The 115,343-nt window shown below is 36.5% G+C and carries 99 protein-coding genes, 2 tRNA genes and 1 pseudogene (2 of these 102 only partly in view); 49 read left to right on the top strand and 53 right to left on the bottom strand.

What is annotated here, in order from left to right; translation table 11 throughout:
- From L6469_RS03260 to L6469_RS14770, 6 genes are all read left to right on the top strand, one after another.
- Positions 1-372, top strand: partial view of a TolC family protein gene (locus L6469_RS03260; RefSeq protein WP_006281387.1) — the end only. Its footprint begins 936 nt before the window's first position; only the last 372 of its 1,308 coding nucleotides appear in the window; its start codon lies off the left edge, out of view; the stop codon is at positions 370-372.
- A 48-nt stretch (positions 373-420) separates the two neighbouring features.
- Positions 421-1,500 carry an HlyD family secretion protein gene (locus L6469_RS03255; protein ID WP_074803092.1) on the top strand — a complete coding sequence of 360 codons (1,080 nt, stop codon included), beginning with the start codon at positions 421-423 and terminating at the stop codon, positions 1,498-1,500.
- A gap of 65 nt (positions 1,501-1,565) precedes the next feature.
- Entirely contained in the window at positions 1,566-3,101 is a 1,536-nt protein-coding gene (locus L6469_RS03250) for a hypothetical protein (RefSeq protein ID WP_006281389.1), read from the top strand.
- 305 nt (positions 3,102-3,406) lie between these two features.
- Complete coding sequence (locus L6469_RS03245) at positions 3,407-3,910, top strand: pyridoxamine 5'-phosphate oxidase family protein (protein ID WP_006281390.1); 504 nt, start codon at positions 3,407-3,409, stop codon at positions 3,908-3,910.
- On the top strand, positions 3,900-4,313 hold the full coding sequence (locus tag L6469_RS03240; RefSeq protein WP_006281391.1) for a hypothetical protein: 414 nt from the start codon (positions 3,900-3,902) through the stop codon (positions 4,311-4,313). The genes L6469_RS03245 and L6469_RS03240 overlap by 11 nt, the downstream gene beginning before the upstream one ends.
- Before the next feature lie 306 nt (positions 4,314-4,619).
- The gene (locus tag L6469_RS14770) at positions 4,620-4,727 is read left to right on the top strand and encodes a hypothetical protein (RefSeq protein ID WP_143067155.1); all 108 of its coding nucleotides are present in this window, start codon (positions 4,620-4,622) and stop codon (positions 4,725-4,727) included.
- 2,121 nt (positions 4,728-6,848) lie between these two features.
- On the opposite strand, the gene L6469_RS03230 is transcribed toward L6469_RS14770, so the two are convergent.
- Positions 6,849-7,391: a hypothetical protein gene (locus L6469_RS03230; RefSeq protein WP_006281393.1), complete on the bottom strand. Its 543-nt coding sequence runs from the start codon at positions 7,389-7,391 to the stop codon at positions 6,849-6,851.
- A 250-nt stretch (positions 7,392-7,641) separates the two neighbouring features.
- Between L6469_RS03230 and L6469_RS03225 the strand changes: the two genes are divergently transcribed.
- Positions 7,642-10,149, top strand: coding sequence for a TonB-dependent receptor domain-containing protein (locus L6469_RS03225; protein WP_006281394.1), 2,508 nt, complete (start codon positions 7,642-7,644; stop codon positions 10,147-10,149).
- A 128-nt stretch (positions 10,150-10,277) separates the two neighbouring features.
- Here the strand turns inward: L6469_RS03225 and L6469_RS03220 are convergent, their stop codons facing one another.
- From L6469_RS03220 to L6469_RS03180, 9 genes are all read right to left on the bottom strand, one after another.
- Positions 10,278-10,835 carry an NADH peroxidase gene (locus L6469_RS03220; protein ID WP_006281395.1) on the bottom strand — a complete coding sequence of 186 codons (558 nt, stop codon included), beginning with the start codon at positions 10,833-10,835 and terminating at the stop codon, positions 10,278-10,280.
- 77 nt (positions 10,836-10,912) lie between these two features.
- Positions 10,913-11,341, bottom strand: a complete 429-nt coding sequence (locus tag L6469_RS03215; protein ID WP_006281396.1) for a Fur family transcriptional regulator — start codon at positions 11,339-11,341, stop codon at positions 10,913-10,915.
- Between the two features lie 201 nt (positions 11,342-11,542).
- The gene (locus L6469_RS03210; protein WP_006281397.1) at positions 11,543-12,544 is read right to left on the bottom strand and encodes a rhamnogalacturonan acetylesterase; all 1,002 of its coding nucleotides are present in this window, start codon (positions 12,542-12,544) and stop codon (positions 11,543-11,545) included.
- A gap of 38 nt (positions 12,545-12,582) precedes the next feature.
- On the bottom strand, positions 12,583-13,971 hold the full coding sequence (gene hisS, locus L6469_RS03205; protein ID WP_074549252.1) for a histidine--tRNA ligase: 1,389 nt from the start codon (positions 13,969-13,971) through the stop codon (positions 12,583-12,585).
- A gap of 89 nt (positions 13,972-14,060) precedes the next feature.
- Positions 14,061-15,338 carry an adenylosuccinate synthase gene (locus tag L6469_RS03200; protein WP_006283261.1) on the bottom strand — a complete coding sequence of 426 codons (1,278 nt, stop codon included), beginning with the start codon at positions 15,336-15,338 and terminating at the stop codon, positions 14,061-14,063.
- The gene (locus tag L6469_RS03195) at positions 15,325-15,831 is read right to left on the bottom strand and encodes a Fur family transcriptional regulator (RefSeq protein ID WP_006283260.1); all 507 of its coding nucleotides are present in this window, start codon (positions 15,829-15,831) and stop codon (positions 15,325-15,327) included. Before L6469_RS03195 ends, L6469_RS03200 begins: the two co-directional genes overlap by 14 nt.
- Before the next feature lie 147 nt (positions 15,832-15,978).
- Positions 15,979-16,599 carry a DNA alkylation repair protein gene (locus tag L6469_RS03190; protein WP_027453512.1) on the bottom strand — a complete coding sequence of 207 codons (621 nt, stop codon included), beginning with the start codon at positions 16,597-16,599 and terminating at the stop codon, positions 15,979-15,981.
- A 34-nt stretch (positions 16,600-16,633) separates the two neighbouring features.
- The gene (locus L6469_RS03185; RefSeq protein ID WP_006282828.1) at positions 16,634-18,592 is read right to left on the bottom strand and encodes a dipeptidyl-peptidase 3 family protein; all 1,959 of its coding nucleotides are present in this window, start codon (positions 18,590-18,592) and stop codon (positions 16,634-16,636) included.
- A gap of 203 nt (positions 18,593-18,795) precedes the next feature.
- The gene (locus L6469_RS03180) at positions 18,796-19,272 is read right to left on the bottom strand and encodes a helix-turn-helix domain-containing protein (RefSeq protein WP_006282829.1); all 477 of its coding nucleotides are present in this window, start codon (positions 19,270-19,272) and stop codon (positions 18,796-18,798) included.
- 527 nt (positions 19,273-19,799) lie between these two features.
- On the opposite strand from L6469_RS03180, the gene L6469_RS03175 reads away from it, so the two are divergent.
- The 3 genes from L6469_RS03175 to L6469_RS03165 all read left to right on the top strand — a co-directional run bounded on the left by L6469_RS03175 (position 19,800) and on the right by L6469_RS03165 (position 22,661).
- The gene (locus L6469_RS03175; protein ID WP_006282831.1) at positions 19,800-22,352 is read left to right on the top strand and encodes an ATP-dependent Clp protease ATP-binding subunit; all 2,553 of its coding nucleotides are present in this window, start codon (positions 19,800-19,802) and stop codon (positions 22,350-22,352) included.
- Between the two features lie 155 nt (positions 22,353-22,507).
- Positions 22,508-22,580: transfer RNA gene (locus tag L6469_RS03170), tRNA-Thr, on the top strand.
- Between the two features lie 10 nt (positions 22,581-22,590).
- Positions 22,591-22,661: transfer RNA gene (locus L6469_RS03165), tRNA-Gly, on the top strand.
- Positions 22,662-22,842: 181 nt separating this feature from the next.
- On the opposite strand, the gene L6469_RS03160 is transcribed toward L6469_RS03165, so the two are convergent.
- From L6469_RS03160 to L6469_RS03150, 3 genes are all read right to left on the bottom strand, one after another.
- Complete coding sequence (locus L6469_RS03160; RefSeq protein WP_006282832.1) at positions 22,843-23,487, bottom strand: lactate utilization protein; 645 nt, start codon at positions 23,485-23,487, stop codon at positions 22,843-22,845.
- Positions 23,488-23,498: 11 nt separating this feature from the next.
- On the bottom strand, positions 23,499-24,398 hold the full coding sequence (locus L6469_RS03155; protein ID WP_006282833.1) for a ThiF family adenylyltransferase: 900 nt from the start codon (positions 24,396-24,398) through the stop codon (positions 23,499-23,501).
- A 64-nt stretch (positions 24,399-24,462) separates the two neighbouring features.
- Positions 24,463-26,310: a MutS-related protein gene (locus tag L6469_RS03150; RefSeq protein WP_039870744.1), complete on the bottom strand. Its 1,848-nt coding sequence runs from the start codon at positions 26,308-26,310 to the stop codon at positions 24,463-24,465.
- Positions 26,311-26,499: 189 nt separating this feature from the next.
- Between L6469_RS03150 and L6469_RS03145 the strand changes: the two genes are divergently transcribed.
- The 3 genes from L6469_RS03145 to L6469_RS03135 all read left to right on the top strand — a co-directional run bounded on the left by L6469_RS03145 (position 26,500) and on the right by L6469_RS03135 (position 31,841).
- Positions 26,500-27,276 (top strand): porin family protein, encoded by a 777-nt coding sequence (locus tag L6469_RS03145; RefSeq protein WP_006282835.1) that lies wholly within the window; start codon positions 26,500-26,502, stop codon positions 27,274-27,276.
- A 195-nt stretch (positions 27,277-27,471) separates the two neighbouring features.
- Positions 27,472-29,568 carry a M6 family metalloprotease domain-containing protein gene (locus L6469_RS03140; RefSeq protein ID WP_006282836.1) on the top strand — a complete coding sequence of 699 codons (2,097 nt, stop codon included), beginning with the start codon at positions 27,472-27,474 and terminating at the stop codon, positions 29,566-29,568.
- Between the two features lie 137 nt (positions 29,569-29,705).
- On the top strand, positions 29,706-31,841 hold the full coding sequence (locus L6469_RS03135) for a cellulase family glycosylhydrolase (RefSeq protein ID WP_083382190.1): 2,136 nt from the start codon (positions 29,706-29,708) through the stop codon (positions 31,839-31,841).
- 93 nt (positions 31,842-31,934) lie between these two features.
- On the opposite strand, the gene L6469_RS03130 is transcribed toward L6469_RS03135, so the two are convergent.
- Complete coding sequence (locus tag L6469_RS03130; protein ID WP_006282838.1) at positions 31,935-33,485, bottom strand: glycoside hydrolase family 28 protein; 1,551 nt, start codon at positions 33,483-33,485, stop codon at positions 31,935-31,937.
- Between the two features lie 169 nt (positions 33,486-33,654).
- On the opposite strand from L6469_RS03130, the gene L6469_RS03125 reads away from it, so the two are divergent.
- The 7 genes from L6469_RS03125 to L6469_RS03095 all read left to right on the top strand — a co-directional run bounded on the left by L6469_RS03125 (position 33,655) and on the right by L6469_RS03095 (position 42,981).
- Positions 33,655-34,191: a chromate transporter gene (locus L6469_RS03125; protein WP_006282839.1), complete on the top strand. Its 537-nt coding sequence runs from the start codon at positions 33,655-33,657 to the stop codon at positions 34,189-34,191.
- Between the two features lie 26 nt (positions 34,192-34,217).
- Positions 34,218-34,790 carry a chromate transporter gene (locus L6469_RS03120; protein WP_006282840.1) on the top strand — a complete coding sequence of 191 codons (573 nt, stop codon included), beginning with the start codon at positions 34,218-34,220 and terminating at the stop codon, positions 34,788-34,790.
- 673 nt (positions 34,791-35,463) lie between these two features.
- Complete coding sequence (locus L6469_RS03115; RefSeq protein ID WP_143067153.1) at positions 35,464-36,762, top strand: TolC family protein; 1,299 nt, start codon at positions 35,464-35,466, stop codon at positions 36,760-36,762.
- 18 nt (positions 36,763-36,780) lie between these two features.
- Positions 36,781-37,890 carry an efflux RND transporter periplasmic adaptor subunit gene (locus L6469_RS03110; protein ID WP_006282842.1) on the top strand — a complete coding sequence of 370 codons (1,110 nt, stop codon included), beginning with the start codon at positions 36,781-36,783 and terminating at the stop codon, positions 37,888-37,890.
- Positions 37,891-37,894: 4 nt separating this feature from the next.
- Positions 37,895-41,020: an efflux RND transporter permease subunit gene (locus tag L6469_RS03105; RefSeq protein WP_006282843.1), complete on the top strand. Its 3,126-nt coding sequence runs from the start codon at positions 37,895-37,897 to the stop codon at positions 41,018-41,020.
- Between the two features lie 65 nt (positions 41,021-41,085).
- Positions 41,086-41,766, top strand: coding sequence for a response regulator transcription factor (locus L6469_RS03100; RefSeq protein ID WP_176759752.1), 681 nt, complete (start codon positions 41,086-41,088; stop codon positions 41,764-41,766).
- A 24-nt stretch (positions 41,767-41,790) separates the two neighbouring features.
- On the top strand, positions 41,791-42,981 hold the full coding sequence (locus L6469_RS03095) for a sensor histidine kinase (protein ID WP_039870767.1): 1,191 nt from the start codon (positions 41,791-41,793) through the stop codon (positions 42,979-42,981).
- Between the two features lie 190 nt (positions 42,982-43,171).
- Here L6469_RS03095 and galE read toward each other — a convergent pair whose 3' ends face one another.
- The 8 genes from galE to L6469_RS03055 all read right to left on the bottom strand — a co-directional run bounded on the left by galE (position 43,172) and on the right by L6469_RS03055 (position 49,993).
- Positions 43,172-44,209 carry a UDP-glucose 4-epimerase GalE gene (galE, locus tag L6469_RS03090; RefSeq protein WP_006282846.1) on the bottom strand — a complete coding sequence of 346 codons (1,038 nt, stop codon included), beginning with the start codon at positions 44,207-44,209 and terminating at the stop codon, positions 43,172-43,174.
- Positions 44,210-44,324: 115 nt separating this feature from the next.
- On the bottom strand, positions 44,325-44,927 hold the full coding sequence (gene rsxA, locus L6469_RS03085) for an electron transport complex subunit RsxA (RefSeq protein WP_006282847.1): 603 nt from the start codon (positions 44,925-44,927) through the stop codon (positions 44,325-44,327).
- Positions 44,928-44,938: 11 nt separating this feature from the next.
- Entirely contained in the window at positions 44,939-45,523 is a 585-nt protein-coding gene (gene rsxE, locus L6469_RS03080) for an electron transport complex subunit RsxE (RefSeq protein ID WP_006282848.1), read from the bottom strand.
- Positions 45,524-45,528: 5 nt separating this feature from the next.
- Positions 45,529-46,131, bottom strand: coding sequence for an RnfABCDGE type electron transport complex subunit G (locus tag L6469_RS03075; RefSeq protein WP_039870752.1), 603 nt, complete (start codon positions 46,129-46,131; stop codon positions 45,529-45,531).
- Between the two features lie 45 nt (positions 46,132-46,176).
- Entirely contained in the window at positions 46,177-47,169 is a 993-nt protein-coding gene (locus L6469_RS03070; protein ID WP_006282850.1) for an RnfABCDGE type electron transport complex subunit D, read from the bottom strand.
- A 48-nt stretch (positions 47,170-47,217) separates the two neighbouring features.
- Positions 47,218-48,636, bottom strand: coding sequence for an electron transport complex subunit RsxC (gene rsxC, locus L6469_RS03065; RefSeq protein WP_006282851.1), 1,419 nt, complete (start codon positions 48,634-48,636; stop codon positions 47,218-47,220).
- Positions 48,636-49,553, bottom strand: coding sequence for a Fe-S cluster domain-containing protein (locus L6469_RS03060; protein WP_006282852.1), 918 nt, complete (start codon positions 49,551-49,553; stop codon positions 48,636-48,638). The genes rsxC and L6469_RS03060 overlap by 1 nt, the downstream gene beginning before the upstream one ends.
- A gap of 26 nt (positions 49,554-49,579) precedes the next feature.
- Positions 49,580-49,993, bottom strand: coding sequence for a SoxR reducing system RseC family protein (locus L6469_RS03055; RefSeq protein ID WP_006282853.1), 414 nt, complete (start codon positions 49,991-49,993; stop codon positions 49,580-49,582).
- A gap of 212 nt (positions 49,994-50,205) precedes the next feature.
- On the opposite strand from L6469_RS03055, the gene L6469_RS03050 reads away from it, so the two are divergent.
- Positions 50,206-50,652, top strand: a complete 447-nt coding sequence (locus tag L6469_RS03050) for a hypothetical protein (protein WP_006282854.1) — start codon at positions 50,206-50,208, stop codon at positions 50,650-50,652.
- A gap of 61 nt (positions 50,653-50,713) precedes the next feature.
- Here L6469_RS03050 and L6469_RS03045 read toward each other — a convergent pair whose 3' ends face one another.
- The 3 genes from L6469_RS03045 to L6469_RS03035 all read right to left on the bottom strand — a co-directional run bounded on the left by L6469_RS03045 (position 50,714) and on the right by L6469_RS03035 (position 55,089).
- Positions 50,714-52,195 carry a glycoside hydrolase family 10 protein gene (locus tag L6469_RS03045; protein WP_027453521.1) on the bottom strand — a complete coding sequence of 494 codons (1,482 nt, stop codon included), beginning with the start codon at positions 52,193-52,195 and terminating at the stop codon, positions 50,714-50,716.
- Positions 52,196-52,526: 331 nt separating this feature from the next.
- Positions 52,527-54,122 carry an OmpP1/FadL family transporter gene (locus L6469_RS03040; RefSeq protein WP_006282856.1) on the bottom strand — a complete coding sequence of 532 codons (1,596 nt, stop codon included), beginning with the start codon at positions 54,120-54,122 and terminating at the stop codon, positions 52,527-52,529.
- A gap of 61 nt (positions 54,123-54,183) precedes the next feature.
- On the bottom strand, positions 54,184-55,089 hold the full coding sequence (locus tag L6469_RS03035; protein ID WP_039870755.1) for a hypothetical protein: 906 nt from the start codon (positions 55,087-55,089) through the stop codon (positions 54,184-54,186).
- Between the two features lie 137 nt (positions 55,090-55,226).
- Here L6469_RS03035 and prmA point away from each other — a divergent pair, with 137 nt between their 5' ends.
- On the top strand, positions 55,227-56,096 hold the full coding sequence (gene prmA, locus L6469_RS03030) for a 50S ribosomal protein L11 methyltransferase (RefSeq protein ID WP_039870756.1): 870 nt from the start codon (positions 55,227-55,229) through the stop codon (positions 56,094-56,096).
- Between the two features lie 61 nt (positions 56,097-56,157).
- Here prmA and L6469_RS03025 read toward each other — a convergent pair whose 3' ends face one another.
- The 14 genes from L6469_RS03025 to L6469_RS02960 form a co-directional block, all read right to left on the bottom strand.
- Entirely contained in the window at positions 56,158-57,723 is a 1,566-nt protein-coding gene (locus L6469_RS03025) for an HU family DNA-binding protein (RefSeq protein ID WP_006282859.1), read from the bottom strand.
- The gene (locus L6469_RS03020; protein ID WP_006282860.1) at positions 57,716-58,027 is read right to left on the bottom strand and encodes an HU family DNA-binding protein; all 312 of its coding nucleotides are present in this window, start codon (positions 58,025-58,027) and stop codon (positions 57,716-57,718) included. Before L6469_RS03020 ends, L6469_RS03025 begins: the two co-directional genes overlap by 8 nt.
- A 20-nt stretch (positions 58,028-58,047) precedes the next feature.
- Positions 58,048-59,361 carry a 30S ribosomal protein S12 methylthiotransferase RimO gene (gene rimO / locus L6469_RS03015; RefSeq protein ID WP_006282861.1) on the bottom strand — a complete coding sequence of 438 codons (1,314 nt, stop codon included), beginning with the start codon at positions 59,359-59,361 and terminating at the stop codon, positions 58,048-58,050.
- An 83-nt stretch (positions 59,362-59,444) separates the two neighbouring features.
- A complete protein-coding gene (gene ftsY / locus L6469_RS03010) occupies positions 59,445-60,401 on the bottom strand; it encodes a signal recognition particle-docking protein FtsY (protein WP_006282862.1) in 957 nt (318 codons plus the stop codon).
- 140 nt (positions 60,402-60,541) lie between these two features.
- Positions 60,542-60,697 carry a DUF4295 domain-containing protein gene (locus tag L6469_RS03005; RefSeq protein WP_006282863.1) on the bottom strand — a complete coding sequence of 52 codons (156 nt, stop codon included), beginning with the start codon at positions 60,695-60,697 and terminating at the stop codon, positions 60,542-60,544.
- Positions 60,698-60,722: 25 nt separating this feature from the next.
- Positions 60,723-60,911 (bottom strand): 50S ribosomal protein L33, encoded by a 189-nt coding sequence (rpmG, locus tag L6469_RS03000; RefSeq protein WP_006282864.1) that lies wholly within the window; start codon positions 60,909-60,911, stop codon positions 60,723-60,725.
- A gap of 5 nt (positions 60,912-60,916) precedes the next feature.
- On the bottom strand, positions 60,917-61,180 hold the full coding sequence (gene rpmB / locus L6469_RS02995; protein ID WP_006282865.1) for a 50S ribosomal protein L28: 264 nt from the start codon (positions 61,178-61,180) through the stop codon (positions 60,917-60,919).
- 216 nt (positions 61,181-61,396) lie between these two features.
- Entirely contained in the window at positions 61,397-61,897 is a 501-nt protein-coding gene (locus L6469_RS02990) for a CinA family protein (protein ID WP_006282866.1), read from the bottom strand.
- Between the two features lie 3 nt (positions 61,898-61,900).
- Complete coding sequence (tsaD, locus tag L6469_RS02985; protein ID WP_006282867.1) at positions 61,901-62,935, bottom strand: tRNA (adenosine(37)-N6)-threonylcarbamoyltransferase complex transferase subunit TsaD; 1,035 nt, start codon at positions 62,933-62,935, stop codon at positions 61,901-61,903.
- Positions 62,936-62,938: 3 nt separating this feature from the next.
- The gene (gene map, locus L6469_RS02980; protein ID WP_006282868.1) at positions 62,939-63,802 is read right to left on the bottom strand and encodes a type I methionyl aminopeptidase; all 864 of its coding nucleotides are present in this window, start codon (positions 63,800-63,802) and stop codon (positions 62,939-62,941) included.
- Between the two features lie 96 nt (positions 63,803-63,898).
- Positions 63,899-64,519, bottom strand: coding sequence for an HAD family hydrolase (locus tag L6469_RS02975; RefSeq protein WP_006282869.1), 621 nt, complete (start codon positions 64,517-64,519; stop codon positions 63,899-63,901).
- A gap of 22 nt (positions 64,520-64,541) precedes the next feature.
- Complete coding sequence (metH, locus tag L6469_RS02970; protein ID WP_074803083.1) at positions 64,542-67,313, bottom strand: methionine synthase; 2,772 nt, start codon at positions 67,311-67,313, stop codon at positions 64,542-64,544.
- Positions 67,314-67,362: 49 nt separating this feature from the next.
- On the bottom strand, positions 67,363-67,842 hold the full coding sequence (smpB, locus tag L6469_RS02965) for an SsrA-binding protein SmpB (protein WP_006282441.1): 480 nt from the start codon (positions 67,840-67,842) through the stop codon (positions 67,363-67,365).
- A gap of 3 nt (positions 67,843-67,845) precedes the next feature.
- Complete coding sequence (locus tag L6469_RS02960) at positions 67,846-68,352, bottom strand: DMP19 family protein (RefSeq protein ID WP_006282442.1); 507 nt, start codon at positions 68,350-68,352, stop codon at positions 67,846-67,848.
- Between the two features lie 126 nt (positions 68,353-68,478).
- On the opposite strand from L6469_RS02960, the gene L6469_RS02955 reads away from it, so the two are divergent.
- A complete protein-coding gene (locus tag L6469_RS02955; protein WP_006282443.1) occupies positions 68,479-69,726 on the top strand; it encodes a DUF5103 domain-containing protein in 1,248 nt (415 codons plus the stop codon).
- A 62-nt stretch (positions 69,727-69,788) separates the two neighbouring features.
- Here L6469_RS02955 and L6469_RS02950 read toward each other — a convergent pair whose 3' ends face one another.
- Positions 69,789-70,301 carry a porin family protein gene (locus tag L6469_RS02950; protein ID WP_039870417.1) on the bottom strand — a complete coding sequence of 171 codons (513 nt, stop codon included), beginning with the start codon at positions 70,299-70,301 and terminating at the stop codon, positions 69,789-69,791.
- Positions 70,302-70,610: 309 nt separating this feature from the next.
- Here L6469_RS02950 and L6469_RS02945 point away from each other — a divergent pair, with 309 nt between their 5' ends.
- Both L6469_RS02945 and L6469_RS02940 read left to right on the top strand, forming a co-directional pair.
- The gene (locus L6469_RS02945; RefSeq protein ID WP_039870411.1) at positions 70,611-73,007 is read left to right on the top strand and encodes a glycoside hydrolase family 2 TIM barrel-domain containing protein; all 2,397 of its coding nucleotides are present in this window, start codon (positions 70,611-70,613) and stop codon (positions 73,005-73,007) included.
- A 90-nt stretch (positions 73,008-73,097) separates the two neighbouring features.
- The gene (locus L6469_RS02940; RefSeq protein WP_006282446.1) at positions 73,098-74,138 is read left to right on the top strand and encodes a DUF3810 domain-containing protein; all 1,041 of its coding nucleotides are present in this window, start codon (positions 73,098-73,100) and stop codon (positions 74,136-74,138) included.
- Between the two features lie 144 nt (positions 74,139-74,282).
- Here the strand turns inward: L6469_RS02940 and L6469_RS02935 are convergent, their stop codons facing one another.
- The 6 genes from L6469_RS02935 to L6469_RS02910 form a co-directional block, all read right to left on the bottom strand.
- A complete protein-coding gene (locus L6469_RS02935) occupies positions 74,283-74,987 on the bottom strand; it encodes an SDR family NAD(P)-dependent oxidoreductase (protein WP_006282447.1) in 705 nt (234 codons plus the stop codon).
- The gene (locus tag L6469_RS02930; protein ID WP_039870414.1) at positions 74,987-75,589 is read right to left on the bottom strand and encodes a hypothetical protein; all 603 of its coding nucleotides are present in this window, start codon (positions 75,587-75,589) and stop codon (positions 74,987-74,989) included. The genes L6469_RS02935 and L6469_RS02930 overlap by 1 nt, the downstream gene beginning before the upstream one ends.
- Positions 75,579-76,304 (bottom strand): DUF5932 domain-containing protein, encoded by a 726-nt coding sequence (locus L6469_RS02925; RefSeq protein ID WP_006282449.1) that lies wholly within the window; start codon positions 76,302-76,304, stop codon positions 75,579-75,581. Before L6469_RS02925 ends, L6469_RS02930 begins: the two co-directional genes overlap by 11 nt.
- Entirely contained in the window at positions 76,291-79,731 is a 3,441-nt protein-coding gene (locus L6469_RS02920) for a DUF5112 domain-containing protein (RefSeq protein ID WP_237851121.1), read from the bottom strand. The genes L6469_RS02925 and L6469_RS02920 overlap by 14 nt, the downstream gene beginning before the upstream one ends.
- A gap of 93 nt (positions 79,732-79,824) precedes the next feature.
- On the bottom strand, positions 79,825-80,496 hold the full coding sequence (locus L6469_RS02915) for a bifunctional 4-hydroxy-2-oxoglutarate aldolase/2-dehydro-3-deoxy-phosphogluconate aldolase (RefSeq protein WP_006282451.1): 672 nt from the start codon (positions 80,494-80,496) through the stop codon (positions 79,825-79,827).
- 81 nt (positions 80,497-80,577) lie between these two features.
- Positions 80,578-81,600: a sugar kinase gene (locus L6469_RS02910; RefSeq protein ID WP_006282452.1), complete on the bottom strand. Its 1,023-nt coding sequence runs from the start codon at positions 81,598-81,600 to the stop codon at positions 80,578-80,580.
- 249 nt (positions 81,601-81,849) lie between these two features.
- On the opposite strand from L6469_RS02910, the gene L6469_RS02905 reads away from it, so the two are divergent.
- The 6 genes from L6469_RS02905 to L6469_RS02880 all read left to right on the top strand — a co-directional run bounded on the left by L6469_RS02905 (position 81,850) and on the right by L6469_RS02880 (position 88,514).
- Positions 81,850-82,914 carry a LacI family DNA-binding transcriptional regulator gene (locus L6469_RS02905; RefSeq protein ID WP_006282453.1) on the top strand — a complete coding sequence of 355 codons (1,065 nt, stop codon included), beginning with the start codon at positions 81,850-81,852 and terminating at the stop codon, positions 82,912-82,914.
- Between the two features lie 58 nt (positions 82,915-82,972).
- Positions 82,973-84,469, top strand: a complete 1,497-nt coding sequence (locus tag L6469_RS02900; RefSeq protein ID WP_006282454.1) for a UxaA family hydrolase — start codon at positions 82,973-82,975, stop codon at positions 84,467-84,469.
- 22 nt (positions 84,470-84,491) lie between these two features.
- Entirely contained in the window at positions 84,492-85,802 is a 1,311-nt protein-coding gene (locus L6469_RS02895) for a Na+/H+ antiporter NhaC family protein (protein ID WP_006282455.1), read from the top strand.
- Between the two features lie 7 nt (positions 85,803-85,809).
- Positions 85,810-86,508, top strand: a complete 699-nt coding sequence (locus L6469_RS02890) for a hypothetical protein (RefSeq protein WP_027453536.1) — start codon at positions 85,810-85,812, stop codon at positions 86,506-86,508.
- A gap of 72 nt (positions 86,509-86,580) precedes the next feature.
- Entirely contained in the window at positions 86,581-87,267 is a 687-nt protein-coding gene (locus L6469_RS02885; protein WP_006282457.1) for a glycoside hydrolase family 25 protein, read from the top strand.
- 14 nt (positions 87,268-87,281) lie between these two features.
- Positions 87,282-88,514: a zinc-ribbon domain-containing protein gene (locus L6469_RS02880; RefSeq protein WP_027453538.1), complete on the top strand. Its 1,233-nt coding sequence runs from the start codon at positions 87,282-87,284 to the stop codon at positions 88,512-88,514.
- Positions 88,515-88,565: 51 nt separating this feature from the next.
- On the opposite strand, the gene L6469_RS02875 is transcribed toward L6469_RS02880, so the two are convergent.
- Positions 88,566-89,267: a DnaJ domain-containing protein gene (locus tag L6469_RS02875; RefSeq protein WP_006282459.1), complete on the bottom strand. Its 702-nt coding sequence runs from the start codon at positions 89,265-89,267 to the stop codon at positions 88,566-88,568.
- A 93-nt stretch (positions 89,268-89,360) separates the two neighbouring features.
- On the opposite strand from L6469_RS02875, the gene L6469_RS02870 reads away from it, so the two are divergent.
- Entirely contained in the window at positions 89,361-91,127 is a 1,767-nt protein-coding gene (locus L6469_RS02870; protein WP_006282460.1) for a bifunctional metallophosphatase/5'-nucleotidase, read from the top strand.
- Between the two features lie 10 nt (positions 91,128-91,137).
- Positions 91,138-91,968, top strand: a complete 831-nt coding sequence (gene nudC / locus L6469_RS02865; RefSeq protein ID WP_006282461.1) for an NAD(+) diphosphatase — start codon at positions 91,138-91,140, stop codon at positions 91,966-91,968.
- A gap of 78 nt (positions 91,969-92,046) precedes the next feature.
- Here the strand turns inward: nudC and L6469_RS02860 are convergent, their stop codons facing one another.
- A complete protein-coding gene (locus L6469_RS02860; RefSeq protein WP_006282462.1) occupies positions 92,047-93,372 on the bottom strand; it encodes a YihY/virulence factor BrkB family protein in 1,326 nt (441 codons plus the stop codon).
- 106 nt (positions 93,373-93,478) lie between these two features.
- On the opposite strand from L6469_RS02860, the gene L6469_RS02855 reads away from it, so the two are divergent.
- Positions 93,479-94,249, top strand: coding sequence for a hypothetical protein (locus tag L6469_RS02855; protein ID WP_074613658.1), 771 nt, complete (start codon positions 93,479-93,481; stop codon positions 94,247-94,249).
- A 352-nt stretch (positions 94,250-94,601) separates the two neighbouring features.
- On the opposite strand, the gene L6469_RS02850 is transcribed toward L6469_RS02855, so the two are convergent.
- From L6469_RS02850 to L6469_RS02840, 3 genes are read right to left on the bottom strand one after another with little or no spacing between them, the layout of a single operon-like run.
- Complete coding sequence (locus tag L6469_RS02850) at positions 94,602-95,060, bottom strand: DUF4293 domain-containing protein (protein ID WP_006283003.1); 459 nt, start codon at positions 95,058-95,060, stop codon at positions 94,602-94,604.
- A 6-nt stretch (positions 95,061-95,066) separates the two neighbouring features.
- Entirely contained in the window at positions 95,067-95,402 is a 336-nt protein-coding gene (locus tag L6469_RS02845; RefSeq protein WP_006283004.1) for a DNA-directed RNA polymerase subunit omega, read from the bottom strand.
- A 24-nt stretch (positions 95,403-95,426) separates the two neighbouring features.
- A complete protein-coding gene (locus L6469_RS02840) occupies positions 95,427-96,272 on the bottom strand; it encodes an outer membrane protein assembly factor BamD (RefSeq protein ID WP_006283005.1) in 846 nt (281 codons plus the stop codon).
- 131 nt (positions 96,273-96,403) lie between these two features.
- Between L6469_RS02840 and uvrB the strand changes: the two genes are divergently transcribed.
- From uvrB to L6469_RS02785, 11 genes are all read left to right on the top strand, one after another.
- Positions 96,404-98,443 carry an excinuclease ABC subunit UvrB gene (uvrB, locus tag L6469_RS02835; RefSeq protein ID WP_006283006.1) on the top strand — a complete coding sequence of 680 codons (2,040 nt, stop codon included), beginning with the start codon at positions 96,404-96,406 and terminating at the stop codon, positions 98,441-98,443.
- Positions 98,444-98,532: 89 nt separating this feature from the next.
- Positions 98,533-99,306, top strand: a complete 774-nt coding sequence (locus L6469_RS02830; protein WP_027453545.1) for a DUF4468 domain-containing protein — start codon at positions 98,533-98,535, stop codon at positions 99,304-99,306.
- Between the two features lie 12 nt (positions 99,307-99,318).
- Positions 99,319-99,591 carry a hypothetical protein gene (locus L6469_RS02825; protein WP_006283008.1) on the top strand — a complete coding sequence of 91 codons (273 nt, stop codon included), beginning with the start codon at positions 99,319-99,321 and terminating at the stop codon, positions 99,589-99,591.
- Entirely contained in the window at positions 99,591-101,933 is a 2,343-nt protein-coding gene (locus L6469_RS02820) for a putative porin (RefSeq protein WP_074803077.1), read from the top strand. The genes L6469_RS02825 and L6469_RS02820 overlap by 1 nt, the downstream gene beginning before the upstream one ends.
- 8 nt (positions 101,934-101,941) lie before the next feature.
- The gene (gene menA / locus L6469_RS02815) at positions 101,942-102,886 is read left to right on the top strand and encodes a 1,4-dihydroxy-2-naphthoate octaprenyltransferase (protein ID WP_006283236.1); all 945 of its coding nucleotides are present in this window, start codon (positions 101,942-101,944) and stop codon (positions 102,884-102,886) included.
- Between the two features lie 45 nt (positions 102,887-102,931).
- The gene (locus tag L6469_RS02810) at positions 102,932-103,567 is read left to right on the top strand and encodes an HD domain-containing protein (protein WP_027453548.1); all 636 of its coding nucleotides are present in this window, start codon (positions 102,932-102,934) and stop codon (positions 103,565-103,567) included.
- A 323-nt stretch (positions 103,568-103,890) separates the two neighbouring features.
- A complete protein-coding gene (locus L6469_RS02805) occupies positions 103,891-104,493 on the top strand; it encodes a riboflavin synthase (protein ID WP_006283238.1) in 603 nt (200 codons plus the stop codon).
- Positions 104,494-104,606: 113 nt separating this feature from the next.
- Entirely contained in the window at positions 104,607-105,950 is a 1,344-nt protein-coding gene (locus L6469_RS02800; RefSeq protein WP_006283239.1) for a TolC family protein, read from the top strand.
- 96 nt (positions 105,951-106,046) lie between these two features.
- Entirely contained in the window at positions 106,047-107,231 is a 1,185-nt protein-coding gene (locus L6469_RS02795; protein WP_006283240.1) for an efflux RND transporter periplasmic adaptor subunit, read from the top strand.
- A gap of 20 nt (positions 107,232-107,251) precedes the next feature.
- Positions 107,252-108,016 carry an ABC transporter ATP-binding protein gene (locus L6469_RS02790; RefSeq protein ID WP_006283241.1) on the top strand — a complete coding sequence of 255 codons (765 nt, stop codon included), beginning with the start codon at positions 107,252-107,254 and terminating at the stop codon, positions 108,014-108,016.
- Positions 108,017-108,025: 9 nt separating this feature from the next.
- On the top strand, positions 108,026-109,264 hold the full coding sequence (locus tag L6469_RS02785) for an ABC transporter permease (RefSeq protein ID WP_074613653.1): 1,239 nt from the start codon (positions 108,026-108,028) through the stop codon (positions 109,262-109,264).
- A 55-nt stretch (positions 109,265-109,319) separates the two neighbouring features.
- Here the strand turns inward: L6469_RS02785 and L6469_RS02780 are convergent, their stop codons facing one another.
- Entirely contained in the window at positions 109,320-109,958 is a 639-nt protein-coding gene (locus L6469_RS02780; protein ID WP_027453552.1) for an HAD family hydrolase, read from the bottom strand.
- Positions 109,959-110,113: 155 nt separating this feature from the next.
- On the opposite strand from L6469_RS02780, the pseudogene mltG reads away from it, so the two are divergent.
- The 4 genes and pseudogenes from mltG to L6469_RS02760 all read left to right on the top strand — a co-directional run bounded on the left by mltG (position 110,114) and on the right by L6469_RS02760 (position 115,251).
- Positions 110,114-111,159: pseudogene (mltG, locus tag L6469_RS02775) on the top strand (endolytic transglycosylase MltG).
- 260 nt (positions 111,160-111,419) lie between these two features.
- A complete protein-coding gene (locus L6469_RS02770) occupies positions 111,420-113,135 on the top strand; it encodes a glutamine--tRNA ligase/YqeY domain fusion protein (RefSeq protein WP_039870042.1) in 1,716 nt (571 codons plus the stop codon).
- Positions 113,136-113,152: 17 nt separating this feature from the next.
- Entirely contained in the window at positions 113,153-114,592 is a 1,440-nt protein-coding gene (locus L6469_RS02765; protein ID WP_006281927.1) for a tetratricopeptide repeat protein, read from the top strand.
- A gap of 20 nt (positions 114,593-114,612) precedes the next feature.
- Positions 114,613-115,251 carry a DedA family protein gene (locus L6469_RS02760; RefSeq protein WP_006281928.1) on the top strand — a complete coding sequence of 213 codons (639 nt, stop codon included), beginning with the start codon at positions 114,613-114,615 and terminating at the stop codon, positions 115,249-115,251.
- A gap of 54 nt (positions 115,252-115,305) precedes the next feature.
- On the opposite strand, the gene L6469_RS02755 is transcribed toward L6469_RS02760, so the two are convergent.
- On the bottom strand, positions 115,306-115,343 hold the 3' end of the coding sequence (locus L6469_RS02755; RefSeq protein WP_006281929.1) for a xylulokinase. Its footprint extends 1,459 nt past the window's final position; 38 of the gene's 1,497 nt are visible here — the last part of the coding sequence; its start codon lies off the right edge, out of view — the gene reads right to left on this strand; the stop codon is at positions 115,306-115,308.

Below are 115,343 nucleotides of genomic sequence, written 5' to 3'. Positions count from 1 at the left end.
GGCATTGGTGTACAATACTCACTGTCATCACTATTCAAGAGTAATAAAAAAATATTACAAGCTAAACTCCAGTCGCAAGCTGCCACTGAGCAGAAAGCGGTAGCAGCAGAGTTACTCAATAACCAGATTCAGGCTGCTTATACAAACTATCTACAGAGCTATGTGGAACTCGAAACACAGCAGAAAAGTGTACAGCTAGCTCAAGAAAACTATCAAGTAGTAAACGATCGGTATCTTAATCAACTTGCACTGATTACCGATATGCTTGATGCTAGTAACATGAAACTAGATGCTGAATTGAGCGAAGTAGATGCACGCATTAATATCGCTTATGCTTATTATAAAATGAAGTATACTGCAGGAAATCTGTAAAAGCAATGATAAAAACTATTAACTGTTATCAATAGACTAGTAAAAATTATGAATAAGAGAAAACAAGTATTAAGAATTTACAATATTATCGTTATCGCTCTTCTCGCTTGTGGAGTAATATTTGTATGTAGTCGATTTATTCATTTGGGTAGTACCGAATATACCGACAATGCAATGGTACATCGCAATCTTATCCCGTTAAATACACGCGTGCCTGGATTTATCAAAGAGATACGTTTTAACGAGTTTCAGTATGTACATAAAGGCGATACCTTAGTGATTATCGAAGATGCTGAGTTTCGCTTGGCACTGGCTCAAGCTGAAGCTGGTATGAAAGGGCAAAAGTCGGGAACATCTGTTGTAGATGCCAGCATGAACACTGTATCTGCCAATGTAAATGTAGCAAGTGCAGGCATAAAAGTGGCTTCTGCTGGTATTGCTGAGGCTAAGGAGGGCATGGACAATGCTAAGAAAGATTATGACCGTTTTGCTGCATTACTTCAGAAGGGTGCTGTTACTCAGCAGCAGTTTGATCATGCGAAGACTCTCTATGAGCAGGCACACAGTCGCTATCAGGCTGCTCAAGCTCGTCTAAGCCAGGCTGCCGCTTCACGTAAGGCTACGGCTGTCGTTAACAACGAAACATTGCATCGACTTGGCCAAAGTAAAGCTGGAGAAAGTGTGGCCGAAGCTCAACTTAATCTGGCTCGTCTTAACATAAGTTATACTGTTATCACGGCTCCGTGCGATGGTTATGTAGGACGTAAAGATATTCACGTGGGCCAGCTTATGCAGCCAGGCCAGTTGCTTGTCGATATTATCGACCAAAATGATGTATGGGTTATCGCCAACTATCGTGAGAGTCAGATGCATCACATTACCGTGGGAGCTCCTGTAAACTTTAAGGCTGATGCTATCCCAGGGGTAACCTTCAAGGGTAAAGTCAAGAGTATCTCTGCAGCAAGTGGTTCTGCTTACAGCAATATGCCTGTAGATAATGCTACTGGCAACTTTGTCAAGGTAGAGCAACGTGTACCTGTACGCATAGAACTCACTACGGATAACAACCAAGCTGATATCAAGAAACTTCTCAGTGGTCTCAATATTACCTGCGAAGTAGACTATTAAGTTGAATCTAGCTCCTTAAAACAGAGCCAGATTATTAAAAAGTTGATAAAATAAAAAATGAAACTATGGCAGATCCTATGATAGGGCGACCATTCGCCATGCCCATGATGAAGCCTTTCATACCGAAGAAACTTCAGCCATGGATCTATCTACTCTTCGCCATTATCTTTCAGCTGGTCAATGTTACCTACATGGGTAACATGCAGCAAGAGATAGGCGATATGAGTATCATGCGCGAAGACGCCACCTTTATATTTATTTGTGGAGTTGTGGGGGTAGCTATGCCCTTCCCCATCCTCTTCAGATTGAAATTTCGCTTCACAAATCGCTCTCTTATGCTGTTTTCGGTATCAGGTATGATAGTCTGCATATTATTATCGCTCACTACTGAGTTGATACCCGTATTATGCATATTATCTTATTTGTGTAGCTTCTTCAAATTAATGGCTACCTTTGAGGCACTAAGTAATATCCAACTGTGGATAACTCCAAAGCGCGATTTCGAGATTTTCTTTCCATTGCTTTATATCATCGTGTTAGGCGATATGAGTGCCAGTGGTTGGATATCTCAGCAACTCTGTTACTACTGTGGCGATTATCATGCCATGCAGTATTTTATCGTCGCTTTATTGCTTCTGGTACTCCTTTTTCTATATACATGCACTCAGCATTTCCGATTCATGCGTCCAATGCCTTTTATTAATATCGACTGGCTTGGCTGTATACTATGGTCTACTACATTACTAGAGATTGTGTGGCTGTTTACCTATGGTGAATACTATAACTGGAGCGATTCAGGCTTATGGTGTAATGTGGCCTGTGCTCTACCAGTAACGGCGTTCTTTGCTTATGGCAGAATGACGCACATACACCATCCATATATTGATCCGAAAGCTTTCAGATATAAAACACTGGGAGCAATCCTTTTCTTTTTTGTCGTAGAAGAGTGGATGAACTCTACTCATAATGCTTTAGAAGGTATCTTTACTGGGAGTATACTACATTATGGTATGCTCACCTCTTCCCGATTCAATCTCATAGGGTGGGTAGGTTCGCTTAGTGGTTGTCTGTTCAGTCTCTGGTGGATGAAGATGCTTAAGCTTCGCTATACTAGTCTACTTACTATCGGTTTTGCACTGATGCTTGGCTATCAGGTGCTCATGTATTTTTACATCACTCCTGAGCTCAATATCGAGCGTCTATATGCGCCTACCTTTGTACGCACTTTCGGTTATGCCATTTTCTTCTGCACACTTACGGTATATCTCGAAGAACTCTTGCCTTTTCAGCATTTCTTTATGGGTCTAACCATCGCAGGTTTTATCCGTAATAGTGTAGTCGACTCTATCAGCGGCGGTATATATAGCTATCTTTTCCGCTATCATGTAGCCGACAACTTTGCCCGTGGCTTGCAGATAGACCCTGTACAGAGTATTATGCTCTCTATAAAATATCTATATGGTACCACTTGCTTGATAGGGTGTTTCTTCTTGTTACTTCTTATGTTATGGCGTGTTCAGCCAGTACGCTCTATGCTTAAGCATATACCTTACTGGAACAAAGTAGGCCAACAGATGCGCAAGGAACTGGAAAGTGAATAAAAATAATCACACCTTATTATATGACATCATAAGTATTTCATACCTACACTATATTTTATATGAATAGGAAGTTAGCTCATTGCTAGCAATCCATTCTTCCCCCTTTCGATCCCTTCTTGAAGCCAATATAGCAGCAAGAAGGGATTTTATAGACATATTCAATAATACTGCTATATTTTTTGATAATCATAATGCTGTATATCATCCTTTTTATGTATCTTTGTGTTTAGCAAATCACATCAGTAATATATGATAAAGATTATATCAGTATTCAATAATTGAAATCATATCAAAATTAATAATAAATGTCAGAATTTAGAGAAATGCGCAGAAAGCGCCAATTGCTGTCAGAAGCAGACAGCATAGCAATATTACAAAAGGCTACGTCAGGAGTTCTCTCTCTGCTTACAGAAGAAGGTTATCCTTACGGAGTACCTATCAGCTATGTCTATACCCATGGCAAATTATATTTCCACTCAGCACTGAGCGGCCACAAACTCGATGCCATTCGCTTTCACGAAAAAGCAAGTTTTACCGTTATCGACAAAGATGATATCGTACCCGAAAAGTTCACTACCTTTTTCCGTAGCGTTATCTGTTTTGGTAAAGTACATATCATCGATGATAATGAAGAGAAAATGCAGACCCTTCGCTTACTCTCTGCCCGTTACTGTCCTGATCAACCAGGTACAGAGCATGAAATTGCAAGCGGATTCAACCATATGTGTATGATATGTTTCGAGATAGATCATATTTCTGGTAAAGAATCGATAGAATTGGTAAGAGCTAAGGAAAACCATGCTAAATAAGATAATTATCATCGCCACCATGGTGCTCACACTTACTTCATGTAGTGTGAGCAATACCGATCAATCTATCCATGAGCTCATTTCAGATATGTATAACAAAAGTTTATATAACGACTATGCATATCTTAAAGCTCATTGTACTGACAAAATGCTGAAAAAATTGCAAGATAAATATGATTACGACTGTGATAGCGGTGACTGCTACGCTGTATGGCTCTTCCGTACAGGCTTTAATGACGGAGAAGGCACAAGCAAGATTATCTGTATCAAGCCGCTAGGCGATTCATGGTATCGCTATGATTTTTATGATGAGGGGCACCAAGGCGCTAATAAAATAAAAGTGATAGAAAAAAAAGGCAAATGGTACTTTGATGATATTGTAAAGATATACGAAAAAGAGTAGAAACAGCACAAATCATACAGTTAAATTCTACAACTTTTTTTTGCGAAAAACTAAAAAAAATAATAAATTTACTTGCCTTTATAAAAAATTATACGTACATTTGTGGCACGATATATATATATGAATAAACAAAATACAATTAAGGACGAATAAATAAAATAGATATGTGTTAAGCAAATAGATATTAGAATAATATATTCTGTATCATATTTTAAAACACTAGCAGTAAAAATGGTTCTAAATGAATGATTTATTGCGAGATATTTATTTAAAAGATGATTTGTCTAAGATTGCGTAAATAATAAGATTTTAAAACTTTCAACTAAATTATTAAGTGATGAAAAAACGTATAGCTCTTCATGTAGCTGCGGCTACAGTATTATTTGGTACAACCATGTTTACTTCATGTTCTAAAGATGACATGGCTGGTATCGACAATCTGACTAATGCAAATTCAGAAGTTGTAATTTCACCGGTTAAAGAGACCCAAATCCAAGCATTTTCTAAAGGTAATCTGCTTAATGCTTCTAAAGTCATCAGGTATGCTGCTTATCAAGGTGATGCAAAAACTAATGTAAACTATTTTAAAGTTAGCGATCAGAATATGTCTGATGATCAGTTGTATTCGCAGCGACGTGCTTATTATCCTTATCGTAATAATGCTCCTAAAACTACAGACAGAGGTGAACAAGTATCAACTGATGAATATAATTTTGTCATTAATTATATCAAAGAACATCCAAATGAAGGGAGTCAAGAATGCGACCTAGAAAACTACTTCATACAAAACGTAGGTTCGAGCTTTGATTCTTATACTACAACTCCTGATCAAAATGGTAAAACAGATATAGTAAAAGGTGGAGAAAAAATGGATTACCTCACTATTGGCGGTATACACTTTCTCGACTATAATGCTTCCAACGGGCCACGTGCGTTGGTATTAGGCATTCGTGCTGATCAATCTCCAACCTATAGGGATTCGTACAGTGATAATAATAATGTTAAAGAGGATAAATATAAATTCTATAAGATTACCTATAACAATGAAACTAATTGGTACTTGTGTTTCGACTATACGACTCAGAAGCATGATGGGAAAGATGGTACTGTAGGTAAATCTCATGCAGGCGATGGCGTATATAATGACTGGGTTGTTAAATTGACACCAGCTGATGGATCTAAAATTACTCCAAATCCTGATCGTAAAGGTGAGGTTGAAGTTAATTTGGCATTCAATGCGCCTAAGACAACAGATGATTATATCTCTTCTCACTTGTCTATCCACGTACGTGATACATCTGATGTTGAAGTATTTATCCCAATCAATCAAAAGTACTATTGTACTGAGGATGATATGTATATCGTAAAAAATCATGATAAAGTAGATGAAACATTCAAGTATGCGCATAAAACACAAACTTGGAAAATCGCTAATATTGACGTCGTCCTTACTGTGGCATATGAACCAAACGGTATTCGCATAACTACTAACGGAATATGTGCTGCGGTACTCCAGGAACTACGAAAAACATATCATGATGGTATTACATTTGAAGTTTGGAACTACTATAATTCTGAAATTGATGAAAATGGTAAAACAAAATCTTTAGATCGTGACTTCTATCTCGACTTACTGAAAAAAGAAGGTTCACAACCTACCATAACTTTCAGAAGTAATAATGTATACCAGTATACGAATGCTTTCGGCAAAGATAAAGATGATTGGACCTCAGAAGGAACTCCTTATACAAAGGTTAATGAGTTAGCTGTAGAGGTTAAACTGAAGAATACTCCTTATACAGAGCAAAATGATTGGGAAGAAAAAATTGGTAATAATAAAGTAGAAATGATCTTTACTAACGACAATATCTATAAGGATTTAATTGAAAAAGGTATTCAACCTCTTCCAGCTGCTGCTTATATAAATGCCATTGACAAAGATTAATGCAGAATTAGCAAAGAAAACTACAGCTTCTTCTGAAGCTGACAAATAAGTTTATTCAAAACTTTCATATATATACATTAGAATACTGCCCAGAGGAATTTTGTTCCTCGGACAGTATTTTTTTTTGAAGTAATAATATTACTAGATAAACTATAGTTATTTTTCTTGAATTAAGTTGACAAGAACCCTCTCGTATTTTGCTTATTTGTAGCTGGAATATTAAGAAACCCTTAAATATGCAAAATTTACGCTACATTACATCTACCTGATTATCAACGTATTATTTATACACACTATCTATTTTTACGTTGTCGATTTGATAAAGACATAGCATAAGTATAGTTTTTATGAGTTAAAAACATAGGGTTTAATCTATGAAAACATAATGTTAGTCTGCTATAATCTATATGTTTACTCTTCATTGGCTATGTTTTTGCTGGAAATAAAAGTAAAATACGGTAGCAAAACACTAATAGTCAACCCAAAAATTGAAGATTTCGAGCTAGATGAAGATTTTTTGTGACTGTATTTTTTGACATTTTATTTAACAGCCTGCCCATTGCAGGCTGTATAAACATAACTTACTTGAATTAATTATCAATATTCCTTTTTACAAAAGCTATAAGATCGGCAGCTCGCCAAACCATCCTCTCACCTGTCTCACTATTGTGAACACCAAGTTCATATATACAATGCCAACGGTGTGAGCCGCTTTCACATCTCAATGTCATATCGATAGCACCTCCTTGCTGATAATTATAACTTATTCGCTTCACAATGTAAATAGTACTTTCAGCTTGCGTTGTAATCGAAATATTATAATCACCTTTACTTATTTCTACACGATTTATGTGACATTGAGGCACTTCACCCGATGTATCGTATACATAAACATAATTATTATCGTATGCTGCGAATACTTTTTCGTTCTTAGCATCTTGAAATATATAATAGGTAAGAAATTTTTCACTGATTGTGTATTCACGGTTTACCTCAAGACGTGTATTATCACTGTTGTCAAGTACATGAGCACTCGATCTTGGAATATCTGCATTATCCTTGGCACAAGAAATAAAACTGAATATAATACTCCCCATAAGGGCGATAACCGCTAAATGTTTGAAACCTTTCATAAGTAATGCGAAATTAGATGTTTATAATGCTGAAAAAAGCTTAATGCTTCATGTAAATATGTGCAAATGCTATGCTTATTAAGGCAAGTGCAAAATGTTTGATACACTACAAAGATAATATTTTTTTGCTGAATACCAAATAAATTATCACATTTTTTATTTTTATAAAAAAAAGTATTTTTTTATTAAACCTTTCGTGGTTTTATACGTCAAATTATCTGATATAAAAAAACGTAATAACTAAAATTGGATGAAACGTACAACATTACTACTCCTAACAGCCATGAGCATAAGTGGTGCTTGGGCTACAGAAGGTAACATTAAGGGAAAGATTCTGGATAAGAACTCGAATACTCCACTGGAATTCGTAAATATCAAAATTACCTCACAGTCTGATTCTGCCAAAATCGCAGGTGGAGCTATTTCTGATATCGACGGAAAATTTAATATTGGCAAACTTCCAAATGGTCAATATACGATTACTCTTACTTGCATCGGCTATAGAGATGTCACTCGTAGATTTACTATTTCTGATAAAAACCAAAATATTTCATATCCTGCTCTCTATATGACTGAGGATGCTAAAATGCTAAAAGAAGTAACGATTACTGGTCAGCAGTCTACTATGAAACTGGAGGTGGATCGTAAAACTTTCGATGTAGGATCCTTGGTATCAAATGCCGGTCAGGCAGCTACTGATGTACTCGAAAATATTCCTTCAGTCGAAGTTGATAACGACGGAAACGTATCGCTCCGAGGTAATTCGAGCGTGGAAATATGGATAAATGGTAAAGCAAGTGGATTAACAACAGATAACCGTGCACAGATATTGGAACAACTACCTGCAGAAAGTATCGAACGTGTAGAGGTCATCGATAATCCATCGGCTAAGTTCTCAGCAGAAGGTAGTGCAGGTATCATCAATATCGTACTGAAAAAAAATCGCAAAGCAGGTTACTATGGTAGCGTACAGGCAGGGGCTGATACAAGAGGTGGTGCCAACACAAGTTTCAATATAAATTATAACAGCAGTAAGCTGGATGCTTTTGCCAGTGTCGGCTATCGCCATCGTGAAAATGTAGGCAAAACCGACTCTGAGCAGGAGTATTTTAATACTCACCAGTATCAAACTTACCATGGCACTTCACCTAACTTGGGTAATAATATTTTTACTCGCGCGGGACTTACTTGGCACTTGACGGATAAAGATGATATGGGTATTACAGGAATGCTCATGACCGGCAAGATGAACAATTGGCAGTTTCTACCCTATCACTATGGTGTAATTGGAGCCGATATGGATACACGCATGATGTATCGACGTAGCCATACCAATGGTCGTATGCTCATGCAGCACGTGGAATATAATTATCGCCATAACTTTACAGAAAGACACTTCCTCGATTTCACAGCTAGTTACAACCGATGGAAGATGAATATGGATAATCTGTATCAGGACTCTACAACTTATTATGGTGATGATGCGAAGGCTTCTGAATACGCTTATCAGTCTCGCCCAATGAAAATGAACAATCGAAATTGGGACTTTAAGCTAGATTATGAAAACCCTATTACGGATGCTTTCATGTTGCAGGCTGGTTATCAAGCTACTCTCTCACACGAAAATTCTCCACAGGAATCGTGGATTGATGATACTTGGGATGGTGTGAATAAAACAGAAGATAAACTCTACTATAACCGTTTCATCTACGACATGGATTTACATGCTGGATATCTTACCTTATCATACAAGTTTGGTAACTTCAGCCTGATGGGAGGGCTTCGCGGCGAATACTGGAAGGTGAATACCGAAAGCTATACTTGGGATCAGGAACACGATGCAACAAAGCGTGACCCTGCTTTCAAGAAGGATTTCTTCAAACTCTTCCCTAGTGTATTTATGAGCTACCAGCTTACTCCTAATGATCAGTTACAATTAAACTATACTCGCAGACTTCGTCGTCCTTGGGGCGGTCAGCTTAATTCTTTCAAAGATACAAGAGATGCTACTATGATATCTTTCGGTAACCCTGAACTTACTCCAGAATACTCTAACTCGTTCTCTCTTAACTACTTGCGTACATGGACACAACACTCACTGCTTATAAGTGCGTACTATCGCCCTACTACAGACGTTATGCAGCGCATAAGTTGGCAAAATTCTGCTGACAATATTATGTATAGCACTACCAAGAATATTGCCAAAAGTCAGAGCAGCGGCTTAGAGATGACTCTTAAAAATAAGTTTGGAAAGAATTTCGACTTGACTACTAATGTGAATGGCTACTACTACAAGCTTGACGGTTTCAGCTATAATATTGATGGGCAAACAATTACAGGCGAGGAAAGAGATAATTTCCAATGGAATGCTCGAATGACAGGTAGCTTGATTCTGCCTTACGACATTAGCTTGCAACTGAGCGGTCGATATAATTCACGACAGACAACGGTGCAGGGGTATCGCAAAGCGAACTACAGTGTAGATCTGGGTGTTCGCAAGAATTTCTTTAACAAAAAGTTGAGCCTTTCAATCAGCTGTCGTGACTTGCTGGATACTAGAAAATGGCAGACTTATACTGAAACAGATACATTTACACGTTATCAGTTGAATAGACGTGGTGGACGTAAGGTAAACTTCACTCTGACCTGGAACTTTGGTAATAATAATAGTAAAAAGAAGGGGAAACCTGATGGCCAAAATATGCAAGACGATGATACAGATATGACAGGAGGATATTCTGGCGGTGGTGATATGTAAAAATCAGATTAATAATACAATTACAAAATAATCCTCGGGTCTTATATGACTCGAGGATTATTTAATTTCGAATAAAACAAATAGATGATTCAATTATTTGTTATATTCTATTCGCTAAATTCTTAGCATTATTCAAAGAATCTCTTATAAAGACCTAAGAAACCTGCAGCATGACGAGCTTCGTCTTTGGCCATCTCGTGAATAGTATCATGAAGAGTATCATTGCCTTCTTTCTTAGCCAACTTAGCCATTTCGAACTTTTCAGCACAAGCACCCTTCTCTGCTTGAATACGAGCAAATAAATTCTCCTTGGTAGAACCTAAGACCTCACCCAAAAGTTCAGCATAACGAGCTGCATGTTCTGCCTCTTCGTAAGCATAGTGCTCATATGTACGAGCTACTTCTGGATAACCCTCACGATCAGCTTGGCGAGCCATAGCCAAATACATACCTACTTCGCTGCACTCGCCTGCAAAAGTATCCTTACAATGCTGGATGAGTTCCTGAGAAACACCTTCCTTATAAGCTGCACCAAGATAATGTACAGTAGCGAGTTCAAGATCAGGAGTTGTATTTTCCATCTCTTTAAACTTGTCAGAACTAGCTTTACAAACTGGACATGCTTCAGGAGCTTCTTCACCTTCATAAATGTAACCACAAACGGTACAGATAAATTTTTTCTTCATAATTGTTTAGTTGTATAATAATGTTTAATGGATAATAAAGACTATTTGGTAGCCTATAATTATTTTCCTATTTTAATTCATACGTGTTTTTTTGCTGCACAATCAGCACAAATTCCTTTATAATAAAGGTGCTGCTCTTCTACTATATTACCTAGAATAACTCGTGGCTTTGATGGTACTGGAGCATCTTCGTCAAAAAAGTCAATAACCTTACCACACTGTTTGCAAAAGAAATGTACGTGAGAACGAGTATCACCATCATAGCAAACACGATGATCGTCTATGGTAAGCATCTGTGCTGCATTATGATCTGCAAGAAGTCGTAACGTGTTGTACACTGTAGTCTTACTAAGTGTTGGAATGTCGTCACAAAGTCCTTGATAAACATCATCTACAGTAGGATGAGTATGATGTGTAAGCAAATACTCCATAATGGCAATTCTTTGAACCGAAGGACGTACTCCTCTATCTGTTAAGCGTTTGAGTGCTTCTTCTCTATCTGTCATATATTTCTAATAACCTTTATTATTGCAAATATAATATTTAATTTATTATAATCCAAACAATTTTGTAATTATTACAACATTATATTTAAAAAAATTACATTTAGCAATAATAATTAAATAAATAGAACATCAAGTACGACTTCCAATAGCTAGGTTCAACAAAAAAAGCCGATATTCAGAAATACGAATATCGGCTTTTAACTATTTAGTAATCTTTACTGAAGAATACTTAATCAATTTTATTTTTTTGCTCTTAGCAATAACTGGTTTCTTCCAGGTACCATCGAGAATAAGAACTTCGCTTTTCTCTTTTTGTCCATCAGGTACTGCATCAATAGCTTGCTGCAAATCCATATAGTTACCTCTACCCTCTGCAGACACAACATATTTATAATGATGAATATGTTTCTGCAATTGAGGCACTAGTTTACCCAATTCATCAACAATAGCTCCTGCTACAATACGAGCACCTTCTATATTATAATGTGTATTATCTTTTTTACCTTTTGGCACTTGTGCATTCTCACCAGGTAAGTACCACATATGCAATTTTCGGCTTCCTATCACACCCAACCTTTGCTCTATATCGTGGGTAATCTTAGTAGCATTTATAAATGGAACTTTCATCTTCCTTGCTACATTTTTTGGAGCAACAACGTAAGCACCATGAGTATCAATCAATGTGTCGCTGGTAATACGCTCCTGACCATCATAAGTGGTATTGCGAAGTTTTTCATCATCGTCGTTCTTAGGTGCATTTGTCCAAAAACATCTACGAACCACAGCATTGAGCAATACCGGATAAGCACCTTTGGCACGTGTCTCATTAACGAAACGTTCCATATTGTAATCGAAGGTAGTGCCAGGATCTGTGTGTCGGGTTTCGCCAGACTTTTCATCATTATGACCAAACTGAATAAGTACATAATCACCAGGCTTCATATTGTCTAGCACTTTCTGCCATCGACCCTCATTGATAAAACTCTTAGAAGAGCGACCATTACGAGCATGATTTTCTACACGAATATCTTCATCAAAAAAACCTTGTAGCACCATGCCCCAACCACGTTCTGGATCTGTTTTATATTTGTCTTTTTCAGCTGCTGTACTATCTCCAATAACAAAGATAGTAGTCTGGTGCTTACCTGAGGTAAGCGCCAGAGCTATCAGCAACATACTAAGTAGCTGCGTAATTTTTTTCATTGTAGATTTGTAGGTTTATTAATTCATCAGGGGCAAAATTATGCCTCCTTGGCAATTTTGGTGCCATTAGAAACGATAGCAATCAGCTCTTCGGTAGAAACCAATTTCTGACCACCCATCTCCATATCCTTAACAGTTACCTTGCCTGCTTCGATTTCGCTATCCCCCGTAAATACAGCATAAGCTATATGCTTAGCATTTGCATAATTCATCTGCTTCTTCATTTTAGCTGCATCTGGGAAGATTTCTGCACGTATACCTGCCTCACGACATGCCTTAAGTACTGGTAAAGAATATGCTGTCTCTTTATCGCCAAAATTTATAAAAATAACTTGTGTAGCATTGATAGAATCCTTAGGATAAAGATCAAGTGCATCTAGTACATCATAGATACGGTCAGCACCGAAGCTGATACCAACTCCACTAAGACCTGGCATACCGAAAATTCCAGTAAGGTTATCATAACGACCACCACCAGTGATACTACCCATAGGAGTATCAAGTGCCTTAACTTCGAAGATAGCTCCAGTATAATAATTCAAACCACGAGCCAAAGTTAAATCGAGTTGCATCTCATTCTTAAGACCCATAGTCTTAAGGGTATCCAATATAAACTTCACCTCTTCTACTCCTTTAAGACCCGTTTCTGAATCTGAAAGAACTGTCTTGATAGTAGCAAGCTTCTCATCATTGCTACCACTTAGGCTAAGGATAGGCTGCAACTTAGCAATAGCATCGTCACTCAGACCGTCTTCCTTAAGTTCAAGGTTAACATTGTCAAGTCCAATCTTGTCGAGTTTATCAATAGCAACAGTAATATCAACCATTTTCTCTGGTGCACCGATAACTTCAGCGATACCAGCAAGAATCTTACGGTTATTAATCTTAATCTGAACACGAATACCAAAGCGAGTAAATACGGTATCGACGATTTGCATGAGCTCAACTTCATTGAGAAGAGAGTCTGATCCTACAATATCAGCATCGCACTGATAGAATTCACGATAACGACCCTTCTGAGGACGGTCTGCACGCCATACTGGCTGAATCTGATAGCGCTTGAAAGGCATCTGAAGTTCATCACGATGCATCACCACGTAGCGGGCAAAAGGCACGGTAAGGTCATAGCGCAAACCTTTTTCACAGAGCTTAGACTGAAGTTTGAGTACATTTCGCTCAGCAAGTTCCTCATCTGATATTTTTTTGAGATAATCACCTGAATTAAGTACCTTAAACAACAATTTATCACCTTCGTCACCATACTTACCCATCAAAGTTGATAGATTCTCCATACTAGGAGTCTCAATCTGTTGGAAACCATACAGCGCGTACACTTCTTTTATCGTATTAAATATATAATTGCGCTTGGCCATTTCTACTGGGCCAAAGTCGCGTGTTCCCTTAGGAATACCTGGTTTTTGAGCCATCTTATTCTTTATTTTTATTAGACACGTTAGGCATGAAACACACTGTTAAGGTGTATTTCATGCCCACGTATTATGATTACAATAACGTATTACTTTCTTACGATGGTTTGATCACGGTCTGGGCCGATAGAAACCACCTTAATAGGAGTTTCGAGGAACTCCTCGAGGAACTGTATGTAAGCCTTGAATTCAGCAGGGAATTGATCCTCACTAGTCATCTTAGTCATATCTGTGTTCCAACCCTTAAATTCTTTGTAGATTGGCTCTACCCCGTCGATTTCATATGGCAACTCCTGTGTTTCTTCACCATTAGGGAGTTTGTAACCTACACAAGCTTTAATTACAGGGAATGTATCAAGCACATCACTCTTCATAAGGATAAGCTGAGTGACACCATTAATCATGCATGAATAACGAAGCTGAATCAAGTCGCACCAGCCACAACGACGCTCACGACCTGTAACTGCACCATATTCATGACCGAGATCACGTATCTTCTTGCCAACTTCATCAAACAATTCTGTTGGGAAAGGACCAGCACCTACACGTGTACAATAGGCTTTCATAATACCATATACATTGCCTATCTTGTTAGGACCAATACCTAAACCAGTACATGCACCTGCACATACGGTATTAGAAGAGGTAACAAACGGATAGCTACCAAAATCTACATCTAGCATAGTACCCTGAGCACCCTCACAGAGAATATCTTTGCCACTGCGAAGGATGTTATTGATTTCGTGCTCGCTATCTACAAACTTAAAGCTCTTCATATATTCAACACCCTCCATCCAAACTTTTTCAGTTTCTTCGAGCGTAGAAAAATCTGTCCAACCAAGTTCTGCTAGACGCTTCATGTGGCGTTCCTTATGCTGAGCATACTTTTGCTCAAAGTTTTCGAGGATATCACCTACACGAAGACCATTACGGCTAATCTTATCTGTATAAGTAGGCCCGATACCTTTACCTGTGGTACCTACCTTATTCTTACCCTTAGCAGCTTCAATAGCCTTATCGAGCAGACGATGTGTAGGCATTATGAGATGAGCTTTCTTAGAGATATGCAATCGACTCTTAAGATCGTGACCACTTTTCTCTAAATCCTTAGCCTCTCCCATGAAAAGGTCTGGAGCTAAAACAACACCGTTACCGATGATGTTAACCTTACCACCTTGAAAGATACCAGAAGGAATAGAACGAAGTACATACTTCTGACCTTCAAACTCTAACGTGTGACCAGCATTAGGACCACCCTGGAAACGAGCCACAACATCATACTTAGGTGTCAAAACGTCGACAACCTTACCTTTGCCTTCATCGCCCCACTGCAAACCGAGAAGGACATCTACTTTACCTGTGTTCATTTTTATTTGGTTTCTTAGATTTTTCTTCTTCATCCACTAATATACGTTTGGAAAATTTCGCTTGACAATGGACACATACCCCATATATATATAAGGTAAAGCCATTTTTACGAAATCCTTTTAATTCTGCATCATGGACCGCCTGTGTTATCTGTGGTACATAAATCTCTGTAACCTTACCACACACTGTACACACTTGATGCACATGGTCATCTCGATCATCACACACTTCATACTTGGTGCCATCGAGCAGATTATGACGAGTAAGAATACGGAGTTCAACAAAGAGGCGCATAGTATTATAAAGGGTAGCTCTACTAACTCGAAAATTACGTTTTTCGAGAAGGCTTCCTAAATCTTCTAGAGAGAAGTGCCCTTTAAGACTATAACAAGCTTCTAAGATGTTATAGCGCTCAGGTGTCTTCCGATGACCTCGGGCTACCAAATAATTATCAAGGATTTCCCTTGCTTTATTTACTAAATTCTCTTTCATCTTGCATATACATAACACAAAACGCCTCCAAAGTTACTAAATTTTCGCCACATATAACAAAAGAATGTAAGGAAATCGACAGAAATGATAATTTTTTGTTGCTTTTAGCAAATAACTTTAATTACTGTCGTACAATATTGAGACATTTCAAAAGATCTCAATCAGATCCTTAAGTGCAGACTTTGCCATACGCTTGTATACTTCGCCTAATTGTGCAAACCGCTGAACACAGTTGGCTGCTGCATGCTTCACATTAAGCTGATTGCTCTGAAGGGCTACACCAACCTGATCGAGAAATTCATTGATACCACGCTCGTTTGGTTGTTGCCCATTCATAAAGAGTCGAGACAAAATATGATAAGCTGCGATTTGGTAATATGGGCGATTTTCGGCCATCCACTGATAAGCAATAACTGGTGCATAATTAACATATTGCAGCAGATTAAATACCAATTGCTCTACAAGTTCTTGATTATCTACACTCTCCATCCAGATATCAGTGATTTCCGGCAACATTTTATCAACAGGCATGATCATTGTTGCTAATAATTTGCATTCTCGCACATGGTCTTTCCAAAGTTCGATAGCAAGATCATAATCCTTGCCATACTCTGTCGACATACGTTTTAGTTCCATCAATGGAACGCCCCAGTTAATCTTATAATCGATTCCCTTATCACGCATAGATTGTGAAACAGGTCCGTTCATCAATAATCGGAAAGATGAACGGATCTCTTTAAGTTTATCTTGAGTTTCTTGTGATACCATATTTTTTATTTATAGTATAAACATATAACTAGCATTATAATGTGCCATATTCCTTACTATATCGAAGATTCTGTTCGGCAAAGCTCTCACTGTAATCAAGCACAATATCAGTAAGCTGACGATGCACATCATATACAGGAGTCATCTTCGGATTAATAAATCCTTTATACGGCGCAATATTCAGCTTAGCATACCGATCAAGCACTTCTTTATGAAGCACTGGATCTACCTTTACGGCGTATTTCTCTACAAGTTCTCGAGCCGCATCGAAATCGCCTTCGCTCTTGATACGCTGAACCTCAGCTAGGAGTTTACCGAAAAGTACACGTAACTGTTTATAATCGTTAATCTTCACGTAGGTTTTATGATCACGATGAACAATCTCTACACAGCCATTGCCTTGTTCAAGTACCCAATAAGCGATAAGCGCACGATTACGCATATGAGCTTCCTCTATATTCAATCCCGGTTTGATGCGCACTAGCTGAGTTATCAAACCATTCATAAGATAGGTATAATACTGACTCTTATAAGCTTCATCGTTTGGTGTAAGCCCAAGCTCTACCAATTTATGATCTGCGATATAATAGAGGCCAAAGAGATCTGCTCTTGCCTCTTCCATCGTGTTACCATAGGCCTTGAGAGCATCAGGATCTGTACCAGGAAGTAGTCTACCACTACCATGACCAAGACACTCATGTAGGTCGGTATGCAAATCATCGCAAACATCACCATACTTTTCTATTAATTCTCGAGTAGACTCATCGATTACAAACTCTTGGGTAAAACCATTGCCATGAGCAGCCTTAGTATAAGCTTCGGTAAGATTACCAATAGTAACACTCTTGCTTCCATATGTACTACGAATCCAGTTAGCGTTAGGCAGATTGATACCGATAGCTGATGCTGGATACTCGTCACCACCAAGCATTGCAGCACAAATAACCTGTGCTGAGACACCCTTTACCTCAGGCTTACGGAAACGAGGATCTACGGGCGAATGATCTTCAAACCACTGGGCATTGTTTGCTATCGTACGTGTTCGAGCCGTTGCCACTTCGTCTACATATTCTACAATGCCTTCCCACGTACCTTTCAGACCAAGCGGATCGCCATATACTTCTATAAAACCATTAATGGTATCAACTACCCCTTCTTGCTGAGCTACCCAAGCTATCGAATAATCATCAAAGTCGTGAAGATCGCCAGTATTATAATAAGTAATTAGCTTCTGAAGAACTGTCTTCTGTTGCTCATTCTCTGTATATTTAAGTGCTTTGTTCAACCAAAACACAATCTGCTTAATAGCAGAACCATACATACCATCAACCTTCCATACTTGTTCAATTAGTTGATTATTTTGTTTCACCAATTTTGAGTTAAGTCCCCATGAAGGCTGTTCATCCTGAGGAAGTTTTTTCTGAGCATAAAACTCTTCTACTTCCTTCTGATTTACCCCCTCATAAAAATTACATGCTGAGGTAAGGATCAAATCTTCACCATCTGTTTGGTTCACACGCTTTGGTAAAACAGTAGGATCAAACATAACAGGCACAAGCTCATCTATAAGTTGCTGCTTAGTTTGTCCCTTACGCAAGGGTAATACACTATCATCTAATCGGACCACCTGCTCGCGAAAGAAATCTTCTGAAAATTCAGGCAAAAATTTCTCGCAACCATAATGATGATAGATTCCAGAAGAAAACCATACTCTTTTAAGATAGACCTCTAGACTGCTAAAATCATTTTGATTGCGAGATGTTTGATCTGCATTTACGTAGATTGCTTCGATCACTTTACGAATTGTCAGATTATATTTTCCTTGTTGATCGAAAGTAATATCACGTCCAAACACAGCCGCCTTACTTAGGCAGAAAATAAGAGATTTCTGTTGAAGCGAGAGATTTTCAAAACCATTCAGACGATATCGAAGCATTTGCAAATCTGCGAACTTTTCTTCTGAAAAATTGAAATCTTCTTTCATCAAATTCATTATTATCAATTCTATTATACCACTTGTCTCAAAGAGAGAAAATAGCAAAAAACTAAAAAGGTACTGTAAAGTAAAGCTAAAACAGAACCCCACATAGCCCAAAACAGCAGGACTCGTCCTGCCATATTATGGGAAATAATCTCTTCGAGACTGTGATAAGTTCATAGATACCATCAAGATATCCCTACACCATATACTAACAATTACTTGTCATCTTCAGGAGTCCAGCCTTTTGGCTTACGACCACGTTTTTTAGGAGTCTTTTCAGGCTGCATATGCTTCAGCTTGTATTCTCGCGGTGTAATACCAGTAAACTTATAGAAAGATGCATAGAAACTCTGACGATTAGAGAAACCAACCATATCAGAAATATCTTCCATGTTATAATCTTTATAACGACGATCTACAAGAATAGCCATTGCGTCCTCTATACGATACTTATTAACAAATGAAGTATAGTTCGTGTGAAATTTTACACTAACTACTGCCGAAATATAACGAGTATTAGTGTGTAAATCCTCAGCCAGTTTCTTTGCAGAATAGTCTTTGTCTTTATACTTCTTGTTAATTAAAATAATCTCTAGGATTTTCTCCTTCAAGTCATCCATTAATCGAGGGCTTACGAGCGTACGATAAGCAGCCTCCTTCTCTTTTTTCTCTGTAATATTATACTTTGACATAATAGAATGTAAGTTTATTATTTTAATAATTATTATCCTATTTATTGCAAAGATAATATCTTTTTTTTAAACTGCAAGCAAAAATCATTTTTTTTACATTATTTTGAGCAAATAAATTAAATTGAAGTGTATTTTATATTGTACATCATGTTGTAAAGACTTTATACATAAATAGAATCATTATTTCTTGTACAAATGCAAAGAATATAGATACTTACGCAAAAACTATAAGTAATTTCGTGTTATATAATATTTGATGTTTATTGGTAACGTACACACTCATTTCGTCAAGTAAATTATAGGATGTAGAACATACACGTAATTCAACCAAAAATTGACAAAATTGCACTTATTTATCAACATAAAACAACAAAAATAGCAACATTTCACATTCATAACCAAATTTCAATACATCTTACATTTAAATAAAGAAGTAAAATGTATACTTAAAAACTTGGCACACCTTTTGCTTTTATACTAAAAAATAGTAAATTTGCATTTAATTAAAAAGAAAGGATATAATAATTATGACTAGTCAGTTTTCACCAAGAGTTTCTCAGGTGCTTGCCTTCTCAAGAGAAGAAGCAACCCGTCTGGCCAGTCGCTCAGTAGGCCCAGAGCACTTGTTATTAGGCTTGTTGAGGGAAAAAGAGGGTATCATATTGGAACTGATAACCCGATTTGATGTTAATGTAAACTCTGTTAAAACAGAACTCGAGAACCGAGTGAGCGAGAATGAACTTCAAGAGCCACTGATTACCACAGAACTGGTACTCAACGATAAAGCTAATAATATCTTGAAACTCGCTGTGCTCGAAGCTCGCATACAACACACACAGACGGTAGACATACAACACTTATTCCTTGCAATTCTACATGACCAAACACAGAATGGTGCAAAGGAAGTACTTGAATTTAACAATATGAATTATGAAGATACGCTGAATTACCTGCAGAAACGCACCAATTCAGCTCCTATAAAAGATGGACTACAACTGCCTGACGAAGAGGAAGAAGATGACGAGGAATTCGCTAATTCAAACTCTAACGGCGGTGCATCGAGTAAAAGAAGCACTATACAAGCTGCTCCGCATTCAAACGGAAAAACTCCTGTTCTCGACAACTTCTCTACAGACCTAACCAAGGCTGCAACAGACAATAAGCTAGACCCTGTTGTGGGACGTGAGAAAGAGGTTCAGCGTGTTATAGAGATTTTAGGACGTAGAAAGAAGAATAATCCTATATTAATAGGTGAGCCTGGTGTAGGCAAAAGCGCTATTGTTGAAGGGTTGGCCCAAATGATAGTAAAGCATAACACTTCTCCTATCCTATTTAACAAAAGACTTGTTAGTCTTGACATGACTGCCATTGTGGCGGGAACAAAGTATAGAGGGCAGTTTGAAGAGCGTATTCGCGCACTAATCAAAGAGCTTGAGCAGAATCCAGATATTATTATTTTCATCGATGAGATTCACACTATTATTGGTGCAGGAAGTACTCCTGGTACAATGGATGCTGCCAATATACTGAAACCCGCTTTAGCACGTGGAACCATACAGTGTATCGGTGCTACCACTATAGACGAATATCGTAAGAGTATTGAGAAAGATGGTGCGTTGGAACGCAGATTCCAAAAGGTTATTGTAGAGCCTACATCAAAAGAAGATACATTGCAAATTCTACAAAATATTAAGGGACGTTATGAAGATCATCATCACGTTACATACACAGATGATGCCCTTGAAGCTTGCGTCAGATTGACAGACAGATATGTCACAGACCGTTTCTTCCCTGACAAAGCTATCGATGTTCTCGATGAAGCAGGCTCACGTATACATTTACAACATGCTACTATTCCACAAGAAATAACTGATAAAGAAAAAGAAATAGAAGTAGTTAAAGGTAAAAAACGACTAGCCGTATCTAACCAGAACTTCGAATTAGCTGCTAGTTTCCGTGATACTCAGGCTGAACTTGAACGTGAATTGGCTCGCATGCAGAATGATTGGGCAAATGGCGTGGATGTACATCGCGAAGAGATTACGATAGCCGATATTGAGGATGTAGTAAGCATGATGACAGGTGTACCGGTACAGCGTATCGCACAGTCGGAGGGTATCCGCCTGAAGAATATGAATAGCGAACTTAAGAGTCTTGTTATAGGTCAGGATGGAGCTATTGACAAGATGGTTAAGGCTATCCAAAGAAACCGTGTAGGGTTGAAAGACCCTACTCATCCAATCGGTGCTTTCATGTTCTTAGGTCCAACGGGTGTTGGTAAAACCTACCTTGCCAAAAAGTTAGCTGAAAAAATGTTTGGTAGTCAGGATGCTTTGATTCGTATCGATATGAGTGAATATACCGAGTCTTTCAACACATCAAGACTTATCGGTGCGCCTCCAGGATACGTTGGGTACGATGAAGGAGGACAACTGACAGAACAAGTTCGTCGACATCCTTACTCGATCGTACTGCTCGATGAAATAGAGAAAGCTCATGGCAACGTATTCAACATGCTTTTACAGGTTCTCGACGAAGGTAGACTTACTGACGGAAATGGCCGACTCGTAGATTTTCGCAACACAGTGATAATCATGACGTCTAATGCTGGTACACGCCAGTTAAAAGAATTTGGCAAAGGTGTTGGATTCAATGCAGGTAATGCATTGGCTATTAGTGAAAGCGAAGCCGATAAAGAATACGCTCGCTCTATCATTCAAAAGAGCCTTAGCAAACAGTTTTCGCCAGAATTTTTAAACCGCTTAGACGAAATCATCACATTCGACCAGCTCGATATGACTTCTATCAAGAAGATTATCGATCTCGAATTGAAAGGCCTCATCAATCGTATCGAAACCTTAGGATATCACATAAATGTGACTGACAAGGCTAAAGAATTTGTTGCAACTAAGGGTTACGATGTACAATTTGGTGCACGTCCACTGAAGAGAGCCATCCAAAACTATATTGAAGATGGTATATGTGAAATGATACTTAGCGATAATTTGAAACCTGGTGATAGCATTACCGTAGGGAAAAGTTCTAGCAAAGAGGAACTTACATTTAAGAAAGTAAATTAATATTTGTTCAGACAATGTTAATATAAGCATTATTCCATATGTAAAATATAACTGTCTAACCAAATAAAACATATAAAAAGCTCATGTTTTTGAAAAAAAACATGAGCTTTTATTTTGTAAATTAAAATATTAATAGTATATTTGCATTCGCAATTGCCGATATGGCTCAGTTGGTAGAGCAACGCATTCGTAATGCGTGGGTCGGGGGTTCGAGTCCCCCTATCGGCTCGCACATGTTGCGGGATTAGCACATCGGTAGTGCACGGGCTTCCCAAGCCTGGGAGGCGGGTTCGATTCCCGTATCCCGCTCTAGCTTGATAATAAAATTCTTAATTCTCTTTTTTTTCTCTATTATTTTTTTTAGAATATTAATAAAAAAATAAGTATTAATCCCTAAGGAAACATTATATTATTACATTTAGGTATAACAATAGGTATAACAAAATCACTGAAGTATATAGCATATACAAATAGTGTCATATCAAAGGATTTAAAACCCTAACTCCTCACCTACCAACACCACTATATGGCGACCTATAGGAGCTGACATACGTTGAATAGAAATAAAATTACAGATACAGCCAGGTGATTTACAATCATGACATACACCATCGATTTGACATGGAGCTTCAAGACCAAAACGAGTGGCATTAATAGGAGCAGCAGTACTGCGTGCACGCTTAATAGCCGCATCAAGATCCTGACATACCTTATTCATACCTACCACATAAACGACATGACGTGGTCCCCAAGTACAAGCCGCAACACGATTGCCATTACCATCAATATTGACAATTTGACCATCTTCGCTAATAGCATTGACACTAGCTAGATAGTAATCACAATCCATTGCCTTAAGTGCTATTGTACGCTTTTCTTCAGGTGTCGAGGCAGCATCTCGATCGGAAAAATCATAATTGCCCTGACGTATCATATCGAGAATGCCAGTATCACGAATAGACACAGAACCACCACAACTAACACTACACCCTTCTGGAATAAGCTCATGAATCTTATTCAGAAGTTCTGAAGTATTCTTGCAATAGAAGGCATCAAAATGTCTTGCCTTCAGATTTTTGATCATCTTTGCTGCAAGACGGTCATTTCTTAATTCATTAACCTCTTGAAACGTCATAGTAATACTATTTAATTATTAATATTTGCACTATTGATTACATTTTTGGCGTCACTATCGAGTTTTACGATTTCATTGAGAACGATACCCGTAATAGCCATACCAAAGATAGCTGTAATATGGCAAAGAGAACCATTAATCTGTGCCTTACTAGTACACCATTCATGCTCTACTAAACTCTGATCGCCAGGAGCATCATATACAGCAGTATCTGTCCCACGGACACCACTCAACAGTTTAGCCTTCGGACACATACATCCACTTGTACCACAAGAATGGTTTTCCCCCATATTCGACATCGGTTTCTCCTCACTATATACACAGAAGAATTTGCGGGCTGGACGAACCTTCTGTTTCTTGAATTTTTTACGTATAGCACGAGCCAAAGGATCACCTTTAACCTTCCAAAATTCAGCCTTGCGAACCTGGAATGGATCTATCCTAAGAGCTGCACCCATAGAAGAAATAAAAGTAATATGTTTGGGTAAACTTGTCGCACGAAGTATCAAATCGGCTTTCTCACTAAGAGAATCTATTGCGTCTATGATAAAATCGTAATCTTCCATATGAAAAGAATCAGCCGTTGCAGGTTCATATATTTTCTGCAGCGCTTCTATTTGTGCATTCGGATTAATCTCGAGAAGACGATTACGGAGAGCTTCCACTTTCACTTCACCAACAGTCTTAGTAGTAGCCATCAACTGACGATTACAGTTAGTAACACATACACGATCTGAGTCTACAATAGTTAGTTTACGAATACCACTTCTCACAAGACTTTCTGCACACCATGAGCCTACACCTCCTAATCCGAAGATGAGTACACGTGTTTCAGCTATCCTATCAAGATTATCCTTACCCAAAAGCAATTCTGTACGGCGCTGCGTACCACGTTCTATACCTGAAATCATATGTATATATATGTTTAATTTAACTGCAAAAATACACAGAAAAGTTCAAATATGCAAACATCTCCTATTTTGTTTCATGAAGAAATTCATCCTCAAGAATATTCTTCAATAGATACGTAGCATTCTGATTGCAAGCTACTCCATCTGATATTTTATACGTATAATTTATCTTATCACTTAACTGTATCTCAAAACAGTAATTACTGAATCTATCAGGACGTTCTTCTGACAAACGAGAAAGCTCCAAATCGTGAGTTGCCACAACTCCTGTTACAGGAAGCGAAGAAATATATTCTAGAAACAAACGAGAACCATTCAACTTATCAAGTGAATTCGTACCCTTAAGTATCTCGTCGAGGATAATAAACGTGCTACGATGTTCTTTACAATAAGCTATAAGTTGTTTTAATCTAAGTAGTTCTGCATTAAAATAACTGATACCTTGGTTCAGATTATCTGTTGTACGCATACTACTAAAAAGAGTGAAACAAGATATTTGCAGAGTTTCAGCAAACACAGGCATTCCACTAAAAGCTAAAACACAATTGATACCCAAAGCTCGAAGAAATGTACTTTTGCCCGCCATGTTAGCTCCGGTAACAATATAATAATGTCTGTCTTCCACATTGAAATCATTTCGGACTGCCTTTGCACCAAGAAACGGATGATACAGTCCCCTAGCCTGATAAACCACTTTATTAAGAGCTGACGGAGACTGTTCGACATCTACAATTTCGGCATCCCTACTGTCAGGTTCATTAAATCGAAATGTAGCCATACTTACCAGTGCATCAAAATGACTGACGGCATCTATCCAGTCCTCTATATTGGCCATATAGTTCTGTTGCCATTTTAAGTATCTGCGTACAATAAAGAAATCGCTCAAATAAAGCATATTTGACAGAAATATCCAAATAGAATTTCGTTTATCCAAATCATCAAGTATACTCTTCAACTGATTAAAAGCAGTAACAGCATCATCATTCTGCATTTGAAATTTAGCTTTGATTTCACCTATCTCTGCACTTTTCAGCTGACTTTCCATAATCAAGATGATCAAACCTATATATTTGCTCAAACTTGGCAAAATGAAATGGATTGTTTTATTCACTAACGATAGAGGACGAGACAAAACTATTAAGGTCAAACTAATAAGAAAAAAAATCCACATCAGTACCAACGTTCCCGACACGCTGCCCCATATAGTACCAGCAATAAGACCATAAGACATTCCTAAACAAAGAAAAGCTACAACTAAAGCTATAGATTGCATCGCAAAACGAGGAATACGAGTATTTTTAACCTCTTGTAATCCTCTGAATATTTCTTCAGTAACTATATGCTCACCCTTACTTCCGGCAATAAAGGCTGTGCGCAAAGGCTCTTGCTTCGCTAGTTCGGCTATCGCTTCACGCCGCTGGTCTATCGCTTTTTTAGATGGAACAGCAATATTAGATATAGTTTGAGCAAGAAAAGTACTTCCACCGGTTGTAACTGTACGATTAATACGATGATAAAGAGAATTCTTGCCAAATATATCCATATCAAAAGAAAATGGGTGATGAACATCCACAAATTCTTCACCAGCATCAAAAGCACTGAAATCACCAGACAAATACTGTAACTCATGCTCATAGACATGAACCTGATGCTGAAGCATATCCACTCTATCACTTGTAGTAACATCGTTGTTACGTATCACGATATATACAGCCATAAATACAGCAGCCAAGAAGAACGCAAATACTCCTATATCTGTCAAAGTATACGCTACAAAACATACTATTATAAGAGCAAAAGCTACCAGTTCTGCTATAATATAAGGTGTAGTGTATTTTTTTAATTGAACGATTTCAAGATGGAGTTTAGATGCACGCTCACTATAAAAAGTATGTAAGTCTTTTTTTGTCATTGTTATAATTATATAGAATTCATTATCATGAATACAAAAATACGACATTTACAGCAATACCTGTAATTTTTTCAACAAAAATATATGAAGACTATTCTTTTTATAAAAAAATATTTACCTTTGCATCATGTATGCAATAAACTCATTAAAAAAACATTATAATAACCATTATAAACAAAACTATCAAGTATGAAAAAAACTTTAATAGTAGCAGCTACATTACTAGGAGCTCTTACTGCGAATGCACAACAGCCTGTTGGCAAATTTTCGATTACACCAAAATTTGGTTTTAGTAATAATTACACTTCAAGAGATATGCCAGCATCCTTTTACTATGCCACATCCATCCCCATTAGTGAATATGAACCATATATATATAATATAGAATCTAATATAGAATCTAATATAACAGCCGGTAGTTTTACATTTTATAATAGTAAATCAAAAACAGGTATTACCTTTGGTGCTGAAGCACAATACCAATTTACTAAAGTATTTGCTCTATCTGGAGGCGTAATGTATACTCAAAAAGGAGCAACATACGATACCAAAGGTTTTTCCACCAATCTAACAGATTTGAAAGGAAACACTTATAAATATAATATTGATGAGGATATTAAACTGAAACTTGACTACTTAACCATACCGATATTAGCCAATGTATACGTTGCAAAAGGCTTAGCGCTCAAAGCTGGAATACAGCCTGAAATTGCTATTAATAAGAAAATGCAAATTCAGACAAGTATAACACCATCTGATAATCCTTTCATAACTTCAACAAACTCAGATGTAAAGAATGTTTCTACATTCGGACTTTCTATACCAATCGGCATAAGCTATGAATACCATAATTTTGTTGCTGATGCTCGTTACAACCTAGGGCTTACAAATATTGAAAAAGAAAAAGCCTCTGGTGCAAAACATCAGAATATAGCCATTACTATTGGATATAAAATTATACTTTAATAAAAGCCCCAATTGGGGCTTTTAGTTGTTATTACAAGAAATGCTTACCTCAGCACATTATCGCTATCACGACAGATGAAAGTTTTTGCTGATGATTATGAACGTTTAGTTGATTTTATTTTCATTTACAAACTTTTTTTTATTTATTTGCTTTTATCATAAATAAAAAATTAGAAATAAATAAGAACGCAGTAAATGAAAAAATACTATTATAATAGCCCATCCATTCGTTTAGCCTCAATTGTTGCAACACGAATTATTATTATCACCTTATTCATAATGAATAATTATACCACATCAGCAGGTCCCGCAATGCGTAGATTTAAAACTGTGACACAGTCAAATGGAGACACGCTCACACTTACTAAAGCTGGCGATGAACATCACCACTTTTATTTGACACGTGATAATATTCCTGTAATCAAAAAAAATGGAGCGTTTTTTTACGCTGATCGTATCGGTCCTGACATGAAAGCCAGCTCTATTATGGCGCACAACAAAGCTCAACGAACACAAGTTGAAATCGCTCATATTCAACAGATGAAACAAAATACAACAAGCCTAAAGAAAATAAGTTCTTCTACAAACAACCCTTCAAGCGAATCAAGCTCAACCTCTACTACCAATCGCAAAAAAACATTACGTAAAGCCTCATCTGTAAATTATAAAGGCAGCAAAAAAGGACTCATCATCCTTGTACAATTTACTGATCAGAAGTTTTCTATGAGCGATCCAAAAAGTACCTATGAGTCCATAGCTAACCAAGAGGGTTACGTAAGTCCTTATGGCACTACCGGCAGCGTACACGATTATTTCAAATCGCAGAGCTACGAACAATTTGACTTAACTTTTGATGTTATTGGTCCAATAACCCTTGATCATGCCTATTCTTATTATGGAGGGAACGATGATAGCGGTGATGATATTTATCCAGGGCGAATGATAATCGATGCGCTCAACCAAATTTCCTCGTCTGATCTCGATTTTTCAAAATACGATTGGAATGGAGATGGCGAAGCTGACCAAGTTTTTGTTCTCTATGCAGGACAGGGTGAAGCATCAAGTGATATTGAAGAAACGATATGGCCTCATGAATGGAGCCTACAATCAGCTTGCTACTACGACTACCTCTATACTTTAGAACAATTACAAGCAAGTGCAACATCAGTTAATTCAAATAGAAACGGGTATTCTGATCGTCCAGGAGATTTAGGTCTAACAGGTGGAAGTTCCAGCACAAACACGGTAAATGCAGACAGTCTTTATCGTGCAATTTCCTCTTACTATAGTATTAGCATCAATGGCATCACCTTCGATACCTATGCATGTAGCAACGAATCGTATGTATATAATAAAAAAACTTTTCTGATGGGAATCGGCACTATCTGCCATGAATTTTCACATTGTCTTGGCTTTCCTGACTTCTATGATACAACAGGCAGTAACTATGGTATGGGGTACTATGACGTAATGGATGCTGGCAGCTATAACGGACCAATGATGCTCGGTTGGGTACCAGCTGGTTACACAAGCTATGAACGACATACTGCGGGGTGGCTTGACTACTCTACCCTTAATGACAACACAGAAGTATCGTTATCGCCACTGAACAATCAGGCTACTGCCTATATCATTCCTAATGATGGGTATGAAAACGAATACTTACTGCTTGAAAATCGACAACAGACAGGTTGGGATACCTATATTCCAGGCAAAGGATTACTTGTACTTCATGTAGATTACGATAAGGATGCATGGGAGAACAACACGGTTAACTCTACTACTGAGACCACAACATCATCTGTAAGTTGGAAAAAACAACAAACTACCGAAGGACACCAACATCTTACTATAATCCATGCCGATAACGATGACGCTATACGGTATTATTCGAATGTCATTGACTCTAGTGAGATATATGACACTTACCCATACGTCGTCAATAACACTGTGCGTAATGACAGTTTGACAGATTACAGTTCACCGGCAGCAATTCTCTATCATACAAATACAGATGGTAGTTATCTTCTGCACAGTCCAATCTATGCTATCACGCAACAGGACAATGGTGATATTACCTTTGTCTATAATCCTTTAAATGGATATCAAGAAATAATTGAAGAAGCTACAGAAGATGAAGAGACTAATGCTATAACAACCATAAAGACATCAAACAATGTTACTGTTGTTGCTCGATACAATGCAGCAGGAATAAAAATAAATCAGCCCATTAAAGGCATAAATATTTTAAGAATGAGTAATGGTAGCATTCAAAAAGTCATTGAAAAATAAAAAACGAGAAAAAATTAACAATATTGGATGCATGAATATGAAAATGTAACTATTTATAAACTATTGGGTACTTTAGGAAAAGCATAATTTTGGTGAAAGCTATACCTTTGCAGACAAACGAATAATAAACTAATATTATGAATAAGAAAATTATTATTGTCTGCCTAGCTTGCGCCATATCATTATCGTCCATGGCTCAATATCGAACTCTAAACAATTTACACGTAGAGGGCAGAAATCTGAAAGATTCTCAAGGACATACAATTGTGCTTCATGGCGTTATGGATACGCCGAGTCCCTACTTTAATGATTATCGTTGGACCAAGTGGGTACCTGAATTAACATCGAATAATATACCTGCTTGTCTAACCTATTTTGATAAATTATTCTCCGCTATTACCGACACCAGCCAAGGAGCTTATTGTGACGCTTTCCGCCTACATATGGATCCCTGCTGGACGAATGATCCTAACAAAACGGCCACTAATGGTGGAGGTGAAAACGATATATCACGCTTTAGTGAAAGTAGGTACGAATATTATCTACAGAATCTCTATGTGCCTCTTGCTAAAAGTGCCAATGAACATGGGCTCTATGTCGTAGTTCGTCCACCTGGAGTATGTCCTACCAACATTTACGTAGATGGTGATTATCAACAATATCTTCTCTATGTTTGGGATCAATTCAGCAAGAATACATACATACAAGAACACGCTGGTGTCATCGGAATCGAACTGGCTAATGAACCTGTCAATGTACTTAATGCCGATGGAAGTAATACAGCTAATACCTTGCACGATTTCTTCCAACCTATTGTTGATAAAATCAGAGCAAATGGTTTTAAAGGTATCATCTGGGTACCGGGATCTTCATGGCAAGCTAATTATACCGGATATGCAACATATCCTATAACCGATGAACTGAAAAATATTGGCTATGCGGTACACGATTATGTAGGATGGTATGGAAGTGATGAAAACAATCCGAATGTAGATGGCGCTATCTCTCAATTTAAAAGCCAGGTACCTGTCGTAGAAACTAATCCTATTATGATAACGGAGGTAGACTGGAGTCCACAGGTTGCCAACTTCGATGAGAACGATGCTTCTACCTATCATGTCAATGAACATGGTGAAAAAATACCTAATAATCTGGGAACATGGGCTACAGGTACCACAAGCAACTGGGGCAATGCATATAAAAAACTCATGGAACACTATGGTAATATCTCCATGACACTGTCCGGTACAGGATGCTATATTGATATCGATTCATACATCAATAATAATAAGGTTATTCCTGCTTTCTCAAACAAAACTGGAGGAGACGAAGCATGTGGTGTAGCTTGTTTTAACTGGTACAAGACGTATGCCGAAGAAAACATGGAACGTATCAACTATGTGCCTACAACAGAAGATCTCGATATAGAAAGTATCACAGCTAGCTCGAACAATTTTACCATTTCAGTAGGAAGCAATGCTGTCGTAACGATCATTAGTCATGCTAAAAGCGGTAAAGAGGAAGAAATAACAGGAAAATGCACAGTAACAAGTAGTGATGAAAATGTGGCATACTACAATGGAAGTCGAATCATCGCCAAAGAACAAGGTGCATGCACGGTTACCTTCAAGTATACAGACACAAATGGTAAGACACTAACCACAACGGTAGATATTCATGTTCCGGAGTATTTCCCACTCACTAATGTAGGTTTAAACCCAAGCATCTATGGTAATGGATTTTTCGATGAAACTACAGGAAAACTTCAGACAGGCCAATATGGTTTTGGTGGATGGAAATTTGCATCAGGTCTTGACCTTTCGGCTTACGACTATCTCACTGTAGAACTTCAAGAGGCTAATACAAGTTGGGGGTTGTCGTTCCGCCTATTCGACAGTGATAATTACTGGAGTAATCCATATAGTAAGACTTTCGACGGAAAAACTTCTATTACCATAAATTTGAACCATCTTGATATAGAATACGAAGATGCCAACAAAGTAAAACATTATCGCACTGTAGATCCTTCTCATATCTATATTGCTGGTTTCTGGACAATGGGAGACTCTCCTATTTATATCAAGAGTATTACGCTTACAAAAAAAGCAACATCTGGAATCAGTCAGCTTGACAATAATGAAAAAGATGAAATTGCATCTGTGAAATACTACACAGTGGATGGCCATGAGGTTAATGATGGATACAACAAAGGCATGAAAATCAAAAAAATAACTTATAAGAACGGTAATGTTAAGATCAATAAATGCTTATAAAGCATAAGACCTAAAAACTTGTACAAAGGAATTAATTACAAATACACCCGGCCTATGATATTCTGTATGATTGGTCGGGTGTTTTGTGACAGGCTATCGAACTAGGATTTTTTTTGAATTCCATAGATATATTCCAGGCTTCTTTTTAAGAAGTTGATTCTGAGTCATTACCCCTAAATAATGTCCCTGTACATCATACACTTTGGCAGAAGAGTCAGTACTTGTTGTCATGGATACAGTATTAATACCTGTAACATAACTATTACAATTTCCTATTATTTCTGCTTGATATTGTTCTTCTATAATTTTAGAAGTCGATTTTGAATTAATAATCTTACAACCATTAATAAAATTGATATTATCACAATAAGCCACAAACATACCCTTCTCTGCTTGAACAAGAACATTATCAAAAGTAATATTACGTACATGTTCTTCGGGCAGACCATAGATATAAACCGGAAAATTACTCTTGGAACTCTTCTTGTAAGGTGTACCAACAGAGGTAACATTCTGTATAAGAATATCATGAAAATTAGGAGTAGTACTCGTTTGCAATGCAGAAGGAGCATAAGGAGGTTCAGGCTTAATACTCTTATCATACCAACACTCTATATAAATTGGATTATTCACATTTTTCATCATACAATTACGAAAAGTAATATTGTAAACATCCCCGCTTCGTCCACGTTGAGATTTCAAGCGAAAACCACTTTCTGTATTAAAAAAATTGATATTCTCCCAAAGTATATCATGCATATTAGAGGTATAGCTACCCATCGATGCACCATGACCATTTCCAAATGTACAGTTCCACACATGAACAAACCGACCATCTGAATCAACCACGACATTATCATCACCATTATCAATATCACAATTATAGATATTAACATAAGGCCCCCATACAGAAATACCATCCGTATTATGAGATGGTTGTTCGGTCTTAGTCGTCGAAGCCGGCTCACGAATGATAACATCGTGTACAGTACCATGACTGCCTTTACCATTTTGACCAATTGAAATATTCACGCCTGGAGCATTTTTCACCATCACATTACGTATAAGAAATCGAGTACCCTTAGACATACGTATTACCGCACCACGGCTTATACTCTTATTATTCTCATAAGCAATCCACCACTCTTTACCTTGGCCATCAAAAAGAGAAGTATACTTATCCTCTCCTTCTATAATTATATCTGTAGCATTTTTCTGCACATCAATAAAATTATCAAACTTTATACTACTTGAAGTTATAGCCGGGTAAATCCCATAAGGTAAAAGTTTAAGAGTAGCATGAGCAGCCAGATGCAATATCGTTTTAGATTTTAATTTCACGGGACCACACAACCACTCACCTGCGGGAATAACGACCATCCCACCAGATGCAGGCACTGCATTAAGAGCCTTTTGGATAGCAATAGTATTATCTGCCGACGATATTGTAGCACCATAATCTGTGATATAAATAGTATTATGCGGTGTTATGTCAGGAATAATCGGTAAATTCACCGTCTGCCAACCTTCTGGTGTATTCTGACTTGTTTGTTCCGCAACAACATGATTATCAGCCTCCCCCCTTATTGACAATAATGTCAACAACGATAAGAAAAATGTACGTTGAAGTAAATTTGTTTTCATTATTATTTAAAATTGATATTAATCGACGACAAAAATACTACTTATATATCGCTCAAAAATATCTTTAGAATTAGAAGTCTTTAATTTGATATTAGAATCTTCTAATCGCTTGTAAAGGCTCTACTCAGGATAAAATAGTACCTTTGCATCAGGTAAAAGATAAAAAAACATGTTATTAAAATTTTTTCTTATTTGTTGTAAGATTGGCGCCTTTACATTAGGGGGTGGATATGCGATGATTCCAATTATGGAAAAAGAATTCGTAGATAAAAAACAATGGATGAATAAACAAGAATTTTTGGATATAATGGTAGTTGCCCAGACAACTCCAGGTATTTTTTCTATCGATATGGCCAGCCATATCGGCTATAAACTAAAAGGGATATGGGGAGGTATTGTTGGTGCACTCGGTATTGCTTTGCCATCAATCATTGCAATATTACTTATTGCCATGTGCTTTCATCATATTGAAGATAATGAATATGTAGCCAAATTTTTTAAGGGAGTTCGCCCTGCTGTAGTAGCATTGATAGCTGCGCCATGTTTTACGATGGCAAAGACAGCTAAAATCAACAAGTACAACTGCTGGATTCCTGTAGTAGCTTGCCTACTCATAGCTCTATTCAATGTGTCTCCGATTTGGATAATTATGGTTGCAGGAATCTCTGGCTATCTGTATGGCCAACTCAAAAAGGACAAAGCATAATACGTATAAATTAAAATTCAACATAAATGATTTTACTAAAATTATTCATTGTATTTAGCAAAATAGGTATCTTTAACTTTGGTGGTGGATATGCCATGCTTTCCTTGATTTATGGTGAAGTAGTAATGAAAAATCATTGGCTCACCAACTCTGAATTTACAGATATTGTTGCAATCAGTCAATCTACTCCTGGACCTATCGGCATCAATGTAGCAACCTACGTTGGCTATACTGCTGTTATTAATGATGGCTATGCACAATGGGTAGGTTTTCTTGGTTCTATTATAGCCTCCTTATCAATCATGTGGCTACCATTTATTCTTATGATTGCCATTAGCCATTATCTCATAACGCATAAAAATTCTCCTATCGTTAAAAATATTTTTGCTGCTCTTCGTCCAACGATTGTTGGTCTTATTGCAGCAGCAGCCTTACTGTTGATAAATAAGGAAAACTTTGGAGCCCCACAAGAAAGTCTATTCACTTTTATTGTCAGCATTTTTATTTTTACAATCGCATTTTTTGTTACTAAGCGGTATAAGGTCAACCCGATTCTCACAATGCTCTTCTGTGGTATTATCGGTTTATTTCTTTATTAAAAATAATGTGAGTTCGGCGAATATAAGTGTCTAAAAAAACGGCGATTAGTGGAAAATTGATGTCACATTATTGTGATGCCTATAATCACTTGCAATCTTTTTCTTATAGAAAGTTGTATCTGCGTGATAATTACTGTTTTGTCCGTATTCTGTTTCAACAACATTATCCTCCTTTTCATGGTTCTGAAACATATAAAAAAGGGGTTAACCGTAGGATAATAGTATGTCATTTCATAGTTAAAACTACAAATCTAAGAGTGATTTGTACAAATCTCACTGTGATTTATAAATAATAACTATATAACAGCTATTATTTAAATAGCTTCCATCTCTTTTATGCTAAGAGTATGAACAAAAATTTATTGATTTAACAAACTTTCTATATAAACTACGATATCTTAGAAGCCTTGTTTCAACGTAAAAAGGACTATTGATACACAGCTTAATTTTGAGTATGTCAATACATCATTGACGTACTCTTATTACTTTGATCTATATAAAGTATTACACATTCATAGTTATACCCCTTAATAAGGATAAAAACAAGCAATTCAGTACATTAGAAACTTCTAATTTCATATTAAAGCCTTCTAATGAATATTTTTTCTATACCAAAATAAGGTTATTTACCTTTGCATTCGAAATTACAAATCTAATAAATAGAATAGGCAAAATGAATATTACTAAGTTTAACATTGTATTTCTTATCATGGTAGGAATTTCAAATAGTACCATGGCTCAAGGGTTATTATTAGCGAATACAAATAAAGCCATGACACTAACATTTGAAAAAGCAAAGCAGATGATGCGTGAGCACCATCTGCTTCTTCTGCAAAAAAAACTTGACATAGAAAAGGCTGAGGCTCAACTAAAACAAAGTCGACTCTATGAAAACCCTACTATTGAGGCAATGTATAATATCAATAATCCAGTAACACATCGCTACTTTGATTCTGGTTACGAGGGGGAAATTGACATTCAAATAAGTCAACCAATTGCTATTGGCGGACAACACAGCCAACAGGTTAAATCAGCTCACAACCAGCTGGAATCTACGAAATATGAATTTATCGATACAGAACGGGAATGCATAGCCCAATTGTATGCTAAGCTGATTGAGCTTTATTATACACAGAAGAAACAAGAAATCTATTCACAGGAACTTCATGCTATACAACAAGTAATCAATGCTTACCAAGAGGAAAATACCAAAGGGAACATTTCGCATTTAGAATTACAACGTATCAAAAGCATGTATCTTCAACTTCAAAAAGAAGCATACGACTTCCTTCAGCAAGAACAGACTTTAGAACGAGACATCAAACTAATGATAGGTATAACTGACGATGATGACAAAATACGACCTACACTAAACGAAGATAATATTACCGAACAACACATACAGAATATACATATAAACGAACTTCTGTCGCTGGCCAAATCGAGACCTGATTTAGTTGCCCAGGGCTACGATGTAAAGGCCAGCGAACATGAAGTGAAATACCAAAAAGCCATTGCACTGCCTATTATCGCTCTACAAGGAGAATATGACAAGAATGGAAGCATAGGCCATAACACATATCTTGTGGGCTTATCAGTAACAGTACCTATTTTCAACCACAATCAAGGTAATATCAAGAAAGCAAAATCTGCACTCCAACAAGCAGTAATAAGTAAGCAGATGAAAAATCAACAAATTGAAGCAGATGTGACTACATATTATAATCTACTTTGCACCCAGACACAACAAGTACAAGAATTAAAACAACTCCATAATACTCCTATGAAACAGCAGATAGATCAAGTAAAAGAACAATATTTAAAAAGAAATATTTCTCTTCTTGAATTTATCGACTTATATACTTCTTTCAAAGATACCTATTTAGCTGAACAAGATATTAAAAATCAACTGATTCAAACTGTCAACGAATTGAATACAACAGTGGGTACAGATATCATTAAATTAAAATAAAATAAATATTAATACAATATGAATAAAATAATTTATAATGTAGCATGGCTGATACTGACAACCTATGCAATAAACTCATGCCAGCACTCACCACTAGAGCAGAATAAAAATGAAAAAGAACAAATCGCTGATAGCATTACCAAAATTCTATCAACATCTTTAGCACAAAATGCATTAGTAAGCAATGAACTGATTCTAAATGGTAATATAACATGTGATGAAAGCAAAATTGGTAAGGTTTTTATTCCTTGCAGCGGCAAGATAAGCGACATCCAACTGCAAATCGGTGACTATGTAAGTCAAGGTAAGCAATTGGCCATCGTTCATTCAGCTGAAGCAGCAGAATACAATAAACAACTGCACGAAACTGATGCCGAAATCAGACTGGCACAACGCGAACTTCAGATGAAACTTGATTTGCAACGAAGTGGAATGTCTACTAATAAAGAGATAGAAGAAGCACGTGAAAGACTAAAGGTTGCTAAAGCCGAGAAAATACGATTACGGTCAGTAGCCAACATCAACAATTTCGGCCAACTTTCACATGCTGTACTCACAGCACCTATATCAGGATACATTATCACCAAGAATATTTATAATAACTCGTACTTTGACTATACCAACAACGATGAACCAGCTTTCGAGATAGCCAATTTGGATGATGTATGGGTAATTGGCAATGTCTATGAAAGCGATATCGCTAAGATACACCAAGGAGAAAGGGTATACATTACAACCCTATCCTATCCAAATGAAAAATTTACAGGAACAATACAACGCGTTTATAGTATCATGGATACAGTTAGCAAAACCATGAAAGTGCGCGTTCTATTACATAATCCGAAAGGAATGCTTAAACCTGGCATGTTTGCAAATATACATATTCAGACAGGTAATAACGTCAGTAGAACAAGTGTGCCTCAAAAAGCGATAGTCTTTGAAAACGGACATCAATATGTTGTAGTTCAAGACAATGACAAAAAACAAAAGAACCATTATCATAAGCAAGAAGTGAAAATAGACCATCAGTCCAATGACATCGTCTATATTAGTCAGGGGCTCAAACCTGGTAAAAAGGTGGTATGTAAAAATGCACTTCTGATATTCAATGCCCTCAACAACCAATAGACTTATGAATAAACTTATAGACTTTATCATAACATTCTCACTGAAGAGAAAATACGTTATATTTTGTATTACTGTAATAGCAGCTATCGCGGGTATACTGAGTTTTTCTGATACCCCAGTAGATGCTTATCCTGACGTAACCAACACGAAAGTAACTATTATAACACAATGGCCTGGTAGGAGTGCTGAAGAAATTGAAAAGTTCGTAACCATCCCTATCGAAATTGCAATGAACTCAGTTCAAAAGAAAACGGATATCCGGAGCACTACCCTTTTCGGCCTGTCTGTAATAAATGTCATCTTTGATGATCACGTGGATGATGAATTCGCCCGTCAACAGGTATTCAATATGCTTCATGATGCCGATTTACCAAATGGAGTGACACCCGACGTACAGCCTTTACAGGGTCCTACAGGAGAAATTTACCGTTACACATTGAGTAGCAAAAATAAAAGTGTACGTGAACTGAAAACATTGCAAGACTGGGTTATTGAACGCAAACTGAGATCGGTTTCCGGCATCGCTGATATAGTTAGCTTCGGTGGTGAAGTAAAAACTTTCGAAGTTAGTGTAGACCCTAACCGACTAGCTTCATATGGCATCAGTTCATTAGAATTGTATGAAGCTATTGCCAAGAGTAATATAAATGTCGGAGGTGATGTAATCGAGAAAAGTTCGCAAGCCTATGTGGTACGAGGTATCGGTATGATTAATAATATTGAGGAGATTGGAAATATCGTTGTCAAGAATATTAATGGAACACCTATCCTCGTCAAAAATCTGGCCCATATTCACGAAAATAATCAGCCAAGACTGGGACAAGTGGGAAGAGATAATACAAATGACGTAGTAGAAGGTATTGTTGTCATGCGCAAAGGTGAAAACACCCAGAAAGTCATTGCTGCTCTCAAAGACAAAGTGGCAGAAATACAAAAGGAAGATTTGCCTGATGACGTAACCATCACTCCTTTTTATGACCGTGAAGAACTGGTAAATCTCTCTATTCATACAGTTCTTCATAATGTGATAGAAGGCATCCTGTTAGTTACACTTGTAGTATTCCTCTTTATGAAAGACTGGCGTACTACAATTATTGTTGCAAGTGTCATTCCACTGGCTCTTCTGTTCGCCTTTATATGCCTGCATATCACTGGCATGAGTGCTAATCTGCTATCAATGGGAGCTATTGATTTTGGAATTATCATCGACGGTGCAGTCGTCATGGTAGAAGCAATCTTTGTAGCACTAAGTGACAAGGCTAAATATTTGGGTATGGCCGCATTTAACAAATATGGAAAATGTGGTCTGATACGTATCACGGCACGCAGCAAAGCAAAATCAGTTTTCTTTTCAAAACTTATTATCATTACAGCTCTCCTGCCAATATTTAGCTTCCAGAAAGTAGAAGGGAAAATGTTTTCTCCACTTGCTTTCACATTAGGTTTCGCTTTGTTAGGTGCACTCATCTTTACCATGACCCTAGTACCAGCTATGGCTTCTGTACTGATGAGTAAAAATATCAGCGAAAAGAAAAACAGATTCCTTGAATTGATCTACAAATACTTTGACTGTTGGTTTGCATTTCTGCATCGCCATGCAAAAAGTACTATTATTGTAGCTATTTTCACTATGATTTCCGGTCTTTCGAGTTACATGTTTTTGGGATCAGAGTTTTTACCAGAAATGAATGAGGGATCTATCTACATCAGGGCTACACTTCCACAAAGCGTCTCGCTCAAGGAATCAGTAAAACTATCCGATATATTCCGTAAAATAGTGAGAGAGTATCCTGAAGTAAAAGAGGTAATTACCCAAACTGGTAGACCAAACGATGGTACAGACGCAACTGGTTTTTATAATATCGAACTTTTTGTTAAGATGTATCCAGAAAATGAATGGACTACAGGACGTAATAAGGAGCAACTCATTGATGCTATGAACAAAAGCCTGAACGCTTATCCAGGTATCGACTTTAATTTCTCTCAGCCTATCAGTGATAATGTGGAAGAAGCTGTCAGTGGTGTCAAAGGTGCCATCGTTGCTAAAGTATACGGACCGGATCTTTATGAGAGTGAACGAATAGCCAAACAGATATACAAAACCATGTTGCCTATACAAGGTATTACCGATTTAGGGGTCATAAAGAATATAGGACAACCTGAACTGCAGATTAATATCGATGAAAACAGACTAGCTCGATATGGCGTGAACAAGGAAGATGTGCAGAGTATCATTGAGATGGCCATTGGTGGAAAAGCTGCATCACAAGTTTACGAAGATGAGCGTAAATTCGATTTGGTGGTAAGGTATGATCAGCCATTCCGCAACAATGAAGAAGAAATTGGAAAAATCAAGGTACCTGCAAGTGATGGAAGTATGATTCCAATCAAGGAACTGGCTGATATTCATACCATAACAGGTCCATTAATTATTTATCGAGAGAATCATACCCGTTATTGTGCCGTAAAATTTTCTGTCCGTAATCGCGATATGGGTTCGGCCGTCGATGAAGCAAGAGCTAAAGTAGCCCAAAACGTAAATCTTCCTGATGGCTATAAAATAAGCTGGAATGGAGATTTCGAAAATCAGAAACGTGCTACAAGCAGACTGTCTCAGGTAGTCCCTATCAGCATTCTTCTTATATTCGCCATACTTTATATGCTCTTTGGAAACAGTCGCGATGCCATACTTGTACTGCTCAATGTACCATTTGCTGCCGTGGGCGGATTACTCATATTATTACTCACCCACTTTAACTTTAGTATATCTGCTGGTATCGGCTTCATCTGTCTCTTTGGGATATGCATACAGAATGGTGTCATTATGATTATGGATATCAAGCATTATATTAGGCATGATCAGGCTCTACCCGATGCTATTTCAAAGGGTATGCACTCTCGTATCAGAGCTGTACTAATGACAGCACTAATGGCTATATTAGGTTTGATGCCTGCTGCACTGAGTCACGGTATCGGAAGCGAAAGCCAACGACCTCTGGCTATCGTAATCATCGGAGGACTCATTGGTGCAACCATATTTACCCTATTTATCTTCCCTCTCTTTGTGGAGAAAATATATGGACGAACTGTTTTCAATAAGAAAGGTAAATTAAAACAACGAAAACTGTAAGAGAAGCCTAGACTATCTAAAAAATATTAGTATTTTTGCAGAGCATGATTAATGATTCTGAATATATGTCTACATCTTATATTTGCATGGTTGAGGATGAACTCAATATCTCTGATTTCGTATCCCGAGGTCTTAAAGACTTCGGATACGAAATCGATGTATTTCATAATGGACAAGAGGCTTGGAACAAACTCAAGGCAGACAATAGATATGATCTACTGCTACTCGATATCAGAATGCCAGGCATGACTGGATTGGAAATATGTCAACACTATCGTGAAAAATATGGTTATCATACTCCTATTCTAATGCTTACTGCACTGGGAACTACAGAGGATATTGTCATGGGATTACATGCCGGAGCTGACGACTACGTTGTTAAACCATTTAAATTTGCAGAACTCATAGCACGAATAAAAGCAATGCTGCGACGTACACAGGCATTACAGCAAAACTCTCTGATCTATCATGACCTAACTATAGATCCATCAACTCACAAAGCCATCCGTAGCAATATAGAAGCAGATCTAAGTGTCAAAGAATATAGACTTCTGGAATATATGATGCAACACCATGGCGAAGTCATTTCAAGAAGACAACTTCTCAAAGATGTATGGGATAAAGATTTCGACACGAATACAAATATCGTAGATGTATATGTTAAATATTTGCGCACTAAAATAGACGATCCTTTTAAAACCAAACTCATACACACTATCATTGGCATGGGATATATGCTTAAATAAAGAAAAATGGTCATTAAAAATGAAATGAATACAGGACATAAAATATCTATTACATATTCGGTCATAACCATTGGACTTGTTCTTTTGGCAGGTTTGATATTTTATATAATATTTTCAAAATATACTGAAAATCTATATTTCGAATACCTTCAGGAAAAAGCTCACGTAGTAGCTACAGAACGATTTGAAAAAGATGAACTGTCTCCTGAGAAATATAAACAAGTGGTTCAACTTCGAAAAAGAGCCATTCCTACTTCACAACAATATTTTATTAATTTGTCAGATCATGTTAAGGCAAAAGGTATGATTAGCAAATATCTATCCGATACCCAATTATCTGATTTATTTAAAGGAAAGGATATTAATTTTAAATATGGAGACGAAGTGGGATGCGCATTCACTTATGATGACAACGAAGGTATGTTTGCTGTTATAGTAATGAGCCGCAATCCTTATGGTGAGGCGATAAATCAATATATTGGGATTGCAATTATGGCTATCATATTCGTATCCGCTATTATTCTATATCTCATCAGCAGACTATATGCTATAAAAGTAGTGAACAGAATTGATAAAAATTATCAAACCGAAAAAATGTTTGTCAATAATGCATCACACGAAATAAATAATCCACTTACAGCAATTCAAGGTGAATGTGAAATAACACTTATGCGTGAACGAACTCCTCAAGAATATATTAATACACTACAGCGTATAAACGAAGAAACTGATCGAATTATCAATATCATGAGTCAACTGCTTCAGTTCTCTCATACCCGAATGGAGAAAATTAACGAAACTGAAATAGAAAATGTAAACATGGCTGACTTCATGCAAACATTTACTAATGAGCATACTTTACTGACAATAGAAGATAATTTTTCTGTTGCTATAAAAGAGAATCTACTTCATATCGCCATACGTAACTTAGTAAATAATGCTCACAAATATTCAGGGGAAAAGCCTATATCTTTAACACTAGGACATCATCAACTAATCATACAGGATTATGGTATAGGTATACCTGAAGATGAAATTCAGCATATATTTGAACCTTTTTATAGAGCAAGTAATACAACATCTATCAAAGGACACGGCATCGGATTGGCGCTTGCTCATGAAATACTAGAAAAATATGGCTGTAAACTTACTGTTTCATCAAAAAAAAATAATGGAACTAAAATTTGTATTACTTTCAAAAAAACATACTATTAAAAAATCATCTATCAATTTATAAGGCTAAACAAATAACTAAAAAATTAGCCCACGATTCACATCGGGGGCTAACAACAACACAAACACAAAATTCAAATGCCTTATAAAAAGGACATTTGCTATATCTTATACAAGCCCAAATAGGCCTACGATATCTAGTCTAAAGTGTATATTCTAATAAATACAAACTTTACATAACTCCATCTTCACGAAGTTTCTGCTGCCATTTCCAAGCTGACGCCAACACATCTTCAAGTGGAGTTTTAGCTTCCCAACCCAATACTTTATTGGCCTTAGTACAATCACCCCAAATCTTTTCGATGTCTCCCTCACGACGAGGACCATATTTCCAATTCAACTTCACACCGGTTGCCTTCTCAAATGTTTCAACAATCTCAAGTGTAGAATTTCCACGTCCTGTACCGATATTGAAATACTCAATTGCATCGGTATCCTGATCGAGTACACGTGCCATAGCAGCAACATGAGCCTTAGCCAAATCAACTACATAAATGTAATCGCGAATACAAGTTCCATCAGGGGTATCATAATCCTTACCAAATATCGTCAATTCCTTACGGATACCCATAGCTGTCTGAGTAACATATGGTATCAAGTTAGCAGGAACACCATTTGGAAGTTCTCCTATAAGAGCTGTTGGATGAGCCCCAATTGGGTTAAAATATCTTAGAACAATGCTCTTAATAGCAGCACCACTATGGATATAGTCAAAAATAATCTGCTCATTAATCTCTTTTGTATTTCCATAAGGTGATGTAGCTTTCTGATGAGGTGCATTCTCTGTTACAGGAAGATTCTCTGGCTTTGGCTGTCCATATACAGTACAACTTGAAGAAAAAATGATTCCCTTAACATCATACTGTGGCATCAACTCGAGAAGATTAACTAAAGATACAATATTGTTACGATAATACAACAATGGCTTCTGTACACTCTCGCCTACGGCTTTACTTGCTGCAAAATGAATGATACCTTCTATCTTTGGATACTTCTTGAATACTTCCTCTGTAGCATCTTTATCACGTAAATCAACCTGTTCGAATGCAGGACGTACACCGGTAATTTTTTCAATACCATCAAGTACTTCTATCTTAGAATTGCTTAGGTTATCTACTATTACTACGTCATATCCGGCTTCTATCAACTCTACAGTAGTATGAGAGCCTATAAAACCAGTACCACCTGTAACTAATATTGTCTGTTTCATATATTTGATTACTTAGTTAACAACAAAGATACGCATTTATTTTAAAAAATGCGTACCTTTTTCAAATATTTTTATCGAAGTAAATAATATTTTTACTCTTTCGAAGAAAATTTCATTAGTTCAAACCAAACAATGTACGAAGACCACCCTCAAGACCACTAAAGCCCATGAAAGCGAGAGCCAATAAACCAGCTGTAACTAGTACTATACTCATGCCTTGCATGCCTTTCGGGATTTTAGTTAATGCCTGTTGTTCACGAATACCTGCAAAAAGTATCAATGCCAAAGCAAAACCAAGAGCTGTAGAGAATGCATAAACTACACTCTGAAGTAATGAGTAGTCTTTCTGAATAACAAGAATTGCAACTCCAAGCACTGCACAGTTGGTTGTAATCAAAGGGAGAAATACACCTAATGCCTGATAAAGAGCTGGTGACGTTTTCTTCAGAATAATTTCAATCATCTGTACCAAAGCAGCAATAACCAAAATAAAGGCCAAAGTCTGTAGATACTGCAAATGAAATGGAGTTAACACATAGGTCTGAATGAGGAAGGTTACAATTGTAGCTAAAGTCATAACAAAAGTTACAGCTGCCCCCATACCTAATGCTGTATCAATTTTCTTAGATACACCAAGAAATGGACAGATACCCAAGAACTGTGACAATACAATATTATTAACGAATATTGCAGAGATAAATATCAATAAATATTCCATAATTGTGCTATTTAACGTTTAATTTTATTGATAATAGCTGAAAGATATCCTAAAGTGATAAATGCACCTGGAGGAAGGATAAACAGCAAAATATTGGTAGTCTCTGGCAATAGATTGATACCGAAGATACTACCGGCACCAAGAAGTTCACGAACACAGCCTAAGAGAGTAAGAGCACCGGTAAAACCGAGTCCTATACCTATACCATCAAAGATGCTAGCCAACGGTGAATTCTTGCAGGCAAAACTCTCTGCACGTCCCAAAATGATACAGTTTACTACTATCAGCGGTATAAATAGACCCAATGCCTGATTAATTGAATCTGGAGCATATGCACTCATAACCATCTGAAGAATAGTAACAAATGCTGCTATCACGACTATGAAAACAGGTATACGAACCATATCGGGGGTAATCTTCTTGATACAAGAGATTACAAAGTTAGTACAAATCAATACGGCCATTGTAGCCAAGCCCATAGAAAAACCATTGATGGCGCTTGTCGTTGTAGCCAATGTTGGACACATACCAAGGGTAAGAACAAATGTAGGGTTCTCCTTGATCATGCCATTCAAAAGAACTTTAATATTACTCATAGGGCTTATCTTTTCTTATTAGATTTGATATACACGGCATAAGCCTGATTGATAGCCTTCAGGAAAGCACGTGATGTAATAGTACTAGCTGTGATGGCATCTACAGCATTACCGGTCTTATCATCCTTGCTTACATGGAGATCACCATCAGCTGGATTTTTACCTATAATATTACCTTTGCCACCCTTCTGGAACCAATCACCTGCTTTAGCACCAAGACCAGGTGTCTCTGCGTGCTGAAGAATGGTATAGCCTAAAATCTGACCTTCTGGATTGAAACCTACGAGTACTTTCAAATCGCCACCAAAACCACCAGTAACACTTTCTACTGCTGCACCGAGGGTCTTGCCACTCTTATCAGTTGTAGCGTGAATGGTAAAACTTACTGGTTTACCATCAATAGTCTCTGTTACATTAACAGGCTCAGCAACTTGCAAATCATTGGTTCCCATAACGTTCTTGATACCTGCAGCAAGGGTCTTTTCTGCCTTTTCAGCTATTGGACCTTCTGTAAGATGGTTGATATAAGCTAACAAACCACCGATTATCAAACTTACTCCTACCAGTACAAGAACCATATTTGTCAAAGATGATTTTAATTTTTGCATCTTTTTATAACTTTAATTCTTTGTAATTTCGTTGAATACTCTCTATTACTTAGCTATACCGTAGCGCTTAGGCTTCATATAGTGATTAATCAGAGGTGTAAAGCCATTCATGATTAAGATCGCAAATGACATTCCCTCTGGATAGCTTCCCCAATTACGGATTACAATAGTGAGGAAACCAATAGCAACACCATAAATAAGCTGACCTTTCTTTGTCATCGGACTTGTAACATAGTCGGTAGCCATAAAGATTGCACCCAACATCAAACCGCCACTCAGCAACTCATATACAGGGTTAGCATATACAGGATTAATCATATGCATTAAACCACTAAATACAAAAACTGTGCAAAGAATAGATACAGGAATATGCCATGTGATAATTTTCTTCACAAGCATATAAATTAAACCTAAAAGAAGCGCAGCTGCACAAACCTCACCTATAGTACCTGCACCCATACCATTCGCAGGATTACCAAGCAACATAGTAAAAGTATCAGGAAGCCTATCCAATAAAGATGCATCGCCTGTCTTGATAGCTTCTTTCATAACACTTAATGGTGTAGCACCTGTCTGTGCATCGAGATAACTACCTAACTGTCCCACAGTAGGCCAACTTGTCATCTGCGCAGGGAAGCTAACAAGAAGAAAACAACGACCAACCAATGCTGGGTTAAAAGGATTATTACCAAGTCCTCCAAAAGACATCTTACCAACTCCAATAGCAATAAGCGCACCTAGGATAATTATCCAAAGAGGTAAATTACTAGGAAGATTCATACCCAAAAGAAGACCTGTTAGCATAGCAGAGCCATCAAGTACTTGCGGCTTAGTCTTTAGCATATATTTAGCAATTGCCCACTCAAAAAATACGCAGGCAGCCACACTGGTCAGCAACACTACAGCTGAACCTATTCCGAAATAATACAGAGAAACGAGAACAGCAGGAATCAACGCTATAATGACACCGTACATATTTCTTTCTACACTATCATTTCCATGTGCGTGTGGTGAAAGAGAAACTATTAATTTTCCCATTTTATTATTTAAATTTCTTGATTCTATTATTTATAGGTAACACTCCACTTAAGCCTTAGCATCTGCAGGCTTAGCTTTTTCAGCTTCTGCCTTAGCCTTCTCTGCTTCAGCTTTTGCCTTCATTGCACGACCGCGAATAATTCCCATAACAGCGCCTTTTCCATTAGCAATATTATCGAGTAAAGGACGGTGAGCTGGACAAGTAAACTGACAACTTCCACAAGATATACAACTTACAACTTCCTCTTGCTCAAGCTGATCAAACATCTTGTTAACAGAAAGTGTAGCCAATAAATATGGTTCCAGTCCCATAGGACAAGCTTCGACACACTTACCACAACGAATACAAGCCTGTGCTTCTTTTCGATGAGCATCTTTTCCTGTAAGTACTGTAATGGCATTGGTACCCTTACATACAGGAACATCAAGGCTAATAACAGCCTTACCCATCATCGGACCACCTGCAAGAACTTTGTTATCATCATCTGGAAGACCACCACATGCTTCAATAAGTTGACTCATTGGTGTACCCATACGAACTAAGAAGTTACTTGGATTCTTAATATGCTTACCTGTTACAGTGGTATAACGTTCAAAGAGAGGCTTATTCTTCATAACAGCTTGATAAACAGCATATGCTGTACCTACATTCTGAACAATTGCACCAACATTTACAGGTATTGCAGGTGGAGCTGGAACCTGACGCCCAACAACTGCATCTACTAACTGTTTTTCACCTCCTTGAGGATATTTTGTCTTCAAAGGAACAACTTCAATTCCTGCATGTTCTTTACATAATTCTGTTAGCAGACGAATAGCTTCTGGCTTATTCTCTTCTATACCAATAAAGCCTTTATCTACCTTAGCTGCTTTCATCAAAAGCTCTACACCTACAAGAATCTCATCAGCATGCTCCATCATCAAACGATAATCAGAGGTGATATATGGCTCACATTCTACGGCATTTATAATAACAAATTCAGCTTTAGCTGTAGGTGGAGGACACAACTTGATAAAAGTAGGGAAACCAGCACCACCCATACCTGTAACACCTGCTACCTTGACACGATTAACAATTTCTTCTGAAGTTAGTTCAGGATGAGCTGCAAGTGTCTCAAGAGTATCACTACGATCAATGCTTTCCTCCCACTCGTCTTCTTCATCGACATTAATAATAATAGCTGGCTTGCGATAACCAGTAGCATCATAAACATTGTCAATTTTAGCTACAGTACCTGATACTGAACTATAAACAGGAGCTGAAACAAATCCACCTGCCTCAGCCAACAACGTACCAACCTTAACTTTATCACCACGCTGAACTACTGCTTTAGCAGGAGCACCAATATGCTGAGAAAGCATAAAAATGGCTTGTTTTGGCAATTCTGCTACCTTGGTAGGTATCTCAGCAGTGATCTTATTTTCCTCTGGATGTACACCGCCTATTTTAAATGTATGTAGTTTCATTACTTTTTCTCCTCTACTTTAGTTTCTTCGTTAACAGAAGCAGCAGCAGGCTGAGCAACTGTTTCAACCGATTTCGCAGGCTGAGCTTTCTTCACAGGGAAGTTAACTTTGATAATAGCGCCTGTAGGACATTCATCAACACACTTGGTACACATGCGACACTTGTTGAAATCGATATAAGAAAGGTTGTTTTCAATAGTAATTGCCTCAAACTTACATACCTTCTGACATTTACCACAACCGATACAAGCTGCAGTACAGCTCTTACGTGCAACAGCTCCCTTATCCTTATTGACACACTGTACATAAACACGGCGTCCCTTTGGACCTTTCTTACGAAGCTCTATAATATGGCGTGGACATGCCTTGGTACAAGCACCACAAGAAGTACACTTCTCTTCGTCTACTTCAGGGAGACCTGTCTCTGGATTCATATGAATAGCATCAAAAGCACAAGCTTTGGTACAATCACCACAACCCAAACAGCCGAAACCACATCCGGTTTCACCACTACCATTAGCATTCATTGCCTGACAGGTACGAAGACCGTCATACTCAGCAATACGAGGACGATTTGTACATGTTCCATTGCAACGAACCACTGCAACCATAGGTTCAGTATTAGCAACAGCCATACCCAACAGGTCGGCTACTTCACCCATGACAGGATCACCTCCAACAGGGCAACGAATACCCTCGATAGAACCTGCATCGGCACCTTTAACAAGAGCTTCTGCAAGACCACCACAGCCTGCGAAACCACATCCACCACAGTTAGCACCAGGAAGTATTTCTACTACCTGAGCAATGCGGGGATCTTCTTGCACAGCAAATTTCTTGGAAACGATATAAAGGATTACAGCTGCAACCAGCGCTATCGCTCCAAGAACTAGAACCGCAATTAAAATAAAGTTCATAATTTTTGTATTTGTTTTAGTTTAAATTATTTCGATTCAATTTTAAAATCAACGATTTCGCGTATCTTATTGCGCATCAGGTAGATAACAAAAAAATATGGTATTAATGCTGCAAGGCCGCAAAGGGCTGCAGTCCCATCGTTTCCTGTTAAAGCCCGAACAACAAAAAGTACTACTACCATAATAACAAGAGGTAGTCCATAACCTAACATAGTAGCACGATACCCTACTGTTGTATTAGTATACACCATAACGTTCTGACCAATTTTATAGGAGCTAGTGTCATGATGAAAAACGTCTATAATCTTTTCTTTTTGTTCTGAGGCGTTACAATGTCCTGAAATCTTACATGCACTACACGAAGCTGACTGAAGGATGCGTACATGTATACAGTCATCTTCTATCGAATCTACAATTCCAGCGTGAGTTATTTTCTCCATTTCTTGTGTTCGCTTTATTTAGATCTTTGTATATTAGATTTTGCAAAGTCCACTTTACAAATGCAAAGATAACAACATATATCGAATAGAGCAAATAAATCAAAAAGAAATTATTCTTTTTTCTATACCACTAGAAAAATTATTAGTCAAACATTTTGATTTTCATGATAAATACCTTATCTTTGCTTTAAATTTATAACAAAAAAATAGAAATGGAAGCAAACGAGCAGATAACACAGCAAGTTGGACGCTTCATCAGAAAAGTAGCAGAAAAATTTCCTATAACTGATGAGCTATCTTTGATAACCGATATCCACGTAAGAGCCAATCAGGAAACAGGGGAACTTTTGGCTTATGACGATGATGACAATGAAATTACTCGTGTTACAATAGAAGCATGGTTTAACTGTCAGGATGAAAATTTTGATAATATTGTAACTTCCATCCTTCGCGAAGCCCTTCTGAAGAATGAGCAAATAGTAGGAAATCTTGGTATTCTTAAACCTTATAACTTTGTTCTCGAATCGTACGAGGAAAAAGAATATATCGCTGAACTTTTTCTAGCAGATGATGATACGGTTATTATAGGGGGTGATTTGATGCCAAATTTGGACGAAGATTTGAATCATTTTCTTGACGAGCTTCAATTGGAAGATTAAACATTCAAATTATTATATATAAAAAGAGCTTGCCATAGTTTAGCAAGCTCTTTTTATTTAATTATAGCTTTATCTTCTTTTTAGTAATTTTACTTTCATTACCTACTCTATCAAGCGAAGTTACAACATAAGTATATTTTGTTTTTCCATTCTCATATGGTAATCTGTACATTGTTTCAGAAGTAATTGCAAGAATCTTTTCTGTATTCTCTACATCCACTTTCTCACCAGGATTAAACTTATATACGACATAACGCTCTGTAGCATCACCCCATTTTTTTGCCTTTGGTGCTTTCCAGAAAAGTATATAACCATCACTAGTCCATACTGGCTTAAGACTTTTCACTTTCTGAGGAGCCTTATTATCTAAGAATGGCATTAATGGCGGTAAAGCTGGATTTTTCCAATAGTTCTTACGAAGTACCGTACCATAATTGCCATAATTATCTACTGCTAATCGGGAATACCATAATACAGTACCATCAACATGCTCCATTTGCTGATGTAAGCGGTATTTTGCAGCCATTTGATTGCTTTGTGGATTATTAAGATCCGCAAACTTACAAGTACGTTCGATGTCTTCACCTATATATAAAGGACGATTACTTGCGTGTTTATTCCACCACTTGATAAGAGTCTCATAATCTGCTGTTGTATGGCCAATTTGCCAATAGAGCTGTGGCACATTATAATCCACCCAACCATTATTTACCCACATTAACACATCGGCATAAAGATCATCATAATTCTGCAAACCTGCTGTAGCAGAACCATTTGGTGAATTTTTCTGATTACGATATATACCAAAAGGAGAAACACCAAATTTGACCCATGGCTTTGCTTTATGAATGGTTTCACCTAACTCCTTAATAAAAATATTCACATTATCACGACGCCAATCTGCAATATTACTAAAACCGTGATTATACTGTTCAAACTGTCTACTGTCGGGTATTTGTTGACCTGGTGCTGGGTACGGATAAAAATAGTCATCAATATGTAAGCCATCAATATCATAACGATTCACAATATCCTCTACTACCCGATAAATGTATTGCCTATTCTCTGGCATACCTGGATTTAGAATAAATAGATTATCATAAGAGAATACGCGTTCTGGATGCTTGATGGCAATATGATTACTTACTAAGTTTGTTGTACCTTTTGTTTTAGCTCGATATGGATTTATCCAAGCATGAAGCTCCATACCTCGTTTGTGACACTGTTCCACCATCCATTGAAGAGGATCCCAATATGGTGAAGGAGCTTGTCCCTGTACACCCGTAAGGAATCTACTCCAAGGTTCGTACTTGGACGCATAAAGAGCATCACACTCTGCACGTACCTGAAAAATGATAGCGTTAACACCATCTTTCTGTAATTCATCTAACTGATGAAGCAGATTACTCTGCATAGCCTCAGTAGACATTCCCTGAAACTGTCCATTAACGCACTGTATCCAAGCGCCACGAAACTCTCGCTTCCGTGCTGACACTTGCAATATAGAAACTAGTAATAAAATCAGTAAAAAGATTTTTTTCATTGTTAGGATTTTATATTTTAAGACTACAAAGATACAACTAAAAATTGAACGCACAAAATAACCAATAGAAACGTATAAAAATAAAATAGAGTTTGTCATCACGACAAACTCTACTTACATACTTACTAAAACTAAATTAACCACTAAAAAAACTAATCTTATTTAAAGTTTTATCTTTAATCAAATTTGTTTGAAATAAGCAGAGGCTATGAACCCTCATTCTTAATTCTGATGCAAATATAAGACTAAAAATTGTAACTACCAAATATTTTTAGGGAAAAGTTTAATTAAACCCTATTTTTTATAATAATCCTAACAATTCTAAATTGAATTAGAATCTATATCCTAATGTCACCAACAACTGATTACGCTTGTTGCTGACTGATGTTGGAGCTACATAGTTGCGACCATCTACATCATTGACACTATAGTTCATAAATGGATAAAAATCACCATTCGTCTGACTATATTGATAGGCCATATCTAAGTACAACTTATCAAACGTAAAACCGACACCTGCTGTAATGCGATTAGTTGATTTCCAATTGGTATAATCGGTTGAGGTTGCGTAGGCTACACCTTGAGAGTCTAGAGTCTGATCTCTGAAACCATCACTTTCAAACTTAGGTGATACATAGTTGTAACCCAAACGAAGAGCTATTGTCGAAATGGGTTTATATTCAAAACCCAACTTCAATGTATGTACACCTTTTAATACCATATCTGTATTACGATTCATGACCTCATCACTTACAGATGTTGATGAATAAATGTCATAATAGTAATCATAGTAACCGCCATCATCGATACGATTATCCATTGAACTGTAATCTGAGTATTCGTACGTAAAACCTAAAGCCAGATATCGTCCTACGGTGTGACCTAAACTTAATCCAAACTTCCAAGGTGTATTCATTTTATAGTCCAATCGAACATCACTTCCTCTATTAATTCTTTCTGAACCTATCTCACCTCCTTCGATATCACTTGAAGCCGCAAGAGATAAATTATAGAATGTAGGAGTATTAATATAAACACCAAATCGGAACGGAGAGGTCTCAATAGGACGGAAAATAGCACCCACTTTCATATCAAAGCCTGTACCTGTAATACGTAAACTTTCCCATGCTTGACCATACGTGTTATTCTCTAATGTTTCCGCATAGACTGAATTAGATGTATAATGCACATCATGAATACCTACAGAAAAACCTAAGAAAACACGATCATGGATGTTTCCACTAATATTGAAATCATAAGTACCGATGTATCCTTTCTGATATTGACCAAAACGAAATTCCTCACCATTAGAATAATCAATATGGCGATCTTTATTATCATCATAATACTCATAAAGACCCTCCACATACTGACCTTTACTGTTATAAGCACCACCATAAGCAGCATCAATGGTTGTCGTGTTCCCATCTTTGAGAATATTTCCTTTAAACTTATTAGCTGTAAGTTTATTCAGAGAAGCATTATCCAACCGACCTGCAGCACTCAAAATTTGGTCAAAATTCTTACTTTTATGAAAATTGAAAGACAAATTCAAGAAAGAATTAGCTCCTGATCGCCGAGCTAAGACAAAACCAGCTTGATCAAAACTTGCATTTGTTTTATTGCCATTAAAACTAAATCCTACTCCATTAGCAAAAGGATCCAAAGAAGTCTTTGCGCCAGACTGGCCTACCATACCAGCAGAAATAGCAATCTGGCTACTCTTAAATAATCCAATACCAGCAGGGTTACTACTTATTGTAGAAATATCTGCACCCAGCGCTTCCATCGCACCACCCATCGCAACATATCTTGCCGTACCATTCAGATCATTAGCAATCATTTTTTCATTGCTATAGGTGTCCTGTGCTGCAGCAGGAATTGTCACTAGTCCCAAAGCTGCTATGTAAATATATTTTTTTTTCATAATTCCATATCATTCAAATTTCAAAACCAATAATCACCAAAATGTTGTAATACGTCATCCTTTAGCGATGGCCACCGCCAAGGTGACCACCACCGCCACCAGAGCGACTAGAGCCTCCGCCTGAATAGCCACCACCACTACTACGAGAGACGCCGCCACCGAAGCTTGATCCTCCAAAATTAGAACCGCCAAAAGAACGGTTATTATAAGAACCACTACTATAAGTAGAAGTATTATTATTAATTACTTGGCGATTGTTTGATGAATTGTAACCTCTATTACGTCCTGCTCCACCCCATGAACGACCAGGCAACACTCCTGTTCGAGCTGTGAAGCGAGCTTGACGCTTACTATAGCGAGATACATAAATACCACGATAAGGCCAATAATAAGGACCTACATAGCCGTAATACCACGGATCATACCAGCCATAAAAACCATAGTAATAGCCAGGATACCAACCATAATAATATGGATCATACCAAGAATCAAACCATGGACTATACCAGCTGCTATACCAGCCGTATCTCCAAGAAGGGCCATATCCCCAATAAGGACCGTAACCATAACGATAACGATAATACCAAGGATCATAGAATCCATCCCAACGACGCATGTATTCTGTATTGTCAAAATCTTCCTTCTGACTATAATACTGATACAATTTCCCTGCAAAAGTTGTATCAACGTACATAGAATCTGGATAAATACCTTTACCCATGGTCATTTGAATGATATCGTTACCTAAACTGTCTGAACCTATCTGCTGATAATGACTCCAAAATTTTCCATTTCTGTTATACTCATCAACATCACGGTCAGAACCACTATAGTATGCTGGTTCAGCCTCTTCATAAGAGCTCACAACCTTACCCTTTGTAGGTGTAAAGTAAAGGTCGTCGTCCTGTGCCATTGATGACAATGGCATAACTCCAGCAAGGACTGATAGAAGAATTATTCTTTTCATCTAATGCAACTTAATGATTCATATTTTATTATCAAAAATATTTCTATTTTCTTTGCAAAAATAGGGAAAAACCCTAAACGATGATAGGTTTTTCCCTATTTTTTATATCTTTGCATTGAATTTTAACTATTTGAACAATGAAATACCAAGTTGCGACTTTTCAAATCGAATGCGAAGACTCTTTAATGGAAACAGCTCAAGACTTACTAGCCGATGCTGCTGCCGAAGCTGGGTTCGAATCTTTTGAACCAACCGAATTAGGTCTGAAAGCTTACGCCCAAAAGAATTTACTCGACAAAGAGAAACTTGATGAGAACATCGAAAATTTCGATTTGCCTGGAGTCAAAATCACTTATAATATAGCGGATGTAGAAGATCAGAATTACAATCAGGTTTGGGAGGATCAAGGTTTTGATCCCATCATAGTCGATGACGACATCATTATTTATGATGCAAAGCATGCTGAGACGTTCCACCCAGAACAGAGCAAAGACCATATAGAAATTGGCATCGATGCCGTACAAGCTTTTGGCACCGGAACTCATCAAACTACTCGTATGATTGTTTCGGCTCTACTCCATATGGGGGTACACGACAAGCGTATCCTTGATTGCGGATGTGGAACAGGCATTCTTGGACTAGCTGCAAGTAAATTGGGGGCTAAGGATATTGTCGGTTATGATATTGATGAATGGAGTGTCGAAAATGCAAAACATAATGCAGAAATCAACGGTGTAAAAAACATGGAGATATATCATGGTGATGCAAATGTACTTAATCACATCAGTGGTATTTTCGATATTGTTCTTGCAAACATCAACCGTAACATCTTGCTGAATGATATGGCAAAATTCAAGAGTGTTATGGCTGCTAACGGAACATTAATACTAAGTGGTTTCTACGAAGAAGATGTGCCATTACTCCTTGATAAAGCTAAAGAGTTAGGGTTACATGAGAAATCTCGTAGCATTGATGAAAAATGGACTTGCCTTAGTCTTGAGGCATAAATATAAAATTCTTTATAAAGAAATAGAGTACGGTCTAGTAATCGTCGTACTCTATTTCTTTTTATTTTAATCTCTTTTTCAATACAAGTTTCGGTATTTTCAAAACCTGACCTTCTTTTATCGAACCTGCATCATTCAGTGCTTCCACATAGCACTCCATACCAGGACCTAAATTACTTCTACTTATACTAGAAAGAGTTTGTCCTCTTCTTACCGTAACTGTCTTTTCTACTCCTACAATCGCATAAGCACCAGTACGAATACGCGGATCACTGTCGTATTTCGTAGTAGTCTGCGGTGTAGCCTTCCGGCTATCATCAGACTGACTTACCCGTTTCTTTGAAATTGAATCTTTTTTATCTTCATGTATAGCGACTTCTTTCTGCAACTCCTTTTGAGTAGCCTTTTCTGCCAAAGCTACAGCCTTAGCAGTCTGCTGCATTCGAACACTATCCTCTTTTGCCTTTTGAAGAACAGCTGTAGATGCTGCATCAATTGTATCCGGTTTAGCAACATTTTTTTTCACAGAAGCTTGAGTAATATGCTGAATATTCTGCAAAGCTATAGATTTACCATATTGATATGCAAAAAAGCATGCAGATCCTAACAAAAGAAAGACACTGCAAACCCAAAGGATGAGTTTTCTCTTTGGCATACGAATAGACTCATCTTCATCATTGTCATCCATATCTGTAGCCAGCAGTTGCTGATCTTGCTCTTCTTCTTTCTTATCAGAATGTTTAGGAATATCTACTTTAACATTCAATTTATCTGAAGAAATTTCAAGAACATTTTCGTCCTCAGAATTTACTTCTAAACTTGCTACAGGAACAGTATCTTTCTGATTTTGCTCAATATGACTAGAATCAACTGTAATCTCATCAGACTCAGATAACATAACAGATTGATCATCTGTTGCTGAGGCAGAATACGACATTGAAGGTTCTTCTGCAAGATCATTTTCTTGTTCAAAATTTTCTTTCTCCTGAGAGTCGATAAGAGCAACCTCTATATCGGAAAATTTATGATCTTCGTCAGCCTGTTTTCCCGCTTCACGCTCATTTTGCGTATGGAGTTGTTGTCTGAAAGCAAGTATCCCTTCTCCATCTGAATTAGCAATAGATACGGCTGATTGCTCTGCTGATTCTGTGCTTTCATCCTCTACTTCTGGCTCAATTTCCATCACCTTAGTTACAGGTTTGACTACACGTTTTTCTTTTCGGAATGCTAATATACCACCATCACCAATTTTTTGATGATCAGTTTCAGAATCCGCATATTTTTCGTCTATAGCATCAAAATCAACCCCATCATTCAGCTCGACAGTTTCAAACTGTGCAAAAGGCTTGTTTACAATATCCTTTACAATAGCATCAGGAGTAAAACTTATTTTATCACGACCTTCAATAATTATACGCTCACCGGTATTAACATCGACACTTTCGCGATCTTTCACAGATAAAACCTTAAAGGTTCCAAATCCTTTAATTTTTACTTGCTTATCCTCCTGTAAACCCTCATTGACAGTATCAAACATTAGGCGCACAAATTGCTCTGCATCATCTACAGAGAGTTTATGCGTATTCACCAGAACCTTGGCCAGTTCGTTAACACCTATTTTACTCATCAAGACCTCCCTCCTCATCTTCAAAAGATGCATTTTTGAGTTGTTCCTTAATAGACTGAACAGGCTTAAAACCCAGAACTAACTTTGGTGGTACCAACATGCGCTTCTTGGTAGCAGGATTAACAACAATTCGCTCCAATCGCTTCTTCACTTCAAATGTTCCAAATGACGGAATAGAAATAATATCAGTTTCCGCAAAATGGTCGGTCATTTCATCAATAACCGTTCTTACCAACTTCTGCGTATCACGCTGATTATACCCACTCCGTTGGGCCAGTTCTGTTATGAATTCCTTATTGTTCAATGTCGATAATATTTAATAATTTATTTTGCTTTACTAGAAACTACAGTTCCAGTAAGATCAAACTCACTACTATCCACAATCTTCACCTGATAAAAACTACCTACACGCAGTTGACGTTCATTGACAGGAATAAGAACCTCTGGATCGACTTCAGGACTACTAAACTCAGTACGACCAATATAATAGTCACCTTCTTTTCTATCGATAATCACTTTCAATACTTTGCCAACTTTTTCCGCTTCTATTTCTGTAGAAATCTGCTCTTGAATTGCCATCAATTCATCAAGTCTATGTTGCTTCACATCATCAGGTACATCATCCTCATAATGTTCAGCACTATAAGTACCTTCTTCTTCAGAATAAGCAAAAGCCCCCATACGCTCAAAACGAGCCCATTTTACAAACTCTTGCAATTCTTGATAATCCTCTTCTGTTTCACCAGGAAAACCTACCAATAGCGTTGTACGTATAGTTATACCTGGAACGCGCTCACGAATAGCCTTTATTAGGTCTATTGTTTCTTGCTTCGTAACATGACGATGCATACGTGAAAGAACATTATCACTAATATGTTGAAGCGCTATATCAAGATATTTGCAAACATTATCACGTTCACGAATCACATCAAGCAGATCCATAGGGAACTGATTTGGATAAGCATAATGCAAACGAATCCATTTGACACCTGGAATATCAGCCATTTTAGAAATCAACTCAGTAATGTGATGCTTACCATCAATATCAATTCCATAATAAGTCAATTCCTGAGCAATCACCTGAAACTCTTTAACACCTTGCTCAACCAAATTCTTGACTTCATCCAAAATTTCCTGCATAGGACGGCTCACATGCTTTCCTGTCATAATAGGAATAGCACAATATGCACAATGGCGATCACAACCTTCTGCAATCTTCAGATATGCATAATGATGAGGAGTTGTCAGATGACGCTTACCATCACAAGTTATGATATCTGATTTACCTAAATCCTGAAGCAGTAATTTATAATTAAACTTGCCATAAAACTTATCTACCTCTGGCAATTCAGCTTCCAATTCTTTCTGATAACGCTGTGACAGGCAACCCATAACAAATAGTTTCTTAAGTTTACCTTCATTTTTGCGCTCCACAAATTCTAGTATCGTATTAATGCTTTCCTCCTTGGCTGTCTCGATAAAACCACAAGTATTAATCACTGCGATCTCGCCCTGAGGATTCTTACTATCAGCTACACATTTATAGCCATTGGTTTCAAACAGTTTCATCAAAGTTTCACTGTCTACCAAATTTTTAGAGCATCCTAATGATACTACATCTATTTGATTCTTTTTCATAATGTTGTTACCTTCAAAAATTTTTGCTACTGAATAACTACAAACTCATCAAAAAGTAACAGAAATTCAAGAAGAATGTATACTTAATCCTTTTTAAACAATGAATCTACAAATTCTGTCTTATTGAAAAGTTGCATATCTTCCATACCTTCGCCAAGACCTATATATTTCACTGGAACTTTAAGTTGATCGCTGATACCAATAACAACACCACCCTTTGCAGTACCATCAAGTTTAGTAATAGCTAAACTGGTAATTTCAGTTACTTTAGAGAATTGCTTAGCTTGCTCAAAAGCATTTTGTCCCGTACTTCCATCAAGTACAAGCATAATTTCATCTGGAGCATCAGGAAGTACTTTTTTCATAACTTCCTTAACTTTTTTCAACTCATTCATTAGACCGATTTTGTTATGCAAACGTCCTGCTGTATCGATTAATACGACATCAGCTCCATTTGCCTTGGCACTCTGAAGAGTGTCAAATGCGACAGAAGCAGGATCAGAGCCTTGCTGCTGCTTAATTACAGGCACACCAACTCGCTCTCCCCAAATACATATTTGCTCTACAGCAGCAGCTCTAAAAGTATCTGCGGCACCGAGATAAACCTTCTTGCCTGCATTTTTAAACTGGTAAGCCAATTTTCCTATAGTTGTAGTTTTACCTACACCATTAACACCAACTACCAGAATAACATAAGGTTTATGGTCAGAAGGAAGATCCCAATTCGAATTATCATCAGAATTATTTTCAGCAAGCAGAGATGCGATTTCCTCACGAAGAATTTGGTTTAATTCTGAAGTCGAAACATACTTATCACGCTCAACACGTTTCTCAATGCGCTCGATAATTTTCACAGTGGTTTCAACACCCACATCAGAAGTAATCAGAATCTCTTCAAGATCATCCAATACATCATCATCTACTTTTGACTTACCTGCTACAACACGAGCAAGTTTACCAAAAACACTCTCTTTGGTCTTTTCAAGACCTTTATCAAGAGTCTCTTTCTTTTTCTTATTAAATAATCCGAATAAGCCCATAATTATATAATTTAATGCAAAGATAATAAAAAAAAGAGACATGACAGTTGACTGCCATGCAAAAAACTTACAAAACAACAAAAAAAGTCGCATTCTCTTTAAGAGAACACGACTTTCGGTATGATAATTAAATAAATTGCTTATTTAAAAAAGTCCTTAACATCCTCGTTACGAACCATCTGCTCATCAAATACATAAGCACCGGTCTTAGGACTCTTTACCATCTTGATAACCTTTGAATAAGCGCGACCATCCGTAGAACCTTCATGGAGGGTAGCGACCGCTTTCTTTGCCATATCTTAGATATATTTAAAAGATTTATTACTTAATCTCCTTGTGAAGAGTCATCTTCTTGAGGATAGGATTGTACTTCATGAGCTCAAGACGCTCAGGAGTATTTTTACGGTTCTTAGTCGTTACATAACGGCTTGTACCTGGCATACCAGAGTTCTTCATCTCAGTACACTCAAGGATAACCTGTACTCTATTACCTTTAGCTTTCTTTGCCATGATTATTATTCTCCTATAACTTTAATGTCCTTCCAATCGCAATAACCTTTAGCTACAGCGTTCTGAAGAGCAGCGTCAAGACCTACTTTATTAATAAGACGAAGACCAGCTGCGCTAATCTTCAAGCTAATCCAGCAGCCTTCTTCTACATAGTAGAATTTCTTGCTGAAGAGGTTAACGTCAAAGCTTCTCTTTGTACGGTGCTTTGAGTGAGACACATTGCAACCTAACTGTGCCTTCTTACCTGTAATTTGACAAATCTTAGACATTTCTATCTTTAATTTTCTAATTCGTTAATTGATACTTATTCCAAACAGAATGCAAAATTACAATCTTTTTCCGATTAAACAAAATAATCCTTAAAAGAATGTACACTTTTAAGGATTTTTTTGATTTTAAAGAGGCATTTTCTATTAAATCACTGATTATCTGATAATAATTTAGTCTTTACTTTTTCAGTCCATTACCAGACAATCGATAGATTTTTATAAGTTCAAATCCTGCTCTTTCAAGAATTCAAGCATCAACTGAAGTGCCTGATTGGTAGCAACCGCCAAATTGATATCGCGACCAAAATCTTCAGTCAGCTGAAATGTACGAATATCATCTTTACTTCCATAAGCAATCCAAATCGTACCAACAGGGATTTCTTTTGTACCACCAGCCGGACCTGCAATACCAGTTGAAGATATAGCAAAATCTACATTCAAAGCCTTAATTACACCCAAAACCATTTGCTTGGCCACTTCCTCACAAACAGCAGTTTGCTCTTCTATTACTTCATGACTAACCCCAAGGAGATTTTCTTTTACTTCATTAGTATAAGAAATAATACCACCCTTGAAGAAATCAGAAGCACCTGGAGTCGCTATAATTGCTTCTGCAATTCTACCCCCAGTACAACTTTCAGCAGTTGCTAAAGTCTTACCTTGTCCGTAGATTAAATCCTGAATACGCTTACTTAATATTTTGCTTTTAAATTCCATATTTTACTTTAATGTTACTTTAGAGAAAGCAGGTTTGTCGATACTACAGAAGTCCTTATCTTTATACTTAAAAGTGCCAACACATGCTATCATCGCCGCATTATCTGTTGTATAACTAAATTTTGGAATATATATTGTCCAACCATACCTTGCTGCATAATCATGGAATGCATTTCGAAGCCCAGTATTAGCAGAAACACCACCTGCAACACCTACATGCTTAATACCCGTCTGCTTAACTGCCAACTTCAACTTTTTCATTAGGATATCAACGATGGTATATTCTAAACTAGCAGCAAGATCCTCTTTATGATGTTCTACAAAATCAGGATCATCTTGAACCCATTTTTGCAAACTATACAGAAAAGAGGTTTTCAAGCCAGAGAAGCTATAATTAAGTTCCGGAATATGAGGCTCTGAGAATGTGAATGCTTTAGGATTACCCTTACGCGCCAATTTATCAATAATTGGACCACCAGGATAACCGAGCCCCATAACCTTAGAACATTTATCTATAGCTTCACCTGCAGCATCATCGATGGTTTGACCAAGTATCTCCATATCGTTATAGGCATTAACCTTAACAATTTGAGAATTACCACCGGAAACTAAAAGACACAAGAAAGGGAATGGAGGCATACTATTATCATCCTCACTAGACTTTATAAAATGTGCCATTACATGTCCCTGAAGATGATTTACATCTATCAACGGTATCTCGAGCGAACGTGCAAACCCTTTAGCAAAACTTACACCCACAAGCAAAGAGCCCATCAAACCAGGACCACGGGTAAAAGCTACACCACTAAGTTGTTCTTTAGTAATACCAGCTCGCTTTAATGCCTGATCAACAACAGGTACAACATTTTGCTGATGAGCGCGCGATGCTAATTCTGGCACTACTCCACCATAAGCACGATGTACTTCCTGAGAAGCTGTTATATTACTAAGAAGTACACCATTTTTCATAACAGCTGCAGAAGTATCATCGCAACTACTTTCCAATCCTAATATATATATATCTTGATTACCTTCCATAATTTATTCTGCAAGAATCTCCACACCATTCTCTGTCATCAGGAGTGTATGTTCCCATTGAGCAGATGGCTTTTCATCACCTGTGATAATTTCCCATCCGTATGGATCATCAGCATCGAGATACACTTTCCATGTTCCCATATTAATCATAGGTTCTATGGTAAAGGTCATACCAGGTACAAGCAGCATACCCTCACCTCTATGACCAAAATGACATACTTCTGGTTCCTCATGCATAGCCAAACCTACACCATGCCCACAAAGATCACGTACCACACCATAATGATGTTTTTCTGCATATTTTTGAATAGCATGACCTATATCTCCCACAAAACCATAAGGCTTAGCAGCAGCCATACCAATTTCAAGACATTCCTTAGTAACACGTACTAATTCTTCCTTTTCTGGAGTAGTTTTACCACCGATAATAAACATACGACTGGCATCACCATAGAAGCCATCTTTATCAATCGTAATATCAACATTTACAATATCACCTGGCTCAAGTACATCCTCCTCTTTAGGAATACCATGACATACAACTTCATTGATACTTGTACAAACAGCTTTAGGGAAACCCTCATAGTTTAAGCAAGTTGGATTACAGTTATTGTCCTTACAGAATTTAACCACGATATCATCAATATCCTGTGTATTTTTGCACTCAGCTATCTTAGCTGCAACAGCATCAAGGCACTGCGTGGTAAGCTTACCTGCCATACGAATGCCTTCAATCTGTTCTGCAGTTCTAATCATATCACGAGTTGGAACCAGCTTACCTTTATTTTCCCAGTACATCACCTTTTTATCAAGTTCCGTAGGCTCTTGGCCTGGAAGGCAATGCCATCTTTTCTTTTTTCCAAACATTATATTATCGTTTTAATTTAACATGCAAAGTTAACATAAACCAATATACCAACCAAATATATTCGTTTATAAATTGTTAATCACACGTATTATCAATTACTCCTTCAAATAATCATATATCTTTTCAGTCCAATCTTCACCATTTTTCGGGCAATAAGTAAAAATTCCCATTTCGCTTGCTGCAGCCACATTACGAGGCCCATCATCTAAAAACAGTGTTTCTGATGGTATAATCTTTTCTGTTCGAAGAACATGCATAAAAAAGACATCTGATGGCTTCATCATTTTGCATTCATAACTACGATACATAGCATCAAAGTAATCTGAAATAGAACCACCGTTCCCATCAAAATCAGTTTCAGCCCATTGCTGCATGAAGGCATTTGTATTAGATAGCAAAATGAGACGATACCCCTCTGCCTTAAGTTTCTTAAGCATATCTAGATTACGCTGTGGCACCTCTATACGATAGCCTAACCATGCCCACTGACATTCTTCCCACGTTAAGGACTTACCTACTTCCTTGCTTAATATTTGTCTGAATTCCTCATCAGTGATCTTACCTTCTTCAAGATCACCGATATATCCACTCTGGGTATAAGAATTCAACATACGATTCGCATTTTTTAAGCCCAATGCCGTAAAACGCTTTACAGCTTCTTCTGGGTCTATCGGCATCACCACACCACCTAGATCAAATAAAATATTTTTTATCATAACCTCGTTATTCTGTACGATTCTATTTTTCTCCAAATAAATCTAACTTATTTTTGCGTGCATCATCAAGAGATACTAACTTCTCTTGCTCTACAAAATAACCTTCACGCAACTTCTCATACTGTTCATCTAATTGTTTATGATAATTAACTTTCTCACTATCATTCAATAATTTACTTGCAATAATTGGATTTTGAGAAGCATCTTTCATCCAAATAACAGGCCCACCATAAACAGGAGCTATCTTTAAAGCTACATGAAGTTCACTGGTAGTAGCACCACCTATCATAATCGGAATTTCCAACCCTGCATCACGCATAGCCCTGGCCACATTAACCATTTCTTCAAGAGAAGGGGTAATCAAGCCACTAAGTCCAACGAGATCAACCTTTTCTTCGATAGCTTTCTTAACGATTTGTTCTGGCGGTACCATGACACCCATATCGATAACTTCATAATTATTACACCCCATTACAACAGCTACAATATTTTTTCCAATATCATGAACATCACCTTTAACTGTAGCTAGAATTATTTTACCAGCAGAAGTCTGCCCCTGTGACTTTTCTGCTTCTATAGCTGGTTGAAGTATAGATACAGCTTGTTTCATTGTACGAGCTGTTTTAACAACTTGGGGAAGAAACATTTTACCTTCACCAAAGAGTTCGCCGACCTTATTCATACCTGCCATTAGTGGACCTTCTATAATATTCACAGCATGCGGATATAGACTAAGCGCCTCTTTCAAATCTTCTTCCAGATAATCTCCTATACCTTTACGAAGTGCATAAGCCAATCTGTCGCTAAGCGATTCTTTTCGCCAAGCATCCTCTTTCTTCTGGACTACAGGAGCATTTCCATTCTTTGCAGCTTCCTTGGCAGCATCCATTTGGGCTTTAATCTTATCTGCCAATTCTATTAAATCCTCCGCTGCACCTTTTCTACGATTTAGCACTACATCTTCTATAACCTTTAAGTGTTCCTGAGGAATATCTTCGTAAGTTATTCTCGTAGAAGGATTTACAATTCCAAAATCCATACCCTGACGAATAGCATGATAAAGGAATACAGCATGCATTGCTTCACGAATATAATTGATACCACGAAAAGAAAAGCTCAAATTACTTACACCACCACTTATATGTGCACCTGGCAAATTTTTCTTTATCCATCCTGTGGCATTAATAAAATCTAAGGCATAATTATCATGCTCCTCCATACCAGTTGCAATGGAGAGCACGTTAGGGTCAAATATGATATCCAATGGATTCATACCTACCTTTTCTGTTAATAATTTATAAGCTCGCTCTGCTATTTCTATACGACGCTCATACGAAGTCGCCTGTCCTTTTTCATCAAAGCACATGACTACAACAGCTGCTCCATACCGTTTTATATCTCGTGCATGAGAAAGAAATTCTTCCTCTCCATTTTTCAAAGAAATAGAGTTAACTATGCTTTTACCCTGCACACACTTCAAACCAGCTAGAATAACATCCCATTTGCTGGAATCAATCATTACAGGAACTTTAGCAATTTCTGGTTCAGAAGCAATGAGATTTAAAAATTTCACCATTTCTTCTTTGGCATCAAGCAGAGCATCATCCATATTAACATCGATGACAAGAGCACCATCTTCTACTTGTTTACGTGCTATTGATGTGGCTTCTTCGTAATTTTTCTCTTTGATAAGTCTAAGAAATTTACGACTGCCAGCCACATTACAACGTTCACCTACATTAACAAACTGAACTTCCGGAGTAACATTCAAGAGTTCCAGACCTGATAACCACATGGTCCTTGGTGCGGCTACTGGCATGTGAGGTTTTTTATCTTGTACAAATGGCTGATAAGCCTCAATAAACTTTTCTGTAGTACCACAACAACCACCAATAATATTCACCAATCCCTCAGAGACCATCTCACCCATTTTCGGAGCCATACTTTCAGCACTTTCATCATAGAGCCCCATCGCATTTGGTAAACCTGCATTTGGATGACATGAAATATAATAAGGTGCTTTAGCAGCCAATTCTTGAATAAACGGTTTCATCTGATCGGCTCCAAAACCACAATTCAGTCCAACAGAAAATATGGGATAGTTATCAATACTGGCAAGGAATGCATCAAGCGTTTGTCCACTAAGCGTTCGACCTGCTAAATCACTCACAGTAGCACTTACCATTATCGGCAAAGAAACATTATAGCGTTGCATGGTCTGCACACAAGCATCAATAGCAACTTTAGCATTGAGAGAATCAAATATGGTTTCAACCAATAAGGCATCGACTCCACCATCTATCAAGCCTTCTATCTGTTCACTGTAGGCTCCAAACAATTGATCATAGGTAATTTCACGTGCAGAAGGATCACTTACATCAGGACTCATAGAACACGTCTTGTTGGTCGGACCTATATCACCACACACAAAACGCGGTTTATCTTCTGTACTAAAAGCATCGGCACATTTTCTTGCAATTTGAGCTCCACGTAAAGCCATTTCACGACCATATTTCTCCAAGCTGTAGTCAGCTTGAGAAATACACTGAGAAGAAAAAGTATTTGTAGATATTAAATCTGCACCTGCTTCTAAATAGCGATTATGAATATCTGCAATTACATCAGGACATGTCAAGTTAAGCATATCGTTGTTACCTTTCATCTGTCCTTTTATATCTTGGAAAAGGTGTCCTCTGAAATCTTCTTCAGTTAAGTGATAATTCTGAATCATGGTACCCATAGCGCCATCAAGCACTAACACCCTTTCCTTAACAACATCCTCTAATCGCTTCATCTTTATATTGTTAACCTATTGTATTGTTTTTGTGATTGCTTTTATTCGCTTAGAAATGCTTTATAGCACGATCCATCTCTCTTCTATCCTGCTTTTCACGTAAAGTCTGCCGTTTATCATATTCCTTCTTACCTCTTGCCAAAGCAATATCAAGTTTGGCACGACCATGATCATCTATAAAAAGTAAAGTAGGAACAATTGTATTACCAGGAGTTTTTACGGCTTCTTCTAATTTATGAATTTCACGTTTATTGAGTAAAAGCTTTCTATCTCTACGAGCAGAATGATTACTAAATGAACCATAAAAATAGGGAGCTATATATGAGTTCTTCACCCATATTTCACCTTGATAAATATCACAAAAAGTATCCACCAATGATGCTTTTCCGTCACGTATAGATTTGATTTCTGTACCAGTCAATACAATACCAGCTGTAAAAGTATCAACGAAAAAGTAATCAAACGATGCCTTTTTATTCTTAATTTGAATAGGACTCTTACGTCTTACTTCTTGATCTTCTTTCTTCATTGTCTATTTCTCTATTGTAGCGAAATTATCGATATGTTCATCTATATAATGAGCCACATCGTAAGTCCACTCTTCTTCATTTTCCACAAAGCAATCGTCATAATCATCAAACTCTGGAACATTTTCATAAAGAGCCATAAATTCTTCATCAGAATATTCTGCTTCAAGATATTTTTTATGCACATTATAACTTTTATGTGCCTTGCGGAGCAAACTACATAAATCTGTTATTCCCCACTCTCGAAAAGCCTTGTCGGTTGGGTTTATGAAGATAAAGCCACCATAACCATTATGAATAAGTTGTACAAAACCACCATCCATAACTTCTTCATGCAAAATATCCCAAGCCAATAGGGTTATCTGGTCTGAATTAAGCAGAGCCATCGTTTCTGCTGTCAACTCTCCACCGATAGCATTTTTTATACCATCAATAAACACCTGGATAAATTCATCCATACCCAGCTCTGCAGCTTTCTGCAATACGGAATCTTTGACTTTAACTTCTACCATAATTGAATATTTTGAATGCAAAGATAATGATTTTTGTTGAATAATAGCTTATTCTTTTCACCGAATTATAAGCAAATAACGAACTTTTTATGTATCTTTGTCATGATTTTACCAAATCAGAATTGCATGAATCATACTTTATACAGCTTTCTTATTTTAACCTTAACGGCATCGCCTCTTTCTGTATTGGCTCAACGTCATAAAATTTACAGCCCTAATATTGCAACATTACAGGCTGTAGCTGATGACAAGTGGCAGAATATTCCACTTATACAACTGGGCACGAATCAAGTGATGAATTTTGCTTTCGATGATCTTACCCATGAATATCATCGTTACATGTATCGTATAGAACATTGCGAAGCCGATTGGACAACCTCAAATGAGATTTTTACAAGCGACTATATTGATGGCTTTACAGAAGATAACCTCATTAGTAACGCAGAAGAATCGCTCAATACAAATATCATGTATACCCATTATAGTTTTCAAATTCCAAATAGTTCTTGCCAAATCAAAATCAGCGGAAACTATAAAGTTACCGTTTACGATGAAAATGAAAACAAGACTCCTATACTATCCTTTTGCTTTATGGTCTACGAATCAAAAATGGGAGTAGATATGGATGTAACTTCTCGTACCGATCATGATATTAACGGATGCCATCAACAAGTTAACGTAGAAGTAAAGTTTAACAACTTGCGTGTTAACGATCCAACAACGCAAATTAAGACTATAATTTTACAAAATGGCAGATGGGATAATGCTGTATATAATCCTATTCCTCAATATATTATGAATGATGGGTTAAAGTGGATTCATAATAATGCACTAATATTTAATGGTGGCAACGAATATCGAAAATTTGAAATACTCGATGTTAACCATACTACAATGGGTATAGAAGATATCGGTTGGGATGGCAAAAACTACAATGCCTATCTTTGGACTGACGAAGCTCGTCCTAGTTACGTATATGACGAAACAGCTAATGGAGCTTTTTATATTCGCAATAGTGATAATAATAACAATGATATCCAAAGCGATTACATCTTAACGCATTTCAAACTAAAATCTCCAAAAATTAATGGAGAGGTATATCTCAATGGCACTTGGACACGAAATGAGTTTTCTCCTGAATACAAACTAGAATACAATGAGACCAACAAAATGTATGAAGGAAAAGTAATGCTTAAACAGGGGTATTATAGCTATCAATACCTTGTACTAAGACCTGATGGAACCACAGACATAGTACCTTCTGAAGGAAATTTCTACCAGACACGTAACAATTATCAGGCCTTAATATATTTTAAAGGCATTTCAGACCGCACTGACCGACTCGTAGGACACCAAGAAGTACAAATTAAATGATATACTCAAAAAAGCCGAGGCATTATAAAATGCCCCGGCTTTAACAAATATTTAAAGTTTTTTTAAAGCTCAAACTTATAACCTAAAGTAATCTGGAATACACTGTTTTTATTAGTTGCACCTTTCCAAACCTTGGTAAGACCAATGTTATAACGAGCATCTAATTGCCAGTTTGCATATTCATAAGAAGCACCAACAGGAATTGAAAAATCAAATTTTCTTACATCCATATCTTCATCAGAGAGCTTAAAACCAGGCTGTACACCAGTTTTTAGCGCAAATCCCTTTACAACATAGAAATTTGCCAAAATTGGAACATTCAAATAAGCTAAATTCCATTTTTTAGCCCCTTGACCAGAATACAATACTGCTGCAGATAATGATACAGGACTCCAAGCCTGATACTCTAATTCTACACCACCTACAAATCCGACTTTTGTATCAAATCCGCCCTTTGTAACTTTAGCTACATTGATACCAACTTTAGGTTGGATATTCCAAGTACCTTCTTCGTGCTGAGCACTTACACTGAGACTAAGTGCTGCCATTACAATTGCTAAAAATAATTTTTTCATAATAGAAGAATTTTTGTTACGAATATATTTAACACTATCTTTCATAAAGAAATTAAATCTTTATCTTCTTAATGCTACAAACATATAAAAAATATAAATTACTCCCAATTATTTCCGCTTTTTTTGTCCTAAAATTAACAATTATTAAATAAATCTTAATAAAATACAAGCAAAAACTCACATTTATTATTCTAAACATTATTGATTACCCTTTGTTTTGTCAAATACTAAAGTCTACTATCAAAACTTATAGTTAAATTTGCATATCAGAACCAATAATTAAAAACATTAATTAATAACCTACACACAATGAGAAAGATTTTCCTATTTTTACCAATAGTCATGTTCTGTCTGTGTATGCAAGCTAATAATGGAATACACCAAGTCATTAATTTAAACTTTGGCTGGCAATTTCATCATGGCAAAGCAGACAGCAAACATCTGAATGCTATTTCTGACTGGCGCGCCATTGATGTACCACACGATTTTCTTATCGAACAGCCTTGGGTTGCTCCCGATCAAAACGAAAAAGCCAACAACAACGATCCAGCAGCAAATCGTAAAAGTCGTCTTTCTTCACGAGGATTCAAAGAAATGGGGCAAGGTTGGTATCGCAAAACATATATTCCAGAAGTTTCACTGCGTGGCAAACGTATCGTCCTTGATTTTGAAGGCATCATGTATGTGGGTGATGTATTTTTAAACGGAGAGCGCATCGGTGGAACAGACTATGGATATTTAGGTTTTGATATCGATATTTCTAAAAAATTAAAATATGGACAGCCTAACGAAATTGCTGTTTGCGCAAGCACAATGGGACCTGACGATAGTAGATGGTACACAGGCGCAGGACTATTTCGTGATGTTCGTTTGCTCATTACAGACAACGATCTCTATTTTTCCCGTCATCCACTCTATATCACGACACAAAACAACAAACAAATCAATGTTCAGGCAGAAGTAGCCAACTTTACGAAACAGGACGATGTAAATCTTGAAATCGTTATCCTAGATGCAAAAGGACAAGTTGTTGCAAAATCACGTAAAGATTACAAATTTAATCGTCGTATGCGCACCAATGAACTTAAACTTGACTCTTTCCAAGTTGTTCAGCCTCATCTTTGGAGTTGCGAAGATCCTTATCTATATACCATGCAGGTTTCTTTATATAATAAAGAGGGACAGTTAAAAGATGTAGTGAAGCAGCGTTTTGGTATTCGTACTATCGAGATAGGTCCAGACTTTGGTCTTAGAGTCAATGGTAAAAAGGTCCTCCTCAAAGGTAATGCAAACCACCACACCTTAGGTGCCCTCGGTGCAGCAGCCTACCCTCGTGCCATCGAGAAACGTCTACAAATGCTCAAAAGTTTTGGATTTAACCATATTCGTACCTCACATAATCCATACAGTACTTCGTTCCTCGATAAATGTGACGAAATGGGTATACTCGTTGTCGATGAAATTTACGACAAATGGCTCAAACAATATACAGGTGGCCGCAAAGACTGGGAATCAACTTGGCCACACGACCTGCCAGAATGGATTAAACGCGATCGCAATCACCCTTCTGTTATCATGTGGAGCCTCGGCAACGAATTACAAACATACGCATCTCTGCCATTCGGAGATTGGGGAGTTACACCATATCGTATGATGTTACCAGTACTTAAACGGTATGATAATACCCGTAAAGTTACTGTTGCCATGCATCCAAGAGGCCGTAACTGGGATACAGACTCTCTACCTTGTGACCTGGCTATGATTACCGATGTGCAAGCCTATAATTATCGCTACATGTACTTTCCTGGCGATGGAAAACGATTCCCATGGATGACCTTCTATCAAAGTGAAGCAAACAATACGATGATGGGACCTAACTTCTTTGCAATGAACCTTGACAAAGTTATGGGACTGGCATATTGGGGTATGATAGACTACTTGGGCGAATCTATGGGATGGCCTGCTAAAGGATGGACACAAGGTGCCTTTGACTTGTCTTTACAGCCTAAACCAAAGGCATATCTGCTTAAAAGTATGTTCTTGCCAGATACACCTGTAGTACAGATTGGTATCGTTGATAAAGCTGCTAATAGCACTGAATGGAATGGCATTACATTCAAAAATGACGAAATGACTGACCACTGGAATAGAACACTCGGTGAAAAATATAATGTAAATGTATACACCAATGCAGAAAAAGTAGTTCTTATGGTTAATGGTAAGAAAGTTGGTGAACAGTTTAATACAAAGGATCCTAATGGTCGTAACCGATTGCTTTTCAAAGATGTAAACTATGAACCGGGCTATATTGAAGCTATTGCCTATATTAATAATAATGTGGTTGCTCGACAAAAGATTGAGACCACAGGTGAAGCTAAAAAACTTAAACTTATTGCTGATATTGAAAATTGGAAAGCTGATGGTCAAGATCTACAGCACATTCGCATACAGGCTGTAGACAGTAAAGGTCGTCGCGTGTATGCTGCTAATAATGATCTCATGTTTAAAGTAGAAGGAGATGCACGTATTATTGCTGTCGACAATGGTAACTTATACTCTAATGAATTACATGTAGCAAATCACCGTCACCTCTATAATGGTAGTGCTCTTGTTATTCTTCGTGCTGGTAAAACACCATCTAAAATTACACTTACTGTAACTTCTAAAGACTTCAAGACTCAGAAGATTACTCTCAAGACTTTGTAAACATATACCAATATAATTATAAGGCGTAATTCTGATCCGGATTGCGCCTTATATACAAAAAAATATGTAACTTTGTCACGAAATAACAACATGACAAAGAAAATAAATACATATAGTATTCTTACCCTTTTGGTTGCAGTAATTTCCTTACGATTACTGCCAGGAGGTGGAACATGGTATAATCAACAACTATATCCTTCTATAGCAAAACTACTTAGTATTATATCTTCAATTGTTCCATTTTGTATATCAGACTTTTTCTATATCCTCGGCATACTTGGCTTATTAACTTATCCAGTAATAGGTATACGAAGATATAAACAAACTTGGCAACAGATTGGTATTTGTGAATTAAAGATGATAGCAATACTATATATTTGGTTTAACATCGGTTGGGGTATCAACTACATGGCACCAGATTTCTATAGTCGCACAAATATAAAACCTGCTCCATACGATACGGTTTTACTCAAAAATTTTGCCAAGTGCTATCTAAAAAAATTGAATGAGACTTATTGTAATCCACATCAACTCGATGAAAAAATAGTCAGTAAAGAAATAGTAAGGGCTTATAATCAATTAGGTATCCAAGCCGGTATCCATAAGCCTTTCAACACTCATCCTCAAAGCAAACCAATGCTATTAACCCCTTTATATTCTAAAGTAGGTGTACTTGGATCTATGGGGCCCTTCTTTGGAGAATTTACTCTTAATAAGAATTTGCTTCCTATCGAATACGCTGACTGCTGGGCACATGAATATGCCCATTTTCTTGGTATAGCTCGAGAAAACGAAGCAACATTTTATGCGTATGAAGCTTGCACAGCTAGCAACAACAAACAAATACGCTTCAGTGGCTATCTTTCTATATTACCATATGTTATTCGCGCACTATATGCTGAAGATGAGAATGCTGGCAAAATCTTTGTAGCTCAAATTCGACCAGAAATTAAACTTCTTTATGAACAACGACGAACATACTGGAAAAACAAATATAGCCATTTTTTAGGCGATGCACAATCTTTTTTACTAGACCATTATCTTAAATCAAACCAAATCAAGAGTGGCATCCATAACTACTCTGAAGTTTTAGGCCTCCTCATCAGTTGGGAAAATCGTCACCCCCTTTAATATAGCAAAAGCCACCCTCCTATATTGCATATACAAGATTATATTCACGAACCAAATAAAGTACATAAATTATAAAATCTGTATTAACCCACTAAATCATGCCCCTATTATGATACAAAGGATCTATAATAGTTATAACCGACTTTAAAGTTTAAGTAGACGCCAAAGACGATTTGGCAACAAACTCCAAAAAAAAGTAATCAAACGCCATTTCCAATCAATGACTACGATACGACGTTGGTGTATAATTGCATGAACGATCGTTTTGGCAACACGTTCCGGTTTTAGCATCAAAGGATAATGAAAATCACCATTGAGAAGGTCTGTATCAACAAATCCGGGACGGATATCTGTAAATGAAATAGCAAGATTTCGCGATTGAGCTTGTTGCTCTAAAGCCTGCATGTAAACATTCTGAAAAGCCTTTGTTGCAGAATAACTCGGAGCCGGCCCCAAACCTTTAGTTCCAGCAATAGAAGAAATGCAAGCTATATGGCCCTTGCCCTGAATAGCAAAATGCCGATATGCCTCTCCTACCATACGCGTAAAACCCAATGCATTAGTTTGAACTGTATTTAACTCAATATCAGGGAATAAATTTCGATTTTGCTTTCCTATTCCTGATACATGAAAATAGAGATCTATACCACCCATTTTATGAATCAAATTACTTAACTTCTGATCAGCATCGCTCATAGTTACATCTATTTGCTCCACGTAACTGGCCTTCAAATCCATCAATCGATCCACTCGCCGCGCCGCAACACCAACAATCCACCCCTTAGCTATTAGTAACTTAGCGACCTCGTATCCAATTCCACTACTTGCTCCAACAATAATTGCTTTCATTATCCGTAAATTATAAAAAGTACCGAATGGAATAATTCCATAGCCAAAATATAAATAAGAAATAGTGATGCTAATTGATGTATACCAACCAGCAATGACTCGACGACTTTTGTGGGACTATTAAAACGACCACTCATTACAGCAAAACTCTCAGAAAACAAGATAATCATAAATGTAGCTATCGGAATAATACTTCCTGAAAAACTACTTGGAAACAGATTTCCTGTGACACTTAATAAAATAGCGTGGGGAAACATTGTTAACATGAGTAAGACTAACAGACAAACACCAAACTCGACAATAACAAGATTCATACCTAGGCGCTGCCTATATACATGAGAATCATATTGTAATATGCGACTCGATGTTAAAGCTCCATATGCCAAAATACATAAAATAAGCCAAACTAGAATCGGACTTGTTAAATTATGAATAAAAGATCCGAAAAACCATCTTATACCTTCACTACTCAAAAGAGAATGAAAATTCTGCTCAGGAGCAGCAGCAGTAATAATCCAAGAAAGCAAAAAAACGGCAATTTGGGCTATCCAAAGAGCCAAAGTAATTGCCGTATATATGCGAACAAACCGCTTATTCATCATCAGGCAACAGGTTATCTACATCAAGGATACGCAATTCTAATGCTCTAACAGCCAAACGAGTTGCATTAATACCAACTTTACCATTACCATCTGGGAATAACTTCTGCACAAGTTCATTTTGTCTTTTTTCTAGACTTTTAACGCCAAAAGGCATACCACGCAAATTCGTTATCTGTTCCTTAGTATAACCCAAAGCTAAATGACGTAGAAAACGTTCATCGTATTCATCAATCTCATAGTTTACTAAAGCTTCCTGATGCATAATTTCATTATTGACACTCTTACAGAAACGATCAACTATCTTTTCAAGTATAGGTTGATTAAACACAAGTTTCTTGCCTCCCATACAACTCGAGACGTCACCACGAGTAAGCAGTTCACCACTCTTCAAAATGATACCATCGCAACCTGCATCCAAAACATCTACCCAAAGCTTCTCATTAAGGATTTCTCCAGTAAAGATTAACACCTTAATTTGAGGGTATTTTTCTTTTGTCTGACGACATATTTCTACACCAACAGTTGTGCTTCCACCTAAGCCTAAATCTAATAATATTAAATCAGGTAATTGCTGATTAAGCAATTTCCAGTAAGCCACTTCATTTTCGGCTGTTCCTATAATTTCGGCTTCTGGTATATCCATTTTAAATATACCCAGTGTACCTTTTAGTTCTAAAGGTACATCTTCAACGATAATGACCTTAAAATTTTCCATCTTTATCTTTGGCTTTAGTTATTACTATATCAATTACTACATTATGATTATCCAAATGAGCTTGTATACCACAACCTCTTGAATTGGTTACTTCACCTATATCACGAATAATCTGGCGACAAATCATCAACTGAATATTTTCTGTCATAGGTGTAAAAAGATTACGGCATTGTTCTTCTGTTAACAACACATCTGACCATAAGACACGATAAACCACATAATCTCGGTCTGTTTTTGCTACGCTAACATGGAGTGATTTTTGCTTACCCGCCTTTTTGAGAATATCAAAGAGATAATGCAGCATATCCGGATCACCCAGAACCGTTGCACCATAAATCGACACAGGCTGACATCTCATAGTTATCGCATGAATCTGACGCATAGCTTGAGCACTCAGAAGCACATAAAGTTCTTTGTAATAATCTACTAACTCACGAATTCCACTCAGATTTCGCTTATCGACATCTATCAACTGCATTATTCGCGATGGATAATACATCGTTTCATGTTTCAACGAACTAAGACAGTTATCAAGTATACTATTGCTCACATGCAATTTCGCATTTTCAAATTCTACACGATGTACTTCATCTGAGGCAAGTTCAAGATTAGTACGATATTTATCATCCAGTTGAATACTTTCTTTAAGAGCCTTTTCTATCTGTTTTACGACATGAACCAAGGTTGCACTTTGCCCTATACGATTATGGGAAGGATTAAAATGTTTCTGCCACAATTGCTTAATACGTAAGAGTTTCTTCTTGTCTGAATCTTCACTAAGCAAGATATCGTTCATCAGATTAACCCGTTCTAAATAAAAGCGATAATAAAGGAAATGGCGATAATACAACAGATAATATGCGGGTAAAATTGCTAAAAGCAATAGTACAAGGAGAATGATTGCCACCATCTTATTATTCTCTGAAATCTGCATGCGTTTCACATAGGTACGCAAAGTATTATCGGATGAACGAAGACGAAACAACTGCGTATATACATTATTATTGTAACGATAGATATCCCAATGATGCAGTGCCAATGCCGCAACTGCAGACTCATTTCGAATATCAAGAATTATAGCATAACTGGTCTTTAATTTCTCGTTATACCATTTTATTTCTGCTGGAATAACAGTTGTCTCCGTGGCTGTCATGACATCTTTACCACGAGGATATATTGTGTAGTAATATTGATTAATCAAATAACGGGCAGAATCTGCATACCTAAGAGTTTGTTCATATGTTCCACGCTTATTAGACTCATAACATTTGTCAGCATAAACATTAGCCTTAAGCAAATATGGATGCGTTATAGGATAAGGATCTTCCGGAATCTTTGACAAATTTGCATGTACTTCAACAGCAAAGGACGAAATAAAAAGTGCGAGAACAAAACGAACCACACCTTTGGGAAGACGAAATGAGAATCGACTTCCTTTACCAAGTTCACTTTCTGCCGAAATAGTACACACCGAGAAGAGTTGGCTTACTTTTTTATATTTCTCTATAATTCCTTTGCAGTTCATCAAGCCAAAACCATGTGACTTATATTGTAGTCCTGTACGTTTTTCGTCCTTTATTGGTTTGTGATCAAACACATGTTCCACTTGATCATGAGTCATACCACAACCTGTATCTGAAATGCTGATTTCTACATAATCATTACCTTCTATCGCCTCAATGCTTACCTTACCGCCTTGAGAAGTAAATTTGCATGAATTATCAGCCAATGTATTAATCATAAAAAGAGTAAGAGTCTTATCAGCTTTCACTACGGCATTGGTAGGTTTAACATTCAGAGTAACTTCCTTAGTATTAAACTTCATCTGCCCCTTATTGATGATATCGAAAAGAGTCTGCAATGAAAAACTCTCAATATGAAGGCTCAACCGGCCTTGACGCAATTGTATCCACTGCGTTAAAATATTATTATAGCGGTTAATTGTATCAAGTAATTCTGAAATATATTGATAACGTAGCTCTTTTACATCATCACTCTCTTCATTTTTAGATAGACGCTCTACCTCATGAATCATACGATCGATAAACGGTAAGACACTGTTTACTAAAGAAATTTTGGCACGCTGCTCTATGTTTTGTTTTTTACTATCTAAAAGATGAAGCTGACTGATGGCATAATTTTCTTGAATTTCTTCATATTTCTCCTTTAGTTCCTCTACACATACATCATTTTTGGCTTTCCACTCACGAAGAGGTGATAAAAGACTATCCAAAGAGGTAGCAGCAAGCTTAGATTGGCGCATCTTGTCAAAAATAGCAAGCAAACCTACTAAGAATACAATCATAATCACAACTCCGATAATCATAATATTAAGCCAAACTACCGAACTTTTAAGTTTCTCAGCTCGTGCCTCTAATTGACGATCTTGTCGAGTCTGCTCCTGTAAATCAAGATAAATATTACGATTACGATCGCTGTTTGGTTTATCATCAATAGCAGAATATACAACACTCAACTGTTCCCGGATAGATGCAACCAAATCTGGGGCCTTAAAAATTGCACTATTTCGTGAAAGTGCATTCTCTAAACAAAGAATAGACGAACGATTATCTCCTATCGACCAATAACAACTAGCTAAAGTACGATAAGCTCCCGAAATCTGGTAAACATCGCCAAAGGATCTAAATATTTTTAAAGACCGTTTTGCAAGATTAACTGGTAAAAGATCATAAGACACATCCTGAACATTAAGATACTTTATTGACTGCAAATTATTTTTAATCAGGAACTTACGATCATTAACATCAAGTAAATGTTCACTTAGTGATTGTAAGGAATTGGCTCTCCAAAATGGATATCGATCACCTGCCATAGCATAACACAACAACAAATATTCAAATTCCTTTTGAATTATAGTTTGATGCGATGTTCCCTCAATGGCATCACCAGCGCCCATATTATATAAATAACTAAGATACTGAGCTGTGTCTTTTGCTATATCATCAGGATTAATCTTTTTAAGTTCTGCAATAAAAGGTCTATGTTGACCAACATAATAATAATAAGTTGCTGCTACAATATGAAACTCAGACTTAGCATACCTAAAACGAAATTTCTGACGAGCTGTTAGTAAATCTATCTCCTCCTGAATGCGTGACATTCTTTCTAAAGCTCTCTCCTGATATACATAGAAATCTTTGTTGTGAGACTGACGCTGACACAAACGCATATTAAGAATATCAGAAATCAGGAGTTCAACCTGATTATCGGCAGAAGACGCCTCAAGAAGCAGTTTGGAAGCATTAGCGTAACGCATACGAGCAATGCTTACAAAAGCCATATTATTCAGAGCCTCAGCCTTACCATCATCATACCCCTCATCGAGTGACATCATATAGGCACGATAAGCTATCGAACGCGCAGAATCAAGATTAAGATAATGATATGCATAAGAAATACTATTCAACTTGTCGATTTCATTCTTATGCTTAGGCGAACAAGCTGAAATTAAAAAAGAAAGCCCATCATCAAAATGATGACAGCGCTCTTAATATTATAATTAAGCGCGAGCTTTTGCGATATAACCAAGAGCCTCAACACACTTATCTGTAATTGCTTTCCAGTTTTGAGATTTAACAACATCACCAGGGAAGAGTTTAGAACCCATACCTACGCACATTACACCAGCCTTAATCCACTCTGTAAGGTTTGCCTCTGTAGGTTCAACTGCACCAGTAACCATAATGTTGCTCCAACGCAATGGACCAAGCACATTCTTAACAAATGAAGGACCACCTACATTACCAGCAGGGAACACCTTAGTTACATCACAACCAGCAGCCTGTGCATTACTCATCTCAGATACAGAGCCACAACCTGGAGAATAAGGTACCAAGCGACGGTTACATACTGGAGCAACTTCTGGGTTGAAGTTTGGACCAACGATGAAGTTTGCACCCAACTGAATGTAAAGAGCTGCAGTAGGAGCATCAATTACTGTACCTGCACCAAGAATCATCTCTGGACATTCTTTGTCTGCCCATTTTACCAACTCACCGAAAATTTCGTGAGCAAAGTCACCACGGTTAGTAAACTCGAATACACGAACACCGCCTTCGTAGCAAGCTTTGATTACATTTTTACAAACATCGATATCCTTGTTGAAGAATACAGGAACCATACCTGTTTCCTTCATAGCAGTCATCACCTGGATCTTACTAAATTTAGCCATAATATTCTTTAAAAGATGCCAAGTCGCCCGAAAGCGACCTGGCTTTATTATAATGTTTTATTATTATTTAATTATAACAAATTAACGCTGTACGCGACCATTTGCATTACCACCAGCAAGGCTCTCTACCTCATCAGCATTTACAAGGTTGAAGTCACCTGGAATTGTGTGCTTCAATGCAGAAGCAGCAACAGCAAACTCAAGAGCTTCACCCTGAGTTTCCTTAGTCAACAAGCCATGAATCAAGCCACCAGCAAAAGAGTCACCACCACCAACACGGTCGATAATAGGATTGATATCATAGTGCTTGCTCTCGTAGAACTCCTTACCATTGTAGATCAAAGCTTTCCAGCCATTGTAAGTTGCAGAGTAAGACTCACGAAGAGTTGAAACTACATACTTGAAGCCAAACTCCTTAGCCATCTGCTCGAAGATCTTGTGATAACCAGCAGCATCAGTCTTACCACCTTCAACGTCTGCATCTGGTGTAAAGCCTAAGCAAAGAGCAGCATCTTCCTCGTTACCGATACATACATCTACGTACTGCATCAAAGGACGCATAACAGAGATAGCCTTCTCTGATGTCCAAAGCTTCTTACGGAAGTTAAGGTCAACTGATACTGTCACACCATGACGATGAGCAGCCTCACAAGCCAACTTTGTCAACTCAGCAGCCTTGTCACTAATAGCAGGTGTAATACCACTCCAGTGGAACCAAGAAGCACCTTCCATGATTGCGTCGAAATCGAAATCAGATGGATCAGCCTCTGCGATTGAACTATGAGCACGGTCATAGATAACCTTAGAAGGACGCATAGAAGCACCTGTCTCTGCGTAGTACAAGCCTACACGCTCACCACCACGAGCAATAAAATCTGTATGAACACCATAACGACGAAGAGCGTTAACAGCAATCTGACCAATCTCGTGTTTAGGAAGTTTAGATACGAAATATGCATCATGACCATAGTTTGAAACACTAACAGCTACGTTAGCCTCACCACCACCAGGGATAATACGGAAAGAATCACTCTGAATGAAACGATCATTACCTTCTGGAGAAAGACGGAGCATGATCTCACCTAATGTTACAATTTTTGCCATTTCTTAATTTTTTTAATATAGTTTGTTTGTAATCAAATTCCTTTTTGTTTTGTTTTACCGGACAAAAATACTGATTATTTTGCAAATTAAGAAATAAAATCTCAAAAAAATAGTTTGAAGGGCAAAATAAAGGGTTGTGCAAACACACAAATCAAGTTTTTTTGTTATATTTGTACCGAAATTAAAATTATGTGTACGAACACACAGGTATAGAAACATAGCAAAACTATTTATAAAAGGAAAATCTCTATGGCATCCAAAATTCGAATTAAAGATATTGCAGAAAGAGCCGGCGTTTCTGTTGGTACAGTAGACCGTGTACTGCACAATCGACCAAATGTTTCAAAATCTGCTCTTGAAAAAGTAAGTAAAGCTCTTCAGGAGATGAACTATCAACCAAATATGTATGCTAGTGCTTTAGCATACAATAAATCATATACCTTTTATATTTTAATGCCAAAACACGAATCAGAAGCATATTGGGAAGAAATCGAAGAGGGTGCCAAAAAAGCGGAAGAAACGAGACGAGACTTCCATATTGATATCGAAATCAGATATTATGAGCGTTTCGATCAAAAATCTTTCGAGACCCAATCGCAGGAAGTACTGAATAATAATCCTGAGGGTGTGGTCGTCGTACCATCTGCTTTAGCATCAACTAAGAAATTCACAGATCAGCTACATGAGCAAAATATTCCTTTTGTAATGCTTGACTCATATATGCCTGACTTAAAACCATTAGCATTTTATGGACAAGATTCTTTCAGTAGTGGATATTTTGCTGCGAAAATGCTAATGCTAATTGCTAGTCAGGAGGAAGAGATTATGCTCATGAAGCAGACTAAAGATGGTGTGGTTATGAGTAAACAACAGGACAACCGTGAAGTGGGTTTTCGTCATTACATGCATGACCACTTTCCAAATATAAAAATCATCGATTTGGATTTACCACTTGATGGCACCAAAAAGAGTTATGCACAGATATTAGAGCATTTCTTCACAGATCATCCACATATTCATCATTGTATAACATTGTCGTCTAAAGCACACTTAGTTGGTGAATTTCTTTTAAGAACCAATCGCCGTGATATTCAAATTATGGGATATGACATGGTTGCCAAGAACGCTCAATGTCTTCGTGAAGGAAGCATATCATTCTTAATAGCCCAACACGCATATATGCAAGGATATTCTTGCATAGATACTCTATTTAAGGCAATCGTACTGAAGAAAAAAATTACTCCTGTTAATTATATGCCAATTGAGCTGCTCTGCAAAGAAAATGTAGATTTTTATCGCAGAACTCAACTCTAATTAAAAAAATAAGAAATAATACATATTAATAAATAACATTTTAAGAACAAGATCTACAATGAAACAATCATCTTTTATCAAGATTAACCCAGCAGACAGTGTTGTGGTTTGTCTACGTCCTTTTACTAAAGGTGAAGAGATTGAGGTCGATGGTAAAACCATTACTCTGTTACAAGACACTCCAGCAGGACACAAAGTTCTGATTAATGATGCCTCAGAAGGTACAGATATCATTAAGTATGGTTACCCTATCGGCCATGCAAAAAAGGATTTAAAACAAGGAGAATGGGTTAACGAGAATAATTTGAAAACTAATTTGGCAGGAACTTTGGAATATACATACAATCCTGTTAAAGAAGAGCTCAATATTGCACTCGAAAATCGTACATTTAAAGGTTATGTGCGAAAAAATGGTGAAGTCGGTACTCGTAACGAAATTTGGGTAGTCCCAACTGTTGGCTGTGTTAATGGCATCGCAGAAAGAATCGTTAAAAAACTTCAGGAAGAAACAAAAAGTGAAGGCATCGATGCAATCTTTGCATGGCATCATAATTATGGTTGTTCACAATTGGGTGACGATCATGAAAATACCCGCAAGATACTACGTGACATTTGTTTACACCCTAACGCTGGTGGTGTATTGGTATTATCTTTGGGTTGTGAAAACAATCAGCCAGAAGACTTTATGGCTACACTTGGAGACTACGACAAGGACAGAGTTAAACTTGTTGTAACTCAACGAGTTGAAGGTGATGAAGTAGAGGAATGCATGAACGTATTACGCGATCTCTATGCAAAGGCTAAGGAAGATAAACGTGAAGATGTACCAGTAAGTAAGCTACGTGTAGGTTTGAAATGTGGAGGTTCTGATGGCTTCTCTGGCATCACAGCAAATCCATTGGTTGGAGAACTTTCAGACTGGATTGTAGCTCAAGGCGGTACATCAATCTTAACAGAAGTACCAGAAATGTTTGGTGCAGAAACTATCTTAATGAATAGATGTAAGACCCCTGAACTGTTTGAGAAGACCGTTAGCCTAATCAACAATTTCAAAGAATATTTCCTATCACATGGCGAACCTGTAGGTGAAAATCCTTCTCCAGGTAATAAAGCTGGTGGTATTTCTACTTTGGAAGACAAGGCTCTAGGCTGTACTCAGAAGTGTGGTCGCGCTCCTGTAAGTGGTGTGCTAGAATATGCAGAACGCCTTCAAACTACAGGTTTGAATCTACTTTCAGCTCCAGGAAATGACCTCGTTGCTTCTACAGCTTTGGCATCATCAGGCTGTCAGATCGTCTTGTTCACAACTGGTCGTGGTACTCCATTCGGCACTTTCGTACCAACAATGAAGATTTCTACAAACAGCAATCTATATAATCGCAAACCAAATTGGATAGATTTCAACGCTGGCGCACTTGTAGAAGGCACAGAAATGAAAGATCTCGTAAAACAGTTTATTGATAAAGTCATCGCTATTGCCAGTGGAGAACCAGCACGCAACGAAATTAATGGTTATCGTGAAATTTCCATTTTCAAAAATGGTGTAACACTGTAAACCATCTAATATTACTAGATACATGAGCAATAAAAAAGGTTTGTTGGCACTTTCACCTCTCATTATATTGATAGGGTTCATAATTATCTTCACAATGTACTCAACAGAGCACTATGGCGAAGAAAACAACTTATCACTGATTGTAGCATTTATGATATCAAGTATCTATGCTGTCATTATTTCAGGTGGTATTCCTCTGTATAAACGTATCGATATGTATAGCAAGGGGGCAGGTGCCAGCAATCTTATGCTCATGTTATGGATATATGTTTTAGCAGGAGCATTTGCAGCTTCAGCTAAAGGTATGGGAGCAATTGATGCAACCGTAAATTTAACTTTATGCATATTACCAGCAAACCTTATTCTGCCAGGATTATTCTTAGCAGCCTGTTTTATATCTTTATCTATTGGCACTAGCGTTGGAACTATTGTTGCACTTGTGCCTATAGCAGCAGGACTGGCCAATTCTACAGGGAGTAATCTTGGACTAATGACAGCTGTCATTGTAGGCGGTGCCTATTTTGGCGATAATTTGTCTTTTATTTCAGATACAACTGTTGTCGCTACCCAAACACAAGGTTGTAAAATGAATGACAAGTTTAAAGCCAATTTTCAAATCGTAGCTCCAGCAGCTATAATTGTACTTGTTATCTATACAATACTCGGTTCTAATATAAAATTGCCAGCCAATATACCTGATATAGAATATATCAAAGTCCTACCCTATCTAGCGGTCTTAGTTACAGCTATTCTAGGAATGAACGTCATGGCTGTATTGACATTAGGAACGATTCTTTGTGGTATAATTGGAATCACTTATAATTTTTTTGATGCCTCTCAAGCCTATAATACCTTTGGCTGGTTTATTTCCATGAGTAACGGGGTTATCGGCATGGGAGAACTTATTATCATTGCCATGATGGCAGGTGGAATGTTAGAAATTATAAGGACAAACGGAGGAATTGACTATATTATTGAGAATATCACCAAACATGTTAACAGCAAGCGAGGAGCCGAATTATCTATTGCAGCCTTAGTTTCTCTAGTCAACGTCTGCACAGCCAACAATACAATTGCAATTCTAACCGTAGGCAATATTTCTAAAAAAATCGGTGACCAATATGGAGTGGATAATCGTAAAGCGGCAAGTATTCTTGATACTTTTTCATGTTTTATACAAGGTATCATCCCTTACAGTGTACAAATGCTTATAGCAGCAGGACTGGCCAGCGTTAGTCCATTACATATTTTACCATACCTGTATTATCCATTTGCGATAGGCTTTTTTGGCTTAGGAGCTATACTATTAAGATATCCTAAAAAATTGAGTTAACTTTATGATGAACTTTATTCAAAGAAACATCTTCATTCAACTTCGGGCAAATAAATTCCATACTAACGAACACATGGAAGACATGACAAATTATAAGAAGCAAAAAATAGCCAATATAATGAAAAATATGGAAGATCTGCCTGAAGGAGAAGTTCGTTTGAGCAATCCTATACTCAATAAAAGGCTTAATAAAGTTATGGACGACGAACGCCATGCTATAGATACTTCTATCGAAAGTCTAGACCTTTTACGTATCATCATAGCCAACATCGATAGTATAATGAACCATTGTATATCTATCAAAGGGATCATTAAATTAGGTAATTATTTAAGGACTAAAGGTGACAAAGTTGATTTTGTAAAAATCGACACATGGCTATCAAAACTACACATCCAGCGTATTGCTCAATTTCAAGGAAGTATTCTTATACAACTGTTCAACTTTGAAATCGATGAAATACCATTTGTACGAAGAATAGAAAAGAAAGCAGAAAAATTAACATTGCAAAGTTTGAATATGAATCTTCAAGATTTACAGGAAGACTGGCATTTTAAGCAAAGTAGTACTGGATTTGTTCAAAATAATAATAAGGTATTACGACGAAATCTTAATCATAGCCTACATTATTTTAACTATGCACCTATTGAAACTATCAGCCATTTCTTTTTAAAATTTGCACATAGCCTCTCAGAAATCGAAGAATAGAAATATTGAAAAGATGTAAAATAATAACTATAGCTTACACGCATATAGTTTCTTTTTAGTATCTTTGCAATCATGAATCGAATTCTATTAATTATATTAAACATATTCTTCTCTTTCAGTATGCAGGCGCAAGTACAATGCGAAGATACTTGCAGTCACATACATGGTATAGATTTAAGCCATTATCAAGGTAACGTGTTTTGGGAAACCATTGGCAATAATTCAAAAATGGCCTATGTATACCTTAAGGCGACAGAAGGAGGTAATAATATAGACAGTAAATATAAAACAAATATTGATCTAGCTCATCAATATGGATTAAAGGTTGGTTCATACCACTTTTATAGACCCAAAATAGAACAAGAAAAGCAATTAACTAATTTCATGGCTCAATGTCGTCCTGGTGATCAAGACTTATTGCCGATGATAGATATCGAAACAAAAAGTGGATTACCGACTCAGGAATTTAGAGATAGCTTATTTAAATTTTTGACACTTGTAGAAAAAGCATATCATCAAAAGCCTCTTTTATATACAGGTACAAATTTTTATAACAACTATTTACTTGGCACCTTAGACGGATACAAAGTCATGATTGCACAATATAATAATCGCCCACCAAAACTGGCGGACAATTTTGAATATATTATGTGGCAATATACTGGTAAAGGTCGGCTTAATGGCATTAATGGTTATGTAGATAAAAGCCGATTTATGGGAAAACATCGTTTAAGAGAAATAAGATTTAGACATAGATAAAACATTTAAATATCATGGCAATTATTAAATGTCCTGAGTGTGGTCACCAAATTAGTGACAAAGCTCCAATATGCCCGAGTTGTGGCGTTGAAATTTCAGGTAAAGTCATTAAGTGCACTAATTGTGGAGAAATATACTTTAATGACGAAGAATGCTGTCCTAACTGTCATCAACCATCTGTTCGCTATCGTACAACAGAAAATATGACAAATCCACAAGAGACGTTGCGTTCTGCTGTACCTCCTATCATTCCACAAAACGTACAGACAAAATCTGAAACCGTAAGACAAAACTCTCCATCATCACACGGTGGTAATACCTCGGATATTTCAACCCCACCTATTCCACCTACAAACAGTCAATTTGAGCAGAAAAAAAATAATAACAATAAATATATTTGGATTTCTATTGTTATTGCATTGATAGTATGTGCAACATGCTTCTATTTCTATAGTAATGCAAAAGATAATCAAGAGCAGGAAGACTATGAATATGCAATGCAAAGTACTGATCCTGCTGTACTTCAAAGCTATCTCGATAAATATAAAGATGCAGACCAAGCTCATATTGACTCTATTCAAAGCCATCTGGAAATACTTAAACATAAAGATGACGATTGGAATAATGCTGTTATAAGTGGTAGTCGTTCTGCATTAGAAGATTATATTCGAAATAATCCAGACTCTCCTCACAAACAAGAAGCTTTAAACAAGATTGACTCTTTAGATTGGATTTCAGCATCCAATGAAAATACGATTGACGCTTATCAACAATATCTGTCAAACCATGTTGACGGCATACATATCGATGAAGCTAATGAAGCCATGAAGAAAATAAAATCTAAAGAAGTGCAATCTGATGAGAAACAAATGATAAGCGGACTATTTCGCAAGTTCTTCCAAAGTGTGAATTCACGCAACGAACTTGGATTGACAGCTACCGTTGAAGAGGTAATGACATCATTCCTTGGCAAACACATGGCTACAAAAAGTGATGTTGCATCTTTCATAGATAAGATTTACAAAGATGACATTACAAACATGAATTTTAAAATCAATAATGATTATAAGATTAAGAAAAAAGAAGTAGGCGAAGACGAATTCGAATATCAAGTAGAATTTACTGCAGAACAAAGTATAGAACGTACGAATCCAGAATTACCTACAAACAATCATTTCAGAATTAACGCAAAAGTTTCTCCTGACGGTAAAATTTCAGAAATGAACATGGTAAAAATCATCAAATAATCAATTTTGATCTCAATAAAAAAAAGCTATCTTGTAATAGATAGCTTTTTTTTATTGATTCTGCATTTGGCGAAGCAAATCTTTCTGTCGTTCTGTCAGATTGGTTGGCAATTTTACATTATAAGTAATAATCAAATCGCCAAATGTACCATCTCCCCTATCATAACCTTTGCCACGGACCCGAACTTTAGCACCAGGTTGAGTTTCAGGCTTTACTTTTAGCTTAATTTTCTGTCCATTACTCAATTGAATAACAACCTCACCACCAAGCATAGCTGTATAAAGATCGATACTAACCTTGGCTTCCATTTCTCCAGAATTTTGTCTAGCTCTGCCGTTAAAGCCACCGCCAAAGCCTGCAGAACGGAAAGAAGAACTACGGCCACCACCGCCAAAAAGATCTTGGAAAAAGCTAGAAAAACCACCGCCTCCTCCAAAGGAATTGAAATCAAAACCTTCAAAAGGATTGCCACCAGCATTTCCTCCGCCAAATCCGCCGAAGCCTCCAGCATTTTCATAAGCTTCTGCGTTTTTCCATTGCTCACCATATTTATCATACTTAGCTCGCTTTTCAGGCTTTGAAAGAACCTCATAAGCCTCATTTAAAGCCTGAAACTTAGCTTTGGCCTTAGGATCATCTGGATGAAGATCTGGATGAAATTGCTTTGCCCTTTTGACATACGCTCTACGAATATCCTTTTGAGGGATATCCTTCTTTACACCTAGAATTTTGTAGTAATCGATAAATGCCATAATTCTTATATTTTATTTTATGAAATAAACAGCAAATAGTGTGCCTATATTACTAAAAATTAGTATTTTTGCAAAATAATTAAAATATGTATAATGAAAAAAATTCTATCAGCATGCCTGTTAGCATGTTGCTTATTTCAGCCTGTGACAGCAAAAACAAAAAAAATTACTCTACGCGTAATTGAAACAACCGATGTTCATGGTTCGTTTTTTCCTTATGATTTCATTACACGCAAGCCTCTTTCTGGTACATTAGCAAGAGTAAGTAACTATGTAAAAAATGTCAGAAAGCAACTTGGTGATAATGTTATTCTATTAGAGAATGGTGACATTCTGCAAGGACAACCAACTTGTTATTATTACAATTATATCAATACTAATACAACAAACGTTGCTTCGGACTTAGTGAATTATATGAAATATGATGCACAAGGTATTGGTAATCACGATGTAGAAACAGGTCATGCTTGCTATGACAAATGGATCAAAGAACTAAACTGCCCAGTTCTTGCTGCAAACATGATAGATAACAAAACTGGTAATCCATATGTCAAACCTTATGTTATTCTTGAGAAAGAAGGCGCCAAGATAGCAATTTTGGGATTAATTACTCCAGCTATTCCAAATTGGTTGACTGAAAATATTTGGAGTGGCATACACTTCGAAGACATGGAAACCTCTGCAAAAAAATGGATAAAAATTATCCAAGATAAAGAAAAGCCGGATGTTATTATCGGCTTGTTTCATAGCGGTGCAAAAGGAGGTATAATAACACCAGAATATAAGGAAGACGCATCTTTAGATGTTGCTATAAATGTTCCCGGCTTTGATTTGATTATGTTTGGACATGATCATACACGAAGTAATCAATTTGTAACTAATATCGAAGGAAAAAAAGTATTATGCATTGACCCAGCAAATAATGCCAAGAGCATTGCTGATGTCGAATTGGTCCTTACCATGGATCAAAAAAAAATAAATGGCAAAAAACAGTGGATAAGAAAAGATCTTTCGATTAAAAACGTTTTAACAGATATAACCAAAGAGCCTTTGGACCAAGACTTTATGGAGCACTTCAGTAAACAAATTGAAGAGGTTAAAGGATACGTTAACCGAAAAATTGGTGAAATAACAAGCACCATAAGTACTCGAGATGGTTTCTTTGGCAGCTGTGCGTTCACGGATTTAATCCTAAACTTGGAATTACAAATAACCAAAGCTGATATCGCTTTTAACGCACCAATTAATTTTGACTCACACATACAACAAGGCCCAATCTATGTAGGCGATATGTTTAATCTCTACAAATTCGAGAATCAACTCTATGTAATGCGCCTTACGGGTGAGGAAATCAGAAAGCACCTAGAAATGAGTTACGACCTATGGGTTAACACGATGAAAAGTCCAGAGGATCATTTATTGCTTCTTAGCGAAAGTACTAAAGGCGACCAGCAACGCTTAGGCTTTAAAAATTTCTCTTTTAACTTTGATAGTGCTGCAGGTATAGATTATGAAGTTGACGTAACCAAGCCAAATGGTCAAAAGGTTCATATTTTAAAAATGAGCAATGGACAACCTTTTGATGAAAAGAAATGGTACAATGTTGCTATTAATAGTTATCGTGGAAATGGTGGTGGCGAGCTTCTAACTAAGGGCGCAGGGATTCCTCGCGATAGTTTAAAAAATAGAATTATCTGGCGCAGTGAACGTGACCAACGCTATTATCTTATGGAAGAAATAGAAAAAATAAAAGTACTTTACCCTAAAGCAAACAATAACTGGAAATTTGTGCCAGAAAAATGGGTAAAACCTGCTGCCAAACGAGATTATGACATTCTCTTTGGTGAAAGAAAAGAATAAACACAAACACATGAAACAATATTATTTTATTTTTTGCAAGTCAGATCTCCTGCTTGAGGTTCTTCCAGATGGCACCTATACGATTCCATACCACAGTGAATCACCTATCCAAACTAAAGCATGGACACATGTCATGAATATCTCTCCTATGGATGACGGAATTGAAGTAAAGACTTTCAAGATTAATAATCCGTCAGAAATCGAAGATATAACAAAGGGATATCTTCAAGAAGGACATTCCTTTGAGATGTGTCCACTAAGACAGAGCTATTATAAAATCTCAAAGGATTTATACAATAAAGCAGGAAAGTGCTTTGAATTGATATATTGGGATCAAAATTCACAATTCTGTGGAGTATGTGGTGCTCCTATGAAAATGCACACTGACATCAGTAAACGTTGCACCAACTGTGGAAAAGAAATATGGCCGTTACTAGGTACTGCTGTTATTGTTTTAATACACAAAGGTAACGAAGTTTTATTGGTTAGAGCAAAAAATTTTAGGTCCGATTTTTATGGACTAGTAGCAGGATTTGTTGAGACAGGTGAAACTCTTGAACATGCTGTTCACAGAGAAGTAATGGAGGAAACTGGCCTTAATATAGGAAACTTAAAATATTTTGGTAGCCAAGCATGGCCTTATCCATGCGGATTAATGGTTGGTTACAATGCTGATTATATTAGCGGAGATATTCATATTCAGAAGGAAGAATTAGCACGGGCAAGCTGGTTTACAAAAGATAATTTACCCAAAATTCCAGAAAAGTTGAGTATTGCAAGACAAATACTGGATGATTGGATTACAAACGGACCAGGACATTCTTCTGAAATAATTAAATAAGAAACAATAGGCATAGCTAATTATAGAGCTATGCCTTTTTATATATAGTATTATTAGTAATATCATAAAATTATATATTTAAATCAGATCACGAACTAATATTGAGTCCCACTGTTTTATTTGTTTACTGTAAAGTTCAGCTATTTTTTTTATCATGAGATTATCGTGCGGTATTTTTGACTTCAAAACTAATTTAGTATCAGTATTCTCAGCCACGTTGTCTAAAGCATAAACCATCTTACCCATAGATAGCTGATCCGTTTCACATATAGATTCCCACACAATCTTATCTGTAGCTAAATCAACATATTGTTGCAAAAGCCCTGCCCGTCTTAAATTATCAAGAACATCCAACACTATTCGTATGGGCAATTGTATCCTATGGGTAATTTCGATTGCAGATAAAGCTTTATTCTCATTACGCTTTGCCTGGCTAATATGAGCTAGTATTAATCCAGAAATTATCATCAAATCATAATGGCATATTTCAGATGTTTTCAAAAAATAAGCATAATAATCATCATTCTGATTAGCATAACACAACTCACCAAAAAAAAGAATAATATACCATGAAGCTAGCATCCATATCATAAATAAAGGAATAACAGCAAATGAACCATATATAGCATTATAACTAGTTAGAAAAATTTGACCATGTATATAAAAATATTGCAATGCTAACATAAACGCAGATGCGAACATACTTGGAATTATTGTACAACTCAACTTCACATGGGTATTTGGAACATACATATTAACTCCTATAAAAACAGCTGTCAGTAGCAACCACGGTGAAACCACGCGAATCAGAAAACGAAATATACCATCGAGTAGTAAGAAATCAGGAATACGATCTAACACACCAAAGACTAGAACACTAGTACTAGATAGTATAATCAAGATGACTGGTATCAAAAAAATCATCGCTGTATAATCTATTATTAAACGTCCCACTGAACGTTGACGATCAACATGCCATATTATATCAAAAACCATCTCTATATTTCGAATAAGAGATAATATACTATATAGCATAACTAATATTCCAAGACCTATCAAAATTCCTGTTTGAGCTTGATTAAGGTAAGAATCTGCCATTGTAAACAGCTCATCTGCCACTTGAGGTTGAGACTTAAATACCTGTCTTAGAATGTTGTCAACATACATAGAAAGGCCAAAAGCTCTCCCTACTGCAAAAAACATGGCCAATATTGGTACAAGCGCCAATATCGTACTAAAAGATAATTGCGTGGCATAATCCATATGGCCTCTAAGAAAAAAATATCGACATGATACTAATATTTTTCGTGATATTGATTTGCCCCACTGCTGAATTTTAGAGGATCCATTATTTTCCCAAATATCAACTTTTGAAAACTTCCATATTTTGTCTAATAGTCTCATTGGCGCTTAAATTCTTAATAAACACAAATATAGTAATTTTTAAAATAAATGCGTACCTTTGTGCTCAATAAATTATCAAATAGAACAAGCATATATCTCAATAATTATGAATTCAAAAAATAAAATAGTTATCCTTATATTATGGTATACAATATCTACCCTATCATCATATGCACAAACCAAAGATACAATTACACTAGAATCCTTCTTTCAAAACGAAAAAAACATAATAGAAAAACACAGAATACTATGCAAAGAAAAATATAACGATTATATTGCAACTACTACAGAAAAAGTATTAAATGACTTATTGGCCTATAAATTGCCAAATAAAACATCAGAGGGCATTACCAAATACTACCAAAATATATGTGCAAGCAATCTTAAAATAGAAGATATTAAACAACCTATCACAAAACAAATAAATGAACTCATAAAAGAGATTATCACAGAACGAAAAAAGTATATACTATATGTTACAAGAAACCATATTTATGCCAACAAATATCATGCAGCAAGTATAAAATTCATCATAAAAAGAAAAACCGTAGATTGCCCCATCGATTTATTTATGAAAATCATTAACCACCCGATACCTATAGACTGGTCAAGTTTAGGCTTTAACCTATCATCATTATCTAAACCAGGAACAGGACAATTATTACTTAATCAAAAAGAATTAATATCTGCTCAACAAATAGCAAAAAACGAAGATTCAAAGTTTATTGGACCTATAATTAATCAAATAGCTTTATCTACTTCAACAAACATCAAGAATTCGTTATATTACACTACAGATCAAGTATTTGACGATGTAGAAAAAATAATCATTAAATATGAGCCAAACTTTTCGAAATATATTCATGAGGCAAATTAGAAAACCAGATTACTTCAATTTTACAAAAAAGGTTTAATAAATTATGTTTTTTCTCAAAAATATAGTTTTTTGAGAAAATTATCAGATAAAAAAGAGCGTAGATAAAAAAAAATATATTATATTTGCAAAAGTTATGAGGATGTTGATTCTTCATAATTTACATAATAAGGATATAATAGATGTTTGATGCGAATATAAATTTAAGAGCGAATTTATTTCTCAATTGTTAATTAATGACACATGTTAAAGGTGCTTTGGGTAAAACTGGAGCACCCTTTTTTTATAAAAAAATTGTCCCTAATTTCATTTTGTGAAATTAGGGACAATTTAATATTACACTTGTTAAAAACTATCATCGAATACGATCTGCAGCTTTAACCAAAGCCTCATCAGCCTCAATGCTCTTCTTTGCCATAACAGTTAATATAACAGCTATCAAGGGTAAGCATGAAGCAAATGCCATATGATATTCCCCTTTTAAATCACCAATAAGCCCTTGAGTAAATGAAATAAAATATACATACCATACTAAGATTAAGATATTACTTCCGATACATAATTTTATTTGCAGCGTACGATTATTGAAAAGGAAAATATTAACAAGATCAACGATTGCAGATAGCGTCAATATCAAACACAAGGGCCAAGAAACAAATTCCAAATTACCATTTAAATCCTTTACACCCAAATTAAAGAGTCTTCCCCCTAAGCCCAAAGAATCAGACTCTAAAGTAGCAATTGGGAAAAAAAGACAAACAACTATTGCAACAATAGCGAAAAATAAAAAAAGTGTTTGTTTGCGCTGAATCATAATCTATTATGCTTCGTTTACTTTTTCCTTGCTTGGATCACGAAAATAAACATTACCCTCAATAAACTCCTGTGTTGCCAACAATGTTGGTTTAGGCAATTTTTCGTAGTAACGAGAAATTTCAATCTGCTCACGATTTTCAAAAACTTCCTCGAGGCTATCATTATAAGAAGCAAATTCTGCTAATTTCTTATTCAAGTCTTGTTTGATTTCAGCAGCAATCTGATTACTACGCTTAGCGATAATAGCAACACTCTCGTAGAGATTATCTGTTTCTTTCCAGAGAGTTGTAATGTCTCGTGTTACGGTTGATACCGGTGCTTTTGATTTTTTATAATCCATATTTATACGTTGAATTTAAATTTCTTAATTTAATGACATCTCTTTATGAGAGGATATATACTCTTTACATTTTTCAATATATGATTCAGCTGTTTTTCTCTCCTTCGAATCAGGATATTCATTAATAAAGCCGTAGCATTCATCCTCTGCATCTTGGAAACGCTCATATTTTCTCTCATCTACACTCATTTTAGCAAGTTCAAACTTACTTTTCATAATAAGTGTGGCAAACTCTTCACGATTATCACTATATGGATAATCCTTTAAAGCATTTTGAGAAGTAATAACACATGCTTCATAATTATTACCACCATTTGTACAATTACCAAAATAGGAGCCTAAATTATAATAGAGACGAGCATTATAAAGCTCTTTCAAAACTAGCTTATCCTGTAATTCAAATAGACGTTTCTGAGCAGTTGGCTTCATTTTACCGTCTGGATAAACATCTAAATATTCTTGAAAAGCTGATATAGCTGCTATCGTACCACTTTGATCAAGCCTAGGCTCAGGAGTACTCATAAATAAACTCTGTCCTACATAATACTCTGCCATCTCCGAATATGTGCCATGAGGATAAGAAGAAAAATACTTCTTAAAATATTCTGAAGCTGTCTCATAATCTTTCAAACAATATTCAGACATAGCCAACATATAAAGACTTTCTTGGGCATTCTCAGTACCCTTCTCTAATGTTACCAATTCTTGCAACAGAGCTACAGCCTTACTGTATTTGCCATTTGCAAACATTTCCTTGGCATATTCATATTTATAATGAAAATCATCAGACTTATATACCTGATTAAATTCTCGGGCACAACTTGAAAACAAGAGTACCAATGCTATTGCTGATAGAAATACTTTCTTCATTATATTTTTTGCACTTTTGAGATGCAAAAATACAATCTTTTTACCGATTTACAAAGTAAAAAATGTTTTTTTTGGCAAATTATTAATCTTTATAACTCATATTAATTGATAAATTCGTAATTTTGCAAAATATGAACTTTAATTTAACATCAAATTACAAACCTACTGGCGATCAGCCACAAGCAATTAAGCAATTAGTAGAAGGGATCGAACAAGGAGTACCCGCACAAGTTCTTCTAGGCGTAACAGGCTCTGGTAAAACTTTTACCATGGCTAATGTAATAGCTAAAGTAAATAAACCGACTTTAATCTTGAGTCATAATAAGACCCTAGCAGCTCAATTATACCAAGAAATGAAAGGCTTTTTTCCTAATAATGCCGTTGAATATTATGTTAGCTATTATGACTATTATCAACCTGAAGCTTACCTACCTACATCAGATACTTATATAGAAAAAGATTTAGCTATAAACGAGGATATTGACAAACTAAGACTTGGTGCTGTATCAGCTTTATTATCAGGGAGAAAAGATGTAATCGTTGTATCTTCTGTATCATGTATTTATGGTATGGGAGGCCCAGTGGCTATGCAGGAAAGTATAATCAAATTAAAAAAAGGACAAATCATTGATCGTAACGAATTCTTACGAAAGCTGGTTGACGATTTATATGTAAGAAACGACATAGAACTTCATCGTGGTAATTTTAGAGTAAAAGGAGAAACTGTAGATATCGCTATGGCTTATTCTGATAATATTCTACGAGTAAGTTGGTGGGACGATGAAATTGATTCTATAGAAGAAGTTGACTCTGTATCGTTTCACAGAATTGAGAGTTTTGAACAATACGAAATATATCCAGCCAATTTATTTATTACCACTAAAGAGCAAACAGAACATGGTATTCGCATGATTCAAGATGACTTGGTCAAACAAGTTGACTATTTCAATGAAATCGGGGACCATATAAAGGCACAGCGAATCAAAGAACGTGTAGAATACGATATTGAAATGATTAAAGAACTTGGGCATTGTTCGGGTATTGAGAATTATTCCCGATATTTCGATGGTAGACAAGCTGGAGACCGTCCGTATTGCCTTTTAGATTTTTTCCCAAAAGATTATCTGCTTATAGTAGACGAAAGCCATGTCAGCATTCCACAGATTGGAGCCATGTATGGCGGTGATCGTGCCAGAAAACAAAACTTAGTAGAATATGGATTCCGACTTCCTGCAGCATTTGATAACCGCCCATTAAAATTTGAAGAATTCCATGAGTTACTGAACCAGGCAATATATGTATCAGCCACACCTGCTAACTATGAATTAGAAGAATCTGAAGGTATTGTCGTCGAACAATTAATTAGACCAACAGGTCTCCTTGACCCTGAAATTGAAGTAAGACCTAGTGAAAATCAGATAGACGATCTCATGGATGAAATTCTCACGCGTATTCATCGAAACGAACGTGTACTAATAACAACGCTTACGAAAAGAATGGCCGAAGAATTAACAGAGTATCTTTTAAATCACAATGTAAAATCCGCATACATTCATAGTGATGTTGCTACTCTAGACCGAATTAAGATCATGAACGATTTAAGAGCAGGAACTTACGATGTATTAGTTGGAGTAAATCTTTTACGAGAAGGATTGGATTTACCAGAAGTCTCTTTAGTCGCTATACTCGACGCTGACAAAGAAGGTTTTTTAAGAAGTCATAGAAGTTTAACTCAGACTGCAGGTAGAGCTGCTCGAAATATACATGGTAAAGTAATCATGTATGCAGACAATATTACCGAAAGTATGCAAAAAACTATAGACGAGACTGCAAGAAGACGAATGATACAGATGAAATATAATGAAGAACATGGTATCACTCCTCAACAGATTGTCAAAGAAATCAAGAACGAACTAGCATCTGTTAGCAACGAAAACGAACCCGCTAGAACTCGCAATATGGATAAAACAAACAATGTTTATCATGAGTCTGAAGTTGGTACATTTGCAGCTGACCCAATTGTATTAAATATGACTAAAGAGCAACTTGAAAAGAGTATAGCTAACACTACACGACTTATGAAAATGGCCGCAAAAGACCTTGATTTCATGCAAGCTGCTCAATACAGAGACGAAATCGTAAAATTACAGGAAATGTTAGACAAAAAATAGTATAAATGTTTTTTAAGACTATAGTTTTGGACAAATTCAAATAAAATATGTATCTTTGCGATAGAATATATACAAAAATAATTTATAAAATGAGGAATTTTTTAATCAGTACATTTTTTCTTTTGCCTCTGACGTGTCAAGCACAGACGGTACTAACCCCTGAGCAGAAACTTGAACAAGCCCAAAAGCAACTTGAAGAGGCCCAAAAAGCATTAAAAGAGGCGCAAAAAGCAAAAGAAGATGCTGAAAGAAATGCATCTGAGAAATCAAGCAATAGAAATCAAGGCTGGACCATCCCAACTACTCCTCAGAAAAAAACTATAAAAGAAAAAACTAGTAATGACCATATTGATGATTCTAAATATTTAGAAGGAGCTATCACTTATTCAGAAAAAGGTGATATCGTTTTCAAGCTCAAATTAGATCATATCAACATGAGTCAAGACGATATCTATACAAAAATATTAGAATATCTAACAGATCTCACCTCTGATAGCAATCAGTTACAAGGAAGCCGTGTCGCTCTTGTTAATCAAGAAAAAAGTACAATTGTTGCTACCGTAAGAGAATATTTAATATTTTCAAATACATTTATATCTATAGATCGTACTGAGTTCTACTATACAATTATTGCAAAATGTAAGGATAATCAGTTAGACCTATCCATAAGTCGCATAAGTTATAATTATGACCAAGGCAGAGCTACAGGCTTTAAAGAACCTGCTGAAAATGTAATTTCAGACAAATATGCACTTAACAAAAAGCACACTAAATTATCAAGAATTTATGGAAAATTTCGTCGAAAAACAATCGACAGAAAAGATGAGATATTTAAAAATATTAAAGATCTTCTCATAAAATAAAAACAAATAAAAATGAGCCAAGAAGAAGAACAAAAAAAGACAATTAAATCAACAGATAATGAGGAATTAAGAGCTAAGTTTCATCATGCTCCTTTGCATGTGGAAAAACCTCGTGATCAGTACTTCAAGATAAGAAACCTGCTCAATATTATATTTATGCTATTAGCTGCAATCGGATTAATTATCATGTATGCTACAGACATGTATCAGACAGGTGTAATAATCGTGCTTTCAGCAGTTGCAGTCAAGATTATCGAAGTAGGTTTACGTATGTTTAAAAGATAATGAAAAGTTTATTTTCTATATTACTTTCAGTTTGTGCCATAACACCAGTTATGGCACAAACCAATTTAGATGAGGATATAAATAATCCTTATTATTCTACAATGAATCCAAGTAAGTCTTCAGACTCTATTATGTCAAAAGGACATAATAAAAAAATACCTGAAGGTATACGCGTTTGGACCATAGACGAACGTTTTGGTGATCAAAGATCAGCAGAAGTTGACACGTCATCCTATATGTACATGAATACTGTTTTTACAACAGGACTCAGAGGAGAATATAATACAACAGGAAACTTAGGTGCACCAAGAATCAACAGAATATTTATTGACCGTCCTGAAAATAGCCAATTTATATTTACGGATCCTTATGACTATTTTGTGAAACCCGTTGGTACTTTCCATTTTACAAATACATACTCTCCTATTACCAACGTTACGCTTAACGAATGTGGCGATCGTACAAATGGTGAAGATGATTTTAAGGCTATTTTTGCAGTTAATGCTGGCAAAAAACTTGGTTTAGGCTTTAGATTTGACTATAAATACGGAAGAGGATATTATGATTCCCAAAGTACTTCACACTTTGGGTATACTTTCTGGTCTTCTTATTTAGGAGATCGCTATCAAGCTCACTTCTTGGTTAGTCTAAATCACCAAAAAGTAACAGAAAATGGTGGTATAACCAATGATGCTTACGTAACTCACCCTGAAAGCCAATCTACTACTTACACTTCTGATGAAATACCTACCGTATTATCACAAAACTGGAACAGAAACGACAATCAACATATATTCTTTACTCACCGCTATAATGTAGGCTTTAACCGGAAGGTTAAAATGACAGAAGATGAAATCAAAGCAAAAAAATTTGCCATAGCTTCTAAAAAGGAAAACGAAGGTCAAAAAGCAAAAGAGGAAGCACTCAAAAAAGCCAAAAAAGAAGGAAAAAATATTTCAAGAGAAGACTTGGAACACCAAAAGAAATTTACAGGAAGACCTGATGATGCAAAAATCATGGGCGATGAGGCTTTGGTAAACACGAAAGGAAGCGTTGATAGTGGAAGAGTTTCTCTGAACAGTAAAGCCGCAGCAGACAGCCTTATCACTGAACAAAAAAAGGTTGCAGAGGATACTAGTTGGTTAAAAAACGAATATGTACCTGTTACAAGTTTCATCCATACAGTAAAATTTGATAACTTTAAAAGAATATATCAGGCATACAGCACCCCTGCTGATTACTATAATAATACCTATGACTATACTGGTGCATTAGCAGGAGATTCTATCGAGGACCTAACAAAGCATTACGAAATTAAAAATACCTTTGCTATAGCAATGCTCGAAGGTTTTAATAAATGGGTAAAATCAGGTCTCAAATTATTTGCCAACTATGACTATCGTCATTATGAGCTTCCAGATTCTACCGCTTCTGGTATTTCAAAATACAATGAGGGAACTCTAAATATAGGAGGACAGCTAAGTAAAACTCAAGGAACCTTGTTCCATTATAATGTTACTGCAGAAATTGGAGTAGCAGGACAAGATGCTGGTCAAATACAAATAGATGGTCACGGAGATCTCAATTTCAAATTATTCGGAGACACAGTTCGCTTGGCAGCTAACGCATTCTTTCATAGATTGAATCCAAGCTTTTATTATCGCAATTATCATTCACGCCATTTTTGGTGGAGCGAAAATGATAACGATTTTAAACAAATGATTCATAGCCGTATAGAAGGTATCTTTAGCTATGACAAAACCCGAACTCAACTCCGAGTAGGATTTGACCAACTTACCAACTACTATTATTTCAGTCAGAGTTATAATATTACAGATAGCTATTTAAGAACAGGAGTTACTGTAACACCTATGCAAACAACCTCTACAATTGGCTTGCTAACTTTACAACTCAACCAGCGACTGACTTATGGTATTTTAAATTGGGACAATGTATTAACATTCCAACAATCAACAGACCAAGACATACTTCCTGTTCCTAGTTTCAATATATATTCTAATATATATTTGAAATTTAAGATTGCTAAAGTACTAAAATGTGACTTTGGTGCTGATGTCAGATATTTTACAAAATATTATGCACCAGACTATAGTCCTGCATTGGGAAGCTACGCTATTCAAGGCAACAAAGATAATCGAGTAAAAGTTGGTAATTATCCTGTTGTAAATGTATACTTTAACTTCTTCTTGAAACATGCACGCTTTTTTGTAATGATGAGTCATGTAAATATAGGAGGATCAAAAGAGTACTTCTTTACACCTCACTATCCACTTAATGAACAAATTCTTCGTTTTGGTGTAAGTTGGAATTTCTTTAATTAAAATTCACAATGTCTACAGTAAAAATAAATTCTATTAAAGCATGGATACTAGCAGCTCGCCCCAAGACTTTAACAGGCGCAGCTGTACCCGTAATGATTGGAACTGCCTTTGCATGGAAAAATTGCGGGGCAGAAATGTTTCAAATGATTCCCGCAATCTTATGCTTTTTATTTGCATTTGTTATGCAGATAGATGCTAACTTTATAAATGATTATTTTGATTGTCTAAAAGGTAATGATGATAGTTCTACGCGACTAGGGCCAAAGAGAGCTTGCTCTGAAGGATGGATAACTTTAAAAGCTATGCGATGGGGACTAATGATTACTACCCTATTAGCATGCTTAATAGGACTACCACTCATATATTTTGGAGGGATAGAAATGATTATAATTGGCATAATCTGTGTATTATTCTGCTTTCTATATACCACCAAACTAAGTTATATCGGATTGGGAGATTTACTAGTTTTAGTATTCTTTGGAATCATCCCTGTATGCCTCACCTACTATGTAATAGTCCCAAAAGATATGCAGTACATACCATGGACTGTCTTTTTGACTTCACTTGGATGTGGCTTGGTTATAGACACGCTTTTATGCATAAATAATTTCAGAGATAGAAACAATGACAAAAAAGATGGAAAAATAACACTCATCGTTAGACTTGGAGAAAACAGAGGATATAAATTATATCAAACCGTAGGATTCATCGGAGTCATCTTAACCATGATTGCTATATTAATTGAAGGAATGGAAATCGATAAAAATCAAGAAACAATTCTTGCCCTAACAGCTTTTATACCCTATACTATTCTACTTGACAATGCTTCAAAAAAGATGAAGTCTATTTGGAAAGGTAAAGAATTAAACCTCGTATTGGGTATGACAGCCCGCAATATGTTTATTTATGGTTTAACCACGGTTCTAAGCATTTTAATTATCCAATATGTATAAAAATATAATGCTTAGAGAAAACATTCAATAAAATAAAAGAAGAAAATGAGGCAAAATGTAAGTTTGGATCTCATGGAATTTATTGAGACAGAAATACTTCCACGATATAATGCTTTTGGAGAAAGTCATGGCCTACGACATGTAACACGTGTCATGAGAAACTCTATAGAATTAGCTAAATGCACAGGTGCAGATATAGACATGGTATATACTATAGCAGCATACCATGACCTGGGCATGAGTGGACCTAGGGCTATACATCATATTACAAGTGGTAAAATATTACTTGCTGATGCTAGATTAAAAAAATGGTTTAGTATAGACCAAATCAACATCATGAAAGAAGCAGTAGAAGATCATCGCGCATCAGCAAGTAGGCAACCAAGGAGCATATATGGTAGAATCGTAGCTGAAGCAGACAGAGACTTAGAACCTAACGAAGTCTTCACACGAGCTATTCAATACGGCTTAGAAAATTATCCAAACAAAAATAAAGATGAACAGTGGGAAAGATTTCGACATCACATGAAAGAAAAATATTCGAGTTCAGGCTATATTAAACTATGGATTGAACACAGCCCAAACGAAAAAAAGCTGCGAGAAATACAAAACATCATTGAAGAAGAAAATAGACTTAAAGCTATATTCAACGAAATCTACGACACTTTAAAACAAAAATAAAGTTTAAATTATTTGCTTGATAAAAAGAAAAGACTTATCTTTGCAATAGAAAGGAGAAAGGTATGGGTCGTGTCGATTCGATTGGGATACTCATCAAATAATATGTGAAACCGAGAAGACATCCTTTGCCAATGGCGGGCCACATAAACCGCATTTGCGACTAAGCTGTAAAGCCAGTGGATTACAAAGACGGGGAGCTCTCAAATCTTTTTAAGATTGGAGTTTCATCACATCATCGAACGACCCTTTTATATTGAAGGCAGGATTTCATTGAAATTCTGCCTTCACTTTTAAGAATTAATAATCAAAAGAAATAATCAATTATGTTCTCAGGAATAGTTGAAGAAATGGCTACAGTAGTAGCCGTACAAAAAGAACAAGAGAATATTCATTTCACTTTGAAATGTTCTTTTGTAGACCAACTCACCATTGATCAAAGCATTGCACATAATGGTGTTTGTCTAACAGTAGTCGACCTAAAAGATGGAACTTATACGGTTACAGCTATGAAAGAAACTTTAGACCGAAGCAATTTAGGCAAACTTCAAGTTGGCGACAAAGTAAATGTTGAACGATCTATGATTATGAATGGCCGATTAGATGGACATATTGTCCAAGGTCATGTAGACCAAACTGCCAAATGCATCAAATTAGAAGACGCTGGTGGTTCGACCTATTTCACATTTGAATATCCTTTCGATAAAAAAATGGCAGAAAGAGGTTACTTTACAGTAGATAAAGGATCGATAACAGTAAATGGTGTTTCACTCACTGTCGTGAATCCTACAGAAAATACATTTACTGTTGCCATTATACCTTATACACGTGAAAATACGAATTTTTGCAATATCCATGAAGGTAGCATAGTTAATATAGAATTTGATATTCTAGGAAAATATATTGCTAGATTACAAAGTTTGAAATAATTAAATAATTAAAGGTTTACTCTAAAGATTAGTTAAATTCTACTTTTTAGAGTAAACCTTTTTTGATTAACCACATCAAAAAAGTCAGAATTATAATTTAATATAAAAAGCCAATGAATAAATACTGGACAAAGGGTATTTTAGCTCTTTCAATGATAGCTATGCCGATAATGACAAATGCCAAGCAGTGGACACTTCAAGAATGTATTAACTACGCACTGCAGAACAATATTACAATTCAGAAAAATCATCTTCTGAAATTGAAAGCAAATGAGGACGTACTTGAATCAAAAGCTGCCTTATTACCTTCTCTATCAGCTTCAACTTCCCAAAATGTAAATTATACGCCATGGGTTGAATCTGGTGCAGTCAGTAGCGATGGGTATTCTCGCTCTTCTGTTGATAAAGTTTCTTATAACGGTACATATAGTGTTAATGCAAACTGGACTATTTGGAATGGAAATCGAAACAAAAATACCATCAAATTAAATCAACTTGCTTCAGAAAAAGCATCTATTGACTCTGTTACTACCGCTTTAAGCATTCAAGAACAGATTGTGCAATATTATATCCAAATACTCTATTCTAAAGAGGCTATTAAAGTAAATGAGCAAAGTTTAGAAATGAGTAAGGAGAACTTGAGTCGTGGGCAAGAAATGCTAAAAGTTGGTAAAATGAGTAAGGCTGATGTTGCTCAATTAGAAGCACAAGTTGCTCAAGATCAATATAATGTAGTTAGTTCACAAAGTAATGTAGCAAACTATAAACGTCAACTGAAACAACTACTACAAATCACTAATGATGAAGATTTTGATATCGCTGTAACCGAACAGACTAATGAAATGGCATTAAGCTCAGTTCCTTCACTGAATAGCGTATATGCTGCAGCTCTTGAAACAAGACCTGAAATCAAAAGCTATCAAAACGCTATAGACCAAAGCGATATCTCTATAAAAATGGCTAAAGCACAGAATTTGCCAACAATTAGCGCCAACGCTGGTTTAAGCACATCTTCCACTAGCCTGAGCTCTACAAATATAGGGAGTCAACTGAAAACAAACTTTGCATTAGGTGGTGGTTTAACTGTTAGTATCCCAATTTATGATAATCGCTCAAAAAAGACAGCTACTAATAAGGCTATTATTAATAAACAGCAAAGTATACTTGATCTAAAAGACAAACAAACAGAGCTTTACTCAACTATTGAAAATTATTGGATACAAGCTACAAGTAATCAAAATCAATACAAAGCTGCAAGCATAAGTACTAACAGTGCCCTTGAAAGTTATAAGCTCTTAAGTGAACAATTTAAGTTAGGTCTGAAAAATATTGTTGAACTTAGAACAGGAAAAAACAACCTACTTACAGCTCAACAGAATGAATTACAAAGTAAATACCTGACTATTCTAAACATCAATATGCTCAACTTCTATAAAAATGGTTCTTTAGACAAATAAATACAGAGAACATCTATTATATTATAATAATGTTAAAAGGGCAAAATAGATAAAACAACAATATTTATATTAGAACAAATAAAAATCTAGACTTATATGAAAAGAATGAGTAAAATTTGGTATATAGTTATTGCTTTAATAGCAATCGCTATAGGGATATGGTTTTTCTCTAACAAAAAAGAGGAACAACATGTAGATTTCATAACAGAGAAAGTAGCTCCACGTACTCTTGAAAGTACTGTTACTGCTACAGGTACTATCGAACCAGTGACAAGTGTTACTGTCGGTACACAGGTTTCTGGTATTATCGACAAGCTATATGTTGATTATAATAGTATAGTAAAAAAAGGACAAGTAATTGCCGAGCTTGATAAAACTAACCTTAACAGTCAATTAAACACAGCCAAGGCAAACTTAGCTAGTGCACAAAGTAAATTAGCATACGAACTTGCTAATTATAATCGCTATCACACTCTTTACAAAAAGGGACTTGTCAGTGCAGATGACTATGAAAATGCTCTACTTGCTTATAATCAAGCTAAAGCTACACTTAAAACATCTAAAGAAAGCGTCGCACAAGCCCAAACTAATCTTAGTTATGCTACAATTACATCTCCTGTCGATGGTATTGTCCTGAGTAAGAGTGTAGAAGAAGGCCAAACAGTTGCAGCAAGTTTCAGTACCCCAGAACTCTTCACCATTGCACAAGATCTTACCAAAATGCGTGTTATTGCTAATGTTGATGAAGCTGACATTGGTAATGTTAAACAGGGTGACAAAGTAAAATTCACTGTTGATGCTTTCCCTGATGATACTTTTCATGGTTCTGTAACCCAAGTTCGCCAGGAGGCTACAACGACAAATAATGTTGTTACCTATGAAGTTGTAATCTCTGCTGAGAATAATGACTTAAAACTCAAACCTGGTTTAACCGCTAACGTAACCATTTCTACTTCTGAAAAAGTGGGTGTTCTCAGTGTACCAAACAAGGCTCTTCGTTATACTCCTACCAAAGAAACAGTAGGCAATAAAAAAATAATTGATGTAAATGCCAAAAATAAAGTATGGGTCGTTGAAGGCAACACTATCAAAGCATACAAAGTCAACATAGGTGAAACAGACGGTACACACACTCAGATTTTAAGTGGTATTTCACAGGGTAAGAATGTTATAACAAATGCACAAGCAGTAACTTCTTCTGAAGAGGAAAGCAGTCAGGAAAGCAGTCAGGAAAGCAGTCCATTCACACCTGGTCCACGTAAGAAAAACAACAAAAAATAATCATTTTTACAGTATATCATATGACTGAAGAAAAAAAAGACAAGAAAATTGTCATCGAACTTGACAACGTCAAGCGAGAATTCCAAGTCGGAGGGGAAACTGTTCATGCCTTACGTGGTGTAAGCTTTAAAATATTCGAGGGTGAATTTGTCACAATTATGGGAAAATCAGGTTCTGGAAAATCAACACTCCTCAATCAGCTTGGATGCCTCGATACCCCTACCAGCGGCGAGTATTATTTGGATGGTGTCAGCGTTCGTACAATGTCTAAGTCACAAAGAGCATTACTACGTAACCGCAAAATCGGCTTTATATTCCAGAACTATAATCTGTTGCCTAAAACAACAAGTGTAGAAAATGTAGAACTTCCTTTGATGTATAATGGCAATGTTAGTGCCAAAGAGCGTCGTGAAAAAGCTATTCAATCTCTCGAAGCAGTTGGCTTAGGAAGCAGACTTTACCATAAGAGTAACCAGATGTCCGGTGGTCAAATGCAACGTGTCGCTATAGCCCGTGCCCTAGTTAATGATCCTGCTGTAATCCTTGCTGATGAGGCAACAGGAAATTTGGATACAAGAACTAGTTTTGAAATTCTAGTTCTATTCCAAAAACTTCATGCAGCTGGGCATACCATTATCTTTGTCACACATAATCCGGACATTGCCAATTACTCAAGCAGAAACATCGAACTACGTGATGGACAAATCATTAGCGATGAAATCAATAATAATATTCTGAGTGCTGCAGAAGGGCTAGCAGCCTTGCCAGCCAACACAGATGAATAATTCAAGCCTATGAATTTTACAAATTTATTTAAAATAGCCTTACGAGCAATTTTTGCCAGCAAAATGCGATCATTTCTGACGGCATTAGGCATAATTATAGGTATAGCATCTGTAATAACGATGCTCGCTATTGGTCAAGGTACGAAAAAAAGTATACAAGCCAACATTTCATCAATGGGCTCTAACATGATCATGATTACACCAGGAGCAGACGTTCGAGGAGGTGTAAGACAAGACGCGTCTTCAATGGAAACATTAAAACTAACAGACTATGAAGCTATAAAAGAGCAATGTGACTATATCTCTGCTATAAGCCCTACTGTTAGTAAGAGTGGACAATTTATCTATGGTAATGAAAACACTCCATCATCCATGTATGGCGTTAATCAAGATTATCTTACCATTCGACAGTTGAGTATTAGTGATGGGGAAATGTTTACTGAAACCGATATCAAAACAAGTGCTAAAGTCTGCATATTAGGACAGACAGTAGTAGACAATCTATTTCCAAATGGTTCCGACCCTGTCGGGAAAATAGTAAGGTTTGGCAGTATCCCGTTCCGCGTTGTTGGTGTTTTAAAGAAAAAAGGATACAACAGTATGGGAATGGACCAAGATGATTTGGTACTGGCACCCTACACTACTGTTATGAAACGTATATTGGCCCAAACATATTTGGGGGGTATTAACTGTTCTGCCATCACGGAAGACGTTTCATCTAAAGCACAAGAACAAATATCAGAAATTCTCCGTAAGAATCATAAACTAAAAGATGCAACAGAAAATTCAGAAGCTGATTCTGACGATTTCACAATCAGAAGTCAAGAAGAAATTGCAAGTATGATGAATTCTACATCATCTATGTTAACTTACCTATTGGCTGCTGTTGCAGGCATATCTCTAATAGTTGGTGGAATCGGAATTATGAATATCATGTATGTCAGTGTGACCGAAAGGACACGTGAAATTGGCCTTCGCATGAGTGTTGGTGCAAGAGGCTTAGACATTTTGAATCAGTTCCTCATAGAAGCAATAATGCTTAGTGTAACAGGTGGTATAATTGGTGTTGTATTAGGTATTGGAGCATCATTTGCCGTAAAATCAATACTCCATTGGCCTATTGTCATCGAATCATGGACCATTGTTATGAGTTTCGCTGTATGTACATTTACAGGCGTATTTTTCGGTTGGTATCCTGCCAAAAAGGCAGCTCAATTAGATCCTATTGAAGCTATTCGTTATGAATAACAGTATAAACATATACTAACAAATAAAGGTGGTCAATAATGACCACCTTTATTTGTTAAAATATTTCTTCAGGGCTATTAACAAATACAGAGCCTCCATGGCGCACAAGAAAATCTTTATCTCTAAATCCCCACAAAACACTAATACAAGGCATTCCACTATTTTTAGCAGTCATTATATCAACATCACTATCTCCTATATATACTGCATTATCAGCTGTAACCCCCAATTGCTTTAACGCTTCTTTCACCGTATCAGGTGCAGGTTTCTTTTTTATATTTTCGCGCTCACCAATTGCAACCTGAACTGTATCTGAAAAGAAATGATGGCATAGTTCTTGAGTTGCTGTATAAAATTTATTACTAACTACAGCTATATTTTTATGATTAGAATGCAGTCTATCCAACAACTCTAAGATACCAGGATAAGGTCCTGTATGGTCTAAATTATGATGCAAATAATGCTGGCGAAAAGTATTATATGTTTCGTCAAATTTGGGATTATTAAGTCCCTGAGGAATAGCACGTTCCATTAACTTCTTTACACCATTACCAACAAACATTCTAACCTCATCTAGAGTACGTTCGGGCATATTATTTTCATGCAAAGCATAATTACAGCTCAACATTAAATCTTCAAGAGAATCCAACAGGGTTCCATCCAAATCAAAAATGTAAGTAGAAAATTCCTTCATCTTTTTACCATTAGTCTTTACAAAAGTACCATAAACCGTCCATTCTACCAAGATTTTAAATAATTTTAAACCTATCCACACATTTTTCTTTATTAATGATTGAGTTAATCGATTAATTCGTATCTTTGCAAAGTTTTAAAACAGAAAAATAAAAAATGAAACCATCAACTTGTAAAAAGTACATCATAGGAGCAAGTGTGTGCCTATTGGTGATTCTAGGTTTAGTTTATTTCTATTTCTTTGCTGGTATGTCCTCAAAGAAAGGAACAAGTTATATCTACATTGATCAGGATGATAATATAGATTCTGTCTACGCTAAGTTAGATACTATAGCTACCAGCAGATCTATGCATGCCTTCAAGACACTTGTACGCCACAGTAAATATGCAGACCATATTCGTACGGGCCGATATGCTATAAAAAACGACATGGGAGCATTTATTACTTTTAGACATTTAAAAAACGGCATGCAGGACCCAGTAAGTCTAACCATTCCTTCTGTTCGGACTAAAGGAGATTTAGCTGCTGCTGTAGCCAAAAAGACCATCATCGACGAAGAAGAATTGTACGACTCACTAGCAGATGAATCTTTCTGCGAAAAATACGGATATGACACTGCTACTATCGTTTGCTTATTTATCCCAAATACCTATGAAATTTATTGGAATGCGTCTATTTCTAAATTCATGGATCTCATGAAAAAAGAAAGCAAAAAATTTGGGATTTTAACCGAACAGAAAAAGCAAAAGCCATGCAACTCACACCAAATGAAGTAATAACCCTTGCAAGCATCGTTGACGAAGAAACTGCTAATGATGCGGAAAAGCCAATGGTTGCAGGAATGTATTACAACAGACTAAAACTGAGAAATGCAGAATATCCTAATGGAATGCCACTACAAGCAGACCCTACTATTAAATTTGCATGGAAGAGATTTGAACTTAAGCGTATTTACAACAACCTTTTGTCCATCAATAGCCCATATAATACTTACAAAAATACGGGACTACCACCTGGACCTATTCGAATACCTACAGTAGCAGGTATAGATGCAGTACTTAACCACATTAAACACGATTATTTGTACATGTGTGCCAAAGAAGATTTCAGTGGTACTCATAACTTTGCAAGAACATATCAAGAGCATCTTAAAAATGCCGAAAAATATTCTAAAGCATTAAATGAAAGAGGTATTAAATAATACCTCTTTTTTTTTATTTCATAAAATATTCGAAAAAGGAAAATGTTATAAAACATACAATGAACATTTGGAAGTATAAAAATATTTCATTATCTTTGCAATGTTATCCTAAATACAATCTTTTTACCTTAAAGAAAACTAATACCTATTGAGATGAATGCCTCCCACTGCGAAGTGAGAGGCATTTCGCTTTTTTTTAAAGAACTCTTTGATTATTCATAGGAAAATTAGTATCTTTGCATAAAATTATCTATACGACTATGGCAGTTAAAGAAAAAGAAAATACTGAAGAGAAAAGTATTAGTTTTGTTGAGCAGCTAATCGAAGAAGATTTGGCAGCAGGTAAAAATGGTGGTAGAATTCAGACACGCTTTCCTCCTGAACCAAACGGATATCTTCATATTGGCCATGCCAAAGCCATTTGCATGGATTTTGGTGTAGCAGAAAAATATAACGGAGTATGTAATCTGCGCTTTGACGACACCAATCCTAGCAAAGAAAACAATGAGTATGTAGAAAATATTCTACATGATATTTCATGGTTGGGTTTTAAATGGGGTAATATTTACTATGCTTCAGACTACTTTGAAAAGTTGTGGGATTTTGCTATTTGGATGATTGAAAATGACCACGCCTATGTTGATGAGCAATCTGCTGAAGAAATAGCAAAACAGAAAGGAACTCCAACCACTCCAGGTACTGATAGTCCATATCGTAATCGACCAATAGAAGAAAGCTTGCAGCTTTTCAAACAGATGAATACACCTGAAGCTAAAGAAGGCAGCATGGTTCTTCGTGCTAAATTAGACATGGCAAACCCAAACATGCATTTCCGCGATCCAATCATGTACCGCATTATTCACACACCCCATCATCGTACTGGTACAAAATGGAATTGCTATCCAATGTATGACTTTGCACATGGACAGAGCGATTATTTCGAAGGTGTAACCCACTCTATCTGCACATTAGAGTTTGTTCCTCATCGTCCTCTCTATAACTTGTTTATTGATTTCCTAAAAGAAAAAGACGGCTCTGCAGACGTTTTAGATGATAATCGTCCTCGTCAGATTGAATTTAATCGCTTAAATCTTACTTACAATGTAATGAGCAAACGCAAATTACACACCTTAGTAGATGAAAAGTTTGTTAGCGGATGGGACGATCCACGAATGCCAACACTTTGCGGTATGCGCCGTAGAGGTTATAGCCCAGAAAGTATTCGTAACTTTATCGACTCAATCGGCTATACTAAGTTTGATGCTCTTAATGACATGGCCCTATTAGAAGCTGCTGTTCGTGAAGATCTTAACAAAAAAGCAACACGTGTAAGCGCTGTACTAGACCCTGTCAAACTGGTAATCACAAACTATCCAGAAGATCAGACTGAAGACATGGATGCTATCGATAATCCTGAAGATGAGAATTCTACAACCCACAAAATTACATTCAGTAAGAATCTGTGGATTGAAAGAGCAGACTTCATGGAAGATGCACCTAAGAAATTTTTCCGTATGACCCCAGGTAAAGAGGTCCGTCTAAAAAATGCCTATATCGTCATGTGTACAGGCTGTACTAAAGATGAAAATGGAAATATAATAGAGATTCAGGCAGAATATGATCCTGAGAGCAAGAGCGGAATGGCTGGAGCAAACAGAAAAGTAAAAGGTACATTACATTGGGTATCAGCAGATCACTGTAAACCAGCAGAAGTACGTGAATATGATCGTCTTTTTAGTGTTGAAAATCCATCTGCTGATGAAAGAGATTTCCATGAATTGCTCAATCAGAATAGTCTTAAGATCAATAAAAACTGTTTTGTTGAAGACTATGCTGCAACCAAGAAGGCTGGAGAATATCTACAATTCCAAAGAACGGGTTATTTCATGGCAGACCTAGATTCCACACCTGAGCATCTTATCTTTAATAAGACTGTAGGTCTCAAAGATACTTGGGCTAAGCAAAATAATAAATAATTAAGCAAGAAGAAGTATTGAGTAATAAAATCTTCGAAAGCAAAGAATTTCGTCATAACCTCCAAATGTATGAAGAAGCTTGTAACACAGGCAACTCCATCTATTTGGAGGCTGATGATTTAATTGATATAGCTGAGTACTATCAGAGTAAAAGGGAGTATAAAAAAGCAATAGCTGCAGCCGACTATGCTATCTCGATATTTCCGGGAGCAACTAGTCCCCTACTTTTTCGATCACGAATGAGTTTGATATATGAAAAAAATAGCCAAAAGGCTAATGAATGGGCTGACAAAATTGAAGATAAAACAGATTTAGATTATTATTACCTCAAAGCAGAAATTCTGATAGCAGATAATCACGAAAAATTAGCCGACAAATATCTTGAAGAAATATTTGAAAATATATCTCAAGACGAGCATGATGAGTTCTGTCTTGATATAGCCAATTTATATATAGATTACAATCTGTATAAATATGCTAAGAAATGGATGAATTGTGCTAATAAAAAAAATTATACCCTGTATCAAGAAATAGATGCACAAATTGCATCAAGCGAAGGAAATTATGTAAAAAGTAAAAAAATCTACAATAAGATTTTGGATAAAGACCCGTACAACAATATATATTGGAATAAACTGGCTACGGTACAATATTTATCGAATGAAATAGATGATTCTATAGTTAGCTGTGAATATGCTATAGCTATTGATCCTAACGATTTTGAAGCTTATTTTAATAAAGCTAATGCACTATTCTACTTACATAAATACGAAGAGGCACTGAAAAATTACAAAAAGGTTGCAGAACTTAATCCTAATGACGAAACTGGTGAGATGTTTCAAGGTATAACTCTGTCAAGCATGTCTAAATTCGAAGAGTCAATTTCTCATCTTGAAAAAGCAGAAAAGCTACTTGATAAGTCATCACCCAATAGAATAGAAATATTAAAACAGTTAGCTTATAACTACGATCAAGTTGGCAACACAGAATTATCGTATAAGTATATCAAGAAAGCTTTAAATATAGATCCAACTAATCCTGACTTACTCGTTCTTGAAGGGCACATGGATTTGGAAAATGGAAAAGTAGACGAAGCAAAATCTGTATTTGAAAAAGCAATAAATATGTCAATTAATTCTGAAGAAGTAATGCTACACATAGCCCTGTCATTTTATGATAACGGTTATACCAATGCTTCATATAAACTTCTGAATACACTTGTACATATTCACCAATCTCATGAATCTACTCCTAGTTATGTATGGAAAGAAATTTGGATCTATTTGGCCCTTTGTGCATTGACTTTACATGATCATGATAGAATACCTGACTTTCTAGTCAAAGCTGTGGAAAAAGATCCAGAAAAGTCAAAAACCATCTTGGGACCATTCTTTCCAGAAAAACTAAAACCTGAGGACTATTTAGAATACTATAAAAGTCACATAACGCAGTATTAATCAGTAATAATAATTATAAAATGGGAGGAATACTTCAAACATTACTTAGTAACTTAAACTATGGTACTATTTTTTTACTAATGCTATTAGAAAGTACCGTTATACCTGTACCTTCAGAGTTTGTTGTAACACCAGCATCCTATCATGCAGCTGGTGGAAATTTAAATTTTTGGCTAGTAATTCTTTTCGCTACCATCGGAGCAGACTGTGGTGCAACCATCAATTATATAGCAGGTTATTATCTAGGTAGACCTGTCATCTATCGTTTTGCTAACAGTAAATGGGGAAAAGCATGCATGTTGAATCAGAAAAAGGTAGAAAAAAGCGAAAAATATTTTGATGACCACGGTATGGTTGCAACAATATCAGGTCGACTTGTACCAGGAATACGCCATCTTATATCTATTCCAGCAGGATTAGCCAAAATGACATTCTGGAAATTTTTATTATATACAACTATAGGTGCTGGTGTTTGGAATATAATTTTAGCAGTATTAGGCTTGTGGCTACATTCTTTCGTACCAGAAGAACAACTAGAGAATAAAATTTCAGAATATGGCGAATATATCAAATTTACAATTATGGCTATCGTAGCTATTGCATTGATATATTTTCTAATAAAATGGTATATTAATCGACAAAAAAGTCAAATTAACTAAATAAAAAAACAGGAATTCTCAAGAAGAGAATTCCTGTTTTTTTATTTAATAATTTTATTTAGTAATAACCTTATTCAGTTCTTCTTTCCATT

Origin of the sequence: Segatella baroniae B14 (assembly GCF_022024235.1) — a bacterium.
GTDB lineage: Bacteria > Bacteroidota > Bacteroidia > Bacteroidales > Bacteroidaceae > Prevotella > Prevotella bryantii.
Note: the sequence above shows the minus strand (reverse complement) of the source record. Positions and strands in the feature narration are given on the sequence as shown.

Excerpts from the sequence above, each read along its gene's own strand:
- L6469_RS03255 (WP_074803092.1), top strand. The coding sequence starts at position 421 with ATGAATAAGAGAAAACAAGTATTAAGAATTTACAATATTATCGTTATC.
- L6469_RS03250 (WP_006281389.1), top strand. The coding sequence starts at position 1,566 with ATGGCAGATCCTATGATAGGGCGACCATTCGCCATGCCCATGATGAAG.
- L6469_RS03245 (WP_006281390.1), top strand. The coding sequence starts at position 3,407 with ATGTCAGAATTTAGAGAAATGCGCAGAAAGCGCCAATTGCTGTCAGAA.
- L6469_RS03240 (WP_006281391.1), top strand. The coding sequence starts at position 3,900 with ATGCTAAATAAGATAATTATCATCGCCACCATGGTGCTCACACTTACT.
- L6469_RS03230 (WP_006281393.1), bottom strand. The coding sequence starts at position 7,391 with ATGAAAGGTTTCAAACATTTAGCGGTTATCGCCCTTATGGGGAGTATT.
- L6469_RS03225 (WP_006281394.1), top strand. The coding sequence starts at position 7,642 with ATGAAACGTACAACATTACTACTCCTAACAGCCATGAGCATAAGTGGT.
- L6469_RS03220 (WP_006281395.1), bottom strand. The coding sequence starts at position 10,835 with ATGAAGAAAAAATTTATCTGTACCGTTTGTGGTTACATTTATGAAGGT.
- L6469_RS03215 (WP_006281396.1), bottom strand. The coding sequence starts at position 11,341 with ATGACAGATAGAGAAGAAGCACTCAAACGCTTAACAGATAGAGGAGTA.
- L6469_RS03210 (WP_006281397.1), bottom strand. The coding sequence starts at position 12,544 with ATGAAAAAAATTACGCAGCTACTTAGTATGTTGCTGATAGCTCTGGCG.
- hisS (WP_074549252.1), bottom strand. The coding sequence starts at position 13,971 with ATGGCTCAAAAACCAGGTATTCCTAAGGGAACACGCGACTTTGGCCCA.
- L6469_RS03200 (WP_006283261.1), bottom strand. The coding sequence starts at position 15,338 with ATGAACACAGGTAAAGTAGATGTCCTTCTCGGTTTGCAGTGGGGCGAT.
- L6469_RS03195 (WP_006283260.1), bottom strand. The coding sequence starts at position 15,831 with ATGAAAGAGAATTTAGTAAATAAAGCAAGGGAAATCCTTGATAATTAT.
- L6469_RS03190 (WP_027453512.1), bottom strand. The coding sequence starts at position 16,599 with ATGGTATCACAAGAAACTCAAGATAAACTTAAAGAGATCCGTTCATCT.
- L6469_RS03185 (WP_006282828.1), bottom strand. The coding sequence starts at position 18,592 with ATGAATTTGATGAAAGAAGATTTCAATTTTTCAGAAGAAAAGTTCGCA.
- L6469_RS03180 (WP_006282829.1), bottom strand. The coding sequence starts at position 19,272 with ATGTCAAAGTATAATATTACAGAGAAAAAAGAGAAGGAGGCTGCTTAT.
- L6469_RS03175 (WP_006282831.1), top strand. The coding sequence starts at position 19,800 with ATGACTAGTCAGTTTTCACCAAGAGTTTCTCAGGTGCTTGCCTTCTCA.
- L6469_RS03160 (WP_006282832.1), bottom strand. The coding sequence starts at position 23,487 with ATGACGTTTCAAGAGGTTAATGAATTAAGAAATGACCGTCTTGCAGCA.
- L6469_RS03155 (WP_006282833.1), bottom strand. The coding sequence starts at position 24,398 with ATGATTTCAGGTATAGAACGTGGTACGCAGCGCCGTACAGAATTGCTT.
- L6469_RS03150 (WP_039870744.1), bottom strand. The coding sequence starts at position 26,310 with ATGACAAAAAAAGACTTACATACTTTTTATAGTGAGCGTGCATCTAAA.
- L6469_RS03145 (WP_006282835.1), top strand. The coding sequence starts at position 26,500 with ATGAAAAAAACTTTAATAGTAGCAGCTACATTACTAGGAGCTCTTACT.
- L6469_RS03140 (WP_006282836.1), top strand. The coding sequence starts at position 27,472 with ATGAAAAAATACTATTATAATAGCCCATCCATTCGTTTAGCCTCAATT.
- L6469_RS03135 (WP_083382190.1), top strand. The coding sequence starts at position 29,706 with ATGAATAAGAAAATTATTATTGTCTGCCTAGCTTGCGCCATATCATTA.
- L6469_RS03130 (WP_006282838.1), bottom strand. The coding sequence starts at position 33,485 with ATGAAAACAAATTTACTTCAACGTACATTTTTCTTATCGTTGTTGACA.
- L6469_RS03125 (WP_006282839.1), top strand. The coding sequence starts at position 33,655 with ATGTTATTAAAATTTTTTCTTATTTGTTGTAAGATTGGCGCCTTTACA.
- L6469_RS03120 (WP_006282840.1), top strand. The coding sequence starts at position 34,218 with ATGATTTTACTAAAATTATTCATTGTATTTAGCAAAATAGGTATCTTT.
- L6469_RS03115 (WP_143067153.1), top strand. The coding sequence starts at position 35,464 with ATGAATATTACTAAGTTTAACATTGTATTTCTTATCATGGTAGGAATT.
- L6469_RS03110 (WP_006282842.1), top strand. The coding sequence starts at position 36,781 with ATGAATAAAATAATTTATAATGTAGCATGGCTGATACTGACAACCTAT.
- L6469_RS03105 (WP_006282843.1), top strand. The coding sequence starts at position 37,895 with ATGAATAAACTTATAGACTTTATCATAACATTCTCACTGAAGAGAAAA.
- L6469_RS03100 (WP_176759752.1), top strand. The coding sequence starts at position 41,086 with ATGTCTACATCTTATATTTGCATGGTTGAGGATGAACTCAATATCTCT.
- L6469_RS03095 (WP_039870767.1), top strand. The coding sequence starts at position 41,791 with ATGAATACAGGACATAAAATATCTATTACATATTCGGTCATAACCATT.
- galE (WP_006282846.1), bottom strand. The coding sequence starts at position 44,209 with ATGAAACAGACAATATTAGTTACAGGTGGTACTGGTTTTATAGGCTCT.
- rsxA (WP_006282847.1), bottom strand. The coding sequence starts at position 44,927 with ATGGAATATTTATTGATATTTATCTCTGCAATATTCGTTAATAATATT.
- rsxE (WP_006282848.1), bottom strand. The coding sequence starts at position 45,523 with ATGAGTAATATTAAAGTTCTTTTGAATGGCATGATCAAGGAGAACCCT.
- L6469_RS03075 (WP_039870752.1), bottom strand. The coding sequence starts at position 46,131 with ATGCAAAAATTAAAATCATCTTTGACAAATATGGTTCTTGTACTGGTA.
- L6469_RS03070 (WP_006282850.1), bottom strand. The coding sequence starts at position 47,169 with ATGGGAAAATTAATAGTTTCTCTTTCACCACACGCACATGGAAATGAT.
- rsxC (WP_006282851.1), bottom strand. The coding sequence starts at position 48,636 with ATGAAACTACATACATTTAAAATAGGCGGTGTACATCCAGAGGAAAAT.
- L6469_RS03060 (WP_006282852.1), bottom strand. The coding sequence starts at position 49,553 with ATGAACTTTATTTTAATTGCGGTTCTAGTTCTTGGAGCGATAGCGCTG.
- L6469_RS03055 (WP_006282853.1), bottom strand. The coding sequence starts at position 49,993 with ATGGAGAAAATAACTCACGCTGGAATTGTAGATTCGATAGAAGATGAC.
- L6469_RS03050 (WP_006282854.1), top strand. The coding sequence starts at position 50,206 with ATGGAAGCAAACGAGCAGATAACACAGCAAGTTGGACGCTTCATCAGA.
- L6469_RS03045 (WP_027453521.1), bottom strand. The coding sequence starts at position 52,195 with ATGAAAAAAATCTTTTTACTGATTTTATTACTAGTTTCTATATTGCAA.
- L6469_RS03040 (WP_006282856.1), bottom strand. The coding sequence starts at position 54,122 with ATGAAAAAAAAATATATTTACATAGCAGCTTTGGGACTAGTGACAATT.
- L6469_RS03035 (WP_039870755.1), bottom strand. The coding sequence starts at position 55,089 with ATGAAAAGAATAATTCTTCTATCAGTCCTTGCTGGAGTTATGCCATTG.
- prmA (WP_039870756.1), top strand. The coding sequence starts at position 55,227 with ATGAAATACCAAGTTGCGACTTTTCAAATCGAATGCGAAGACTCTTTA.
- L6469_RS03025 (WP_006282859.1), bottom strand. The coding sequence starts at position 57,723 with ATGAGTAAAATAGGTGTTAACGAACTGGCCAAGGTTCTGGTGAATACG.
- rimO (WP_006282861.1), bottom strand. The coding sequence starts at position 59,361 with ATGAAAAAGAATCAAATAGATGTAGTATCATTAGGATGCTCTAAAAAT.
- ftsY (WP_006282862.1), bottom strand. The coding sequence starts at position 60,401 with ATGGGCTTATTCGGATTATTTAATAAGAAAAAGAAAGAGACTCTTGAT.
- L6469_RS03005 (WP_006282863.1), bottom strand. The coding sequence starts at position 60,697 with ATGGCAAAGAAAGCGGTCGCTACCCTCCATGAAGGTTCTACGGATGGT.
- rpmG (WP_006282864.1), bottom strand. The coding sequence starts at position 60,911 with ATGGCAAAGAAAGCTAAAGGTAATAGAGTACAGGTTATCCTTGAGTGT.
- rpmB (WP_006282865.1), bottom strand. The coding sequence starts at position 61,180 with ATGTCTAAGATTTGTCAAATTACAGGTAAGAAGGCACAGTTAGGTTGC.
- L6469_RS02990 (WP_006282866.1), bottom strand. The coding sequence starts at position 61,897 with ATGGAATTTAAAAGCAAAATATTAAGTAAGCGTATTCAGGATTTAATC.
- tsaD (WP_006282867.1), bottom strand. The coding sequence starts at position 62,935 with ATGGAAGGTAATCAAGATATATATATATTAGGATTGGAAAGTAGTTGC.
- map (WP_006282868.1), bottom strand. The coding sequence starts at position 63,802 with ATGTTTGGAAAAAAGAAAAGATGGCATTGCCTTCCAGGCCAAGAGCCT.
- L6469_RS02975 (WP_006282869.1), bottom strand. The coding sequence starts at position 64,519 with ATGATAAAAAATATTTTATTTGATCTAGGTGGTGTGGTGATGCCGATA.
- metH (WP_074803083.1), bottom strand. The coding sequence starts at position 67,313 with ATGAAGCGATTAGAGGATGTTGTTAAGGAAAGGGTGTTAGTGCTTGAT.
- smpB (WP_006282441.1), bottom strand. The coding sequence starts at position 67,842 with ATGAAGAAAGAAGATCAAGAAGTAAGACGTAAGAGTCCTATTCAAATT.
- L6469_RS02960 (WP_006282442.1), bottom strand. The coding sequence starts at position 68,352 with ATGGTAGAAGTTAAAGTCAAAGATTCCGTATTGCAGAAAGCTGCAGAG.
- L6469_RS02955 (WP_006282443.1), top strand. The coding sequence starts at position 68,479 with ATGAATCATACTTTATACAGCTTTCTTATTTTAACCTTAACGGCATCG.
- L6469_RS02950 (WP_039870417.1), bottom strand. The coding sequence starts at position 70,301 with ATGAAAAAATTATTTTTAGCAATTGTAATGGCAGCACTTAGTCTCAGT.
- L6469_RS02945 (WP_039870411.1), top strand. The coding sequence starts at position 70,611 with ATGAGAAAGATTTTCCTATTTTTACCAATAGTCATGTTCTGTCTGTGT.
- L6469_RS02940 (WP_006282446.1), top strand. The coding sequence starts at position 73,098 with ATGACAAAGAAAATAAATACATATAGTATTCTTACCCTTTTGGTTGCA.
- L6469_RS02935 (WP_006282447.1), bottom strand. The coding sequence starts at position 74,987 with ATGAAAGCAATTATTGTTGGAGCAAGTAGTGGAATTGGATACGAGGTC.
- L6469_RS02930 (WP_039870414.1), bottom strand. The coding sequence starts at position 75,589 with ATGATGAATAAGCGGTTTGTTCGCATATATACGGCAATTACTTTGGCT.
- L6469_RS02925 (WP_006282449.1), bottom strand. The coding sequence starts at position 76,304 with ATGGAAAATTTTAAGGTCATTATCGTTGAAGATGTACCTTTAGAACTA.
- L6469_RS02915 (WP_006282451.1), bottom strand. The coding sequence starts at position 80,496 with ATGGCTAAATTTAGTAAGATCCAGGTGATGACTGCTATGAAGGAAACA.
- L6469_RS02910 (WP_006282452.1), bottom strand. The coding sequence starts at position 81,600 with ATGGCAAAAATTGTAACATTAGGTGAGATCATGCTCCGTCTTTCTCCA.
- L6469_RS02905 (WP_006282453.1), top strand. The coding sequence starts at position 81,850 with ATGGCATCCAAAATTCGAATTAAAGATATTGCAGAAAGAGCCGGCGTT.
- L6469_RS02900 (WP_006282454.1), top strand. The coding sequence starts at position 82,973 with ATGAAACAATCATCTTTTATCAAGATTAACCCAGCAGACAGTGTTGTG.
- L6469_RS02895 (WP_006282455.1), top strand. The coding sequence starts at position 84,492 with ATGAGCAATAAAAAAGGTTTGTTGGCACTTTCACCTCTCATTATATTG.
- L6469_RS02890 (WP_027453536.1), top strand. The coding sequence starts at position 85,810 with ATGAACTTTATTCAAAGAAACATCTTCATTCAACTTCGGGCAAATAAA.
- L6469_RS02885 (WP_006282457.1), top strand. The coding sequence starts at position 86,581 with ATGAATCGAATTCTATTAATTATATTAAACATATTCTTCTCTTTCAGT.
- L6469_RS02880 (WP_027453538.1), top strand. The coding sequence starts at position 87,282 with ATGGCAATTATTAAATGTCCTGAGTGTGGTCACCAAATTAGTGACAAA.
- L6469_RS02875 (WP_006282459.1), bottom strand. The coding sequence starts at position 89,267 with ATGGCATTTATCGATTACTACAAAATTCTAGGTGTAAAGAAGGATATC.
- L6469_RS02870 (WP_006282460.1), top strand. The coding sequence starts at position 89,361 with ATGAAAAAAATTCTATCAGCATGCCTGTTAGCATGTTGCTTATTTCAG.
- nudC (WP_006282461.1), top strand. The coding sequence starts at position 91,138 with ATGAAACAATATTATTTTATTTTTTGCAAGTCAGATCTCCTGCTTGAG.
- L6469_RS02860 (WP_006282462.1), bottom strand. The coding sequence starts at position 93,372 with ATGAGACTATTAGACAAAATATGGAAGTTTTCAAAAGTTGATATTTGG.
- L6469_RS02855 (WP_074613658.1), top strand. The coding sequence starts at position 93,479 with ATGAATTCAAAAAATAAAATAGTTATCCTTATATTATGGTATACAATA.
- L6469_RS02850 (WP_006283003.1), bottom strand. The coding sequence starts at position 95,060 with ATGATTCAGCGCAAACAAACACTTTTTTTATTTTTCGCTATTGTTGCA.
- L6469_RS02845 (WP_006283004.1), bottom strand. The coding sequence starts at position 95,402 with ATGGATTATAAAAAATCAAAAGCACCGGTATCAACCGTAACACGAGAC.
- L6469_RS02840 (WP_006283005.1), bottom strand. The coding sequence starts at position 96,272 with ATGAAGAAAGTATTTCTATCAGCAATAGCATTGGTACTCTTGTTTTCA.
- uvrB (WP_006283006.1), top strand. The coding sequence starts at position 96,404 with ATGAACTTTAATTTAACATCAAATTACAAACCTACTGGCGATCAGCCA.
- L6469_RS02830 (WP_027453545.1), top strand. The coding sequence starts at position 98,533 with ATGAGGAATTTTTTAATCAGTACATTTTTTCTTTTGCCTCTGACGTGT.
- L6469_RS02825 (WP_006283008.1), top strand. The coding sequence starts at position 99,319 with ATGAGCCAAGAAGAAGAACAAAAAAAGACAATTAAATCAACAGATAAT.
- L6469_RS02820 (WP_074803077.1), top strand. The coding sequence starts at position 99,591 with ATGAAAAGTTTATTTTCTATATTACTTTCAGTTTGTGCCATAACACCA.
- menA (WP_006283236.1), top strand. The coding sequence starts at position 101,942 with ATGTCTACAGTAAAAATAAATTCTATTAAAGCATGGATACTAGCAGCT.
- L6469_RS02810 (WP_027453548.1), top strand. The coding sequence starts at position 102,932 with ATGAGGCAAAATGTAAGTTTGGATCTCATGGAATTTATTGAGACAGAA.
- L6469_RS02805 (WP_006283238.1), top strand. The coding sequence starts at position 103,891 with ATGTTCTCAGGAATAGTTGAAGAAATGGCTACAGTAGTAGCCGTACAA.
- L6469_RS02800 (WP_006283239.1), top strand. The coding sequence starts at position 104,607 with ATGAATAAATACTGGACAAAGGGTATTTTAGCTCTTTCAATGATAGCT.
- L6469_RS02795 (WP_006283240.1), top strand. The coding sequence starts at position 106,047 with ATGAAAAGAATGAGTAAAATTTGGTATATAGTTATTGCTTTAATAGCA.
- L6469_RS02790 (WP_006283241.1), top strand. The coding sequence starts at position 107,252 with ATGACTGAAGAAAAAAAAGACAAGAAAATTGTCATCGAACTTGACAAC.
- L6469_RS02785 (WP_074613653.1), top strand. The coding sequence starts at position 108,026 with ATGAATTTTACAAATTTATTTAAAATAGCCTTACGAGCAATTTTTGCC.
- L6469_RS02780 (WP_027453552.1), bottom strand. The coding sequence starts at position 109,958 with ATGAAGGAATTTTCTACTTACATTTTTGATTTGGATGGAACCCTGTTG.
- L6469_RS02770 (WP_039870042.1), top strand. The coding sequence starts at position 111,420 with ATGGCAGTTAAAGAAAAAGAAAATACTGAAGAGAAAAGTATTAGTTTT.
- L6469_RS02760 (WP_006281928.1), top strand. The coding sequence starts at position 114,613 with ATGGGAGGAATACTTCAAACATTACTTAGTAACTTAAACTATGGTACT.